Genomic DNA, 84,277 nt, shown 5'->3' with positions numbered 1-84,277 from the left:
TCGCGTCCGATTCCCGGTCGAAGCGGGCCTCGCAATTTCCGCCTTCCGGTTCTCCGCTTTCGCGTTTCCCTTTCCGGCGAGTCCGACTCTATCAGACCCTTTCGGCTCTGATTCCCAGTCAGCGGGAGGTGTCTTCCCGGCCGTTGAGCCGTTCCGACGGGTGAGACCTTAGCGAATCCATGGCCTCGACGCTAATCGGGGCCGCGTTCTTTCGAACGCGGATTCTTCATTCCGCACATGCGCACAGAAAGCCGAACGACAGATATCGCCGACCAGGAGTGGTTACTGCTGAATGGCTGTCCGGGGACCGACCGTGGTCGGCGCTCACGTCGGACAACTCGGAGAACCTTACGGATGGCAGCGTGTCGTGTCAACCTCGGGTCGGCCGGGCTGCTGACGGAACGCCAGACGGCAGTCGCGCGGGCTGGTGGAGAGGTGGGTGGCGAAGTGCCGGCGCATGGTGATCTCGCTGCCGAAGCCGGCGCGGCGGGCGACCTCGGGCAGAGGTAGGTCCGTCGGCTCCAGACGGTGCGGAGGAGCCGGCGCGAGCCACCGCCGTGTCGTTGCACGGCGGTGGGTTCGCGAAGGTGGTGCGCAGCGCGGAGCTGAGCGCGGTTGCGGAGCCGACCGGAGTCGTGGGGTAGCCGTCAGCCGTTGCCGGAGGCGAGTTCGCGGCTGCGGTCGCGGGCGGCTTCGAGGGCTGCGATGAGGGCGGCCCGTACGCCGTGGTTCTCCAGCTCGCGGATGGCGCTGATGGTGGTGCCCGCCGGGCTGGTGACGGCTTCGCGGAGCTTGACCGGGTGCTCGCCGCTGTCACGGAGCATCACGGCGGCGCCGATGGCGGCCTGGACGATCAGGTCGTGTGCCTGGGCACGGGGCAGACCGAGCAGGATGCCCGCGTCGGTCATCGCCTCGACGAGGAAGTAGAAGTACGCGGGGCCCGAGCCGGAGAGGGCGGTGGCCGCGTCCTGCTGGGACTCGGGGACGCGCAGGGTCTTGCCGACGCCGCCGAAGATCGACTCGGCGGTGGCGAGGTGACCGGTGGTGGCGTGGCTGCCCGCGGAGATGACGGACATGCCCTCGTCGACGAGGACCGGGGTGTTCGGCATGACGCGGACGACCGGGGTGCCCGCGGCGAGGCGACCCTCGATGAGAGCGGTCGTGATCCCTGCGGCGGCGCTGATGACCAGGCGGTCGGCGGTGACGTGCCCGGCGAGCTCGTCGAGGAGCCGGCCCATGTCCTGGGGCTTGACCGCGAGGATGAGGATGTCGGCGCGCTTGGCGGCCTCGGCGTTGCTGACGGAGTCGACGCCGTAGCGGTCGTGGAGTTCCTGGGCGCGCTCGGAGCGGCGGGTGGTGACCAGGAGGTTCGCCGGGCGCCAGCCTGCCCGGATCATCCCGCTGAGCAGGGCCTCGCCGATCTTGCCGGTACCGAGGACTGCGACTGTCTGGGTCATGCGGTTCACCCTCCGGGCGGTGCTCGCGGTTCGTGCGTCGTGCTGATGGTTCTGGTGTCCTTGCTCGTCTTCGCCATCCTCGCACCGGGGCCGGTCAGGCGGTACGTCGACGGAGGGTGGCGGCGCCGAGCGCGAGGACGAGCAGGGCGCAGCCGGCGACGACCAGGGTGTCGCGGACGAAGTCGCCGGTGACGGCGGTGTGGTGGAGGACCTCGTTCATGCCGTCGACCGCGTACGACATGGGCAGGACGTTCGAGATCGCTTCGAGGGCGGGTGCCATCCGGTCGCGTGCGGTGAACAGTCCGCAGAGCAGAAGCTGCGGGAAGATCACGGCCGGCATGAACTGGACGGCCTGGAATTCCGACGCGGCGAAGGCGGAGACGAAGAGGCCCAGGGCCGTGCCGAGCAGGGCGTCGAGCAGGGCGACCAGGAGCAGCAGCCACGGGGAGCCGGTGACGTCCAGGCCGAGTGCCCAGACCGAGAGCGCGGTGGCCAGGAGGGACTGGACGATCGCGACGGCGCCGAAGGCGAGGGCGTAGCCGCCGATCAGGTCCCCCTTGCCGAGCGGCATCGCGAGGAGGCGTTCGAGGGTGCCCGAGGTGCGTTCGCGCAAGGTGGCGATCGAGGTCACCAGGAACATCGTGATCAGCGGGAAGATGCCGAGGAGCGAGGCGCCGATGGCGTCGAAGGTACGGGGGCTGCCGTCGAACACGTAACGCAGCAGCGTGATCATCACGACCGGGATCAGGAGGAGCAGCGCGACGGTGCGGGGGTCGTGGGTCAGCTGGCGCAGGACGCGGGCGGCGGTGGCGAGCGTGCGGGCCGCGCTCAGAGGTGGTGCGGCGGGGTGGGTGCGGCTCCGGGGGGAGGGCTGCGGGTGGGGGTGCCGCTGCGGAGTGCTCATCGGGCGGTCTCCTGACGGGGGGCGGCTTCGTCGACCAGGTGGAGGAAAGCCTCTTCGACGGTGGTGGCGCGGGCGGCGGTGCGCAGTGCCTCGGGGGTGCCATCGGCGAGGATCCGGCCCTCGCGCATGAGGAGCAGCCGGTGGCACCGCTCGGCCTCGTCCATGACGTGGGAGGAGACGAGAACGGTGGTGCCGCGGTCGGCGGCGAGGGTGTGGAAGAGGTTCCATAGGTCCCGTCGGAGCACCGGGTCCAGGCCCACGGTCGGTTCGTCGAGAACCAGGAGTTCGGGGGTGCCGAGCAGGGCCACGGCGAGGGAGACACGGGTGCGCTGGCCGCCGGAGAGGGTGCCGGCCGGCGCATCGGCGTGGCTGGTCAGGTCGACCTCGGCGATGGCACGGGTGACGGCGGAGCGGCGGGTGCCCCGTTGGCGGCGGCCCGGCTGGAGGATCGCCGCGAAGTAGTCGAGGTTCTGCCGGACCGTCAGGTCGGTGTAGACGGACGGGGCCTGGGTGACGTACCCGATGCGGGAGCGGAGGGTGGGGTGTCCGGCGGGGCTGCCGAACACGTCGAGGGTGCCGGTGACCTTGGCCTGAGTGCCTACGACGGCACGCATCAGGGTGGACTTGCCGCAGCCGGAGGGGCCCAGGAGGCCGGTGATCCTGCCGGGTTCGACGGTGAAGTCGAGGCCGCGGAGGACGGTGCGATTGCCTCGTACGACGGTGAGGTCGCGGGCCTCGACGGCGACGCCCGAAGAATTCATCATGCGATGAATATTTGTCCCGGTGGCGCGCGCCCGTCAAGGGGCGGGGACTGTCGGGGAGTCAACTCGACGGAAGAGCAACCGTGCTCGGGCACGAGGCGGTGCTCGGTCACGGTGCTGGGTCACGGTGGGCGGCATCCCGGGGCGGTCTGTCGCGGGCCGGTCAGAGATGTTCCGGCGCATGTGTCAGGGGCGCGGCAGGGGCGCGTCCGGCCGGATCGCCACGCTCACCTGGACCACGTAGCTCTCCTCGACCGTGCCGTCCGGGAAGAGCTTCGCCAGGCGGTCGCGCTCCTCCGTGAGGAATCGGTGCGCGGGCTCCTCACCGAGGACGAGGAAAGCGGAGTGGCTGCCGAGATTGGCGAGGTGGGTGTCGAGGGACACCTGCCGCGTCCAGGGCACCGTGCGGTGGGAGAAGCCGAGCCCGGGCGGCAGGTCGCGGGAGCGGACGGCCGAGCCGTGAGCACTGTCGCCCGCGCCGAAGAAGTGGCGGAGGCGGGCGTCCTGCTCGGCGATCCAGGGGACGGAATGGTCGGAGACGTTCCACCACAGGGCGAGCGCGCCGCCGGGACGCAGGACACGCAGGGCCTCGGGGGTGGCGAGACTCCGGTCGGTCCAGTGCCAGGACTGGGCGTACGTGATCAGATCGGCCGACGCGGTGGAGAGGGGGAGGCGGTTGCCGTCGCCGCGCACGACCGGCACGTACGGGAGTGCCCGGTGCAGTTCTTCCGCCATGCCGGGGCCCGGTTCGACCGCGGTGACCAGGGCGCCCCGTTCGTGAAGGAGGCGGGTGGAGATGCCCGTGCCCGCGCCGACGTCGATGGTGCGGGCGCCGCGCAGGGAGCGGCCGGCCAGTTCCTCGACGGCGTCGAAGAGGGCGGGCGGGTAGCCGCGGCGTACTGGGATGCCGCCCTGTCGAAGGAGAGCGCGCGCGGCGGGGGCGCGGGTGAGGAGGCGGACGGACGGGAGCCAGAGCCTGAGCCGGATGCGGGGTCGAACTCGGGAAGAGACATGGGGCCATCGTGTCTCGCGCGGGGAAGCGGTGGCGACGCCGGTGGAACATCGGCCTGCGCCGGGGGCGTTCCCTCGGATGCCCGGGGCGTGTCTGCCTGCGGTGCGGTAAGGGGCGGGGCAGGCCCTGTGCTCCTGGTGGAGTCCTACCGGCGCTTGGGGCGCTTGCCCTTGGTCGTCCTGCGGGCAGCCGGGTTCCCGGTGCGGGCCGAGCGGCGCCTCGCGTACCGGTCCACGGCCGCCTCGTACTCCGCGCGGCGCAGCTGCTCGCCCGGCGCCTCCTTGAACGTACGGAGGAAGTACGCGAGCAGTGATCCGACGAAGCCGATCGTCTTGAGACCGCGCAGGCTGGCCTCGCGCGCCGGATCTGCCGGGCGTCGGCTGAACCCTTCCCACGTCTTGCGGAAGGCGACGGCACTGCAGATGGCGAACATCAGGATGACCAGGATGCCGACGAGACTGCCGACGTCGGCGATCTCCAGCCCCTGGAAGGCGAGGCGGAGCACGAGGCAGGCGGCGGCCGCGGCCACGAGGGAGCCGACCGCCGCCCCGACGCGCCGCAGCCCGTAGCCGCCGTCGTGGTCGACCCAGGTCGTACCGAAGAGGAACAGAGGCTCGGGCTGCGGGCCGGGAGTGGTGGAGACGGGCGTGCTGCCGGTGCCGGGGGCTTCGCTGTTCTCGCTCACGAGGTCGATTATCCCCGGGCCGTCATGGTCCCCGTCGGCATCCCCGTCCCCGCCGCCTTCGCCCTCCCGGCCGCGGCCCGGTCAGTCGCAGTGCGGTCGGTCGAGGCTGGGTCAGTCTCAGCCCGGTCAGTCGCAGTGCGGTCGGTCGAGGCCGGGTCAGTCTCAACCCGGTCAGTCGCAGCGCGGGGCGATGTAGCCGTCGCTGCCTGTGTGGACATAGGCGTCCGACACGAACTGGCCGTTGGCGATGTTGTCCCAGATGTTCGAGGTGCCGTACGGGCCGGTGACGCGCTCACCCGGCTTCTGGCAGTAGACCGGAACCTTCATTCCGTACGGAAGCGTCCTGACGATGCCGTACTGGGTGCCCGGTCCCCTGCGGACGTTGACGCGGTATCCCGGTGCGATCGGGTACCTGGTCACGTCGTCGGTGGCGGCGAGCGCGGCCGTGTCCTCGGCCGTGTCGGTACCGGCGGCGGCGCTGCCGGTGATGCTGTCGGTGTGCTCTTCCATGGCCCTGCGGCCCTCCCCCGTTGAGAGACGGTGTGTACGACGCGCAGGCTACAGAGCCCCGCTCGTTTCGCACGCACCATCGACTAGGCTCCGTGCGTCGCGCTTGCGGACGAACACACGGGGGTGGGCGATGCCGCCGCTGCGAGGTACCGGGGCCAATCCGGAAGCGGAGCATCCGGAGTATGCCGGTCACTACCGGCTTGAGGCGTGTCTCGGCGCGGGCGGCATGGGGGTCGTCCACCTGGCGCGCTCCGCCTCGGGGTTGCAGCTCGCCGTCAAGGTGGTGCACCGGCACTATTCCGCCGACCCCGAGTTCAGGGCGCGCTTCCGGCAGGAGGTGGGAGCGGCGAGGCGGGTCAGCGGAGCGTTCACGGCACCGGTCGTCGATGCCGACCCGGACGCCGCACAGCCGTGGATGGCCACCCTGTACGTACCCGGTCCCACCCTTTCCGACCAGGTGAAGCGGAACGGGCCCATGGCGCCCGCCGAACTGCGCAGGCTGACGGCCGGGCTGGCCGAGGCGCTGCGCGACATCCATCGCGCCGGAGTGGTCCACCGCGACCTCAAGCCGAGCAACGTGCTGCTCCCCGACTCCGGGCCCAAGGTCATCGACTTCGGGATCTCGCGGCCGTACGACAGCGATCTGCGCACCGAGACCGGCAAGCTGATCGGTTCGCCGCCGTACATGGCACCCGAGCAGTTCCAGCGTCCGCGTGAGGTCGGGCCCGCCGCGGACGTGTTCGCCCTGGGGGCCGTGCTCGTCCATGCGGCGACCGGCCGGGGGCCCTTCGACTCCGACAGCCCGTACATCGTGGCCTACCAGGTGGTGCACGACGAGGCCGATCTGGCGGGGGTGCCGACGGATCTGGCGCCGCTGATCGGGCAGTGCCTGGCGAAGGATCCCGCACAGCGGCCCACCCCGGACGAGATCATGGCGGCGCTGCTGCCCCCTTCGTACGATGCCGCCGCGTTCATACCGGCGCAGCGGCGGCCGAGTGCCGTCGACGCTCCGGTGGTGTCGGGGCCGGTGCCGAAGGTCGCGACGGAAACGGGCGCGGACGCGGACACGCACGTGGGCGCGGGCGCGACGGAGCAGGGCAGGAAGGCGACCGCGAGCGGCGGCGGCAAGCGCCGGTGGGCGGCAGCCGCCGCGGCGCTTCTCGTCATGGGTGCCGGTGGGGTGTGGGTGGCCGGTGCGGTGGGCGACTCGGGCGGGCCTGATGGGGCCGGTGTGTCGGGAAGCTCCGGAGAGGCGGGGGAGGCGAGGGAGAAAGGGGAGGCAGACGGTGCGAACGGCGTCGAGCCGTTCGCACCGTGGCGGACGCCGCTTCCGGCCGCAGGCACTTCGACGCCGGTCTGCACCTCAGCGGGCGGTTCCGGAGCGGAGCCGGGTGGTTCCGGAGCGGAGCCGGGCGGTTCCGGAGCGGAGGATTCCGGGCCGTCCGCGGCGTTGTACTGCGCGGCCGACGGGATCGGCGCGGCCCGGTTGGATCCCGCGGACGGCAAGGTGCTGTGGTCCCGTGACGGCGCCGGGGACGCCCCGCCCGTCGGTGTGATGTCGGCCTCCGGTGGTCTGGTGCTCACGGCGGTGCCCGGCGGGAAGCTCCGGGCGTACGACGCCGCCGCGGGGAAACAGGTCTGGGCCATGGATCTCTCCCCGTACCTCGGCACCCCGTTCGTCGCGGGAGACACGCTGCTGCTGATCGGTGCGGACGGCACGACCGAAGCGCTCGACTCCGCGACCGGTGTGTCCCTCTGGCGGCACGCCCTTCCCGGGCATCAGCGCCCGGACTACGCGCTGTACGACGCAGGATCGGGGCTGGCCTACGCGTTCGAGCACTCGGCCTACGGATCCACCACGCTGGTCACCGCGGTCGAGGTGTCGACGGGACAGACGGCGTGGCAGCGGCGGCTGGAAGGCATGCTCACCCCGGTGGGGATCTCGACCGGTGCGCTCGTCCTGACCTCCATGAACGGGGAGGCCCAGACTGTCGGCATCGTCCGCTACGACCCCGCGCACAAGCGGGTCACGCGGGTGGCACTGCCGTTCCGGATGAACGAACCGGAGGTCGTGGTGGGCGGGGACACCGCTTATCTGCTGGCACACGGCGGGGCCCTGGTCGCCGTCGACGTGCGTCCGACCGACGGCGACCACGTCCGCTGGCAACTGGAAACGGCTGCCGGGCGGACGTCGGCGCCCGTCCTCGCCGCCGGGAACCGGCTGTACTTCTCGGCGGCGGACGGGCGGCTGCTCGCCGTCGACACCGAGCGCGGGACGCTGCTGGGCCAGACGAGCCCCAGACTCCGGGACGGGAAACTCACGTACGCGTCGGAACTGCCCGCCCCTGTCGCCGCCGACCGGACCGTCTTCGGGACCGCGCCCGACGGGTCCGTGTTCGCCGTCGACGGAAAGGACCCCGCTCACTGGTGAGAGCGGGGTCCGGCACTGACGGAGACCGAGGGACCGGCGCCGGTGAGAGCGGGGTCCAGAACTGACGGGAGCGGGGTCCGGCCCCGACGGGAGCGGGGGTGTGGCCCCGACGGGAGCGGGGGTGTGGCCTCCCGGCCTCGGTCGTCGCTCAGCCCAGCTTGGACACGTCCCGCACCGCGCCCCGGTCCGCGCTCGTCGCCATCGCCGCGTACGCGCGCAGCGCCGCACTGACCTTGCGGTCGCGGTTCTTCGGCGCGTACACGCCGTTCAGTGCCTCGCGGCGGGTGGTCAGCTCGGCCTCGGGGACGAGGAGCTCGATCGAACGGTTCGGGATGTCGATCCTGATCCGGTCACCGTCCTCGACCAGCGCGATCGTGCCGCCCGACGCCGCCTCCGGCGACGCGTGGCCGATGGACAGGCCCGACGTACCGCCGGAGAAGCGGCCGTCGGTCACCAGGGCGCAGCTCTTGCCGAGGCCGCGGCCCTTGAGGAAGGACGTGGGGTAGAGCATCTCCTGCATGCCGGGGCCACCGCGCGGGCCCTCGTAGCGGATGACGACGACGTCGCCTTCCTTGATCTCCTTGCGGAGGATCTTGTCGACGGCCTCCTCCTGCGACTCGCAGACGACCGCCGGGCCCTCGAAGGTCCAGATCGACTCGTCGACGCCCGCCGTCTTCACGACACAGCCGTCGACGGCGAGGTTCCCCTTGAGGACCGCGAGGCCGCCGTCCTTGGAGTAGGCGTGTTCCAGGTCGCGGATGCAGCCGCCCGCCGCGTCCAGGTCGAGGGTGTCCCAGCGCTCGGACTGAGAGAAGGCGGTCGCGGAGCGGACGCATCCGGGAGCCGCGTGCCACAGCTCGACGGCCTCGGGGGACGGCGAGCCGCCGCGCACGTCCCAGTTCTTCAGCCACTCCGCGAGGGTGGCGGAGTGCACCGAGTGCACGTCCTCGTCGAGCAGGCCGCCGCGGTGCAGCTCGCCGAGGATGGCGGGGATGCCGCCGGCCCGGTGCACGTCCTCCATGTAGTACGTGCCGCCGGGGGCCACGTTGGGGGCGACCTTCGCCAGGCAGGGGACGCGGCGCGAGACCTCGTTGATGTCGTCCAGGTCGTAGTTCAGCTCGGCCTCCTGCGCGGCGGCGAGCAGGTGCAGGATCGTGTTGGTGGAGCCGCCCATGGCGATGTCCAGCGCCATGGCGTTGTCGAACGCGGCACGGGTGCCGATGGAGCGGGGCAGGACCGTCGCGTCGTCCTGCTCGTAGTAGCGCCTGGTGATCTCCACGACCGTGCGTCCGGCCTCCTCGTACAGCGCCTTGCGGGCGGTGTGCGTGGCGAGGACGGATCCGTTGCCGGGGAGGGAGAGGCCGAGGACCTCGGTCAGACAGTTCATCGAGTTGGCGGTGAACATGCCGGAACAGCTGCCGCACGTGGGGCAGGCGTTCTCCTCGATACGGAGGATGTCCTCGTCCGAGATGTTCTCGTCGACGGCGTCGCTGATCGCGTTGATCAGGTCGAGCTTGCGGACCGTGCCGTCGACGAGCGTGGCCTTGCCGGCCTCCATCGGGCCGCCGGAGACGAAGACCGTCGGGATGTTGAGGCGCATCGCGGCCATCAGCATGCCGGGCGTGATCTTGTCGCAGTTGGAGATGCAGATCAGCGCGTCCGCACAGTGCGCCTCGACCATGTACTCGACGGAGTCGGCGATCAGGTCGCGGGACGGGAGGCTGTACAGCATCCCGCCGTGGCCCATCGCGATGCCGTCGTCGACGGCGATGGTGTTGAACTCGCGCGGCACGGCACCCGCGGCCTTGATCGCCTCGGAGACGATCCGGCCGACCGGGGCCAGGTGGGTGTGGCCGGGGACGAACTCGGTGAAGGAGTTGGCGACCGCGATGATCGGCTTGCCGATGTCCTCGCTCGCTACGCCCGAGGCCCGCATAAGGGCGCGGGCGCCCGCCATGTTGCGGCCGTGGGTGACAGTGCGGGACCTCAGCTGGGGCATCGTCTCTCGCTCCTTCGACAGAAAAGACTTCTTACGAGCCTACGCCGCCGACTCCAAGATCTGGACAACGTGTCCGGCATGCGGGATCGGATGCTCGATGGGTGAGCGGGGGCGTCGCGGCGACCGCTGGAACGCGGGGGTGGGGGTGGGATCTTCCCGGCGCCCGCCCCCACCCGCGCGTCACACCGCCGGAAGCGCCTGGAGGCGACGGGCGTGCAGCGCGGCCAGCCGCTTGCCGCCGGGGACCACGTACCACTGCTCCACCGAGCCCGTGCCGTCGTTGAAGGTCCAGCGGAGTTTCCCGTTCCGCGCGTCGTACGCGTGGACGCCGCCGTTCCTGTTGAGCTGCGTCGCCCCGTACAGAGTGTCACCCACCTTGGCGAACTGGACGGGATACGCGGATTCCTCCAGGTCGGTGTTGCGCCACCGCTGCTTGCCCGTGGCCGGATCGACGGCCCACAGCGCGTGGGTGGTGTCCGAGGCGTACAGAACCCCGTCGAGGACGGTCGGGCCGTTGAACCGGGCGTACTCCTTGGTCTTCAGCGCCCAGCGCTCGCTGCCGTCCTCCAGGGCGAAGGCCCGCAGGCGCGGCCCGTCGGCGACGAACACCGCGCCGTCGTGCACGGCGATCCGGAGGAAGTTGGACTTGCTGATCTTCTTCGTCCACACCTGGCGCCCGGTCGCGGTGTCGCGGACGGTCAGGTTCTTTCGCTGGTCCGTGTACACGAGACGGTTGCCGAGCACGGCGGAAGTGATGCCGTACTTCTCGGTTCCGGCGTCCCGCCGCTCGCTCCAGACGGCTTTGCCGGTACGGATGTCGATGGCGGCGATCACGTTGTCCGGGGAGCTGAAGTCCTTCTCCAGGATGCCCGCGATCACGTAGACGCGCTCCGCGTCGGCACCGACGGGACGGGGCTGGTCGTACCGCCCGCCCAGGCGGCTGCGCCAGGTCTCCTTGCCCGTGGCCGGATTCAGACCGACGACATCGCCGTCGTACTCGCCACTGGCCAGATAGAGCGTGTCCCCGCCCATGATCAGCCGCGCGCCCGGCTGGGCGACGCCCGTCCGGGACCACACCTGCTCGCCGGTGGCGATGTCCCGGCCCACCAGCGGGTCACCCGAGACCAGGACCACGCCACCGACAACGGCGAGCGCCTCGAAACTGCCGAGGGCACCCGTCGCCGCCTCCTGCTGCCACAGGGCACGCGGCGCGGTCCCGGCGGGCGGCGTCGCGGACACGTCGTCGGCCTTGTCGCTTCCCTGGGGCCCCGGCGTTCCCGTGCTGCCGGAGTCGTCCGTCTCCTCCGGACCGCACGCCGTCGTCAGCGCCCCGGTCAGCACGAGGCCGAGCCCCGCGCCGGCCATCCGCAGCAGCCGTCTGCGGGGCAGGGCGGTGAACCCGGCCGCCTCCGCCGGTCCGTCCGGTCCGTGCCCGCTGAAAGTCGTCACTGTGCTGCTCCCCGTTGTTGTCGTTGGCGATCCTCATCGGTGGTTCACCGACGACGCACAGGCAACCATCAGGACTCCGCCGTGGTCGGTGCCTGATGCCGATCCGTAACAGCGTTGTGAACCCACCGGCACAGCCGTCACACGAGCAAAGACCGGTGTCCGGTCACCGGTCGGCGAGGTACCTCTGGAGCGTGGGGGCCACCATGGCGACGATCTTCTCCGGCTCCGCGGAGGCCAGCGGCTCCGCCTGGATCACGTAGCGCAGGAACGCGATCCCGAGCATGTGCGAAGCGGCCAGTTCCGCGCGGAACGTCGCGTCCGGTACGTCCAGCGACTCCGCGACGCGTTCGAGGAGGCGGCGCAGAACGAAGCCGCGGAGGACCTTCGCCGCCGCCTCGTGCGTGAGCGCGGACCGCAGGATGGCCAGCAGAGGGGCCCTGGACGCCGGGTTCTCCCATACGGCGATGAAGTAGCCGGCCAGCCGCTCCCCGAGACCGTCCGGGCCGTCGCCGAGGACGTTCGGAATCGCCAGGGCCGGTTCGAAGGAGACCTCGATGGCAGCCGCGAAGACGTCGTCCTTCGTGCCGAAGTAGTGGTGGACGAGGGCGGAATCGACGCCTGCCGCCTTGGCGATGCCCCGGATCGACGTCTTGTCGTAGCCGCGCTCGGCGAATTCGGCGCGGGCCGCCTCCAGGATGCGGGTGCGGGCATCGGGACCGGCGCTCCCGGCCGCACGGGAGGGGCGGCCACGGCGCTTGGGGGCGGGGCCGGTGGGGGCGGTGGGGGCGGCGCGGTCGCCGGGGGTGGTGGGACCGGTGGGGGTGGTGGGGTCGTCGGGGGCGGTGGGACCGGTGGGATCCGTGCGGCCACCGGTCATGGGCGCGGCGCCTCGGCCGAGGAGGACGCCAGGTGGAGCCGGGTGAAGGCCAGCGCCTCCGCCAGGTCGGCCTCGCGTTCGGCGGTGGACATGGCGCGGCGGGTGTTGACCTCGATGACGACATGGCCGTCGAAGCCGGTACGGGCGAGGTGCTCCAGGAGTTCGGCGCAGGGCTGGTCGCCGCGGCCGGGCACCAGGTGCTCGTCCTTGTTGGAGCCCTTGCCGTCGGCGAGATGGACGTGGGCGAGCCGGTCACCCATGCGGCCGGCCATCGCCAGGCCGTCCGTGCGGGCCGTCGCGGTGTGCGAGAGGTCCACGGTGAAGTGGCGGTAGTCGTCGTTGGTGACGTCCCAGTCGGGGGCGTAGGCGAGCATCTCGCGGTCCCGGTAGCGCCAGGGGTACATGTTCTCGACGGCGAAGCGGACATCGGTCTCGTCCGCCATGCGCCAGATCCCGGTGACGAAGTCGCGGGCGTAGTTGCGCTGCCAGCGGAACGGGGGATGGACGACGACGGTCGTCGCCCCGAGCTTCTCCGCGGCGGCACGGGCCCGCCGGAGCTTCACCCACGGATCGGTGGACCAGACACGCTGTGTGATCAGCAGACAGGGCGCATGGACGGCCAGGATCGGCACCTGGTGGTAGTCGGAGAGCCGCCGCAGTGCCTCGATGTCCTGGCTGACGGGGTCGGTCCACACCATGACCTCGACACCGTCGTAACCAAGACGCGCGGCGATCTCGAAGGCCGTCGCCGTCGACTCCGGGTAGACGGAAGCCGTCGACAGGGCGACCTTCGCATCCGGGATGCGCACCACTGGTTCTGCCACCGGGACAGCCTACGGGCAGTGCGACGCCGCGCCGAGGGGCCTCGGCGGAAAGTGAGCAGGGCCATGCCGGGCTCCCGGCCGCCCCCGGCGGTGCTCAGCACGGCCCGGCCCTCGGAGACCCCGGCGGCACTCAGCACGGCAGGGGCAACGCCCCGGCCCCAGCCGCAGCCCCAGCCCCAGCCCCAGCCCCAGCCCCAGTCGGCCCGGCACGGCCTCCCCGCGCCGCCCGTGCTCAGCGCAGCGCGGCCCGCTCCGTCGGCATGTGGTCCAGGCGGCGCAGGATGACCCCCTCGCGCAGCGCCCAGGGGCAGATCTCCAGCTCCTCGACGCCGAACAGGTCCATGGCTCCCTCCGCGACCAGAGCCCCGGCCAGCAGCTGCGCGGCCCGGCCCTCGGAGACCCCGGGCAGGTCGCCGCGCTGCTCGACCGTCATCGTGGCCAGCTTCGGCACCCAGTCCTCCAGCGCCTTGCGGGTGAGGGCGCGCTGGACGTACAGCCCCTCGGTGGAGCGGGCGGCGCCCGCGATCCTGGCGAGCTGCTTGAACGTCTTGGAGGTGCCGACGACATGATCCGGGCGCCCGAGGCGGGTGAACTCCCCCACGCTCCTGGCGATCCTGGCCCGTACGTGACGGCGCAGCGCCTTCACCTCCGCCGCGTCCGGCGGATCGCCCGGCAGCCACCCGGCCGTGAGCCGGCCCGCGCCGAGCGGCAGTGACACCGCCGCGTCCGGCTCCTCGTCCATGCCGTACGCGATCTCCAGCGAGCCGCCCCCGATGTCCAGGACGAGCAGCCGCCCCGAGGACCAGCCGAACCAGCGGCGCGCGGCGAGGAAGGTCAGCCGGGCCTCCTCCGCACCGCTGAGGACGCCGAGGTCGACGCCCGTCTCCTCGCGCACCCGGGCCAGCACCTGGTCGGCGTTGGTCGCCTCCCGCACCGCGGACGTGGCGAACGGCAGGACGTCCTCGCACCCCTTGTCCTCGGCGGCCTGGAGCGCGTCGGTGATCGTCGCCACGAGACGGTCCACACCCTCGGGGCCGATCGCCCCGTCCTCGTCGAGAAGCTGGGCCAGGCGCAGCTCCGACTTGTGCGAGTGCGCGGGCAGTGGACGGGCACCGGGGTGCGCGTCCACGACCAGCAGATGCACCGTGTTCGAACCCACGTCCAGCACTCCGAGTCTCATACCCGGAACGCTACCGGGACCTCGGACTTACCCTTGGCCCGTGCCAAAGACGAAAAAGGCGAAGCCGGGCAAAATCACGAAGAAGCAGAAAACGAAGCAGGAGATGCGGCAGGAACCGAACGGGCCGGACCGGTCCGAGGACGAGACAGGGATCGATTTCGCACGCGCCTGGGTCGAGTTCCCGGACCCCGCGGACGACGAGCAGATCTTCCGCTGCGACCTGACCTGGCTGACGTCCAGGTGGACCTGCATCTTCGGCAGTGGCTGCCAGGGCATCCAGGCGGGCCGCGCGGACGACGGGTGCTGCACGCTGGGTGCGCACTTCTCCGACGAGGACGACGAGAAGCGGGTGGCGGGCCACGTCGAACGGCTGACCCCCGACCTGTGGCAGTTCCACGACGTCGGCACGGAGACGGGCTGGGTCCAGGTCGACGACGACGGTGAACGCCAGACGCGGCGCTGGAACGGTTCGTGCATCTTCCAGAACCGTCCCGGGTTCGCGGGCGGTGCGGGCTGCTCCCTGCACATCCTGGCGCTGCGGGAGGGCAGGGAGCCCCTGGAGACCAAGCCGGACGTCTGCTGGCAGCTGCCGATCCGGCGTACGTACGACTGGATCGACCGGCCCGACGACACGCGTGTGCTCCAGGTGTCGATCGGTGAGTACGACCGCAGGGGCTGGGGTCCGGGCGGTCATGACCTGCACTGGTGGTGCACGTCGGCGACATCGGCGCACGGGGCCGGGGAGCCGGTGTACGTGTCGTACCGCCCGGAACTCATCGAGCTGATGGGCAAGCAGGGATACGACCGGCTGGTCGAGCTGTGCGAGGAGCGCCTGTCCTCGCTGCTGCCGATGGCGCCGCACCCGGCGGACCCTGCATGACAGCAGCCGCGCCGGCACGACGGCCGAGCCGGCGCGGCTGTCGTGCCGGCGCGGCTGTCATGCCGGTGCGGCTGTCATGCCGGTGCGGCGCGTGGCAGTCCCACCGGCGCGGCGCATGACGGTCGCACCGGTCGGCGCGGCTCAGTGGGACGCGGTGGCCCTGCCCGTCCCCGTTCTCGGGCCGGCGGGCGTCGGTGAGTCGGACGGGGCCGGGGACGGTGCCGGGTCCGTCGGGGACGGGGTGGAATCCGTCGGGTCGGGGCTCGGTTCGGTGGATTGCGTGGGATCCGGCGAGGGCGACGGCGATTCCGGCGGTACGGACGGCCGCGGGGAGGGGGAGTCGGAAGGCGCGGGCGAGGCCGGATGGCCCGTTCCGCCGGGGGACGGTGCCGTGGCCCCGTGTCCCCGGATCACCACGACCGGGGCCGAAGGGGCGAGGACAATGCGCGCGCTCCATGATCCGGCGGGTTCCCGCAAGGGATCCACGAGGACGCGGATCGTGACGCTCTCGCCCGCGGCGAGCGTGCCCGAGGAACCGCTGAGGCGCAGCCAGGACGCATCCACGCGGGCCGACCAGGCGACGGGCCCACCGCCCGCGGCGGTCAGCCGGATCAGTGTCGTACGGCCGGACGAACGGGCCTCGACGGTGAGCCCGCCGACGCCGCCCGGCGTCGGACCGGAGCTGATCACCTCGGCCGAGACGTCCGGGACCTGGCCGTCCTTGAAGCGGGCGCCGGGCTGGGGTCGGGCATTGCCCGCGTTCTCGTAACGGTCGTCCGCGGCGCCGTCGTGATCGTGGCGGATGTCCGTCTCGGTCGCGGTGACCGCGGCGCCGTCGTGGCCCTCGCCGGTCTGCGGGGCGCCCCGGTAGGCGGTCCACAACGCGATCACCGGCGCGGCGACGACCGTCGCCACCACTGTCGTCGTCACGACCTTGGCCCGCAGCCGGTCGCGGCGCGCCGCGTGGTCCTTCGGATCCATGGGGAAGCCCGCCCGATCGAAGCGCGGACCGCCGGAGCGGCTGCGCCGGGCGTGGACCATCGCGACGTACGCGGAGGGCCGTGGCGCCTCGACGACCGGCAGTGCGGCGGCCGGCGCGACGGCCGCGCCCGGCCAGGGGCCCGCGGCGCCGGCCCGCTCGGCGGCCCGGCGGCAGCGGGGGCAGTCGTCGACATGGCGGACGAGTTCGCGGCGCAGGGCGGCGGAGAGCAGGACGCGGCGGTCACCGGCGAGCCGGGCGACGGTGGGGCAGGTGCCGCTCTCCACGACGGCGAGGGCCGCGCGGGTGCGTTCCACCTCGCAGGCAGCGGTGGCCAGCAGCTCGCGGGCCGCCGCCGGTTCGAGGCCCAGGACGGAGGCGACGGCGCGCGGGGGGAGGCGGTGGCGCACGGCGAGTTCGAGCGCTTCGCGCTGTTCGGGGGTGGTTCCGGCGGCCTCCGGCCAGGCCAGTCGGGCGAGTTCACGGCGGTGCGCCTCGGCGGCCCCGGACGCGGCGGGGGCTTGGTCCGCCGGGGCACCGCCGGGCGTGAAGGAGGTGGCGGCGGTCTTCGCTCCGGGAGCCGGGGGCGTACGGCGGCCCACACGCGCCCCCTGGGTGCCCGTGCCGCTCGACTGCTTGCCCCCGGGCCCTCCCTGCGTCCGCTTCGGCTCCCGCTTGACCGGCTGCCTCCCCAGCAGCCTCCCGGCCTTGTAACTGTGCGCCTGACGGCCGTGCCGCTGCTCGGCGAGCTTGCGCAGACACATCCACCTGGCCAGCGCGTACAGCCAGGATTTACGTTCCTCCTGGCCCTCCGGGCACCGGCCGTCCTGTCGTTCCGCGATCGCGAGCACACCCCCGAGCGCCTCGGTGGCGGCGTCATGGTCACAGAGCACGGAGAGGCAGTACGTGAACAGGCCGTCGAGATGCGGCTCGTCACGTGCGGGAGGCCACCGGGGCGAAGGCGGCGCCGAGGAGTGGGGCGCACTGTGCCGCGCCCGGTGTGCGCCGGTGGTGTGCGTTGGGGGCTCCAGCCTGCTGCTCGTCACCTGGCGACCGTAGGCAGCACAGAGCATGCTTTTAGCGCCCCTTCTCCACATTTAATCCTTACGGGTGAACCTGTCGCTCGAAAGAGGACAGGGAGCCTCGTCCGGATGGACCAGCTCCTCCCCTCGCACCGGACACACCGGCCGATACGGCCCGTCCTGCGGGCCATCCCACCCCTGCCGGGCGGCGCCGGCGGACCGCCCCCGGCGGCGGTGTCGGACCCCACCTATACGGTTGCGCCATGGCTGCCCGTACGAAAACCGCGAAGGACCGGCCGTCCTACCGCTGCACCGAGTGCGGCTGGACGACCGCCAAGTGGCTCGGCCGCTGCCCCGAGTGCCAGGCGTGGGGGACGGTCGAGGAGTTCGGCGGCGCCCCCGCCGTGCGGACCACCGCGGCCGGCCGCGTCAGCACCGCCGCGCTCCCCATCGCCCAGGTCGACAGCCGGCAGGCCACCGCCCGGTCGACCGGCGTCAGCGAGCTGGACCGGGTGCTCGGCGGCGGTCTCGTCCCGGGCGCCGTCGTGCTGCTCGCGGGCGAACCGGGCGTCGGGAAGTCGACACTCCTGCTCGACGTGGCCGCGAAGGCGGCGAGCGACGTCCACCGCACGCTCTATGTCACCGCCGAGGAATCGGCGAGCCAGGTACGGCTGCGCGCCGACCGGATCCGGGCGATCAGCGACCATCTGTACCTCGCGGCCGAGACGGACCTGTCCGCGGTCCTCGGCCATCTGGACGCCGTCAAGCCGTCGCTCCTCATCCTCGACTCCGTACAGACCGTAGCCTCGCCCGAGATCGACGGGGCCCCCGGCGGCATGGCGCAGGTCCGCGAGGTCGCCGGAGCCCTCATCCGGGCCTCCAAGGAACGCGGCATGTCGACGCTCCTGGTCGGCCACGTCACCAAGGACGGGGCGATCGCCGGGCCCCGTCTGCTGGAGCACCTCGTCGACGTGGTGCTGTCCTTCGAGGGCGACCGCCATGCCCGCCTGCGGCTCGTGCGGGGAGTCAAGAACAGGTACGGCGCGACCGACGAGGTCGGCTGCTTCGAGCTGCACGACGAGGGCATCACCGGCCTCGCCGACCCGTCCGGGCTGTTCCTCACCCGCCGCGACGAACCCGTGCCCGGCACCTGCCTGACCGTCACCCTGGAGGGCAAGCGGCCGCTCGTCGCGGAGGTGCAGGCGCTGACGGTCGACTCGCAGATCCCTTCACCCCGGCGCACCACCTCGGGTCTGGAGACGTCCCGGGTGTCGATGATGCTGGCCGTCCTGGAGCAGCGCGGCCGGATCAGCTCGCTCGGCAAGCGGGACATCTACAGCGCGACGGTCGGCGGCGTGAAGCTCTCCGAGCCCGCCGCGGACCTCGCGGTCGCGCTGGCGCTGGCCAGCGCGGCGAGTGACACCCCGCTCCCGAAGAACCTGGTGGCGATCGGCGAAGTGGGCCTCGCGGGCGAGGTCAGAAGGGTGACGGGAGTCCAGCGCAGACTCGCCGAGGCGCACCGTCTGGGCTTCACACACGCGCTGGTCCCGACCGACCCGGGCAAGGTCCCGGCCGGTATGAAGGTCACAGAAGTCGCCACCATGGGTGACGCGCTGAGCGTGCTTCCGCGCCGGTCTCGTACACAGGCCCCCCAGGAGGAGAACGCGCGCCGGTAGACTTTGCCCTGGTCTCGCCCGTCCGTACGAACGGCATGAGGGACGCAAGGGCACCGCAAACCTGTGACCGGAGGAGTGCAGTGGCAGCCAGCGACCGGGCAACATCGCCCGGAAAGTCCGGCCAAGGCACCGGTAACGAGGCGCTGATCCGCGCCTCGTTGAGCGCCGTCGCGCCCGGAATGGCGCTGCGGGACGGCCTGGAGCGCATCCTCCGCGGCAACACCGGCGGTCTCGTCGTGCTCGGCATGGACAAGACCGTGGAGTCGATGTGCACCGGCGGATTCGTGCTGGACGTGGAGTTCACCGCGACGCGCCTGCGTGAGCTGGCGAAGCTCGACGGGGCGCTGATCCTCGACAAGGACATGACCAAGATTCTGCGCGCCGGTGTGCAGCTGGTCCCGGACGCCTCCATCCCCACCGAGGAGACCGGCACCCGCCACCGCACCGCGGACCGGGTCTCCAAGCAGTGCAACTTCCCGGTCGTGTCCGTCTCGCAGTCGATGCGCCTGATCGCGCTGTACGTGAACGGGGAGCGCCGGGTCCTGGAGGAGTCCTCCGCGATCCTCTCCCGCGCCAACCAGGCCCTCGCCACCCTGGAGCGGTACAAGCTCCGCCTCGACGAGGTCGCGGGCACGCTCTCGGCCCTGGAGATCGAGGACCTGGTGACGGTCCGGGATGTGACGGCCGTCGCACAGAGGCTGGAGATGGTCCGCCGGATCGCGACCGAGATCGCGGAGTACGTGGTCGAGCTGGGCACCGACGGCCGGCTTCTCGCACTCCAGCTCGACGAGTTGATCGCGGGCGTCGAGCCGGAGCGTGAGCTGGTCGTGCGCGACTACGTGCCGGAGCCGACCGCGAAGCGGTCCCGTACGGTCTCCGAGGCGCTGACCGAACTCGACACGCTCTCCCACACCGAACTGCTCGAACTCGCGGCCGCGGCAAGGGCTCTGGGATACAGCGGCTCGCCGGAGACGCTGGATTCGGCGGTCTCGCCGCGCGGCTTCCGGCTGCTGGCGAAGGTGCCGCGGCTGCCCGGGGCCATCATCGACCGGCTGGTGGAGCACTTCGGCGGTCTGCAGAAGCTCCTTGCCGCCAGCGTGGACGACCTCCAGACGGTGGACGGGGTCGGCGAGGCCCGGGCCCGGAGCGTGCGCGAGGGCCTGTCGCGGCTGGCCGAGTCGTCCATTCTCGAACGATACGTATAGCGCTGCGCGCAGAAACAGCCTGCGCACAGAAGACGCAGGTGGTGCCGGGGGCCGGAGGACCGGGCCCCGGCCTCTCCTCCGCGTCCGGCCGCCGGAACCCCGGTGCGGGGCCCCGGCGCCTTCTCAGTCCTTGGCGAGGACGAACGAGGCGCGCTGCACCGGCTCGCCGGGCATCTTCGCCTCGACCAGGTACGTACCGGGCCCCGCGGTCCCCGCGGGCGCTGTCGCGCACTGCGGGGAGCTCTTCTTGCGGTCCCACTCCACGGTGTGGACGACGGTCGAGCCCGCCGGGACCTTCAGCAGCGGACCGGTCGCAACGCGCGGGCAGTCCTTGGAGGACCACACCTGACTGTCGTCGCCGCCGGCCTCGGTGACGGTCAGGACCGCGCTCCTCGGCCCGAAGTCGGCCTTGCAGGTGGTGGCCGAGGTGTTCTTGACGACCAACCGGAACTTCGGCTTCTCACCGGGGCTGTAGGTGAGCTCGGTGCTCAGGCTCAACTGCACCGCACCGGCGGGGCAGTCGGGGAGCGCGGAGCCCGCCGGGACCTGCTCTCCGGTCGTCGCGCCGCCGGCCGAACCGCCGGTTCCGGTGCCGGATCCGCTGCCGGCGGCCGTGCCGTCGGCACCGCTGCCGCCCTCGTCCGTGCCGCCGTCGGAGCCCGCTCCCGTACCGCCGTCGTCCCCGCCGCCGTCACCCGACTCGTCACGTCCGCCCGGCTGTTGGCTGATGGCAGGACCCGACGGGGAGGGTCCGGGGGTGATCGAGCGGACGGGACCGGATCCGCCGGACCGCGAGTCGTCCGTGCTCCCCTTGCTGCCGCCGGAGGTGACGACCCACACGATCAGCAGCGCGAGCAGCGCAACCAGCGTCGCCGCTACAGCCCTCCGTCGCCAGTAGATGCTGGAGGGAAGCGGCCCGATCGGATTACGCAAAGATCCCACGGCACAAACTGTACGAGAGATCGGCGCCAACTCCCGCCCTACCCGCCGCCCTACCCGGAAGTTTTGCCGATCATCATCCCGGGACGGCCCGCTCCGTGTCCCGGGACGGCCCGCTCGGTCCCGGCCCGGACGCCGAGAACCGCGTCGAATAGACCCCCGGAGTTCGCCGGGAGTTCGTCCGGTGTGACCCCCCGGTTCTGTTGACTACCCTCTGTCACATGGATAGTTCCTTCACTGCCCCGCTCTACCGGGACATCACCGACTTCGCGCATGACATGCCGTCATGGGTGCAACACCTGGCCGAAATATGGACGGAGCTCGGACTCCTGCTCTTCGGCGTCCTGTTCCTCACCGGGTGGTGGCGTGCCCGACGGGCGGACGACGGCGCTCTGGCGCTGGCGGTGCTCGCGCCCCTCGCGACAGCCCTCGCCTATGTGGTCAGCGAGGTGCTCAAGTCGGTGGTGAACGAGGAGCGCCCGTGCCGGTCGGTCGCCGGGGCGGCGGCCTCGCTCGTGGCGTGTCCGCCGACGGGCGACTGGTCGTTCCCCAGCAACCACTCCGCGATCGCGGGCGGCGCGGCCGTCGCCCTGGCCGTCGCGCGGCCCCTGCTGGCCTGGCTCACCGTGCCGATGGCCCTGCTGATGGCCTTCTCCCGGGTGTTCGTCGGGGTGCACTACCCGCACGACGTGGCGGTCGGTCTGCTGCTGGGCGCGACGGTGGCGGTCGTGGCCGTCACCGTGCTGCGCGGGCCGTCGCGGTCGCTCGTCAGGACGGTGCGGGGCAGCGGAGCACCGCTGGCCGTCTGGGCGTCGGGGCCCGGAGCAGCGCCGTCGGGCCGGTCCCGGCGGCGGGCCCGACGGCGCTGACGAGCCGGAGGCGTCACCGTCGGCCGTCCGCGCCTCAGGGCCCGGAGGGGCCGTCCGGGCCTCACAGGGCCCGGAGGGGCGGCGTCGGGCCGGTCCCGGCGGCGCCGACGGGCCGGGGGACGTCCGCTTGGGCCGGTTGCCGGATACTGGGGGGACAGACGGGTGGCATTATCACCCCAAGGGCCCTCAGGAGGCGCGACACCGCCGTACGCGGAACCGTCCTCTGCCCTTCCGTGTCAGGATCGGCGGTGCGATGACTGCCATGACTGCGACACATACGCCCCCCGCCTCCCTCCACGATCCCGTCATCGGGTGGTTCGAACAGCACGCCCGCGATCTGCCCTGGCGCCGCCCCGAAGCAGGCGCCTGGGGTGTGATGGTGAGCGAGTTCATGCTGCAGCAGACCCCCGTCAGCCGGGTCCTCCCGGTGTACGAACAGTGGCTGGCCCGCTGGCCCCGGCCGGCCGATCTCGCCGCCGAGCCGCCCGGTGAGGCGGTCCGCGCCTGGGGCCGGCTCGGCTACCCGCGCCGGGCGCTCCGCCTGCACGGGGCCGCGCAGGCCATAGCGGAACGGCACGGCGGCGACGTACCGAGCGAGCACGGTCAGCTGCTCGCGCTGCCCGGGATCGGTGAGTACACCGCGGCGGCCGTGGCCTCGTTCGCGTACGGACAGCGGCACGCGGTACTCGACACGAACGTCCGCCGGGTGTTCGCCCGGGCCGCGACCGGCATCCAGTACCCGCCGAACGCGACCACCGCCGCCGAGCGCAAGCTCGCCCGGGCCCTCCTTCCCGAGGAGGACGAGCGGGCCGCCCGCTGGGCCGCCGCGACGATGGAGCTCGGTGCCCTCGTCTGCACCGCGAAGAACGAGGACTGCACGCGCTGCCCCATCGCCGCGCAGTGCGCCTGGCGGCTGGCCGGGAAGCCCGCCCACCAGGGCCCCCCGCGCCGCGGCCAGACCTACGCGGGCACGGACCGGCAGGTGCGCGGACGGCTGCTGGCCGTCCTGCGCGAGGCCGTGACCCCGGTGCCCCAGTCGGCGCTGGACGCGGTGTGGGACGAACCGGTGCAGCGCGCCCGTGCGCTGGACGGGCTGGTCGCGGACGGACTGGTGGAACCGCTGGCCGGCGGCCAGTACCGACTGCCGCTGACCTGACAGCCCGTACCGCCTCTCCTTCGCTGTTACACAACCGATGGACAGCCGTGCGTCGGCGTATGGCTGCTCCGCACAGCCCCGTGACAACAGCTCCGTAGCGTCATCCAGGTCGGCCCGGTCCACCCACGGCCGGCGGCGGATCTACGGGGCTTTACGGGGACGGAGGCGGTTGGAATGGCACAGGGCGAGGTACTCGGGTTCGAGGAGTACGTCCGCACCCGGCAGGAGGCACTGCTGCGCAGTGCGCGCCGGCTGGTTCCCGACCCGGTCGACGCGCAGGACCTGCTGCAGACCGCCCTGGTCCGTACGTACGGCCGCTGGGACGGCATCGCCGACAAGTCCCTCGCCGACGCCTATCTGCGACGCGTCATGATCAACACCCGTACCGAGTGGTGGCGGGCCCGCAAGCTGGACGAGATCCCCACCGAGGAGCTGCCCGACGCGAGCGTCGAGGACGGCTCCGAGCAGCGCGCCGACCGCGCCCTGCTCATGGATGTACTGGGCGTGCTGGCTCCCAAGCAGCGCAGCGTCGTCGTGCTGCGACACTGGGAGCAGATGAGTACGGAGGAAACGGCCGCCGCCCTCGGCATGTCGGCCGGTACGGTGAAGAGCACGCTGCATCGCGCGCTCGCACGGCTGCGCCAGGAACTGGAGAACCGTGAGGCGGCGAGCAGGGAGGCCCGGCTCCGGGAGGAGCGGGGCCTGACGGCCGCCGACCGTGCTCCGGCCGCCGCCCCGGCACGTGCGCGGGCGACGGCGCGGATACGAGTGCGGGCGGCGGGCAGGGGAACGGACGAACGGGGGCGGGAGCGGTGCGCGGCCTGACAGCCGGCAGTGCCGGCGGCAACGACCGCGGCGGCGAAGAAGACGGCGGCCCCCGGGCCGCCGTCCGGCGCGGCCGGTCCCTGCCCGGCTGGGCGGCGGGCACCACGGCTCTGGCCGGGCTCGCCGTTTTCGGGCTGCTCGCCGTCGGCTGCTCCACCGGTGGTACCGGCACCAGGGACGAGGGCCCGGCAGGCACCCAGCCGGTCGCCCGGGTCACGCCGAGCAGCGACGCGTCGTCCCCCGCGAAGCCCACGCCCCGGGTCGACCCCGTGGCACTGCTCAAGGGCGATCCGAAGGTCGGCGAGCGGGTCAGGGCGGATCTGAAGCCCTGCAGCGGCTCCGCGTACCCGGTGGACACCTCGTACGGCACCCTCACCGGCGGCCCCTCGGCCGATGTCGTGGTGAACGTGATGACCTGCGGTGATTCGGTGGGGGTCGGCACGTACGTGTACCGCCCGAAGAGCGACGGCACGTACGAGAACGTGTTCACCATCGAGCAGCCCGCGGTGTACGGCACCATCGACCGCGGTGATCTGGTGGTGACGGCCCAGGTGTACGAGAAGAAGGACTCGGTCGCGTACCCCTCCGGCGAGGAAGTGATCACCTACCACTGGGCGGACAACCGGTTCAGCGAACACGACCGGGTGCACAACGATTTCAACCGAGCCGTCGGTAACGGAGAAGCCGGTCTTCCGGAACCCACTGAACCGGCGGGGAACTGAGAGCAGTCCCATGGCCGAGACCCACGTCCTGTTCGTCGAGGACGACGACGTCATCCGCGAGGCCACCCAGCTCGCGCTGGAGCGCGACGGCTTCGTGGTCACCGCGAAGCCCGACGGGCTGTCGGGCCTCGACGCCTTCCGGGCCCACCGACCCGACATCGCCCTGCTCGACGTGATGGTGCCGGGACTCGACGGCGTCAGCCTCTGCCGCCGCATCCGCGACGAGTCGACGGTGCCGGTGATCATGCTGTCGGCCCGCGCCGACTCGATCGACGTGGTGCTCGGCCTGGAGGCCGGCGCCGACGACTACGTCACCAAGCCCTTCGACGGGGCGGTCCTGGTCGCCCGGATCCGCGCCGTGCTGCGCCGCTTCGGCCATGCGTCGGGCGGTCAGCCGGGGAACGAGGAGCGGGAGTCGCGGGCCGTCGGCGGAATGCTGGCCTTCGGCGATCTGGAGGTCGACACCGAGGGCATGGAGGTCCGCAGAGGCGGCGAACAGGTGGCACTGACCCCGACCGAGATGCGGCTGCTGCTGGAATTCTCCGCCGCGCCCGGCACGGTGCTCTCCCGCGACAAGCTCCTGGAGCGGGTCTGGGACTACGGATGGGGCGGTGACACCCGGGTCGTGGACGTCCATGTGCAGCGGCTGCGCACCAAGATCGGCCAGGACCGGATCGATACGGTCCGCGGCTTCGGCTACAAACTCAGGCCATGAAGCGGCTGGCTCTGCGGACGGGTGTCCGCTGGAAGATCAGCATCGCGATCGCGGCGGTCGGCGCCCTGACCGCGGTGGCGCTCAGCTTCGTCGTCCACAACGCGGCCCGGGTCTCGATGATGGAGAACGCGCGCGAGGTCCAGCTGGAGCGGCTGAAGTACGCGCAGCTGCTGTACGAGGCGAAGAAGACGCAGAAGGCCGACCCCCGGTTCGGCGCCAAGCTCAACGATCCGACGATGCCGCGCAGTCTGCGCACGGAGGTCAACAGGGACCGGCGCGCCACGCACGTGGAGGAGTCCCGGGACGGGGTTCCCGATGTGTGGGCGGCCGTGCCGGTCGGCAACGGCGATGTGCTCTCGCTGCACACCCGCTTCGCCGACCGGAGCTCCGCGGTCATGGCCGATCTCGACCGGGCGCTGGTCATCGGCTCGGTCTCGGTGGTGTTCGGAGGCTGTGCGCTGGGCGTGCTGATCGGCGGGCAGCTGTCGCGCCGGCTGCGCAAGGCGGCGGCCGCGGCGGGCCGGGTCGCGCAGGGGCAGACGGATGTACGGGTCGGGGAGGCCGTCGGCGGTGTCGTCCGGGACGAGACGGATGAGCTGGCCCGTGCGGTGGACGCGCTGACGGACGCGCTGAACGAACGCATCGAGGCGGAGCGCCGGGTCACCGCGGACATCGCGCACGAGCTGCGCACCCCGGTGACGGGACTGCTGACGGCGGCCGAGCTGCTTCCGCCGGGCCGTCCCTCCGAGCTCGTGCGGGACCGGGCGCAGGCGATGCGCACCCTGGTCGAGGACGTGCTGGAGGTGGCCCGGCTGGACAGTGCGTCGGAGCGGGCCGAGCTTCAGGAGATCGCCCTGGGCGAGTTCGTCAGCCGGCGGATCGCGCTGCTGAACCCCGATGTGCGGGTGCGGGTCGTCCACGAGTCCTGGGTCAACACCGATCCGCGCCGGCTGGAGCGGATCCTCGGCAATCTCCTGGGCAACGCCGCCAAGCACGGTGCCTCTCCGGTGGAGGTCACGGTCGAGGGCCGGGTGGTGCGGATCCGCGATCACGGTTCCGGGTTCCCGGCGGCACTGCTGCGCGAGGGCCCGAGCCGGTTCCGTACCGGAAGCAGCGACCGGGCCGGGCACGGGCACGGTCTGGGGCTGACGATCGCGGCCGGTCAGGCGCGGGTCCTCGGGGCCCGGCTGACCTTCCGCAACGCGGCGCCGGACGGGGCTGCGGAGGGCGAGGGAGGGGCGATCGCCGTGCTGTGGCTGCCCGAGCACGCGCCGACGAACACCGGCAGCTTCCCGATCCTGCGCCTGTCCGAGCAGCGCACGCCGTCCGACGACGACGGGCAGGGCGCGGAGTCGGGCAGCAGGTGGTCCGGCGGCTGAACCGTAACGGAAGGAGGCTCCCGGGGTGTCCCGGGAGCCTCCTCGCGAAACGGCCCGCCCACCGCCCGTACAGCACCTGCGCGTACGGACGCGTACAGCACCTGCGCGTACGGAGGGGTCAGACGGTCTCGGGCTGCCTGGAATCCGCGACCGGCTGCTGGGGACCGTCCGACGACACGCTTCGGGGTCCGGCTCCCCGCAGCGGAACCTCCTTGACGAACACCGAGGCGAGCAGGGCGATCAGCCCGACCGAGGCAGCCACCAGGAACGCGATGTGGGTACCGGACGACACCGCGAACCGGTACCCCTCACGCATGGCCTCCGGCAGCTTCGCCAGGCCCGCCGCGTCGAGCTGCGCGGTCTTCTCCGTGGCTCCGCCGCCGCCGCGGGCCGCCATCTCGTCCTGCACCCGTCCGGTGAACAGCGCACCCATGATCGCGACGCCGAAGGAGCTGCCGAGCGTACGGAAGAGGGTGGTCGCGGAGGACGCGACTCCCATGTCCTTCATCTCCACGCTGTTCTGCGCGACGAGCATCGTGATCTGCATCAGGAAGCCCATGCCCGCGCCGAGCACCGCCATGGAGACGCCGGAGACGAACCGCGTCGTACCGGTGTCCATCTGCGAGAGCAGGAACAGACCGGTCACCATCAGGACCGAGCCCGCCACGGGGAAGACCTTGTACCGTCCGGTGCTGGTCGTGACCCGTCCCGCGACCAGCGAGACGACCATCATCGACAGCAGCATCGGAAGGAGGAGCAGCCCCGAGTTGGTCGCCGACGCGCCCTGGACGGACTGCTGGTACAGCGGCAGGAAGAGGACCGCGCCGAACATCACGAAGCCCGTGATGAAGCCGACGACGGACATCAGGGTGAAGTTGCGGTTGCGGAAGATGTGGAGCGGGATGATCGGCTCCACCGCCTTCGTCTCGACGAAGAGGAAGCCGGCGAGCGAGGCGACGCCGATCGCGACGAGCTCCATGATCACGGCGGAGGTCCACGCGTACTCCGACCCGCCCCAGGTGGTGACCAGCACGATCGCGGTGATGCCGACGGTCAGCAGGGCCGCGCCGAGGTAGTCGGTCCTCGCCCCGGTGCGCTCCCGCTTCGGCAGGTGCAGCACGGCGGTGACCATGGCGAGGGCGACGGCGCCCAGCGGCAGGTTGATGTAGAAGGTCCAGCGCCAGCCCAGGTGGTCGGTGATCGTGCCGCCGACCAGCGGCCCGCCGATCATGGCGACCGCCATCACACCGGCCATCATCCCCTGGTACTTGCCGCGCTCGCGGGGCGGCACGAGGTCGCCGATGATCGCCATGACGCCGACGATCAGGCCGCCCGCGCCGAGTCCCTGGAGCGCCCGGAAGCCGATCAACTGGCCCATGTCCTGCGCCATCCCGCTCAGCACCGAGCCGATCAGGAAGAGCACGATGGACGTGAGGAAGACGCCCTTGCGTCCGTACATGTCGCCGAGCTTGCCCCAGATGGGGGTGGAGGCGGCGGTGGCCAGGGTGTACGCGGTGACGACCCAGGACAGGTGCTCCAGTCCCCCGAGGTCACCGACGATGGTCGGCATCGCGGTGCCGACGATCAGGTTGTCCAGCATGGCGAGCAGCATGGTGATCATCAGGGCGAACATCACCACCCGGACGCCGCGCTCGCGCTTCCCCGTCTTCTCGGCAGGGCGGTCGTCCGCCTCTCCGCCCGCCGCCTTCTTCAGGTCCGTCATGGTTCCCACTCCCCCTGGTCCTTCGCGCCACCGGACGCTTACTTGCCGCCCGGCTAGTTGACTACACTGTGGGGAAAGTAGACCCGTAACTAGCCGGGCGTCAAGTAAGTTTCAAAGGAGACTGCCATGGGCGGCACACCGCAGCGGCGCCGGAGCGACACGCGTCAGCGCATTCAGGACGTCGCCCTGGAACTCTTCGCCGAGCAGGGCTACGAGAAGACCTCGCTGCGCGAGATCTCCGAGCGGCTGGACGTCACCAAGGCCGCGCTCTACTACCACTTCAAGACCAAGGAAGACATCCTGGTCAGCATCTTCGACGGCCTCAACCGACCGATCGAGGAGCTGCTTGAGTGGGGCAAGGGCCGGCCCCGCGGACTGGAGACGAAGAAGGAGATCCTGCGCCGCTACAGCGACGCGCTGACCGCCGCCGCCCCGCTCTTCCGCTTCATGCAGGAGAACCAGGCGGCCGTGCGGGATCTCAGCATCGGGAAGACCGTCAAGGACCGGGTCATCAGCCTGGTCGATCTGATGACCGAGCCCGACGCGCCCCTGCCCGATCAGGTGCGCTGCTTCACCGCGCTCTTCACGATTCACGCGGGCATGTTCGCCCTCAAGAACTTCGAAGGCGACCCCGAGGAGAAGCGCGAGGCCGTCCTCGAAGTCGCCTTCGAACTGCTCACCCGGGCACACCACCCGGAGTCCGCCGAGGAGCGGGATCCGTCCGGGGATCCGCCGAGGAGCGGGATCCGTCCGGGAATCCGCCGAGGAGCGGGATCCGTCCCGGAGTCTGCCGCGTAGCGGGATCCGTCCCGGAGTCTGCCGCGTAGCGGGATCCGTCCGGGCCGGTCAGATCCGGACGCCCTCCTTGTACAGGAACGAGACCGGGTTGATCGCGGAACCGTAGTTCGGGGTGGTCCGGATCTCGAAGTGCAGGTGCGGGCCGCTGGAGTTGCCGGTGTTGCCGGAGAGGGCGATCTTCTGGCCCGTCTTCACGGTCTGGCCGATGTGCACATCGATCCGGGACAGGTGGGCGTACTGCGAGTACGTGCCGTTGCCGTGGCTGATCACGACGGCGTTGCCGTACGCGGGGCCGTCGCCGCCGCCGTTCGGGCCGGCCTTCACGACGGTGCCGCCGTGCGCGGCCTCGACCTTGGTGCCGACCGGCACGGCGAAGTCCTGGCCGGAGTGCTTGTGGGCCCAGCGGGAGCCGTCGTTGCCGAAGCTCGCGCTCAGCACGTAGTGACCCACCGGGATCTTCCAGGCGGCGGTCTTCTTCACGGCCTTCTTCACAGCCGCCGCCTTGGCCGCCTTCGCCGCCTCGGCCGCCTTGCCCTGCGCGGCGGCCTGCTTGGCGACGGACTCGGCCGCTCCGGCGCCGATCAGGCTCGCGGTGTCGGAGGCACCCGTCACGCCGGCCGCGAACGCAGCACCCGCACCGAGGACCATCGACGTCCCCAGGCCGGCTGCCACCACGGCGCCACGGACACGGGACAGGGACGGGCGACGGGAGAGCTGGAACGAAACGCGCTTCGACATATGCGGAGAACCTCCGTAGATGACTGGACCCGACGCTTCCGCCGGGCTTGCCCATCCTTGGTAACCCGCACCCCCAGAGATGCCCAAACACCCCATCTACGAATAAAAGCCGTAGGTGAAGCCAAAGGAATACGCCGGAGCAGGCTGGACGCGCACCGCCCACGAACCCGCCGCAGTACTTTTTTCGGACAGGTTTCACCCCAGCTCACACCTGCCGCAATCGGACTAAACATAGGTATCGCGACTTCTTTCCCTTTGTCTCCGAACGTCCCTCTTCCTGCGGGGGCGAAGGTCCCTGCCGCGATCACGCGCCTTCTCCTATCCCTTCTAGTAGGGCCAGGACGGGCTGTGTGCCTTGTCACGGATCCGTGCCCGTACGGCTCCGGCCAGGGGGCTCCCCGCGTCGGGCGCGGCAGCGGTCGAGCGGCATCCGGCCGGCGCGGGAGTCGCGAAATCCTCCGCGCGGATCTGCCGGGTCTCGCCGACCCCGTGCGGTGCGACGTGAGGGGGGGTGCGCGCACCCACGTCCCGCGACCACTCAGCGTGCGAGAACAGCGCCGTCCCCGCCGATGGGGCCGAAGACCGTCCGATTCGGGACCTTCGGCCCGCGGCCTGGCTACGCTGACACGGCGACCAGCCCAGCTCCCGGGGGGACAGCCATGGCCCATGACACCACCGGCACCGACGACATGGACGGCATCGAGCTCGCCGACGCCGTCGAATCGATCCGCAACCAGCTCATCGAGGCGGCGGGCCGGGCCACCGGCCGCCCCGTCGCCTTCGAAGTCGGCGATATCCAGATGGAGTTCGTCCTCGAACTCCGCAAGGAGATCAAGGGCGGCACCAAGGTGAAGGCCTGGGTGGTCGACGCGGGCGCCGACGTGTCCCGTACGACCGGCCGCACCCACAAGGTCGCGTTCACCCTGAAGCCGCGCGACGCCACGACCGGCGAGCCCTGGCGGATCGGGCACGAGGACGCGGGCAGCACGGCGCACTTCGGCCGCGGGGCGACGCGGCCGTGAGCAGCCCGCCGCCCACGGCTCCGGGGTCGCCCACGGACCGCACGGTCGTCGTCCTCGGTCCCGGGACCGCCCAGGGCAGCGGCGCCCTGCTCACCGACCGGCTCGTGCTGACCTGCGCCCATGTGGTGAAGAGCAGCGGCCGGGCCACCATCGCGCACCCCGCCCTGCCGGCCGGCAGTCCGGCCTCGGTCGCCTGGATCGACCACGACCTCGACGCCGCCCTCCTGCTGACCACGGACCCGGTGCTCCCGGTCGCCCCGGTGCGGCTCGGCCTCCTCCACAGCGCCCAGGCGCTCGCCGGCTGCGAGATCACCGGCTTCCCCGACATCCAGCGGTACGGCCTCGAGCGCCGCCTGGAGGCCGACCAGTACACGGCCACCGCCCTGCCGATGGCCGGACACCTGCGCGGCCTGCTGGTCTGTGAGCTGGACGGACCGCCCCCCGCAGGAGGCGATACGGGAATCCCGGCGTTACGGGGCATCTCCGGCGGTCCGGTCTTCGCCGGGAACGTCCTGATCGGCATCGCCCGCCAGATCCCGCGGCAGCGCGGCGGCCGGCGCGTGGAGTGCGTACCGCTCGCCGCACTCGTCACCTCGCGGTCGTTCGAGCTCGTCTACCGGCAGACCGGTACGGCGCTGCGCCACGAACGGGTGCACGGCCGTCACCCCCAGGACACGCGGTACGAGGAGGACTACGCCGCCGCGCTCGGTGCCGCGTACCGGCGCACGAAGGTCTTCGGGCTGGACGAGTTGGGCCGGCGGGACTCCGAATGGGACCTGGACACCGCGTATCTGACTCTGGAGGCCCAGTGGAACACCACCGGACCGGCTCCGCGAGCGCACCGGTCGCCCCAGCGGATCGACGCGTTGCTCTCGGACCGCCCCCGGGTACTGCTGCGGGGCGAGGCGGGCGCCGGGAAGACCACCCTCCTGTGGTGGCTGGCCGCCCACGCCTCGGCCGGCACACTGGGTCCGCAACTGGCCGCGCTCAACGGTCTGGTGCCGTTCGTCGTCCCGCTGCGCACCCTGCGCGCCCAGGGCGGCACGTTCCCGGCCCCCGCGCGACTGCCCGCCGCGGCACGGCTGGTGATCGACGAGGCGCCGGAGGGCTGGGTCGGCCGGGTCCTGGAGTCCGGCCGGGCGCTCCTGCTGGTCGACGGTCTGGACGAGGTCCCGCTCGACGACCGCGAACAGGCGCACGACTGGCTGTCCCGGCTCCTCGACCGGTACCCGGAGATCCGCTGCCTGGTCACGGTGCGCCCGCTGGCCGTCGAGCCGGACTGGCTGAGGCCCCAGGGCTTCGAGGAGCTGCGGCTGCTGCCGATGCGGAACGAGGACATCGAGACCTTCGTCGCCGCCTGGCACCGGGCCGCCCGGCTGGACGACGACGACCACGAGTCGCTCGCCCGGCTGGAGCGGGACCTGACCCAGCAGTTCGCCCAGAACACCGCGCTGCGCGACCTGGCCCGCACCCCGCTGCTCTGCGCGGTGATCTGCGCCCTGCACCGGCGTCGCCAGGGCATCCTGCCGGAGACCCGCTGGAGCCTGTACGACTCGGCCCTCACCATGCTGCTCGGCGACCGCGACAAGCAGCGCAGGATCGAGGCGCCCGAAGGCATCACGATGAACGTGGAGGAGCAGGCGCAGCTCCTCCAGCGCATCGCGATCTGGCTGGTGCGCGGCGGCCAGTCGGAGCTCCCGCGCTCCGCCGCGCTGCACCAGTTGGAACGGGTCCTGCCGGGCATGGAGCGGATACGGAGGCAGGGCGCGGCCGAGGACGTCCTGACGCATCTGCTGAACCGCAGCGGGGTCCTCCAGGAACGCGCCGACGGTGTCTACCAGTTCGCCCACCGCACCTTCCAGGACTTCCTCGCCGCGAAGGAGTTCGTCGAGGGCGACCAGCTGAACGAATTGCTCGGCCGGTGGGGCTCGCAGCAGTGGCACGACGTCATCCTGCTGGCGGCCGGCCACTGCGGCCGCCGTGAACACCCCGCGCTCGTCAACGGGTTGCTGGACGCGGCGCCCGGACCCGGCGACGCCGTCTCCAGGGCCGAGATCCACGTCCTCGCGGCGCTCTGCGCCCAGCACGCCACCTGGCTGGACGAGCCGACGCGCACCAGGGTCCGCACCGCCGTGGACGCCCTGTTCCCGCCGAAGTCCGAACGGGACGTACGGCTGCTCGCCCGTCTCGGGCCGGCCGCCCTGAGCCACCTCCCCGATCCGGTGGCCGTCGGACTCACCGCGGAGGAAGCCCGCACCGCCGCTGATCTGATCAACGAGATCGGCGGCGCCGAAGGCGTGCCGTACGCCCGCCGCTGGGCACTCGCCCACCCGAACCTCAGCTTCACATTCCGGGAGAGCTGGGGCAGATACCCGGTGGCGGAGTTCGCCGAGCGGGTCCTCGCCGTGTTCGACCTGGAGTACCACCTCCTGAAGATCACCTCCCGGGAGCAGCTGGCCGCTCTGTGCCATCTGCCCTCCGCCAGGAATCTGCGGATCACCGGCCCGTTCACTTCCGCCGAACTCGACGCGGCGCTCCAGGACAGGCACTGGACCGATCTCTCCCTCGGGGAGAACCCGTGCGTGACGGACCTGGCCTTCCTGGCACGCTGCGGGGAAAGGCTCACGGATCTGTTCCTGCACAACTGCCCCGCCGTGCGGGATCTCGGCCCGCTCGCCGGTCTCCGGGCGCTGAGAACGCTCCAGCTCGACATGAGCCGTCTGCCGGACACCGCGCTCTCGGTATTGCCGTCCGACTCGGACCGGCTCAGCTCCCTGGACCTCAGGAACGTGACGGCCGGGCAGCTGACCCGGCTGCCCTCGCAGCCCGGGGTGCGTTCGCTGAGCATCCACGGGCCGCTGCCGCTGGAGGTCGACTCGCTCGACGCCTGGCCGCGCCTGGCCAGCCTGCGGCTGGAGTCACCCACGCCGGTGCGGCCCCTGCTCGCGGCCCTGCGACGGGCTCCCCTGGTCGCCGACCTCACCCTGCGGGTGGAGTCCCTGGCGGAGTTCGAGGGCGAGGCGGCCGTCCCGTCCCTCAGGGATCTGGTGCTCCGTTGCGGTACCGAAGCGGGCGGAGGGCTGGCGCACATCCCCCGGGTGTTTCCCTCGTTGAAGTCGTTGCTGTTCACCCCTGCCACGTACGGCGAGAGCATCGACCTGTCCCCGCTCGAAGCTCTGCCCGGACTCCGCGTCGCCCTCACCGGCAACCATCAGCCCATCGGCGGCGAAGGACTCGCCCCGCACGGCTGACGGCCGCACAGCGGCGCCTCCGCGCGGCCGGGCACGGTGCGCGCACCGGTCGCCGACACAGCGAAAGAGGCTGCCCCGGAGCCGTCGTGAAACGGTCCGGGGCAGCCCCTGGTGATGCTCAGGCGCTCGGAGGCGTCCTTACACGTCCTTCGACATGTTCGGACCGGCGCCGCCTGCCGCCTGCTCGATCGGGGGGACGTCGGGCAGAGCCGTCTTCTCCTCGCCGCGGAAGGTGAACGTCTTCGCCTCACCCTCGCCCTCGGTGCCGACGACCACGATGTGACCGGGGCGCAGCTCACCGAAGAGGATCTTCTCGGAGAGGATGTCCTCGATCTCACGCTGGATCGTCCGGCGCAGCGGCCGGGCGCCCATGACCGGGTCGTAGCCCTTCTTCGCCAGGAGCGACTTGGCCTCCGAGCTCAGCTCGATGCCCATGTCGCGGTCCTTCAGGCGCTCGTCGACCTTGGACAGCATGAGGTCGACGATCTGGATGATGTCTTCCTCGGTGAGCTGGTGGAAGACGACCGTGTCGTCGACACGGTTGAGGAACTCGGGACGGAAGTGCTGCTTGAGCTCTTCGTTGACCTTGTTCTTCATCCGCTCGTAGCCGGTCTTGACGTCACCCTGGGCGGCGAAGCCCAGGTTGAAGCCCTTGGAGATGTCCCGCGTCCCGAGGTTGGTCGTCATGATGATGACCGTGTTCTTGAAGTCCACGACCCGGCCCTGGGAGTCGGTCAGGCGACCGTCCTCCAGGATCTGGAGCAGGGAATTGAAGATATCGGGGTGGGCCTTCTCGACCTCGTCGAACAGGACGACGGAGAACGGCTTGCGACGCACCTTCTCGGTGAGCTGGCCGCCCTCCTCGTAGCCCACGTACCCGGGGGGCGAACCGAAGAGACGGGAGACCGTGTGCTTCTCGCTGAACTCCGACATGTCGAGGGCGATCAGCGCGTCCTCGTCACCGAAGAGGAACTCGGCGAGCGTCTTGGAGAGCTCCGTCTTACCGACACCGGACGGGCCGGCGAAGATGAACGAGCCACCGGGGCGCTTCGGGTCCTTCAGACCGGCCCGCGTACGGCGGATCGCCTGCGAGAGGGCCTTGATGGCGTCCTTCTGACCGATGACGCGCTTGTGGAGCTCGTCCTCCATGCGCAGCAGACGGGAGGACTCCTCCTCCGTCAGCTTGAAGACCGGGATGCCGGTCGCGGTGGCCAGGACCTCGGCGATCAGCTCGCCGTCGACCTCGGCCACGACGTCCATGTCGCCGGCCTTCCACTCCTTCTCGCGCTTGGTCTTGGCGGCGAGGAGCTGCTTCTCCTTGTCACGCAGGGAAGCGGCCTTCTCGAAGTCCTGCGAGTCGATCGCGGACTCCTTGTCGCGGCGGACGCCCGCGATCTTCTCGTCGAACTCGCGGAGGTCCGGCGGCGCGGTCATCCGGCGGATGCGCATCCGGGATCCGGCCTCGTCGATCAGGTCGATCGCCTTGTCCGGCAGGAAGCGGTCCGAGATGTACCGGTCCGCCAGGGTCGCGGCCTGGACCAGCGCCTCGTCCGTGATGGAGACGCGGTGGTGGGCCTCGTAGCGGTCGCGCAGACCCTTGAGGATCTCGATGGTGTGCGGCAGCGACGGCTCCGCGACCTGGATGGGCTGGAAGCGGCGCTCAAGCGCGGCGTCCTTCTCCAGGTGCTTGCGGTACTCGTCGAGCGTCGTGGCACCGATGGTCTGCAGCTCGCCGCGGGCCAGCATGGGCTTGAGGATGCTGGCGGCGTCGATCGCGCCCTCGGCGGCGCCCGCACCCACCAGGGTGTGGAGCTCGTCGATGAACAGGATGATGTCGCCGCGGGTGCGGATCTCCTTGAGGACCTTCTTCAGGCGCTCCTCGAAGTCACCGCGGTAGCGGGAGCCGGCGACCAGCGCGCCGAGGTCGAGGGTGTAGAGGTGCTTGTCCTTGAGGGTCTCGGGCACCTCGCCCTTGACGATGGCCTGCGCCAGTCCTTCGACGACCGCCGTCTTGCCGACGCCGGGCTCGCCGATGAGAACCGGGTTGTTCTTGGTACGGCGGGAAAGCACCTGCATGACCCGCTCGATCTCCTTCTCGCGCCCGATGACCGGGTCGAGCTTGGATTCGCGGGCGGCCTGGGTGAGATTCCGGCCGAACTGGTCGAGCACCAGGGACGTGGAGGGCGTGCCTTCCGCGGGGCCGCCCGCGGTTGCCGCCTCCTTGCCGCCCGAGTAGCCGGAGAGCAGCTGGATGACCTGCTGCCGCACCCGGTTCAGGTCGGCACCCAGCTTCACGAGGACCTGGGCGGCGACGCCCTCGCCCTCGCGGATCAGGCCGAGCAGGATGTGCTCGGTGCCGATGTAGTTGTGGCCGAGCTGGAGGGCCTCACGGAGCGACAGCTCCAGGACCTTCTTGGCCCGGGGGGTGAAGGGGATGTGCCCGGACGGGGCCTGCTGGCCCTGACCGATGATCTCCTCCACCTGCTGGCGGACCGCCTCGAGCGAAATCCCGAGGCTCTCCAGGGCCTTAGCGGCGACACCCTCACCCTCGTGGATCAGGCCCAGGAGGATGTGCTCGGTGCCGATGTAGTTGTGGTTGAGCATCCGGGCTTCTTCCTGAGCCAGGACGACAACCCGCCGCGCGCGGTCGGTGAACCTCTCGAACATCGTTAATCGCTCCTCAGAGCGGTCAGGCAGTAAGGGGTCGGTCCCCTCCCTGTCCTTCCGCAGCTTAGTCCCGCAAGCGGGGACCGCTCATTCCAACTGCCGACACCGTCCTTGGCCTCCTGCCCCGAACGCCGACATCTGCTCCAACCCGATGGTGCGAGACGATGTTCCCGCAGGCCAGGCAGATACCCCTTTCGCCAGTACGCCGATGGCGAACGTGAGATGCCCGAACCTGCGTGTCGCCCCTCCCCACTAGGGATGTCTTACCCGCAATTACAGACAGTCCATGCGGCGCGCGCCGGTTCCCTCCGCTACGGGCGAACATCTTCGCGCTCCTGAACACGCCCCTACGCCCCCAAATCGGACACGCTGCGCACGCAATCGCGGACCCTGCGTAACCGGGGAGGCGCCCCGACCGTTCTTCTGACATGACCATCACCGCCCCGGCCTCCCTGCCGACGCTCACCGACGAGCGAGGAAGCCACGCCCAGGGAAGCCGCACCGAGGACGCGCGCGGGGCACGGTGGGCGCGGTGGTACGAGCGTGAGCTCGGCTGGGCGACGGAAGGCACCGCTCCGGTGCGACTGCCGACCGGGCTGCGGTTCGACGTCCTGGAGGTGCCCGCGGCCGTCGGTCATGCGGCGCTGCGGCTGGTGAGCCGCACCGGACCGGTGGCCTTGACGGGTGCGCGGATGTGCCTGCTGGTGGCGGCCGGAAGCGCCGACGAGCTGCCCGGGCTGCTCGACTGGCTGGAGTGGGGCGGAGTCGCCCTCTCGCTGACCGCCCTCGGTACGGGTGGCCGGATCACGGCGCCGGCACCGCCCGGACGGGCGGCGGGCCGACCGGGGGCCGCCGTATGGCTGCGACCCCCCGGGCTGCGGCACGAGGGAGAGCCGGAACTCCCGGCGCTCGTCGGCCTCGGGAGCAGGGGTGGGGGTGCTCCCGATCTCGCACGGCTCGTGGACGCGGTGGCGACGGAATGCCACCGGGCCCGGTTGTTGCGTGCCCGAACGGGGCGGTCGACCGATGAGTCGACAGCTCAGCCGTTGGCCTCCTCGTAAGCCGCACGGATCTCCGCGGGAACACGACCGCGGTCATTCACACTGTGGCCGTTCTCGCGCGCCCACTTACGGATCTCCGCGGTGTCCTTGTTTCCACCCGCAACGGCGCGGCCCTTGCCGCGACCGGCCGCCGCACGGCCACCCGTACGCCTGCCGCCCTTGGTGTACGGCTCAAGAAGACCACGGAGCTTGTCCGCGTTGGTCGTGGTGAGGTCAATCTCGTACGTCTTGCCATCCAGCGCGAACGTGACTGTCTCGTCAGCCTCGCCACCGTCGAGGTCATCGACAAGAAGGACCTGAACCTTCTGTGCCACCGGATTTCCTTTCATCGAAAATGCAGTACGCGGAAAGGAAACCGCTTTTCCCCGGAAAACACAAACCCTTGGGAGAGGTTCAGGAACCAGAGAAGACGGGAAACATGCGCGATTCGGACATAGGGATACGGGCTCCTTGTGACGGTCACAGGTGCAGAAGCATCCGAGTGTTGCCCAAGGTGTTCGGCTTCACCCGTTCGAGACCCAGGAACTCCGCTACACCCTCGTCATAGGAACGCAGCAGCTCGCTGTAGACATCTCCGTCGACCGGGGTCTCTCCGATCTCCACGAAGCCGTGCTTCGCGAAGAAGTCGACTTCGAAGGTGAGGCAGAAAACCCGTCGCACGCCCAGCCACCGGGCGGTCTGCAACAACTTGTCCAGTACTTGATGCCCGACTCCGCCGCCCCTGATGCTGTGATCGACCGCGAGAGTGCGCACTTCGGCGAGGTCTTCCCACATCACGTGCAGTGCGCCGCAGCCGATGACCCGGCCGTCCTCGTCGCGTTCCGCGATCCAGAACTCCTGGATGTCCTCGTAAAGCGTCACCGTCGCTTTGTCGAGCAGGATGCCTTCACGTACGTACCCGTCGAGGAGACGGCGGACCGATGCCACATCACTGGTCCTGGCACGACGGACGGTGATGGCCACGTTTATAACCGACGGTTCGGTATGGAAATCAGTATGTGGAAGCTCTGAGGACATACGCAGACGCTATCGTCCGGCGTCCGGCCCCGCGCCATCGGCCGGATCTTCGGTCACTTCTTTAGGTGGTTCATCAGTCGGTTCGTCGACCGCTTCACCCACCGCTCCATCCGGCACTTCACCGGGCGGCGGCCCCGCGGCGTCGTGCAGGCCGGGCAGAACGATCCGCATCGCGTCCTGGAGGGCCTCTCGCTGCTCGGCGGACATCATGCCGAAGAAGGCCACGAGAGCGGCGGCGGGGTTGTCACTGTGCGACCAGGCTTCGTTCATCAGTGCGGCCGAGTATGCGGCACGGGTGGAGACCGCTGTATATCGATATGCGCGGCCGTCGACTTCCCGGCGTACCCAGCCCTTCTGATGGAGATTGTCCATTACCGTCATGACGGTGGTGTAGGCGATGGAGCGTTCCCGCTGGAGGTCCTCAAGGACTTCCCGCACGGTGACCGGACGGTTCCATTGCCAGACCCGCGTCATCACGGCGTCTTCCAGATCTCCCAATTGACGGGGCACAATGTCACTTTAGTGCCAGATGCCGGAAATGCCCGGCCATCTATGCAGCAAAAGGGCGCCCGACTCCTGATGAGTCGTGCGCCCTTCGCGCGCTGCGGGGTCCGGGACGTCAGACGCCGTCGGTGCGCGGCGTCTGCTGCTGGACCGACTCGGCGCGGCCGATCGCCATGTCCACGGCCGCGTCCTCCTTGGCCTTGTTGGGACCGCCCTGGCTCTTGACGATCGTCACGACGAGGCCGATGAAGAAGGCGGCCATCACCACGGGGGGCACGAGCGCGGATACGTAGTCCATGGCATCCAGAGTAGCGAGGCCGGTACGGACGTCCGCGCACCCCCTCCGCGTCGCGGACCGGCTATCCCGCGGCCCGCTGCTGCGGTGGCGGGACCGGGCGGCGCGGCGGGAAGACCTCCGAGGGCTTCGGCGCCGGGCGCTCGGCCGGCGGGACCGGCCGGGGCGGCGCCGCCGGAGTCTTCGGCCGTTCGGGTTCCGGGTCGGCGGCACGACCGCCGGGCAGGGCGAGGAGCCTGCTGCGGGGCGCGGGCGCCGCCGTCGGCGTGCCGCGCCCGGCGAGGCGGGCCCGCACCGACCGCTCCGCGAGCACCTGGCAGCGCTCCAGCAGGGCCGCGGCCACCGGTCTGTGGCGCAGGGCACGCAGCGCGGCGAGGTCGTCGGGGCGGGGGTCGTATCCGCCCGCCAGGGCGTCCTGGAGCAGTTCCAGGTAGCCGTTGACCGAGCCGGGAAGGGCATCGCGGTAGCGGGCGAGGTCGGCGAGGAGGAACGCGCGCAGCCGTCCCGCCTCACCGACCGCCTCGTCCACCGCGCCCGCCAGCCGCAGGCAGTCCTGGACGTCCTCGTCGGGCAGGGTTGCGGGGTGAAGGGTGATGGCGAGGGCACGTCGGAGCACACGCAGCTCGTCCGCGCTGAACGCCATACCGCCGCGTGATCCGTAGGGCGTGGGCATGACGCGACAATACGTGCTAAATGGACAAAATCGGCTTAGCTGGCAGTCGGCGGCGCGGCGCCGGCCCCCGTTCCGCCGAACCGTTCCCGCAGGTACGCCCCGTGTCCGCTACAACCGGGACATGTTCCGCTCGTACACCAGACGCAGACCGATGAGGGTGAGCCAGGGCTCGTGCTCGTCGATGACGGAGGACTCGCCCAACACCATCGGCGCAAGGCCGCCCGTCGCGATGACGGTGACGTCGTCGGGTTCGGCCGCCAGCTCCTTCTTCATCCGTGCGACGACGCCGTCGACCTGGCCCGCGAAGCCGTAGATGATGCCCGACTGCATGGCCTCGACGGTGTTCTTGCCGATCACGCTGCGCGGCCGGGCCAGCTCGATCTTGCGGAGCTGGGCGCCCTTGACGCCCAGCGCCTCGACCGAGATCTCGATGCCGGGGGCGATGACACCGCCGGCGTACTCGCCACGGGCGGAGACCGCGTCGTAGGTGGTGGCCGTACCGAAGTCGACGACGATCGCAGGACCGCCGTACAGGTCGACGGCGGCGACCGCGTTGATGATGCGGTCCGCGCCGACCTCCTTCGGGTTGTCCATCAGGATCGGCACCCCTGTCTTGATGCCCGGCTCGACGAGGACCGCGGGGACGTCGCCGTAGTAGCGGCGGGTCACCTCGCGCAGCTCGTGCAGGACGGCCGGGACCGTGGAGCAGACCGCGATGCCGTCGATGCCGTCGCCCAGTTCCTCACCGAGCAGCGGGTGCATGCCCATCAGGCCCTGGAGCAGCACCGCCAGCTCGTCCGCGGTGCGGCGGGCGTCGGTGGAGATCCGCCAGTGCTCGACGATCTCCTCGCCGTCGAACAGGCCGAGGACGGTGTGGGTGTTGCCGACGTCGATGGTGAGCAGCATCAGGCGCCGACCCCGGCGGTGTCGCGGAAGTCCAGGCCGATGTCGAGGATCGGCGAGGAGTGGGTGAGCGCGCCGACGGCCAGGTAGTCGACGCCCGCCTCCGCGTAGGCGCGTGCGGTGTCGAGGGTGAGCCGGCCGGAGGACTCCAGGGTCGCGCGGCCACCGACCAGCGCGACCGCCTCGGCCGTCTGCAGCGGTGTGAAGTTGTCCAGCAGGATCAGGTCGGCGCCCGCGTCGATGACCTCGCGGACCTGCTGCAGGGTGTCGACCTCGACCTCGATCGGTACGTCGGGGAACTCGTCCCGTACCCGCTTGAACGCCTCGGCCACGCCACCCGCCGCGATGACGTGGTTGTCCTTGACCAGCGCCGCGTCGGACAGCGACATGCGGTGGTTGACGCCGCCGCCGCAGCGCACCGCGTACTTCTCCATGGCGCGCAGGCCCGGCGTGGTCTTGCGGGTGTCCCGGACCTCGGCCTTCGTACCTTCGAGCACATCGGCCCAGGCGCGGGTGGCGGTCGCGATGCCGGAGAGCCTGCAGAGCAGGTTGAGGGCGCTGCGCTCGCCGGTGAGCAGGTCGCGGGTGCGGGTGGTGACGGTCAGCAGCTTCTGGCCGGGGGCGACGCGGTCGCCGTCCTCGACGTGCCGCTCGACCTCGAACGCGTCCGTGCAGACGATCGACAGCACGGCCTCGGCGACGCGCAGACCGGCCACGACGCCCGCCTCACGGGCGGTGAAATCGCCGGTGGCCACGGCGTCCTCGGGAACGGTGGCGACGGTGGTGACGTCGACGCCGCCGTCCAGGTCCTCCTCGATGGCGACGTGCGCGACGTCCTCGACCTGGACCGGGTCCAGTCCGGCCTCGGCGAGGAGCTGGGCGAGGTCGGGGTCGAGACCGCACTCCACCGCGTCCGGATCGTAGAAATCGTCCCCGCCGCAGCCGCAGCCGTCCCCGCAGCCGCCGGCGGACGGTGCGGGCGCGCCGATCTGGATCAGCGGTACGTCCACGGGTGTGGGGCGCGGATTCTCTTCGGGCGTGCTCACGGTTGCGGCTCCTCGGTGACGTCGGCGGGGTGGTTCAGGGGTGCTGCTGCGCAGTCTGGTGTCCGCGCCGGGCGTACGGGCCCGAATGCCTCGGTCTCCGTCCGACGGAGGACGAGTTGACGCTCCGGGGTGAGCCGGACGACGAGGTGGCGGCGCCAGTTCTCGTCGTCGCGTTCGGGCCGGTCCTCGCGCCAGTGGCAGCCGCGGGTCTCCTCGCGTCGGCGGGCGGCGGCGACCAGGACCCGCGAGACGAGCAGCAGGTTGGTGGCCTCCCACGCCTCGACGCCGGGCACGGCGACCTTGGGCTCCGCTGCCCCGGCGGCCTCGGCGGCGCTGTTGTGCAGGGCCTCCAGCTCGTCGGCGGCGGTGGCCAGACTCTCGGCGGAGCGGAGGACTCCGGCGCCGCGGGTCATGATCCGCTGGATCGTGCGGCGCGCCTCGGGGTCGAGCAGCGGGGAGGGGGCGGGGAGGGGGGAGGGGGCGGGGAGGCTTTCGGCGGTCGCGGCGTCGGGGTGGTGGAGGTGCTCGGTCGCGGCGTCGGGCCCGGGCCCGGTCTCGGTCTCGGTCTCCGTGCGGTGCTCGGTGGCGCCGGCCTCGGCGGCGGCCCGGGGGCGGTCCTCGGTCGCGGCGGCCCCGGGGCGGTCCTCGACGATGTCCGCAGCGATGCGCTCGGCGAAGACGAGGCCCTCCAGGAGGGAGTTGGACGCCAGCCGGTTCGCCCCGTGCACGCCGGTGCAGGCGACCTCGCCGCAGGCGTACAGACCGGGCACGGTCGTCCGTCCCCGCAGGTCGGTGCGGATGCCGCCGGAGGCGTAGTGCGCGGCGGGGGCGACCGGTATCGGTTCGGTGACCGGGTCGATGTCGTGGGCTCGGCAGGCCGCCAGGATGGTGGGGAAGCGCTGTTCCCACATCTCGGCGCCGAAGTGGCGGGCGTCGAGGTACATGTGCTCGGTGCCGTGCAGCGCCATCTGGCGGGTGATGGCCTTGGCGACGATGTCGCGCGGGGCCAGTTCCGCCAGTTCGTGCTGTCCCAGCATGAAGCGCGTGCCGGACGCGTCGACGAGATGGGCGCCCTCGCCCCGTACCGCCTCCGACACCAGGGGCTGCTGGCCTTCGGAGCCGGTGCCGAGGAAGAGGACCGTCGGGTGGAACTGGACGAATTCCAGGTCGGAGACCTCCGCGCCGGCCCGCAGCGCCAGGGCCACGCCGTCGCCGGTGGAGACCGCCGGGTTGGTGGTGGCGGAGAAGACCTGGCCCATGCCGCCGGTGGCGAGGACCACGGCCGGAGCACGGACCGCGCCGACGCCGTCGTGCTGGCCCTCGCCCATGACGTGCAGGGTGACACCCGCGGTACGGCCGTCGGCGTCGGTGAGGAGGTCCAGGACGAGGGCGTTCTCGACGGTGTGCAGCGCGGCTTCGCGGACCGCTTCGACCAGGGCGCGGGAGATCTCGGCGCCCGTCGCGTCACCGCCCGCGTGGGCGATGCGGCGGCGGTGGTGGCCGCCCTCGCGGGTCAGCGCGATGTCACCGCTGTCCGTGGTGTCGAAGTGGGCTCCGGTCCCGATCAGCCGGCGCACGGCGTCGGGACCTTCGGTGACGAGGGTCCGCACCGCGGTCTCGTCGCACAGGCCCGCGCCCGCGACCAGGGTGTCGTCCAGATGCTGCTGGGGGGTGTCGCCCTCGCCGAGGGCGGCCGCGATGCCGCCCTGCGCCCAGCGGGTGGAGCCGTCGTCGAGGCGGGCCTTGGTGACGACGACGGTGGCGAGCCCCGCGGCGGCGCAGCGCAGTGCGGTGGTGAGACCGGCCACGCCGGAGCCGACCACGACGACGTCGGCGTCGATGGACCAGCCGGGGGCGGGGGCGGTCAGCCGTATTCCGGTCACGTGGAGGCTCCGAAGGTCAGCGGGATGTTGTCGATGAGGCGGGTCTTGCCGACCTTCGCGGCGACGGCGAGGATCGCGTCACCGGTGGTGCGGTCGTCGGGGATCTCGGTGAAGTCGGCCGGATCCACGAGCGCGACGTAGTCCAGGGCGAGCGGCGGCTGTTCGGCGGCCGCGTCCTCCAGGATCAGTTGCGCCGCGGCGCGTACGGCGGCGGGTCCGTCCACGGGACGGGCCAGCGCCACGGCCTGGGTGTCGGCGGCCGCGCGGGTCTCGCCGAGCCGGGTGAGCGCGGCGGCCCTCCCGGTGGTCGCCGCGGTGGTCTGCGCGCGGGCGTGCAGCGCCTGCTGGGCGGCGAGCCTGTCCCGCGCGGCGAACAGGGCCCGGGACAGGGCGAGGGCGGTGTGGCGCTCCTCGGCGTCCAGGAAGCGGTTGCGGCTGGAGAGCGCGAGACCGTCCGCTTCACGGACCGTCTCCACGCCGACGATCTCCACGGGGAAGTTCAGATCGCGCGCCATGCGGCGGACCAGCGCGAGCTGCTGGGCATCCTTCTGCCCGTAGAACGCGAGGTCGGGGCGGGTGAGGTGGAGGAGCTTGGCGACGACGGTGAGCATTCCGTCGAAGTGCCCGGGGCGGGAGGCCCCTTCGAACCGCTCGCCCATGGGGCCCGCCGAGATCCGCACCTGTGGTTCACCGCCGGGGTACACCTCGTCGGCCGACGGCGCGAAGACCGCGTCCGCCCCGGCGGCACCGGCCACGGCGAGATCGGCTTCGAGCGTGCGGGGGTAGCGCTCCAGGTCGGCGGCCTCGCCGAACTGGAGCGGGTTGACGAAGACGGTGACGACGACCTGGCCGTCCGGGCCCGTGGCCGCGCGTGCGGCACGGATCAGGGTGGCGTGGCCCTCGTGCAGGGCACCCATGGTCATGACGACGGCCCGCTGCCCGTTGAGGGGGGCGAACACGGCGAGCTCGGCGGCCGTACGCAGCAGGACGGGCGCGGTGCCGGGGGCGGGCGCGGTGCCGGGCGTGGGCGGGGCGGCGGGCGTGTGGGTGCCGCCGGGCGTGGGCGTGATGCCGGGCTTGCCGGGCGTGGGGGTCATCGGGGCTCCTGCGATCCGGGGCCGCCCGTGGTGCCGGTGCCGTCGGCCAGGACTCCGAGCAGATCCTCGGCCTGCTCCGGCTTGAGCATGCCGTGGGCGAGCGCCCGGTCGGCGGTGGCGCGGGCCATCGCCACGTAGCCGGCCACGGCCTGCGGAGCGTGTCTGCGCAGCTCGCCGATGTGCGCGGCGACCGTGCCCGCGTCGCCGCGGGCCACGGGGCCGGTCAGCGCGGCGTCGCCGGAGCGCAGGGCGTTGTCGAGCGCGGCGCCGAGGAGGGGGCCGAGCATCCGGTCGGGGGCGGCGACCCCGGCCGTGCGCAACAGCTCCATCGACTGGGCGACCAGGGTGACCAGGTGGTTCGCGCCGAGGGCGAGGGCCGCGTGGTAGAGCGGGCGGGACTCCTCGGCGATCCATTCGGGCTCACCGCCCATCTCGATCACCAGCGCCTCGGCGGCGAGCCGCAGCTCCTCGGGGGCGGTCACGCCGAAGGAGCAGCCGGCCAGCCGCTGGACGTCGACGGAGGTGCCGGTGAACGTCATCGCCGGGTGCAGGGCGAGCGGCAGGGCGCCGGCCCGCAGGGCCGGGTCGAGCACCCTCGTGCCGTACCGCCCCGACGTGTGGACGATCAGCTGCCCCGGCCGCACCGCTCCGGTCTCGACAAGGCCCTCGACCAGGCCGGGCAGGGCGTCGTCGGGAACGGTCAGCAGCACCAGCTCGGCACGGGCGAGGACCTCGGCGGGCGGCACCAGCGGGACATCGGGGAGCAGGGCGGCCGCCCTGCGCACGGACGCGTCGGAGACGCCCGACACGGCGACCGGCCGATGCCCGGCGAGCTGGAGGGACGCGGCGAGCGCGGGGCCGACGCGGCCCGCGCCCACGACGCCGACCGTGAGACGGGCGGGGCGGTCCCTCGCGTCGAGGGGCTCCTTGGGGACTGTTGCATTCACGCGGCGGTGGCCTTCCGTTCCAGTCCGCGGGGGGTACCGGACGATTTCTCTGCATGCTACGCCAGCGTTACGCCCCGCCTCCTGGCTGTCCACAGCCTGTGGGAAAAGTCCGCGCGGGTGCGGGGTGCCGATGCGGGGTTCCGGTGCGGGGTGCCGATGCGGGGTTCCGATGCGGGCCCGGGGCCAGGCCGTATGGGCAGGGTTTCGGGCCGGGGGAAATGCGGGCCCGGTTGTGCTCTGCGTGATGATCGTCGCATGACAGACATGGCAGACACGGATGAGCAGGCGCGGCAGACGCCCGACGAGACGGGAGCCGGCCCAGAGGGGCGGGAACCGGACGGGGCACGGAGCGACGAGCGGGAGCACGGCCGACCGCAGGAGGCCGAACAGCGTCTGCGCAGGCTGAATGCCTGGCGCGCGGCCGAACGGACCCTGATCAGGCCGCCCATGGACCTCTCGCTCGGTGATCGGCTGGCCGCCCTGGCAGAGGGGGCCGGCTCGGTCACCGATCTCGGTGCCCCCGCGGACGCCTACGGCGGTGGAGTGGTCGCCGAGCTGGAGGGACGGATCGCTGACCTGCTGGGCATGGAGGCCGCCGCGTTCTTCCCGACGGGGACGATGGCGCAGCAGGTCGCGCTGCGCTGTTGGGCCGGGCGGACCGGCAATGCCACGGTGGCGCTGCACCCCCTGGCCCACCCCGAGGTGCATGAGCGCGGCGCGCTGGAGGCGGTGAGCGGGCTGCGTACCGTCCACCCGACGTCCCGTCCGCGGCTGCCCACGGCACAGGAGATCCGCGACTTCGCCGAACCGTTCGGCACGATGATGCTGGAGCTGCCGTTGCGCGACGCCGGTTTCGTCCTGCCGACGTGGGAGGAGCTGGAGGCCGTCGTGGCGGCAGCGCGGGAACGCGACGCGGTGGTGCACCTCGACGGCGCGCGACTGTGGGAGTGCGCCCCGCATTTCGGGCGGGAGCTGCCGGAGATCGCGGCGCTCGCGGACAGCGTGTACGTGTCGTTCTACAAGACCCTCGGCGGAATCTCCGGGGCCGCACTGGCCGGTTCCGAGTCCCTGATCGAGGAGGCCCGCACCTGGCGCCACCGGTACGGCGGGCAGCTCTTCCAGCAGTTCCCGGCGGCGCTCGCCGCGCTGATCGGCCTGGAGCGGGAGCTGCCGCGGCTGCCCGCGTACGTGGCACAGGCGAAGGTGGTGGCGGGGGCTCTGGCCGAGGGCTTCTCGGCGGCCGGCACCGACTGGTTCCGGGTGCATCCTGAGCCGCCGCACACGCACCAGTTCCAGGTGTGGCTGCCGTACGGGGCGGATGTCCTGGCGGAGGCGTCGGTGCGTCAGGCGGAGGAGACGGGCGTGGCGCTCTTCCGCACCTGGCGGCCGAGCGATGCCGGGCCGCCCGGGGTGTCGCTCACCGAGGTCACGGTGGGTCGTGAGGGGCTGGAGTGGACAGCGGCGGACGTACGGGCAGCGGTGGCGGATTTCGTGGAACGGCTGGCTTAGCGGGGACCGGCCGGGGCAGGCCGAGCGGACCGACGGGAGCGCCGACCGGAGCGCCGACCGGAGCGCCGACCGGACCTACCGGATCAGGCGGACCTACCGGACTTACCAGCCCGGGCGGACCGGGCAGGGGCGCCGGAGCCGCCCGCCCCGGAGGGAGCCGCCCGCCCCGGAGGGAGCCGCCCGCCCCGGAGGGAGCCGCCCGCCCCGGAGGGAGCCGTCCGCCCCGGAGGGAGCCGTCCGCTCCGGAGCCCGGACCGGCCGGTTCCGTCCTCAGGCCACGCCCGGGCCGCCGGTCCGGGCGGACCGCCTGCGGCAGTAGCGGGCACGGAGGGCCCGCAGGACGGACCGGTCGTGCCGACCCGGCAGCGGCGGCGGGGCCTCTCCGTGCTGAGCAGCGCGAAAGCTGTCGAACATGTGCTGCTGAATGGCGTCCATGCACGCAGCCTGCGCCGGTCCCGGCCCGCCCGCCCGTCGATTGACAACCACCGTCAAACGGCGTGTGGCCTTTCGCGCGCGTCCCGCACCATGGAGGGGTGAGCGTGCACATCGACATCGCGGGGTTGACGCCCGAGCGCATCGTTTTCGAGACCTCCCCCCTCGCGGAACTGGGGCTGGCGCTGCACGCCCTCTCCGAGCCGGGGCACCACCCGGGCCTGCACGGCTGGGCGACGGCGACCGCGAGCGCGCTGGAGCCGGATCTCGCCGACCGGCTGCACGAGGCCGACTTCCTGTGGCGCCACACGTTCTCGGACGTCTTCCTGCCGTTCGCCGGAGTCCGTGGCGGCAACGGCAGGACGGGGGCGAACCTCGCCGAGGACCTGGACATCCTCGACCGGCTGGACGACGAGCGGTTCGTCTCCGCCGCTCTGGAATTCACCTGCGCGAGCCTGTACGGGATGGGCGCGCCCTCACCGCTCAGCGACGCGACCATGCGCGCCCGCGCCCTGGACATGGCGGCGACGCGCGGCCCCCAGCAGGTGGAGTTCACCAAGCAACTGCTGGCCGACCCCACCTCCGTACGCCATTGGATCCGGCGCCTGTTCGAGGACTGCGACCAGGCGTTCTTCGCCGACACCTGGCGGCGGGTGCGGATCCAGCTGGTCGCCGACGCCCGGCACAAGACGGATCTGCTGCGGCGCAAGGGGCTCGGCGAGGCGCTGGGCGCGGTCTCCCTGGCCCTGTCGGTCGACGAGGCGGAAACCCTGATCAGCGCCGACAAGCTGACCCAGGGACGGGCCGACGCGTCCGACCCGGCCGTCGGCCCCGGGCTCACCCTCATCCCGTCCACCTTCGGCTGGCCGCATCTGAACCTCCTGCACGCGCCGGGCTGGCGCCCGGTGATCCACTATCCGGTGCACCACCCCGAGCTGCCCTCCCCCGCCTCGGTGGAGCTGCTCCAACTGCGCATGGAGGCGCTGGCCCACCCCATGCGGATGCGCCTGTGCCGCCATCTCGCCCGTTCCGCGCACACGACCGGCGAACTCGCCGACACGCACGGCATCACGGCACCCGAGGTCTCCCGGCACCTCACGGTGCTGAAGAAGGCGGGCCTGGTCATCACCCGGCGGCGCGGCCGCTACGTGCTGCACCAACTGGACCTGACGCTGGTGGCACGACTCGGCAGCGATTTCCTGGAGGGCATCCTGCGCTGAGCCCCGGCGAGCTCACGCGGCACGCGCTGCGGCCCACGTCTCGCGCTCGACGAAGGCCGGTCAGCCCGCCCCGCCGCCGGCCCTGACCAGTCCCGACTCGTACGCGAGAACGACGACCTGCACCCGGTCGCGCAGGCTCAGCTTGGTGAGGATGCGGCCCACGTGGGTCTTCACGGTCGCTTCGGAGAGCACGAGGCGGGCCGCGATCTCGCCGTTCGACAGGCCCTGCGCGACCAGCAGCAGCACTTCGCGTTCGCGCTCGGTGAGCTTGTCGATGCCCTTGTGCCGCGGTTCGCTTCTGCCGCTCGGCAGCATCGGTGAGAAGCGGTCGAGCAACCGGCGGGTGGTGGACGGGGCGACGACGGCGTCGCCGCTGTGCACGGAGCGGATGGCGGCGAGCAGTTCGGCGGGCGGCACATCCTTGAGCATGAAACCGCTGGCCCCGGCCTTCAGCCCGGAGAAGGCGTACTCGTCGAGGTCGAACGTGGTCAGGATGAGCACCTTGGGCGGGTCCGGCTGCGCGCAGAGGCGGCGGGTGGCCTCGACGCCGTCCAGCCGCGGCATCCGGACATCCATCAGCACCACGTCGACGGCGGTGGAGCGAAGGATCTCGATCGCTTCCGCGCCATCGCCGGCCTCGGCCACGACCTCCATGTCCGGCTGCGCCGCGAGCACCATCCGGAAGCCGGTGCGCAGCAGCACCTGGTCGTCGACGAGCATCACGCGGATCGCCATGAGGGGTCCTGTCTCCTGTTCCTGTCGGTCTGTGCTGTCTCTCGCGCCTGTGTGTCCAGTTGATCCAGTGCCGCAACAGGCAACGTTTGCCCCGTCGCGGTACTAGTGAGCCGGCTTGAGCGGCAGCAGTGCGCTGATCCGGAACCCGCCGCCGGGCCGCGGTCCGGCATCCAGTGTGCCGCCGACCATGCCGACCCGTTCGCGCATGCCGATCATTCCGTGGCCCGCGCCGTCGGCTCCGCCGTCCTCGTACAGTTCGTGCGCCGCGCCGCGCCCGTCGTCCTCGACCAGCAGCCCCAGCCCGTCGTCGAAGTAGACCAGCCGCACGCTGGCCCCGGCGTCGGGGCCACCGTGCTTGCGGGTGTTGGTCAGGGCCTCCTGCACGATGCGGTACGCGGTCAGTTCGACCCCGCTGGGCAGCGGGCGCGGCGTGCCCTCGATCTCGAAGTCCACCGTCAGGCCGGTCTGACGGACCTGCTCGACCAGATCCTCGATCTGTTCGACATCGGGCTGTGGGACGTACTCCCCGCTCTCCTGGCTGTCGCCGGTCCGCAGCACACCGAGCAGGCGGCGCATCTCGGCGAGGGCCTGCCTGCCGGTGCTGGAGATGGTCTCCAGGGCCTGCCGGGCCTGGTCGGGGGCCGCGTCCATGACGTACGCCGCACCGTCGGCCTGCACGACCATCACCGAGACGTTGTGCGCGACGACATCGTGGAGTTCGCGGGCGATACGGGCGCGCTCGGCGGCCACCGCGACCTTCGACTGCGCCTCGCGCTCCCGCTCCAGCCGGGCCGCGCGCTCCTCCAGCTGGCTGAAGTAGGCGCGCCGGGTCCGCATCGAGTCGCCGAGCACCCAGGCGAGCACGAACGGCACGGTCAGCACGACGCCGGTGAAGATCTGCTCGACCAGGCGGTTCTGATGTATGTCCTGCGGCCAGCGCAGTTGGGAGAGACCTGCGGCGCTCAGGGAACAGACCAGCGCGAGCCGGGACGCCCAGCGCTCCCCGACGGTGGCCACGGTGAAGACGATCACCAGCATCGCGAAGTCCGCGACGCTCGGCTCGACCCCCACCACCAACTGGACGACGCCCATGGCCACGGCGACCAGCAGCATCCTCTCCGGCGCACGTCGGCGCAACGCGACGACGGTGCAGAGACCGACGCTGACCAGCACGGCCACGAGCCGCTCACCGGCGCTGTGCGCATACGCCACCATGGACAGGCAGGAGAGCCCGAACAGGAAGACAGCCCAGAAGCTGTCGACGCCCGTCGGGTGTCTGCGGATGAAGTCGTAGAGGCGCTGCACGTAACCCAGCGTAGGGACAGGCGGAAGGTGCGTGGGTCCGCCGAAGGGCCGATCCACCTGCTGGGACCGTACTCCCCAAGGTGGAGACTGGGGAACGTGACGGATGAGTGGCGTGGGTGGCAGGAGGCGGCAGAGACCGCTTTGTACGGAGACAGGGGGTTCTACCGGAGTCCCGAGGGACCGGCGGGCCACTTCCGTACCTCCGTGCACGCATCGCCGCTGTTCGCCTCCGCCGTGGCCCGGCTGCTGGTGGGGACGGCACGGGAGCTGGGCACCGGCTCGGTCGACCTGGTGGACCTGGGGGCCGGGCGGGGCGAGCTGCTGACGGGGGTGCTGGCGGCCCTGCCCGCCGTGGGCGCCGACGGTCTCGCCGTACGGGCGTACGCCGTGGAGATCGCCGCCCGTCCGGCGGATCTGGACCCGCGGATCGAGTGGTGCGCCGAGCCGCCGACGGGGACACGCGGGCTGCTGTTCGCCAACGAGTGGCTGGACAACGTCCCGACCGAGATCGCCGAGACCGACACGGAGGGCGTCGACCGGTATGTCCTCGTCCGGACGGCGGACGGTGCGGAACGGCTGGGCGAGCCGGTGGCCGGGGCCGACGCCGAATGGCTCCGCCGCTGGTGGCCGTCGGCCGGACCGGGCAGTCGGGCGGAGATCGGCCGCCCGCGCGACACGGCCTGGGCACGGGCGGTGTCCACCCTGGCCGAGGGACTCGCGGTGGCGGTGGACTACTCCCATGCGCGGGAGACACGGCCCCCCTTCGGCACACTGACCGGCTTCCGGTCCGGCCGCGAGGTACGGCCGGTGCCGGACGGCAGCTGCGACCTCACCTCTCATGTGGCACTGGACGCGTGCGCGGCGGCGGTGGACACCTCGTCCGGCACGCGGCCCGAGACACTGACGCAACGCGAGGCACTGCACCGCCTCGGCATCAACGGTGAGCGCCCCTCACCGGCCCTCGCGTCGACCGACCCTGCCGGTTATCTGCGCGCCCTCGTCTCGGCGGGCGAGGCGGCGGAACTGACGGCCAGGGGCGGCCTGGGCGACTTCGGCTGGCTCCTGCACCGAAAGACCGGCGCCGCCGCCGCATGAGGCACGAGGCAGGAACCTGAGGCGCAGGGGCGAGGCAGGAACCCTGAGGTGCGAGGGGCGAGTCGGGAGCCGTGAGGTGCACGACGTGAGGCACACGGCGCAGACGTGAGGCCCGGAGCCGCGCCCGTATCCGTCGTGGCCGCACCATCACCCCCGCAGCACCACTCCACACCACCACCCCGCCCCGCCCCGCCCCCCGCCGCTCAGGGAATACTGGCTGTATGACGGAGACGACAGTCGGCATCGGCGGCGCAGCGGAGAGCACCGACATGGTGCTCAACATCGGCCCCCAGCACCCCTCCACCCACGGCGTGCTCCGTCTGCGCATCGTCCTCGACGGCGAACGCATCCAGCACGCCGAACCGGTCATCGGGTACATGCACCGCGGCGCGGAGAAGCTGTTCGAGGCCCGTGACTACCGGCAGATCGTGATGCTCGCCAACCGCCACGACTGGCTGTCGGCGTTCTCCAACGAGCTGGGCGTCGTGATGGCCGTCGAGCGCATGGTCGGCATGGAGGTCCCGGAGCGCGCGGTGTGGACACGCACCCTGCTCGCCGAGCTGAACCGGGTCCTGAACCATCTGATGTTCCTCGGTTCCTACCCGCTCGAACTCGGCGGGATCACCCCGGTGTTCTACGCCTTCCGTGAGCGCGAGGAGCTTCAGGCCGTGATGGAGGAGGTCTCCGGCGGCCGCATGCACTACATGTTCAACCGGGTCGGCGGCCTCAAGGAGGACCTTCCCGCCGGCTGGCTCGGCCGTGTCCGGGACGCCGTCGCTTCCGTCCGGTCCCGGATGGACGTGTACGACGACCTGGTGCTCGGCAACGAGATCTTCCGGGGCCGGACGCGCGGTGTGGGCGTGCTGTCCGCCGAGGCGGTGCACGCCTACGGGGTCTCCGGGCCGATCGCCCGCGCCTCGGGGGTCGACTTCGATCTGCGGCGCGACGAGCCGTATCTCGCGTACGGAGAGCTCCGCGACACCCTCAAGGTCGTCACCCGCACCGAGGGCGACTGCCTGGCCCGCTTCGAGTGCCTGCTGGAGCAGACGCACAACTCCCTGGATCTGGCGGACGCCTGCCTGGACCGGATGGCCGGCCTGGCGCCCGGTCCCATCAACCAGCGGCTGCCCAAGGTGCTCAAGGCCCCCGAGGGCCACACCTACGCCTGGACCGAGAACCCGCTCGGCATCAATGGCTACTACCTGGTGTCCAAGGGCGAGAAGACCCCGTACCGGCTGAAGCTCCGCTCCGCCTCGTACAACAACATCCAGGCGCTCACCGAGCTTCTGCCGGGCACGCTGGTCGCCGACATGGTGGCGATCCTGGGCTCGCTCTTCTTCGTCGTCGGCGACATCGACAAGTAGCCCGGCACCGGCCCGGACCACGGAACCGCAAGGCCGCCGAATCGCAGGACCGCCGGACCGCCGAATCGCAGGACTGCAGGACCGCCGGACCATGCGCCTCCTACGAGACCGCGCCGCGCAGCTCCACCACGTCCAGCTGCTCGGTGTCGTCGTGCGCGGTCAGGTCGATGACCTTGCCGATGGCCTGCTTCCCCAGGGTGCTCCTGCGGTGCGCGGCCAGCGCCTCCTCGCCCACCACGTCCGCGAGGTCCTCGTTCTGCACAGACTCGATCGCGGCGCTCGCCCCGGGCTCGATCGCGGCGCTCGCCCCGGGCTCGATCGCGGCGCGCGTCCCGGACTCGATCGCGGCGTTCGCTCGGGACTCGATCGCGGCATGCTGTACGGACTCGATGGCGGCGCGCGCCTTCTGCATACCGAAGAAGTCGAAGCTGCCCTGCGGCACCGCGGGGCGTCGGGTCGCCGCGTACGGAGCCACGGCGCTGGCGGCCTGCACGGTGCGCGCCGCGGGCAGCGCGGCGGACGGCCTGACCGCGGGAAGGGCGGGCGACGGGCGCAGATGCTGTGCCCCGGACGCGTCAGCCGCGTGCTTCCCCTGCCGCTCCTCCGCCTCCCGGGCCCGCTCCGCGAGATCACGCCTCCTGGCCTGCTCGGCCGTACGGCGCGCCTCCTGCAGTGCCCCGTTGCGCGAGAGGTCCTCCAGCGCCTGGGCGGCCCGCAGATAGGCGGCCGGTGTCGGGGTGCTGGGTGCGGCGGTCAGCTCCCGGGGCGCGGCGGCTTCGAGCGCGAGCTGCCTGCGGCCCTCCAGCGCGCTGGCCCGCTGGGTCTCGGCGTTGGCGTACCGGCGCAGCAGCGCGGCGTGCTCCCCGCGCAGATGGGCGAGCTCCACACGCTTGCGGCGCAGCTTCGTCTCCAGCCGTACGCGCAGCTCCCGCGACTCCTCCAGGTCGGCCTCCAGCTCGGCCATGCGCTCCTCGGCCCGCCATTCGTCGCCGGCACGGGCTCGCGTCAGCTCGGCGACCCGCATGCCCGCCTCCTGGTCCCAGCTGCGCATCAGATACGCACCGGTCACGGCCGTGGCCGCCGCGGCGGCCACCAGAGCGCGCAGGACCAGGGGCTCGGCAGGCAGCCAGGCGCCCGCGGCACAGAGGATCGAGACTCCGACGACCGCAGAAGACGGAAGAATTCTGTGCAGAGGTGGCGAATGACGGTGGCGTCCACGTGGCATGGCCTGAAATTTACCGTGTGTATGGGGCGCTTGGGGGGCCGCCGGGGAATCTGTTCCCTGCTGGTTACCTGACGGCCCCCGATCTCGCCGCCCTTACTTCTTGATGAGGCCCTTCGCCTGCAGATAGTCCTTGGCCACATCGGTGGGCTTTGCGCGCTCGGCGTCGACCTTGCGGTTCAGTTCCGCCAGATCCTGCGTCGTGAGAGTCTTGGTGATCTTGCCGAGTGCGTCCGCGATGTCCTGGGAACCCGCGTCCTTGGCATGGACGATCGGGAGAACATTGTCCGCGTTCTGGAGATTCTTGTCGTCCTCCAGGAACACCAGGCCATAGCTGTCCAGCACCGCGTCCGTGGTGGTGGTGAGGACCAGTTGGTCCTTGCCGTCCTTGACGGCCTGCTTGGACTGGGGTGTACCGACGCCCTTGGGGTCGATGCCAGTGACATTGATGCCGTACGTCTTCTTCAGACCCGGTGCGCAGAAGGGCCGGACCTCGCACTCGTCGCCCGCCGCGATCTTCACTTCGACCTTCGAACTTCCGAGATCCGAAAGGGTCGTGAGCTTGTTCTCGTCGGCGAATTCCTTGGTCACCGCAAAGGCGTTCTGGTCGACGGCCTCACCGGCCGGAAGCACCTTCAGTCCGCGCGGGGCGGCGAGCTTCTCCAGCGCCGCGACCGTGGCGGCGGCGTCACCGGAGGCGACCGGCTTCTTCTCCGCCTCCTTCGCCCCGTTCACCTTGGCATTGAGGAATTCGGCGATCGTGGCGGCATATTCGGGGACGACGTCGATCTCGCCCTTCTCCAGGGACGGTTCGTACAGTTCCCGGTTGGCCACCGTGGTGATCGAGGTGTGGTACCCGGCGTCGGCGAGGATCTGCGCGTACAGCTCCGCGAGCACCTTGGACTCGGTGAAGGAGGCCGCGCCGACGACGAGCGAACCCTTCTTGCCGGAATCACCGGAACCGGTGGATGCCGAGCCCCCCTTGTCCTTCTCCAGGCTGTCGCCACCGCAGGCGGCGAGCGAGCCGGCCAGCGCGACCATGCCGATGACCGCGCCCGCTATTCGCGAGGTCTTGCTCATGAGTTGTTCTCCGTCCACAGCGACAGGGGCTGATTGAGAAGGGATCCGGGGATCGGTGGGGTGCGCGGGCCCGGCGGGCGGTGGCGACGGGCCGTCATGCCGTCCTGCGGCGGCGCAGCGGCGACAGCATCCGGTCCAGGCCCACCAGCACGGCCTCCACCAGCAGGGCGAGCACCGCGACCAGCAGCGCCCCCGCGACGACCTGCGGTGTGTTGTACGTGTTGAATCCGGCGGTGATGATCCGGCCGAGGCCGCCCTGCCCGACCATGGCGGCGATCGTCGCCGTGGCGACCACCTGGACCGCCGCCGAGCGCAGCCCGGTCATGATCATCGGGTAGGCCAGCGGGAGTTCGACGCGGACGAAGAGCTGGCCCCCGGACATCCCCATGCCGCGCGCCGCCTCGGTCACCGCCCGGTCGACCTCCGTCATCCCGACATAGGCGTTGGTGAGCAGCGGCGGCACGGCGAACAGCACCAGCGCGATGACGGTCGGCAGATATCCGGCGTTGCGCAGCGGCGAGACCATGAAGAGGGCCAGCACCGCGAAGACCGGGATCGCTCGTCCCACATTGGAGATGTTGACGGCCAGTGCCCCGCCCTTCCCGATGTGCCCGAGGTACAGCGCGATCGGCAGGGCCACGGCGCAGGCCAGGGCGAGCGCGACCCCGCTGACGTACAGGTGCTCACCGAGCCGGTGGGCCGCCCCGCTCTCCCCCGACCAGTTGGCGCCGGTGGTGAGCCAGGTCCATGCCTCGCCGAGAACTCCCATGGTTCAGACCGCCTTTGCCGTGGCGCCCGCGGGAGTGGCGCGTATGCGGGTCCAGGGGGTGAGGAACCGCTGGACGCCCAGCAGCAGCAGATCGGCGACGACCGCGAGCAGTACGCACAGGACGGACGCGGCGAGCACCTGGGCCTTGAAGAAGCTGGGCAGCGCGTCCCCTATGAGGTTGCCGAGGCCGCCCCTGCCGATGATCGATCCGACCGTCGTCAGCGCGATCGTCGAGACCGTGGCGATCCGCACTCCGGCCATCAACGCGGGCATGGCGAGCGGGAGCTCGACCTCCCACAACAGCCTGAGCGGCCCGTACCCCATCCCCTTCGCGGCTTCCTTCGCCTCCTGCGGAACCGCTTCGAGGCCCGCCAGGATGTTCCGTACGAGAATGGTCAGCGAATACAGCACCAGGCCGGTGACGACCAGCGCCGCGGACAGCCCGAACAGCGGCAGCAGCAGCGAGAACATGGCGAGCGAAGGCACGGTGTAGAGCACCGTCGTCAGCCCGAGGACCGGGCCGGCGAAGCGGCGGCTGCGGCGGGCGAGCAGCGCCAGCGGGAAAGCCACCAGGAGCCCGATCCCCACCGAGACGGCGGTGATCCAGATGTGCTGGAGCGTCGCGTCGGTCAACTCCTGGCTGCGGGAACGGAGATACTCGCCGCAGATCCAGTCGTTCGTCACCATGCAGTTCTGTGTGGCAGCCATCCGCCCCCCTTCCGTTGCCGTCTCGCACCGGTGCCTCGTGCCCAATGCCTCGTGCCTCGTGTCGATGCCTCGTGTCGATGCTTCGTGCCGATGCCTCGCACCAACGCTTCGTACCGATGTTCTGGTGACCCTATCCTCGACCACTGACAATCGCCGAGGCCGTTGTATTCCAGCAACATGTCCTTCACAGAACACGCGCGACAATGGGGAACCATGATCCGTTTCGAGCATGTCACCAAGCGGTACGCGGACGGCACCACCGCCGTCGACGACCTTTCCTTCGAGGTCGCCGAGGGTGAACTCGTCACGCTCGTCGGACCGTCGGGCTGCGGCAAGACGACCACCATGAAGATGGTGAACCGGTTGATCGAACCGACCGAGGGGCGGATATTCCTCGACGGGGACGACATATCCGCCATCGACCCCGTCCGGCTGCGCCGCCGTATCGGCTATGTGATCCAGCAGGTGGGGCTCTTCCCGCACCGTACGGTCCTGGAAAACACCGCGACCGTTCCCCATCTCCTCGGCTGGAAACGCGGAAAGGGACGCGAGCGCGCGGCGGAACTCCTCGACCTCGTCGGACTTGATCCTTCCGTTTATGGCGACCGCTATCCGGAACAGCTCTCCGGCGGACAGCGCCAACGTGTGGGCGTGGCAAGGGCCTTGGCCGCGGATCCGCCGGTGCTGCTGATGGACGAGCCTTTCGGCGCGGTCGACCCGGTCGTCCGGGAGCGGCTGCAGAACGAATTCCTGAAGCTTCAGGCGCAGGTCCGCAAAACCGTGCTGTTCGTCACGCACGACATCGAGGAAGCGGTCCGGCTCGGCGACCGCATCGCCGTCTACGGGCAGGGCGCCATCGAGCAGTTCGACTCCCCGGCGACCGTGCTCGGCGCCCCCGCCACCCCCTATGTCGCGGACTTCGTCGGCGCCGACCGCGGCCTCAAGCGGCTCTCCGTGACCCCTGTCGAGGAGGGCGACCTCGACCAGCCGCCGGTCGTCCACCTCGACGACTCGCTGGCGAGGGCGACCGAACGGCTGCGGGCCGAAGGCGCGCGCTGGGCCGTCGTGCTGGACGGCGAGGACAATCTGCACGGCTGGATCCCGGCCGACGGCTTCACCGCCGGGACCGGGGACACGGTCCGCGCCCACGCCCGCCGGATGGAGGCGTGGCTGCCCGTAGGAGCCCCGCTCAAGCAGGCGTTCGCCACCATGCTCCAGCACGACGCGGGCTGGATCGCGGTCATCGACAAGGAGAGCAGCGGCCGGTTCCTCGGCGTGCTCACCCCGGCCCGGCTCCATGAGGCGCTGCGCCGTTCGATCGACGCGGACGCCCAGGACGTCCCGCGCACCGAAGTGACCGTCGAGACCGTGGAGAGCGTCGCCAAGACCGCCGCAGGGTGAGGGAGGCGGCGAGCCGGGCAACAGGATCCCGCCTCAGACCCGTCCGGGAACCCACACCGGTCCGGAACCCACACCCGTCCGGGAACCCACACCCGCCGGGGAACCGGCCCCCGCCCAGGAACCGGCCCCCGTCGGGGAACCGGCCCCGTCCGGGTTCCCCCGCCCCCGCTCACCCCTCGCTGAGTCGGCTGCTCATCCAGTCGAGCGCCGGAGGGATCTCCCGACGCCAGGTGTTGAAGTTGTGCCCGCCGCTGTCGAGCACGATCGACGAGACCTGGGCGGGCCGGTGCACCTTGCCGATGAACCGCTGCGTGGAGCGGTAGTTCCCCTCGCCGTGCCTGGAGGTCGTGACGAGGAAGGACGACCCGGGCTGCGGCAGATGGTCCAGGCTCCACATCAGGTCGGCGCGGTCGCGCGCCTTCCGGTCGCCGTGGAAGAGATCTCCGGTCGTCGGGTCCTCGGCCGCCTTGTAGTAGGCGGAGAGCCCGGCGCTCGCGGCGTACCGGTCCGGGTGGTGGAGCCCGATCTTCAGCGCGCAGTAGCCGCCCGTCGAATTGCCCATGATCCCCCAGTTGCGGGCCGCGGTGCCGACCCGGTACGTCTCCGAGACGGCCCTCGGCAGATCCTCGGCGAAGAACGTCTCCGCCTGCGGCCCGCCCGGTATGTCCACGCACTCGGTGTCCCGCGGCGGCGCCACCGTCGGCCGCAGCATCACCAGGACCATCGGCTGCGCCCGCCCGGCCCTCACCCGCTCGTGTGCCGTCCGCGGGTACTGAAGGCCCTTCAGAAGGTTCTCCGCGGTGCCCGGATATCCGGTGAGCACGACGACCGCGGGAAATTTCCGGCGGGCGAACGCCGGCTGGAAGTACTCCGGCGGGAGGTACACGTACGCGGAGCTTTCGATCCCCGACTCCTGCCCCGCGATCACGACCTTGTCGATCCGGCCGCCCTTCGCGGGCCGCGAGCCGCCCGGCACGTCCGGCCGCTGCGTCCCGATCCGGACGATGTTCCTGGAGGCGAGCGTCGCGGCCGCGTGGTCCGTGACCACACCCAGATCCTGCTGACGGCCGAACAGATCGTCCCAGGAGCCGTAGAAGAGGAACGAGTTGTTGGCCACCAGTCCGACCGAGCCGAAGAGCGTCAGCTGAGTCGCCAGCAGCAGGCCGACCCTGCCGGACACCGCGGCCGTGCCGCGCCCGGCCAACCGCGGCCAGAGCCAGACCGTGCCCGCGAAGAACACCACGGCCAGGGCGATGGTCAGGACCAGGAACGTCATGCTGGTGAGACCCATGGGGGGTGAGCTTTCTTGTCAGGAAATTTCCGGCCGGCGGGTGAACCCCCGCGGCGGAAGCCTCGTCCTACAGAGCGCACATCGTCCGGAAGGCCTCGGCCGGAGGACTCATCAATCTCTCGCGGAACCATGGGAAGCGATGTCTGTCAGACAAGATGCGGATAAATCAGGATCGGTTCCGAGCCCCGTACGCACGTTCGTACGCGGCCCACGCCCCGCATCCGTGCCGGCACTGGTCGGCACCGCCTGCACCGTCGTCGGTCTGATCGATACCGCCGCGGGCGTCTTCCCGCGCTTCCGGCACAGCCGTATGCACACCCTCGCCGAGGTGCTCCCCGGCGCCCTCGGACCGTTCGCCGCCGCTCTCTCCCTGAGCGCGGGCGTCCTGCTGCTGCTCCTCGCCCACGGCCTCAAGCGGCACAAGCGGCGGGCCTGGCGGGCGGCCGTCGTGCTCCTGCCGGCCGGTGCGCTGGCGCAGCTCGTCTACCGGCACTCGGTCATCGGCACGTTCGTCTCGCTGACGCTCTGCGTGCTGCTGATCCGTCATCGCGGTGAGTTCGCCGCGCTCCCCGATCCCAGGAGCCGCTGGCGGGCGCTGGCCAACTTCGTGCTTCTCGGCGCCGGTTCGCTGGGGCTGGGCCTGGTCATCGTCAGCGTCCACCCCGGCCGGGTCGTGGGAAGCCCCAGTGTCGCCGACCGGCTCCAGCACGTGCTGTACGGACTGGTCGGCTTCGAGGGCCCCGTCGAGTACGCCGGAGTCACCTCCTGGACCGTGGCGTGCTCGCTCGGCTCCCTCGGTCTGCTGACCGCCGTCACCACCATCTACTTCGCCTTCCGCCCCGAGCACCCGGCCGCCCGTCTCACCGAGGACGACGAGGTCCGGCTGCGCGCCCTGCTGGAGAAGCACGGCGGACGCGATTCGCTCGGCCACTTCGCGCTCCGCCGCGACAAGGGCGTCGTCTTCTCCCCCAGCGGCAAGGCCGCCGTCTGCTACCGCGTCGTGTCCGGGGTGATGCTGGCGAGCGGCGACCCGATCGGCGATGTGGAGGCCTGGCCCGGCGCCATCGAACGCTTCATGGACGAGGCCAAGGCCCACTCCTGGACCCCCGCCGTGATGGGCTGCGGCGAGACCGGCGGCGAGGTCTGGACCCGCGAGACCGGACTCGACGCGCTGGAGCTGGGCGACGAGGCGGTGGTGGACGTCGCGGATTTCTCGCTCGCCGGGCGCGCGATGCGCAACGTGCGCCAGATGGTGAAGCGCATTGAACGGCTCGGCTACGAGACCCGGGTCCGGCGCGTACGCGACATCGGCGACGCCGAACTGGCCCGCATCCGGCGGGCCGCCGCCGACTGGCGCGGCACCGACAACGAGCGCGGCTTCTCCATGGCGCTCGGCCGGATCGGCGACCCGGCCGACGGTGACTGCGTCATCGCCACCGCCCACAAGGCCGACGAGCACACCGACGACTCCCCGTACGGCGACCTGAAGGCCGTACTCCACTTCGTCCCGTGGGGCAGGGACGGCATGTCCCTGGACCTGATGCGCCGCGACCGCTCCGCCGATCCGGGCATGAACGAACTACTGATCGTCGCCGCTCTGCAGGCAGCCTCCCGGCTCTCCGTCACACGCGTCTCGCTGAACTTCGCGATGTTCCGCTCGGCACTCGCCCGCGGCGAGAAGCTGGGCGCGGGGCCCGTGCTGCGGACCTGGCGCGGACTGCTGATCTTCCTGTCGCGCTGGTTCCAGATCGAGTCGCTGTACAAGTTCAACGCCAAGTTCCGGCCCCGCTGGGAACCGCGCTTCGTCGTCTACCGCGCCGCCCGCGATCTGCCCCGCATCTCGCTCGCGGCCATGCGGGCCGAGGGCTTCGTGAACCTCGCGCCGCCCCGTCTCCTCGCCCGCCGGTTCCCGCGCCGCCGACCGCTCCCGTGCGCCCACACCGGGGCGCCGGGCCAGGAACACCACGCCCGTGCGGCGTAGCGGCGTGCCGTACGGGCCTACGCTGGGCGCATGAGTACGTTGCGTGGACGAGGCATGATCGAAGGCCTGCCGGAGTGGGACCGCTGTGCGGTCATGGGTGTGGTCAATGTGACACCGGACTCCTTCTCCGACGGGGGTCGCTGGTTCGACACGACAGCAGCGATCAAACACGGTCTCGACCTCGTCGCCGAGGGCGCCGACCTGATCGACGTCGGCGGCGAGTCGACCCGCCCCGGCGCCAGCCGGGTGGACGCGGCGGAGGAGCTGCGGCGGGTGATCCCGGTGGTCAGGGGTCTGGCGTCCGAAGGGGTCACGGTGTCCGTGGACACCATGCGGGCCCGTGTCGCCGACGAGTCGGTCGCGGCGGGAGCCGCCCTGGTCAACGATGTGAGCGGCGGCCTCGCCGACCCGGACATGGTCGGGGTCGTCGCCGCGACCGGTGCGCCGTTCGTCGTGATGCACTGGCGCGGCTTCAGCGAGTCCATGAACAGCCAGGCGGTGTACGAGGACGTCGTCGCCGAGGTCGTCGCGGAGCTGCGGGAGCGGATGGACGCCGTGATCGCGGGGGGCGTCGCCCCGGAACGCATCGTGATCGACCCCGGTCTCGGCTTCGCCAAGGACGCCGGCCACGACCTCGCCCTCGTCGCCCACCTCGACGCGCTGCACGCCCTGGGCCGCCCGCTGCTGGTCGCCGCCTCCCGCAAACGCTTCCTCGGCCACGTGCTGGCCCGGGAGGGCGCCGCACCGCCGCCCGCCCGCGAACGCGACGCGGCGACGGCGGCGATCTCCGCGCTCTCCGCCCACGCCGGTGCCTGGGCCGTCCGGGTCCACGAGGTACGCGCCACAGCCGACGCCGTACGGGTCGCGCGCGCCGTCGAGGGAGCCGCGTGAGCGGGCACCGCGACGAGCACGCGGAGGCGGCCGCCGACATCGCCGCCGTCGAACAGGCCAACACCGCCTTCTACGAGGCGATGGAACGCGGTGACCTGGAGGCGCTGTCCGGGCTCTGGCTGCCGGGCGAGGACCTCACCGTCTCCTGCGTCCACCCCGGCTGGCCGGTCCTCACCGGCCGCGGCGAGGTGCTGCGCAGCTACGCCCTGATCATGGCGAACACGGAGTACATCCAGTTCTTCCTGACCGATCTCGGCGTCTCGATGACCGGCGACACGGCCCTGGTGACCTGCACGGAGAACATCCTCAGCGGCGGCCCCGCGGAGGACGGCAACGCGCTCGGGCCGCTGGTCGGCCAACTCGTCGTCGCGACCAATGTGTTCCGGCGCACACCGGACGGCTGGAAACTCTGGTCCCACCACGGCTCGCCCGTGCTCACCGAATCCGGCGAGGACGAGGACGAGGACGAGGACACGTCGTCCTGACCGGGACATCCGCCCGGATGGGTTGGAATCCGGGACTGTGGGTAGAAGCGGCTACCAGCCCCGCGAGGTCCCGTCCGCAGCCCCCCACGGGCGAGCACTGTCGGTGCTCGCAGGTAAATTCGGAAGAGAGAGCACCCAGCCGCCCGCACGCGGCCCCGTGTCTCTACGCCCAACAACAGCAGGAGTGATTCGCGTGGATCGTGTCGCGCTGCGCGGCCTCAAGGCCCGTGGACACCATGGCGTCTTCCCCCGGGAACGGGAAGAGGGCCAGACGTTCATCGTGGATCTGGTGCTCGGCCTCGACACCCGCCCCGCGGCGTCCGCCGACGACCTGACGAAGACCGTGCACTACGGCATCGTCGCGGAGGAAGTCGTCGACGTGGTGCAGGGGGAGCCGGTCGATCTGATCGAAACGCTCGCGGAGCGCATCGCCCAGAAGTGCCTCAAGCACGAAGGAGTCGAGGAAGTGGAGGTAGTGGTCCACAAACCGGACGCACCGATCACCGTCCCCTTCGACGATGTGACCATCACCATCACCCGGAGCCGAGTATGACTGCGTTCTTCACCGAGGGGCAGAGCGACCCCACCGTACAGCCGGTTCCCGCCTCCGTCGTCGAGCAGGTGGACGCCGCGGACATCACCCTCTCCAACCCCAAACGCGCCGTGATCTCCCTGGGCTCCAACCTCGGCAACCGCCTGGAGACCCTCCAGGGCGCCATAGACGCCCTGGAGGACACCCCCGGCCTCCGGGTCAAAGCGGTCTCCCCGGTGTACGAGACGGAACCCTGGGGCGTCGCCCCCGGCTCCCAGCCCTCGTACTTCAACGCGGTGATCGTCGTGAAGACGACGCTGCCCCCGTCCTCGCTCCTGGAGCGCGGCCAGGCCGTCGAAGAGGCCTTCGACCGGGTCCGCGAGGAGCGCTGGGCCCCACGCACCATCGACGTCGACATCGTGGCGTACGCGGATGTCGTCTCCGACGACCCGGTGCTCACCCTCCCTCACCCCCGGGCCCATGAGCGCGCCTTCGTGCTCGCCCCGTGGCACGACATCGACCCCGAGGCCCAGCTGCCCGGCGTCGGCCCCGTCACGGAGCTGCTGGCCGGTGTCGGCAGGGAGGGCGTACAGCCCCGGACCGACCTGGAACTCCGTCTGCCCGAGTAGTCGTTAGGCTCGACGACAGCGCATCACCGGCGACCGGACCTCCGGCGGAACGGACCACGGGGGACACGGACACCGGTGGCACACGCGTCACTGACGACACACGCGTCACCGGCGACACGGAGACCGGTGACACAGGCAGCACTGACGACACGGACACTGGCGACACGACCCACTGGTGTCACACGCACCACGGGCAGCGAAGGGCGGATCACTCGGTGAAGCAACTACGGCTCGGGGTACTGGCCGGCCTCTTCGCCGCGGCCGGGGTGCTCTCCTGGGGCGGCGCCCGCCTCTGGGACTCCCTGGGCAGTCTGCCGAGCGTTCCCCTCGCGGCGCCCATCGTGCTCGCGGTGATCGCCGTCATCCTGTTCGCGACGGCCCTCTCCATCCGTTCCCGGCTGCGCGCCCAGCGCGAGCGCCGGCCGGGGGCCAAGGGCGTCGAGCCTCTGATGGCCGCCCGCGCGGTCGTCTTCGGCCAGGCCAGCGCGCTGGTCGTCTCCCTGGTCGCCGGCCTGTACGGCGGCACGGGAGTCTTCCTGCTCGGCTCCCTCGACATCCCGGCCCGCCGCGACCAGGCGATCTACGCGGCCTTCGCGGTCCTGGCCGGCATCGCGGTGGTGGCCGCGGCCCTCTGGCTGGAACGCATCTGCAAGCTCCCCGAGGACGAGGGCAACGACAAGAGCTCGGCGTCCGCCTGAGGGCTGTCCCCGAGCTCTCGTCCCACAGCGGCCGGACTCAGCGCGCCATGATCAGGCTCATGGCCTCGGCACGCGTCGCGGGGGCGCGGAGCTGGCCGCGCACCGCCGAGGTCAGCGTCTTCGCACCGGGCTTACGGATGCCGCGCATCGACATGCACATGTGCTCGCACTCAATGACGACGATGACCCCGCGCGGCTCCAGGATCTCCATGAGGGAATCGGCGATCTGTGTGGTGAGCCGTTCCTGGACCTGCGGGCGCCGGGCGTAGACGTCGACGAGGCGGGCCAGCTTCGACAGACCCGTGATCTTGCCGCTGACCGCCGGGATGTACCCGACGTGCGCGACACCCCGGAACGGGACCAGGTGGTGTTCGCAGGTGCTGAACACCTCGATGTCCTTGACCAGCACCATCTCGTCGTGGCCGAGATCGAACGTGGTCGTCAGAACGTCCTCGGGCTCCTGGTAGAGGCCCGCGAATATCTCCTTGTACGCCCGTGCCACACGCCCCGGCGTCTCACGCAGTCCCTCGCGGTCCGGGTCCTCGCCCACGGCGAGGAGGAGTTCACGTACGGCGGCCTCGGCCCGCTTCTCGTCGAACTCACCGATCGAACCCTGGCCGTCCAACGTCACCGGGTCGGTCATCTGTGCCTCGTTCCTCTGAGCTGTCACCCGTACATACCTCCGCACGGGCGTACGAAATAGCCGCGCCCCCACAGGCTAGAACCTGTGGAGGCGCGGCATCCATTCCGGACCCCGGGCGACTCCCGTGACAGGGGCCACACCGGGGGCACGGTCATCAGCTCTCCGTGCGGTCCTCCGGGTGCACCTCGGTGGCCGGGACGTCCGTGGGGACGACCGAGCCGTTCGCCGCGGTGGCGCCGTTGGTGAGGGCGAGCTCCTTCGGCGAGAGCACCGGCGGCCGCGTCGACGGGGTACGTCGGGCGGAACCCGTCCAGGCCGGACGGGCCGGGCGCTTCACGATCGGGGCGAAGATCTCGGCGATCTCCTCCTTGCCGAGCGTCTCCTTCTCCAGGAGCTGAAGGACCAGGGCGTCCAGCACGTCCCGGTTCTCGACGAGAATCTCCCACGCGTCGTTGTGCGCGGTCTCGATGAGCTTCTTGACCTCTTCGTCGACGAGGGCCGCGACCTCTTCCGAGTAGTCGCGCTGGTGACCCATCTCCCGGCCCACGAAGGGCTCGGTGTTGTCGCCGCCGAACTTGATCGCGCCGAGCCGCTCCGTCATGCCGTACTGCGTGACCATCGCGCGGGCCGTTGTGGTGGCCTTCTCGATGTCGTTCGCAGCACCGGTGGTCGGGTCGTGGAAGACCAGCTCCTCGGCCGCGCGCCCGCCCAGCATGTAGGCCAGCTGGTCGAGCATCTCGTTGCGCGTCGTGGAGTACTTGTCCTCCTCCGGGAGCACCATCGTGTAACCGAGGGCACGGCCGCGGGAGAGGATCGTGATCTTGTGGACCGGGTCCGACTGGGGAGAGGCCGCCGCGACCAGGGCGTGTCCGCCCTCGTGGTACGCGGTGATCTTCTTTTCCTTTTCGGACATGATCCGGGTCCGCTTCTGCGGACCCGCCACGACGCGGTCGATGGCCTCGTCGAGCATCTTGTTGTCGATCAGCGTCTGGTTGCCGCGCGCCGTGAGGAGCGCCGCTTCGTTCAGCACGTTCGACAGGTCGGCACCGGTGAAGCCGGGCGTACGACGGGCGACGGCGCCGAGATCGACGTCCTTCGCTACCGGCTTGCCCTTCTGGTGCACCTTGAGGATTTCGAGACGGCCCTGCATGTCCGGCCGGTCGACCGCGATCTGCCGGTCGAAGCGGCCCGGGCGCAGCAGCGCCGGGTCGAGGATGTCCGGCCGGTTCGTGGCGGCGATCAGGATGACGCCGCCCTTCACGTCGAAGCCGTCCATCTCCACGAGCAGCTGGTTCAGCGTCTGCTCGCGCTCGTCGTGACCGCCGCCCATACCGGCACCGCGGTGCCGGCCGACCGCGTCGATCTCGTCGACGAAGACGATCGCGGGGGCGTTCGCCTTGGCCTGCTCGAAGAGGTCACGGACCCGGCTGGCACCGACACCGACGAACATCTCGACGAAGTCGGAACCGGAGATCGAGTAGAACGGGACGCCCGCCTCGCCCGCGACGGCGCGCGCGAGCAGCGTCTTGCCCGTACCGGGAGGCCCGTAGAGCAGGACACCCTTGGGGATCTTGGCGCCGACGGCCTGGAACTTCGCCGGCTCCTGGAGGAACTCCTTGATCTCCTGGAGTTCCTCGACGGCCTCGTCCGACCCGGCCACGTCGGAGAACGTCGTCTTCGGGGTGTCCTTGGTGATCAGCTTGGCCTTGGACTTCCCGAACTGCATGACCCGGGAGCCGCCGCCCTGCATCTGATTCATCAGGAACAGGAAGACGACCACGATCAGGACGAAGGGCAGCAGCGAGAGGAGGATCGAGACGAACGGGGACTGCTTCGACGGCGAGACCGTGTAGCCCTTGTCGATCTTGCCGCTCTCGAACTTCTGCTGGAGCGTGTCGGCCAGCTGGACACCCTGGTCGCCGATGTAGCTCGCCTGGAACTTGCTGCCGGACTCGCCCGAAAGCTTCTGTCCCTTGTTCAACTCGATCTTGATGATCTGTTCGTCACCGGTGGTCAGCCTGGCCTGCGCCACCTGGTCCTTGCTGATCGCCTGGATCACCTTGCCGGTGTCCACCGATTTGTAGCCGCCCGACGAGCCGACGACCTGCATCAACACGACCACGGCGAGGACGGCCAGCACGATCCACATGACCGGCCCACGGAAGTATCGCTTCACGTCCATCCATACGGGGCGGTGACGCCCCGTCCCTCCTGCCCGTAGGTAAATGCTGCTGTGAGAAAAGACTGTTCTTCGGACGGTACCCCAGCATTGTCACCCGCGACTGCCGGGGACGTCTGTCGAAACCCGCCTTCGATGGCTCAACGGCGGGAATCCGGTGAAAGGTTCCCCTCCGTCCGCGCCGGTCGGTCCGGACACTCCGGCCGGGCGTGAGACGCCGGGGTCGTCAGCCGCCGTAGACGTGCGGGGCGAGCGTGCCGACAAAGGGGAGGTTGCGGTACTTCTCCGCGTAGTCCAGGCCGTATCCGACGACGAACTCGTTGGGGATGTCGAAACCGACCCACTTGCAGTCGAGCGCGACCTTGGCCGCGTCCGGCTTGCGCAGCAGGGTGCAGATCTCCAGGGACGCGGGCTCGCGCGAGCCGAGGTTCGACATCAGCCAGGACAGGGTCAGACCCGAGTCGATGATGTCCTCGACGATCAGGACGTGCTTGCCCTTGATGTCGGTGTCCAGGTCCTTGAGGATCCGGACCACTCCGGAGGACTGGGTGCCCGCGCCGTACGACGAGACGGCCATCCAGTCCATGGTGACGGGGGTGGACAGCGCGCGCGCCAGGTCCGCCATCACCATCACTGCGCCCTTGAGGACGCCGACGATGAGCAGATCCCTGCCCGCGTACTCCGCGTCGATCTTCGCGGCCAGCTCGACGAGCTTCGCGTCGATCTCTTCCTTGGTGAGGAGCACCGACTGAAGGTCGGTGCCCATGTCCTTCTCGTTCACCCGCGTCTCTTTCTGTGCCCGCCGGCTCCGGGGTGGTGCCCCGGACCTGCGCGGCCGGTCGCCTGCGTGTCAGCCGCTCGTGCTTCAGCTCTGCCGAATCACCAGTCTGCCACCCTGGCGCATGGCTTCGACCCGGCCGGGCAGGTTGATGGCCCGCTGACCTCGCCAGCCGGTGATGAGACGGTCGACCTCCTCGATGTGCCGGGCGAAGAGGGAACCGGCCGGGGAGCCCGCCTCCATGGCGGCCCGGCGCAGTACCCGGCGGCGTACGGCGGGCGGCAGCGCGTACAGCTTGGCGCACTCCAGCCGGCCCGCGTCGTCCCGGACGGCGCGGTCGGCCTCGGCGGCCCAGGTGTCCAGGGCGTCGGCGTCGTCGCGGGAGAGCTGCGCCGTACGGGCGAGGGCCTCGACGACTCCTTTGCCCAGGGCCTTCTCCAGGGCGGGCAGGCCCTCGTGACGCAGTCGGGAGCGGGTGTAGGCGGGGTCGGCGTTGTGCGGGTCGTCCCAGACCGGCAGCGACTGGACGAGGCAGGCCTTGCGGGCGGTCTGCCGGTCGAGCTGGAGGAAGGGGCGACGGTAGCGGCCGGCCGGGCCGGACGCGGCGGCCATGCCCGAGAGCGAGCGGATGCCGGAGCCGCGGGCGAGGCCCAACAGCACCGTTTCCGCCTGGTCGTCGCGGGTGTGGCCGAGCAGGACGGCTGCGGCGCCGTACCGCTCGGCCGCCGCGTCCAGGGCGGCGTAGCGGGCGTCGCGGGCCGCGGCCTCCGGGCCGCCTTCCTGGCCGACCTGGACGGCGACGGACTCGACCGGGTCGAGGTGCATGGCGGTGAGCCGGTCGACGACCTCGGCGGCCCGGGTGTCGGATCCGTCCTGGAGGCCGTGGTCGACGGTGATGCCGCCGGCCCGGACGTCGAGCTTGCGGGATTCGAAGGCGAGGGCGGAGGCGAGGGCCATGGAATCGGCGCCGCCGGAGCATGCCACCAGCACCAGCGGGGTGGCGAGGCGGTCGGGGAGTGCGGCGCACCGCCTTCCCGCACCGGCTTCGGCGAGCTCGGGGTGCGGGGTGCGCCGGGGGCGCTCGGCGCTTCGGGAGTATTCGGTGAGTACGTCGTGGAGTACGCGGCGGACCGCCAGGCGTATCGCCGCGACCGCAGGATGGGGACCCATGTCCGGTGCCCTTCGTGAAGTGTGGGAGAGGCCTCGGAGTGCCGGGACGGGAAGAGTGCCGTCACTCAGAGTGCGTCGATGGTGACAGAGCTGAGCCGTCCATCGAGCATTGCACGCCTTCCCATGCCCCTACGGTCCCTCGGATGGGTGATTACCGGCGCGTTCGTGTCCTGTCGTCCGCCGTCGGGCCCGTCATGATCACGACTCTGCCTTACGGTGCACCCTCGCGATCCAGTCCGACGGCGCCGCGATCTCCGCCTTGGTCGGGAGGGTGTTCGGCGAGGTCCAGACCCGGTTGAAGCCGTCCATGCCGACCTCGTCGACCACGGCGCGGACGAATCGTTCGCCGTCGCGGTACTGGCGCAGTTTGGCGTCGAGCCCGAGCAGTTTGCGCAGCGCCTGGTCGAGGCGGCTCGCACCGCGTGCCCTGCGCTGCTGGAACTTCTCCCGGATCTCGCCGACGGAGGAGACGACCTCGGGGCCGACGCCGTCCATCACGTAGTCGGCATGGCCTTCGAGCAGGGACATCACGGCGGTGAGCCGGCCGAGGATCTCGCGCTGGGCGGGCGTCTGGACGAGTTCGACGAGGCTGCGTCCGCCGTCCTCGCCGTCCTCGCCCTCGGGCCGGCCCCCGGCCAGCGACTGGGCGGCCTCGCGGAGCCGTTCCAGCACGGTCATCGGGTCGACGTCGGTCTCGTCGAGAAATGACTGGATCTCGCCCTGGAGATGGTCGCGGAGCCAGGGCACACCGGTGAACTGGGTGCGGTGGGTCTCCTCGTGGAGGGCGACCCAGAGCCGGAAGTCGTGCGGGTCGACCTCCAGTTCGCGCTCGACGTGGACGATGTTCGGAGCGACGAGCAGCAGCCTGCCGCCGCCGTCGGCCGCGGCCGGGAGTTCACGGCCGGCGGGGGCGAACGTCTCGTACTGGCCGAGGACCCGCGAAGCCAGGAACGACAGCAGCATCCCCACCTCGACGCCGGTCACCTTGCCGCCGACCGCGCCGAGCACGGCGCCGCCGGGACCGCTTCCGCGCCGGTCCTGCATCTTCCCCAGCAGCGGACGGAGCAGTTCGCGGAAGCCCGCGACGTTGGCCTTGATCCAGCCGGCCCGGTCCACGACCAGGACCGGGGTGTCCTCCGGTTCGGTCCCCTCGGGGATCATCCGGGTGAAGGAACGGACGTGCTCCTCCGCGGCCTTGGCATGCCGGCGCAGCTCCGCGACGACCTCGCGGGCCTCCTCGCGGCTGATCTCGGGCCCCGGCCGTACAAGTCGGGTCGCGGTCGCCACCGCGAGATTCCAGTCGACCATCTCGGCACCACCGATGCTCGTCATGCGTCAACCGTACGTGCTCGACCGCGTCCGCGGTGTGGTGTCGACCGGCTCACCGGGTGCGGGCGGCAAGGCTGGTGGCCAGCGCGTCGAGGGAGGACTGGGCCTTGGACGGGGATGTCGTACCGGAGGCCAGGAAGGCGAAGGCGAGCAGCCGGCCCTGCCTGTCCACGACCGTTCCGGCAAGGGTGTTCACGCCCGTGAGGGTGCCGGTCTTGGCGCGGATCAGCCCGGTACCTGCGGACTTTCGGGTGTAGCGGTCGCTGAGGGTGCCGCTGAACCCGGCCACCGGGAGGCCGGTGAGCACGGGGCGCAGTTCGGGGTGGTCCGCGTCGGCGGCCAGGGCCAGGAGGCCGGCCAGCAGTCCGGCGGTGACCTTGTCCTTGCGGTTCAGTCCGCTGCCGTCGGCGAAGTTGGCACCCTTCAGCGGAAGGCGGAGCTTCTTGAGCTGTGCGGTGACGGCGCTCCGGCCGCCGTTGAAGTCGGCCGGCCGGCCGGCCGCCAGTGCGGTCTGCCGGGCGAGTGCCTCGGCGATGTCGTTGTCGCTGTTGGTCAGGGCCCGTTCGACCAGGGCGGACAGCGGGGCGGAGAGGTGCTCGGCGACCGGCCGGGACGTGGCGGACGGCTTTCCGGGCGCCGGGCGGGGCCGGATGGCGATCCCCGCGTCGTCGAGCAGTCCGCCGAAGGTCCGGGCGGTGTCACCGGCCGGGTCGTCGCTGCGCGGGGCGGGTCCGCTGTGGGAACTGTCGAGCCTGCCCTCGTCGGTCATCAGGGCGCTGACGGGCGCGATGTTCTCGTTGGGGCCGATCGGGTGCCGTGCGGGGCCGGAGTAACGGGAGGCGTCGTACGAGAGGCGGACCGTCTTCACGCCCCGGTCCTTCAGGGCGCGGGCGGTGTCGGTGGCCAGGGCCCTCAGGGCGGCCTTGTCCAGGGTGGGGTCGCCGCCGCCGACCAGGGTGACGCTGCGGAAGTCGGAGGACGCCCGGACCGTCGTGGCGATGCGGTGGTCGGGGCCGAGCGCGCTCAGGGCGGCGACCGCGGTGGCGATCTTGACGGTGGAGGCGGGCGTCATGGGCGTGTCGGCGCCCTGGCCGTACAGCCGCTCACCGGTGGCGGTGTCGATGACGACGGCGGTGCGCACGGTGCCCAGGGCCGGGGCCTTCAGCAGCGGGCGGAGGGCGGCACGCAGGGCGGCCGCCGCACCGTCCGGAGCGTCGCGGCGGCCCGGGGCGGCGTTGTCGACGACGGAGGAGAGGGGCGCGAGGACCGCCGGGGCGCTGGGAGCGGCTTCCGGTCCGGGCGGCGTGCCGGGGTCGTGATGTGCACCACCTGTTCGGCTCCGGGCGGCGGCCCAGTCCCGCTCGGCCTTACGCTGACCCGAGTCCCAGGGGCCGGCGGCAAGGACGACGCCGGCTGCGAGCGCCAGGCCGAGGCCGGCGGAGACAGCCGTGAACTGCCGATCGTTCAGTCGCTTCAACCTGATCACGCTGCCCTGCCGGGTGAGCCTGCGCAGCTTGCCGAGCGGATCGACCGACGGTTTTTTCACCGGCTCGTCCACCGTTGACCAGCCCCTTTCGCGAGCACACATCTGCGTGGGGGACACTTAACCACCAGTCGTATGTCTTGATCATGGAGGAGCCACCCGTGGAGTTCGACGTCACCATCGAGATCCCGAAGGGTTCGCGGAACAAGTACGAGGTGGACCACGAGACCGGTCGGATCCGCCTGGACCGTCGACTCTTCACCTCGACCAGCTACCCGGCGGACTACGGTTTCGTCGAGAACACCCTCGGCGAGGACGGTGACCCGCTGGACGCGCTGGTCATCCTGGACGAGCCGACCTTCCCCGGCTGCCTCATCAAGTGCCGTGCCATCGGCATGTTCCGGATGACGGACGAGGCAGGCGGCGACGACAAGCTGCTGTGCGTGCCGGCCTCCGACCCCCGGGTGGAGCACCTGCGCGACATCCACCACGTGTCGGAGTTCGACCGCCTGGAGATCCAGCACTTCTTCGAGGTCTACAAGGACCTGGAGCCCGGCAAGTCCGTCGAGGGCGCCGACTGGGTCGGCCGCGCCGAGGCCGAGGCCGAGATCGAGGCCTCCTACAAGCGCCTTGAGGCGCAGGGCGGCGCGCACTGACCTCGCGGTCGCGGCCGGGTTCCGGCTGAGGTACGCGGCGCGGTTCCGCTTGCGGTTCCGGGCCGGGAACGGGCGGCACTCCTTCCGAGGGGTGCCGCCCGTTCCGCATGCCCGCCGCACCCGCCCGTTCCGCATGCCCGCCGCACCCGCACGATCCGTGCGGCGCCGCCCCTCCCGCACCACCAGCCGCACCCGCCCGTCCCCTACGCCACTCCCCTCCCGCACTGCCAGCCGCACCCGCCCCTCGGGCATCGGACCGCCCTGCGGCAGCGCCCGCCCCTCGTGGCTCCGCCCGCCTCGTGTCCCCACCCTTGCCCGTGGCCATACTGGGCAGAAGCGCAATCTGAGACGCGAAGCCAGTGAGGAGCGAGGCCGAGTGGTGGCGGAACCGGGCGATCCTGAGGACCAGAAGCCCCAGTCCGACGAGGCGCGGAGCGCCTTCGTCCCGCCGGCCGGCGTGGGCAGGCCCGCGTCTGCCTCCGACGACGACCACCCCACATCGGAGTTCGCCGTTCCGGCCGGTCTGGCGTCCGAGTCGCAGGGGTCGGGCACCGGTGCCGCCCCGGGATCCGGTCCCGGTCAGACCTCCGGCTCGGACACGATCGGATCGGCCTTCGCCCCGCCGGTCATCCACGGTGACCGGCATCCGCCGCCTGCCTTCACCCCGGCGCACGGCAGCCCGATGATCCGGCTGACCAAGGAGGCGCCCTGGCAGGACCGGATGCGTACGATGCTGCGGATGCCGGTCGCCGAGCGCCCGGCGCCCGAGCGGGTGCAGAAGCCCGACGAGGCGGGGCCCGCGGTGCCGCGTGTGCTCGACCTGACGCTGCGTATCGGGGAGCTGCTGCTCGCCGGTGGCGAGGGCGCCGAGGACGTCGAGGCTGCGATGTTCGCGGTGACCCGCAGCTACGGCCTGGACCGCAGCGAGCCCACGGTCACCTTCACCCTGCTGTCGATCTCGCACCAGCCGTCGCTGGTCGACGACCCGGTGACGGCGAGCCGTACCGTACGCCGCCGCGGCACCGACTACACCCGGCTGGTCGCCGTCTTCCGGCTCGTCGACGACATCACCACCGAGGACGTCGACGTCTCGCTGGAGGAGGCGTACCGGCGTCTGGCGGAGATCCGGCGCAACCGTCATCCGTACTCCGGATGGGTCCTGACGCTGGCCGGCGGCGGCCTCGCGGGGGCGGCGTCGGTGCTGGTCGGCGGCGGTCCGCTGGTGTTCGTCGTGGCGGCGCTGGGCGCGATGCTCGGCGACCGGCTCGCCTGGCTGTGTGCCGGACGGGGGCTGCCGGAGTTCTACCAGTTCGTCGTGGCGGCGATGCCTCCCGCCGCGATGGGCGTGGCACTGACCCTCACCCACTGGTCGGACCTGCGGCCGTCCGCGGTGATCACCGGTGGGCTGTTCGCGCTGCTGCCGGGGCGGGCCCTGGTGGCCGGTGTGCAGGACGGGCTGACCGGCTTCTACATCACCGCCGCCGCCCGTCTGCTCGAAGTCATGTACCTGTTCATCGGCATCGTCGTCGGTGTGCTGCTGGTCCTGTATCTGGGACTGCAGCTGGGCGCCCAGCTGAATCCCGAGGCCAGGTTCGTCCCCTACGACAGTCCCGTGGTGCAGATCCTGGCCTCGATGGCGCTCTGTTTCGCCTTCGCGGTCCTGCTCCAGCAGGACCGGTCCACCGTGCTGGCCGTCACCCTCAACGGCGCCGTGGCCTGGGTGGTCTACGGAGCGATGGCCAGGACCGGCAACATCTCGCCGGTGGTGGCGACGGCGACGGCGGCCGGTCTCGTGGGCCTGTTCGGACAGTTGCTCTCGCGCTACCGGTACACCTCGTCGCTCCCGTTCGTCACGGCGGCGATCGGCCCACTGCTGCCCGGCTCGGCCACGTATTTCGGTCTGCTGGGCATGGCCCAGGGCAATGTGAACGCCGGGCTCGCCTCGCTCTCGACCGCGGTGGCGACGGCGCTGGCCATCGCGATCGGGGTGAACCTCGGAGGCGAGATCTCCCGGCTCTTCATGCGGGTGCCCGGTGCGGTCGGCGGGGCGAACCGCCGCGCGGCCAAGCGGACGCGCGGCTTCTGACGCTGCCGCCGGGACAGCTCCGGTTCAGCGCTTGGCGTGGCGACCGCGCTGGGCCGTGGCCGGGCCCGCGTCGGCGGTCAGGCCGTCATCCGCCGCCACTTCCTTCTTCGCCTTGGAGCGGGCCCGCAGGAACTCGATCGCGATCGGCACCACCGAGATGAGCACGATCAGGATGAGCATCGCCTCGATGTTCTGATGCACGAAGTCGATCTTGCCGAGGACGGCGCCGAGCAGCGTGACGCCGACGCCCCAGAGCACCCCGCCGATGATGTTGAACGTGATGAACGAGCGGTAGTTCATCCGGCTCACACCGGCGATGATCGGCGTGAACGTACGCACGACGGGCACGAAGCGGGCCAGGATCAGCGACTTCGGCCCGTACTTCTCGAAGAACTCGTGGGCCTTCTCGACGTTCTCCTGCTTGAAGAGGCGGGAGTCCGGGCGCTTGAAGAGCGACGGGCCGACCTTGCGGCCGAAGAGGTAGCCCACCTGGTCACCGATGATCGCCGCCAGTGCCACCAGCGCGCAGACCAGCCAGAGCGGGAACTTCAGCTGGCCCGTGGTCACCAGCAGACCCGTGGTGAACAGCAGCGAGTCACCGGGGAGGAAGAAGCCGATCAACAGTCCCGACTCGGCGAAGACGATGAGGAGTACGCCGGGGAGTCCGAACGTGTTGATGAGGTGGTCCGGGTCCAGCCAGCTCGGTCCGAGCGCAAGCGTATTCAAGGGTCCGGGCTCCTGGATCGATCGATGGCGGCTGCGTGGCCGCCCAAAGCTATCAACGCAGAATGACACCCCCGGGTTCCAGTGGCCCCCGCGAGAATGAACACCGGGCGAACCAGGACAAGCTGCCCCCGGGATGCGCGGGAGCCGGCGGGGCCGTCACGGGAGTGAGGGCACGCTCACCCCCGTGGCGGCGTCACGCCCGGTGCTCCGCGTTGGCGTCGATCGCGTCCCGCAGGTGCTCGGCCAGTCCCGGCCGCATCGAGTCGTAGTACGCGTGGAACTGCGGGTCGGACACGTACATCTCGGCGAGCCCCCGGTGGATCTCGTAGGTGCACTCGTAGAACCACGTGGTGATGTGGAGGCGGTGGGCCTCGGCCAGGCCCCTCGCCCGTTCACCGGTGGCCGGTTCGCCGGCCTCCATCAGCGCGCCGTAGGCGGCACCCCAGTCGGCGACCTCCGCCTGTATCCGCTTCCAGTCGTCCTTGGTGTACCGGGCGACCCGGCGCTGCGACTCGGCGTACGCGGCGGTGCCGCCCCAGCGGCGTTCGGCCTCCTCCGCGTGCGCCTCGGGGTCCTTGCCCCCGAAGACCTCGAACTTCTCCTCGGGCGTGAGGTTGATGCCCATCTTCCGTGCCTCCATGGCTGTTTCGACGGCGGCGGCCATCTTTCGCAGTTCGGCGATCCGGTCGGACAGCAGCCGGTGCTGGCGGCGCAGATGTTCCTGCGGGTCCGCGTCCGGGTCGTCGAGCAGGGCGGCGATCCCGTCGAGCGGGAAGCCGAGCTCCCGGTAGAACAGGATCTGCTGCAACCGGTCGAGGTCGCCGTCGTCGTAGCGGCGGTGACCCGCGCGGCTGCGCCCGCCGGGCGAGAGCAGTCCGATGCCGTCGTAGTGATGCAGGGTGCGCACCGTGACTCCGGCGAATCCGGCGACCTGTCCCACCGAGTAGTCCACGACTCCCCGCCCCCTTCCCCGTTCCGGTTCGTACCGAGCCTGAGCCATGACGTGACGTGAGGTGCAAGCCCGGAACACCCCCGCTTCGCGCACGATTGGAGGTCTTATGTTCACTTTTGCGCCGTTATGGTGAGCCGATGGCCACAGATTCTCCCGGCCCCGCCGGGAACCTCCCCGCCACGTCCTCTCCCGCTCCCGCCGGGGCCGCTCCCGCGATCCGGCTGCTGTCCGTCATCGTGCCCGCGCTGACCGTCGGAATCGCCTCCGCGCTCATCCTGCTCGGCGTCAGCCTGATCGCGGAGCACCTGCAGGACGTGCTCTGGGGGACGCTCCCCGACGCGCTCTCCGTCGGCCGGTACTCCACGCTCTGGACGATCGCGATGCTCACCGCGAGCGGGCTGGTGGCCGGGCTGGTCCTGCGCGCGGTACCGGGTCACGCCGGCCCCGATCCGGCGACCACCGGGCTGGTCGATCCGCCGCTGCCGCCGGGTGTGGTCCCGGGGCTGCTGCTCGTCACCGTCCTCACACTGGCGAGCGGCGCCAGCCTCGGCCCGGAGAACCCGATCACGGCCGCCAACATCGCGCTGGCCTTCTGGCTCGGCCGCCGGTTCGCGCCCGGCACGACAGCGGAGCTCTGGGTCTCCCTCGCCGCCGCGGGCACCGTCGGCGCGCTCTTCGGCACGCCGGTCGCCGCCGCGCTGATCCTCTCCGAGGCCCTCGCCTCCCGCACCGGCCCCGGTGCGCTCTGGGACCGGCTCTTCGGCCCGCTCGCGGCGGGCGCCGCCGGTGCGCTCACCATGACGCTGCTGGCCCACCCCAGCTTCGACCTGTCACTGCCGGCCTACACCCACCCGCACTGGCGCGATCTGCTCTCAGCGGCCGTCGTCGCCGCGGCGGGTGCGCTGCTCGGTCTGATGGCGGTCCACGCCTTCCCGTACGCGCACCGGTTCTTCCGGGCCCTGAAGCGCCCGGTCCTGGCCCTGACCCTCGGCGGGCTGCTGCTGGGCCTCCTGGGCGCCCTGGGCGGCCGTCTCACCCTGTTCAAGGGGCTCGACGAGGTGAAGGAGATCGCCGCCGACCCGAGCGGCTGGTCGGCCGGGCAGTTCGCGGCCATGGCCGTGGTCAAGACGGCCGCCCTGCTGATCGCGGCGACCTGCGGCTTCCGCGGCGGGCGGATCTTCCCGGCCGTCTTCGTGGGGGTCGCGCTGGGGCTGTGCGCCCACGCCCTGGTCCCGGCGGTCCCGGTGACCCTCGCGGTGACCTGTGCGGTACTGGGCGTGCTGCTGGCCGTCACCCGGCAGGGCTGGCTGAGCCTGTTCACCGCGGCGGTACTGGCCGGGGACGCGGGCGTGCTCCCCGTACTGTGCGTGGCCTCACTGCCGGCCTGGCTGCTGGTGACCGGGCAGCCTCAGATGCAACTGCGCGAGGACGGTACGCCGCTGAGGTGATCCCGGGCACCCTCCTGCCCCGCCCAGGCCCCCTCCTCCCCGTTCGACGCGCCGGACGCCCCGGCTTTCCGTATCGTCACATCCGAATGGATACGGAGACATACGTGCCGATATGTCCCGCATACCCCTGCCGGAGGTTTCCGCGATGCCCACGCCCGTCAACGTCGCCGTCATCTACTACTCCTCGACCGGCACCGTCGCCACGATGGCCAAGGCCATCGCGCAGTACGCCGAGAAGGCCGGTGCGGAGGTGCGGCTGCGCAAGGCCGGTGAGCTCGCCCCGCAGGCGGCCATCGACTCCAACCCGGCCTGGGCCGCAAACGCGAAGGCGACCGCGGACATCGCCGTGGCGTCGCACGACGACATGATCTGGGCGGACGCCGTGATCTTCGGCTCACCGACCCGGTTCGGCAACGTCACCTCCCAGCTCAAGCAGTTCATCGACACCCTCGGCGGCCTCTGGCAGGCCGGCCGCCTCGCCGACAAGGTCTACAGCGGCTTCACCTCCACCAGCACCGCGCACGGCGGCCAGGAGTCCACGCTGCTCGCGCTCTACCACTCGATCCACCACTTCGGCGGCATCCTCGTCGCCCCCGGCTACACGGATCCTTCGAAGTTCGTCGACGGCAATCCGTACGGCACGTCCCACGTGGCGGGCCAGGGCGACATCCCGGTCGGTGAGCAGACCCTGACCGCGGCCCGGATCCAGGCCGAACGCGTCGTGAAGTTCACCCGGGCCATCAAGGACGGCCTCGCCACCGGGAGCTGAGCCCACCCGCACACCCACCGGACCGCCGAAGGCCACGAAGACCCCGAGATCCGCAGGTCACGAAGACCGCCGAGAGCCGAGAAGGGCCCGCCGCCGATGCCTCTCCACAAAGGGTCGCCCCAGGGCGCGGAACCCTCCCAGGAACGCCGCAGGCTCGCCCTCAACCCGTTCTTCGGGGAGGCCGACCCGATCGCCGGGATGGAGTTCGCACCTCCCCGGCACCGGCTGCCCGACGGACCGATGCCGCCCTCGATCGCGTACGGCCTGGTCCATGACGAGCTGATGCTCGACGGCAACGCGCGGCTCAACCTCGCCACCTTCGTCACCACCTGGATGGAACCCCAGGCCGGTGTGCTGATGGGCGAGTGCCGCGACAAGAACATGATCGACAAGGACGAGTACCCGCGCACCGCCGAGCTGGAACGGCGGTGCGTGGCGATGCTCGCCGACCTCTGGAACGCCCCCGACCCCTCGGCCGCCGTGGGCTGCTCGACCACGGGCTCCAGCGAGGCCTGCATGCTCTCGGGCCTGGCGCTGAAACGCCGGTGGGCGGCCAGGAACGCCGACCGGTACCCGGCCGCCGCCCGGCCGAACCTCGTCATGGGCATCAACGTGCAGGTCTGCTGGGACAAGTTCTGCAACTTCTGGGAGGTCGAGCCGCGACTGGTCCCGATGGACGGCGACCGCTTCCACCTCGACCCGCAGGCCGCGGTCGACCTCTGCGACGAGAACACCATCGGCGTCGTCGGCATCCTCGGCTCCACCTTCGACGGTTCGTACGAGCCGGTGGCGGAGCTCTGCGCGGCGCTGGACGCCCTTCAGGAGCGCACCGGCCTCGACATCCCCGTCCATGTCGACGGGGCGTCCGGCGCGATGGTGGCGCCGTTCCTGGACGAGGACCTGGTGTGGGACTTCCGCCTGCCCCGGGTCTCCTCCATCAACACCTCCGGGCACAAGTACGGGCTGGTCTATCCGGGCGTCGGCTGGGCACTGTGGCGCTCGCCCGCCGAGCTGCCCGAGGAGCTGGTCTTCCGGGTCAACTACCTGGGCGGCGACATGCCGACCTTCGCGCTGAACTTCTCCCGGCCCGGCGCGCAGGTGGTGGCGCAGTACTACACCTTCCTGCGGCTGGGCCGGGAGGGCTACCGGTCCGTCCAGCAGGCGTCGCGGGACGTCGCCGGGGCACTCGCGACGCGGATCGAGGAGCTCGGGGACTTCCGGCTCCTCACCCGGGGCGACCAACTGCCCGTCTTCGCCCTGACGACCCTGCCCGAGGTGCGGGCGTACGACGTCTTCGACGTGTCCCGCCGACTGCGCGAACAGGGCTGGCTGGTGCCCGCGTACACCTTCCCCGCCAACCGGCAGGACCTGTCGGTGCTCCGGGTCGTGTGCCGCAACGGCTTCTCGTCGGACCTCGCCGAGCTGCTGCTCGAAGACCTCCGGCTGATCCTGCCCGACCTGCGCGGCCAGCCGCACCCGTTGAGCCGCGACAAGCAGGCGGCGACGTCCTTCCACCACTGAGAGGGGCTCACCGCTGAACGGGCCACCGGGCGGGTCTCACCGCCGGAAGGGTCTCACCGCAGGGAGGGTCTTTCACGCGCCGCCCCGAATACCGAACCTGACTACGCGTCGTCGCCGGGATCGTGGACACCCGTCGCGTACGGGTTCTCCTGGCCCTCGGTGAGCACACCGACGAAGGGTTCGCCCTCCCCCGCGAAGGTGTACGCCCCGCCCTCGATGCGGGCGATCAGCCCGCGTGTCCACTCGGCATCCGTGTCCGCCGAGTGGACCCACATGTTCATGATCTCGCCGATGTGGCCGATCGACCCGGGCCCGGCCTCCGGCGTGTAGTACTCGGTGACCGAGGTCCGCCAGGCCGCGAGACCGGCCACCCGCTCCTTGAGCAGCGCGATCGCCTCGGACCGCCCCAGATCGACGATGCCGCCGAGCCCCGCCGACAGCACGTCGAGCCGCTGGTCGTACGAGGTCAGCGAGGCACGCAGCAGCGCGAAGTACTCCTCGTCGCCCCGCTCGGTGATCTCGTACTCGGTACGGGGCGGGCCGCCCGCGGTGCTCGGGGCGGTCTCGTGGGCGACCAGCAGCCCCTGCTTGGCCATCTGCTTCAGTGCGTGGTAGATCGATCCGGGTTTGGCGTTGGACCACTCGTGAGCGCCCCAGTACTCCAGGTCGTTGCGGACCTGATAGCCGTGCGCCCGGCCGTGCTGGCGCACAGCGCAGAGGACCAGCAGCCGGATCGCGGACATCACACACCCTCTCTATTCAACTTTGATGAGAGTAGCCCGCGGCCTCGGCGACCAACTCGAACGCGGTGCGGCCGTCCAGGGACTCCCGGATGATGTCGGCGTGCCCGGCGTGCCGGGCGTGCTCCTCGACGAGATGGAGCAGCAGCCAGCGCATCGAGACCCGCCCCTCCTTGGGGAACCAGGGCGCGTCGGGCAACGGGAACGTGTCGTCCAGGCTGGGCACGGAACGGATGAACGTCTCGACCTCGGCCGCGACGCCGTCCCAGAAATCCAGCATCCCCCGTACGGTCTCGTCGCCGACGAGCCGGAAACTGTCCGCCCAGGTCTCCTGGGTGCGGGAGGTCTCGCTCGGCTGCCGCTGCGCCATCCGCAGCCAGTTCAGCTCGGTCTCGGCCACATGCTTGAGCAGCCCGGAGAGGGCGAGCCCACTGGCGCTGGGCCGGCTCGCCGCCTGTTCCTCGGTGAGACCGATGAGGGAGCGCCGGATCGCGCCGCGCTGCGCCTCGACGAAGGAGAGGAGCGCGCCACGCTCGTCGCCGAGGGCTTCTGCGGGAACGTGAGTGACCATGATGTCCGCCTTGGGGAACCGTGCCGGTTTCTTCCTGACACCGGCGAAACTACGGACCCTTGCGGTCAGCTTCCGTCCTCAACTCGCCGGCGTCAGAAGGGGAACCGGCTCCGGCCGTGCTGGATGGAGATCCACTTCTGGGTGGTGAAGGCGTCCACGGCCGCCTCGCCGTTCAGCCGGCCGATCCCGGAGGACTTCTCACCGCCGAAGGCGACCAGCGGATCGTCCTGGACGGTGGAGTCGTTGACATGGAACATCCCGCTGACGACGCGTTGCGCGAACCGCACCCCGCGTTCGGCGCTGCGGGTGTGCACGGCGCCGCTCAGCCCGTACGGGGTGTCGTTGGCGATCCGTACGGCCTCGTCCTCGCCGTCGAAGGGCACCAGCAGCGCCACCGGCCCGAATATCTCCTGGGACAGCAGCGGGGAGTCCCCGGGGAGACCGGTGAGCACGGTGGGCTCGACGAGGTTGCCGCGCGTTCGGCCGCGTACGAGCGCGGTGGCCCCGTCGGCGAGCGCCTGGTCCACCAGGGCGGTCAGGGCGTCGGCCTGGAAGGTGTTGATGACGGGGCCGATCTCGGTCGCCGGGTCACGCGGATCGCCGGTCCTCAGCCCTGCCACCCGGGCAGTGAACTTCTCGGTGAACTCCCGCTCGACGCGGCGGTCCACGAGGATGCGGTTGGCCGCCATGCAGACCTGCCCCTGGTACACGAATCGGCTGAACACGGCCGCGTCGACCGCGTAGTCGACATCCGCGTCGTCCAGCACGGCCAGGGCGCTGTTGCCGCTCAGTTCGAGGATCGTCCGCTTGAAGTGTCCGGCCGCGATCGCGCCGACGTGGCGGCCGACCCGGTCCGTCCCCGCGAAGGAGATCACCTTGGGCACGGGATGTTCTATGAACGCGTCGCCTATTTCGGCCACGTCGGTGATCAGGACGTTGAGCAGTCCGGCCGGCAGCCCGGCGTCCTCGAAGACCTTGGCGATCAGCCCGCCGCCGACGACCGGAGCGTTCTGGTTGGGCTTGATGACGACCGCGTTGCCGAGCGCGAGCGCCGGCGCGACGGACTTCATCGCCACCAGGAAGGGGTAGTTGAAGGGACTGATGACGCCTATGACACCGACGGGCCGCCGGTAGACCCGGTTCTCCTTGCCGTCCACCGGGGACGGCAGAATGCGGCCGAGGGGGCGCAGCGCCTGCTGGACCGCGTCGCGCAGGAACTCCTTGGCCATACGGGCCTCGTACTCCGCCTTGAGGCGGGTGCCGCCCACTTCGTCGACGATCGCCTCGACGATGTCGTCGTGCAGTCCGTCGATGACGCGCAGGGCGCGCTCCAGAACTCCCCGGCGCTCGTGCGGGCCGACGGCGCCCCAGGACCGCTGGGCCCGCTCGGCGGCACGGTAGGCCAGGTCGACCTCCTGCGCGGTCGCGATGGTGATCGCGGCGAGTTTTTCCCCGTTGTAGGGGTTGAAGTCGATGATGTCCCACGAGCCGGTCCCGGTCCGCCACTCACCGTCGATGTATTGGTCGGCCAGCTCGTAGAAGAAGGACATGCGATCCCTTAACTCAGGTGCAGACTCCCGTCGAGCCGTCATCGTATCGATGAATCAGGCCAGTTGGAGCAGACCACGGATCAGATCGCGGGTCTCCTCGGGGCCGGGACTGTCCTCGTGCAGCCGCACCATGGCCTTTTCGTACTGGGCGACTTCTTCCGCCTTGTCCAGATAGAGCGCACTTGTCAGCTGCTCCAAATAGACAATGTCCGACAGATCCGATTCCGGGAATCGGAGCATCGTAAAAG

Annotated in this window: 75 protein-coding genes and 2 pseudogenes (1 of these 77 cut by a window edge); 30 read left to right on the top strand and 47 right to left on the bottom strand. The window is 71.1% G+C overall.

All coding sequences use genetic code 11. The features are described 5' to 3' along the window. Positions 1-348: 348 nt before the first annotated feature. From ACFVUT_RS15140 to ACFVUT_RS15110, 7 genes and pseudogenes are all read right to left on the bottom strand, one after another. Positions 349-564, bottom strand: a pseudogene (locus tag ACFVUT_RS15140) (hypothetical protein); the annotation flags it as partial. Between the two features lie 83 nt (positions 565-647). Beyond that, the gene (gene proC / locus ACFVUT_RS15135) at positions 648-1,457 is read right to left on the bottom strand and encodes a pyrroline-5-carboxylate reductase (protein ID WP_389648555.1); all 810 of its coding nucleotides are present in this window, start codon (positions 1,455-1,457) and stop codon (positions 648-650) included. A 94-nt stretch (positions 1,458-1,551) separates the two neighbouring features. Further along, positions 1,552-2,361 (bottom strand): ABC transporter permease, encoded by an 810-nt coding sequence (locus ACFVUT_RS15130; protein ID WP_389648552.1) that lies wholly within the window; start codon positions 2,359-2,361, stop codon positions 1,552-1,554. Next, a complete protein-coding gene (locus ACFVUT_RS15125; protein WP_389648549.1) occupies positions 2,358-3,125 on the bottom strand; it encodes an ABC transporter ATP-binding protein in 768 nt (255 codons plus the stop codon). Before ACFVUT_RS15125 ends, ACFVUT_RS15130 begins: the two co-directional genes overlap by 4 nt. 183 nt (positions 3,126-3,308) lie before the next feature. Further along, a pseudogene (locus tag ACFVUT_RS15120) lies at positions 3,309-4,135 on the bottom strand (class I SAM-dependent methyltransferase). 144 nt (positions 4,136-4,279) lie between these two features. Further along, the gene (locus ACFVUT_RS15115) at positions 4,280-4,819 is read right to left on the bottom strand and encodes a hypothetical protein (protein ID WP_389648546.1); all 540 of its coding nucleotides are present in this window, start codon (positions 4,817-4,819) and stop codon (positions 4,280-4,282) included. A 171-nt stretch (positions 4,820-4,990) separates the two neighbouring features. Further along, the gene (locus ACFVUT_RS15110; protein ID WP_389648543.1) at positions 4,991-5,329 is read right to left on the bottom strand and encodes an SH3 domain-containing protein; all 339 of its coding nucleotides are present in this window, start codon (positions 5,327-5,329) and stop codon (positions 4,991-4,993) included. A 130-nt stretch (positions 5,330-5,459) separates the two neighbouring features. Between ACFVUT_RS15110 and ACFVUT_RS15105 the strand changes: the two genes are divergently transcribed. Further along, positions 5,460-7,760 (top strand): PQQ-binding-like beta-propeller repeat protein, encoded by a 2,301-nt coding sequence (locus ACFVUT_RS15105; protein ID WP_389648540.1) that lies wholly within the window; start codon positions 5,460-5,462, stop codon positions 7,758-7,760. A 148-nt stretch (positions 7,761-7,908) separates the two neighbouring features. On the opposite strand, the gene ilvD is transcribed toward ACFVUT_RS15105, so the two are convergent. The 5 genes from ilvD to ACFVUT_RS15080 all read right to left on the bottom strand — a co-directional run bounded on the left by ilvD (position 7,909) and on the right by ACFVUT_RS15080 (position 14,089). After that, positions 7,909-9,759, bottom strand: a complete 1,851-nt coding sequence (ilvD, locus tag ACFVUT_RS15100) for a dihydroxy-acid dehydratase (RefSeq protein ID WP_389648537.1) — start codon at positions 9,757-9,759, stop codon at positions 7,909-7,911. A gap of 180 nt (positions 9,760-9,939) precedes the next feature. Further along, a complete protein-coding gene (locus tag ACFVUT_RS15095; RefSeq protein ID WP_389648612.1) occupies positions 9,940-11,124 on the bottom strand; it encodes a PQQ-binding-like beta-propeller repeat protein in 1,185 nt (394 codons plus the stop codon). A gap of 247 nt (positions 11,125-11,371) precedes the next feature. After that, entirely contained in the window at positions 11,372-12,085 is a 714-nt protein-coding gene (locus tag ACFVUT_RS15090; RefSeq protein ID WP_389648534.1) for a TetR family transcriptional regulator, read from the bottom strand. Beyond that, positions 12,082-12,909 (bottom strand): sugar phosphate isomerase/epimerase family protein, encoded by an 828-nt coding sequence (locus ACFVUT_RS15085; protein WP_389648531.1) that lies wholly within the window; start codon positions 12,907-12,909, stop codon positions 12,082-12,084. The genes ACFVUT_RS15090 and ACFVUT_RS15085 overlap by 4 nt, the downstream gene beginning before the upstream one ends. 232 nt (positions 12,910-13,141) lie before the next feature. After that, positions 13,142-14,089: a Ppx/GppA family phosphatase gene (locus ACFVUT_RS15080; protein ID WP_389648528.1), complete on the bottom strand. Its 948-nt coding sequence runs from the start codon at positions 14,087-14,089 to the stop codon at positions 13,142-13,144. A gap of 40 nt (positions 14,090-14,129) precedes the next feature. On the opposite strand from ACFVUT_RS15080, the gene ACFVUT_RS15075 reads away from it, so the two are divergent. Beyond that, the gene (locus ACFVUT_RS15075) at positions 14,130-14,969 is read left to right on the top strand and encodes a hypothetical protein (protein ID WP_389648525.1); all 840 of its coding nucleotides are present in this window, start codon (positions 14,130-14,132) and stop codon (positions 14,967-14,969) included. Between the two features lie 141 nt (positions 14,970-15,110). On the opposite strand, the gene ACFVUT_RS15070 is transcribed toward ACFVUT_RS15075, so the two are convergent. After that, complete coding sequence (locus ACFVUT_RS15070) at positions 15,111-16,994, bottom strand: hypothetical protein (RefSeq protein WP_389648522.1); 1,884 nt, start codon at positions 16,992-16,994, stop codon at positions 15,111-15,113. 239 nt (positions 16,995-17,233) lie between these two features. On the opposite strand from ACFVUT_RS15070, the gene radA reads away from it, so the two are divergent. Further along, the gene (gene radA / locus ACFVUT_RS15065) at positions 17,234-18,646 is read left to right on the top strand and encodes a DNA repair protein RadA (protein WP_389648519.1); all 1,413 of its coding nucleotides are present in this window, start codon (positions 17,234-17,236) and stop codon (positions 18,644-18,646) included. A gap of 80 nt (positions 18,647-18,726) precedes the next feature. After that, entirely contained in the window at positions 18,727-19,851 is a 1,125-nt protein-coding gene (disA, locus tag ACFVUT_RS15060; RefSeq protein WP_389648517.1) for a DNA integrity scanning diadenylate cyclase DisA, read from the top strand. A gap of 123 nt (positions 19,852-19,974) precedes the next feature. Here disA and ACFVUT_RS15055 read toward each other — a convergent pair whose 3' ends face one another. After that, positions 19,975-20,793, bottom strand: a complete 819-nt coding sequence (locus tag ACFVUT_RS15055; protein ID WP_389648514.1) for a hypothetical protein — start codon at positions 20,791-20,793, stop codon at positions 19,975-19,977. Positions 20,794-21,011: 218 nt separating this feature from the next. Between ACFVUT_RS15055 and ACFVUT_RS15050 the strand changes: the two genes are divergently transcribed. The 6 genes from ACFVUT_RS15050 (at position 21,012) to cseC (ending at position 26,456) form a co-directional block, all read left to right on the top strand. Beyond that, a complete protein-coding gene (locus ACFVUT_RS15050) occupies positions 21,012-21,659 on the top strand; it encodes a phosphatase PAP2 family protein (RefSeq protein WP_389648511.1) in 648 nt (215 codons plus the stop codon). A gap of 253 nt (positions 21,660-21,912) precedes the next feature. Beyond that, the gene (locus ACFVUT_RS15045; RefSeq protein WP_389648508.1) at positions 21,913-22,815 is read left to right on the top strand and encodes an A/G-specific adenine glycosylase; all 903 of its coding nucleotides are present in this window, start codon (positions 21,913-21,915) and stop codon (positions 22,813-22,815) included. Positions 22,816-22,989: 174 nt separating this feature from the next. Next, positions 22,990-23,640 (top strand): SigE family RNA polymerase sigma factor, encoded by a 651-nt coding sequence (locus ACFVUT_RS15040; RefSeq protein WP_389648505.1) that lies wholly within the window; start codon positions 22,990-22,992, stop codon positions 23,638-23,640. Next, positions 23,628-24,362: a hypothetical protein gene (locus ACFVUT_RS15035; protein WP_389648502.1), complete on the top strand. Its 735-nt coding sequence runs from the start codon at positions 23,628-23,630 to the stop codon at positions 24,360-24,362. The genes ACFVUT_RS15040 and ACFVUT_RS15035 overlap by 13 nt, the downstream gene beginning before the upstream one ends. A gap of 10 nt (positions 24,363-24,372) precedes the next feature. After that, complete coding sequence (gene cseB, locus ACFVUT_RS15030) at positions 24,373-25,077, top strand: two-component system response regulator CseB (protein WP_389648499.1); 705 nt, start codon at positions 24,373-24,375, stop codon at positions 25,075-25,077. After that, positions 25,074-26,456, top strand: coding sequence for a two-component system sensor histidine kinase CseC (cseC, locus tag ACFVUT_RS15025; protein ID WP_389648496.1), 1,383 nt, complete (start codon positions 25,074-25,076; stop codon positions 26,454-26,456). The genes cseB and cseC overlap by 4 nt, the downstream gene beginning before the upstream one ends. Positions 26,457-26,574: 118 nt before the next feature. On the opposite strand, the gene ACFVUT_RS15020 is transcribed toward cseC, so the two are convergent. Beyond that, the gene (locus tag ACFVUT_RS15020) at positions 26,575-28,179 is read right to left on the bottom strand and encodes an MDR family MFS transporter (RefSeq protein WP_389648492.1); all 1,605 of its coding nucleotides are present in this window, start codon (positions 28,177-28,179) and stop codon (positions 26,575-26,577) included. A gap of 126 nt (positions 28,180-28,305) precedes the next feature. Here ACFVUT_RS15020 and ACFVUT_RS15015 point away from each other — a divergent pair, with 126 nt between their 5' ends. Beyond that, the gene (locus ACFVUT_RS15015; RefSeq protein ID WP_389648490.1) at positions 28,306-28,977 is read left to right on the top strand and encodes a TetR/AcrR family transcriptional regulator; all 672 of its coding nucleotides are present in this window, start codon (positions 28,306-28,308) and stop codon (positions 28,975-28,977) included. A 48-nt stretch (positions 28,978-29,025) separates the two neighbouring features. On the opposite strand, the gene ACFVUT_RS15010 is transcribed toward ACFVUT_RS15015, so the two are convergent. Beyond that, positions 29,026-29,715, bottom strand: coding sequence for a M23 family metallopeptidase (locus ACFVUT_RS15010; RefSeq protein ID WP_389648487.1), 690 nt, complete (start codon positions 29,713-29,715; stop codon positions 29,026-29,028). A 659-nt stretch (positions 29,716-30,374) separates the two neighbouring features. On the opposite strand from ACFVUT_RS15010, the gene ACFVUT_RS15005 reads away from it, so the two are divergent. Together ACFVUT_RS15005 and ACFVUT_RS15000 are read left to right on the top strand one after the other, a co-directional pair. Further along, positions 30,375-30,737 (top strand): trypco2 family protein, encoded by a 363-nt coding sequence (locus ACFVUT_RS15005; protein ID WP_389648484.1) that lies wholly within the window; start codon positions 30,375-30,377, stop codon positions 30,735-30,737. Then, positions 30,734-33,988: an NACHT domain-containing protein gene (locus ACFVUT_RS15000; RefSeq protein WP_389648481.1), complete on the top strand. Its 3,255-nt coding sequence runs from the start codon at positions 30,734-30,736 to the stop codon at positions 33,986-33,988. Before ACFVUT_RS15005 ends, ACFVUT_RS15000 begins: the two co-directional genes overlap by 4 nt. Positions 33,989-34,126: 138 nt before the next feature. Here ACFVUT_RS15000 and ACFVUT_RS14995 read toward each other — a convergent pair whose 3' ends face one another. After that, positions 34,127-36,655, bottom strand: a complete 2,529-nt coding sequence (locus tag ACFVUT_RS14995; RefSeq protein ID WP_389648478.1) for an ATP-dependent Clp protease ATP-binding subunit — start codon at positions 36,653-36,655, stop codon at positions 34,127-34,129. Positions 36,656-37,083: 428 nt separating this feature from the next. Here ACFVUT_RS14995 and ACFVUT_RS14990 point away from each other — a divergent pair, with 428 nt between their 5' ends. Further along, complete coding sequence (locus ACFVUT_RS14990; protein ID WP_389648475.1) at positions 37,084-37,716, top strand: SCO3374 family protein; 633 nt, start codon at positions 37,084-37,086, stop codon at positions 37,714-37,716. Here the strand turns inward: ACFVUT_RS14990 and ACFVUT_RS14985 are convergent. The 10 genes from ACFVUT_RS14985 to ACFVUT_RS14940 form a co-directional block, all read right to left on the bottom strand. Next, positions 37,695-38,030 (bottom strand): Lsr2 family protein, encoded by a 336-nt coding sequence (locus ACFVUT_RS14985; protein ID WP_389648473.1) that lies wholly within the window; start codon positions 38,028-38,030, stop codon positions 37,695-37,697. The two genes, ACFVUT_RS14990 and ACFVUT_RS14985, sit on opposite strands and share 22 nt — an antisense overlap. Positions 38,031-38,175: 145 nt before the next feature. Next, positions 38,176-38,733 carry an amino-acid N-acetyltransferase gene (locus ACFVUT_RS14980; RefSeq protein WP_389648470.1) on the bottom strand — a complete coding sequence of 186 codons (558 nt, stop codon included), beginning with the start codon at positions 38,731-38,733 and terminating at the stop codon, positions 38,176-38,178. Between the two features lie 9 nt (positions 38,734-38,742). Next, positions 38,743-39,243 carry a BlaI/MecI/CopY family transcriptional regulator gene (locus ACFVUT_RS14975; RefSeq protein WP_389648467.1) on the bottom strand — a complete coding sequence of 167 codons (501 nt, stop codon included), beginning with the start codon at positions 39,241-39,243 and terminating at the stop codon, positions 38,743-38,745. A gap of 109 nt (positions 39,244-39,352) precedes the next feature. Then, positions 39,353-39,535: a hypothetical protein gene (locus tag ACFVUT_RS14970; protein WP_389648465.1), complete on the bottom strand. Its 183-nt coding sequence runs from the start codon at positions 39,533-39,535 to the stop codon at positions 39,353-39,355. Between the two features lie 61 nt (positions 39,536-39,596). After that, positions 39,597-40,175, bottom strand: a complete 579-nt coding sequence (locus ACFVUT_RS14965) for a hypothetical protein (protein ID WP_389648611.1) — start codon at positions 40,173-40,175, stop codon at positions 39,597-39,599. 138 nt (positions 40,176-40,313) lie between these two features. Further along, on the bottom strand, positions 40,314-41,111 hold the full coding sequence (locus ACFVUT_RS14960; RefSeq protein ID WP_389648462.1) for a type III pantothenate kinase: 798 nt from the start codon (positions 41,109-41,111) through the stop codon (positions 40,314-40,316). Further along, positions 41,111-42,154, bottom strand: coding sequence for a carboxylating nicotinate-nucleotide diphosphorylase (gene nadC / locus ACFVUT_RS14955; protein ID WP_389648459.1), 1,044 nt, complete (start codon positions 42,152-42,154; stop codon positions 41,111-41,113). The genes ACFVUT_RS14960 and nadC overlap by 1 nt, the downstream gene beginning before the upstream one ends. Then, positions 42,151-44,037, bottom strand: coding sequence for an L-aspartate oxidase (locus ACFVUT_RS14950; protein WP_389648456.1), 1,887 nt, complete (start codon positions 44,035-44,037; stop codon positions 42,151-42,153). Before ACFVUT_RS14950 ends, nadC begins: the two co-directional genes overlap by 4 nt. Next, entirely contained in the window at positions 44,034-45,134 is a 1,101-nt protein-coding gene (gene panC / locus ACFVUT_RS14945) for a pantoate--beta-alanine ligase (protein ID WP_389648453.1), read from the bottom strand. The genes ACFVUT_RS14950 and panC overlap by 4 nt, the downstream gene beginning before the upstream one ends. Next, positions 45,131-46,081, bottom strand: coding sequence for a Rossmann-like and DUF2520 domain-containing protein (locus ACFVUT_RS14940; protein ID WP_389648450.1), 951 nt, complete (start codon positions 46,079-46,081; stop codon positions 45,131-45,133). The genes panC and ACFVUT_RS14940 overlap by 4 nt, the downstream gene beginning before the upstream one ends. Before the next feature lie 264 nt (positions 46,082-46,345). On the opposite strand from ACFVUT_RS14940, the gene ACFVUT_RS14935 reads away from it, so the two are divergent. Further along, complete coding sequence (locus tag ACFVUT_RS14935; RefSeq protein WP_389648608.1) at positions 46,346-47,590, top strand: threonine aldolase family protein; 1,245 nt, start codon at positions 46,346-46,348, stop codon at positions 47,588-47,590. A gap of 270 nt (positions 47,591-47,860) precedes the next feature. On the opposite strand, the gene ACFVUT_RS14930 is transcribed toward ACFVUT_RS14935, so the two are convergent. Then, positions 47,861-48,025: a hypothetical protein gene (locus tag ACFVUT_RS14930; protein ID WP_389648447.1), complete on the bottom strand. Its 165-nt coding sequence runs from the start codon at positions 48,023-48,025 to the stop codon at positions 47,861-47,863. Between the two features lie 104 nt (positions 48,026-48,129). On the opposite strand from ACFVUT_RS14930, the gene ACFVUT_RS14925 reads away from it, so the two are divergent. Then, positions 48,130-49,242, top strand: a complete 1,113-nt coding sequence (locus ACFVUT_RS14925; protein ID WP_389648606.1) for a DUF5937 family protein — start codon at positions 48,130-48,132, stop codon at positions 49,240-49,242. Positions 49,243-49,302: 60 nt separating this feature from the next. Here the strand turns inward: ACFVUT_RS14925 and ACFVUT_RS14920 are convergent, their stop codons facing one another. Together ACFVUT_RS14920 and ACFVUT_RS14915 are read right to left on the bottom strand one after the other, a co-directional pair. Then, the gene (locus ACFVUT_RS14920; RefSeq protein WP_389648444.1) at positions 49,303-49,977 is read right to left on the bottom strand and encodes a response regulator; all 675 of its coding nucleotides are present in this window, start codon (positions 49,975-49,977) and stop codon (positions 49,303-49,305) included. Between the two features lie 102 nt (positions 49,978-50,079). Next, on the bottom strand, positions 50,080-51,282 hold the full coding sequence (locus ACFVUT_RS14915; RefSeq protein ID WP_389648442.1) for a sensor histidine kinase: 1,203 nt from the start codon (positions 51,280-51,282) through the stop codon (positions 50,080-50,082). A gap of 96 nt (positions 51,283-51,378) precedes the next feature. Here ACFVUT_RS14915 and ACFVUT_RS14910 point away from each other — a divergent pair, with 96 nt between their 5' ends. Both ACFVUT_RS14910 and ACFVUT_RS14905 read left to right on the top strand, forming a co-directional pair. Next, complete coding sequence (locus tag ACFVUT_RS14910; protein WP_389648439.1) at positions 51,379-52,377, top strand: SAM-dependent methyltransferase; 999 nt, start codon at positions 51,379-51,381, stop codon at positions 52,375-52,377. Between the two features lie 221 nt (positions 52,378-52,598). Next, positions 52,599-53,741 carry an NADH-quinone oxidoreductase subunit D gene (locus tag ACFVUT_RS14905; protein ID WP_389648436.1) on the top strand — a complete coding sequence of 381 codons (1,143 nt, stop codon included), beginning with the start codon at positions 52,599-52,601 and terminating at the stop codon, positions 53,739-53,741. A 100-nt stretch (positions 53,742-53,841) separates the two neighbouring features. Here ACFVUT_RS14905 and ACFVUT_RS14900 read toward each other — a convergent pair whose 3' ends face one another. From ACFVUT_RS14900 to ACFVUT_RS14885, 4 genes are all read right to left on the bottom strand, one after another. Continuing rightward, a complete protein-coding gene (locus ACFVUT_RS14900; RefSeq protein WP_389648433.1) occupies positions 53,842-54,966 on the bottom strand; it encodes a hypothetical protein in 1,125 nt (374 codons plus the stop codon). Positions 54,967-55,059: 93 nt separating this feature from the next. Then, positions 55,060-56,043: a glycine betaine ABC transporter substrate-binding protein gene (locus tag ACFVUT_RS14895; protein WP_389648430.1), complete on the bottom strand. Its 984-nt coding sequence runs from the start codon at positions 56,041-56,043 to the stop codon at positions 55,060-55,062. A 94-nt stretch (positions 56,044-56,137) separates the two neighbouring features. Beyond that, positions 56,138-56,812: an ABC transporter permease gene (locus tag ACFVUT_RS14890; RefSeq protein ID WP_389648427.1), complete on the bottom strand. Its 675-nt coding sequence runs from the start codon at positions 56,810-56,812 to the stop codon at positions 56,138-56,140. A 3-nt stretch (positions 56,813-56,815) separates the two neighbouring features. Then, the gene (locus ACFVUT_RS14885) at positions 56,816-57,520 is read right to left on the bottom strand and encodes an ABC transporter permease (protein ID WP_389648424.1); all 705 of its coding nucleotides are present in this window, start codon (positions 57,518-57,520) and stop codon (positions 56,816-56,818) included. A 213-nt stretch (positions 57,521-57,733) separates the two neighbouring features. Here ACFVUT_RS14885 and ACFVUT_RS14880 point away from each other — a divergent pair, with 213 nt between their 5' ends. Further along, positions 57,734-58,921 (top strand): ABC transporter ATP-binding protein, encoded by a 1,188-nt coding sequence (locus ACFVUT_RS14880; RefSeq protein ID WP_389648421.1) that lies wholly within the window; start codon positions 57,734-57,736, stop codon positions 58,919-58,921. A gap of 169 nt (positions 58,922-59,090) precedes the next feature. Here the strand turns inward: ACFVUT_RS14880 and ACFVUT_RS14875 are convergent, their stop codons facing one another. After that, positions 59,091-60,212 (bottom strand): alpha/beta hydrolase, encoded by a 1,122-nt coding sequence (locus tag ACFVUT_RS14875; RefSeq protein WP_389648419.1) that lies wholly within the window; start codon positions 60,210-60,212, stop codon positions 59,091-59,093. Between the two features lie 139 nt (positions 60,213-60,351). Here ACFVUT_RS14875 and ACFVUT_RS14870 point away from each other — a divergent pair, with 139 nt between their 5' ends. From ACFVUT_RS14870 to ACFVUT_RS14845, 6 genes are all read left to right on the top strand, one after another. Beyond that, positions 60,352-62,193, top strand: coding sequence for a phosphatidylglycerol lysyltransferase domain-containing protein (locus tag ACFVUT_RS14870; RefSeq protein WP_389648416.1), 1,842 nt, complete (start codon positions 60,352-60,354; stop codon positions 62,191-62,193). 93 nt (positions 62,194-62,286) lie between these two features. Further along, complete coding sequence (gene folP, locus ACFVUT_RS14865; protein WP_389648603.1) at positions 62,287-63,084, top strand: dihydropteroate synthase; 798 nt, start codon at positions 62,287-62,289, stop codon at positions 63,082-63,084. Continuing rightward, positions 63,081-63,569 (top strand): nuclear transport factor 2 family protein, encoded by a 489-nt coding sequence (locus tag ACFVUT_RS14860; RefSeq protein ID WP_389648414.1) that lies wholly within the window; start codon positions 63,081-63,083, stop codon positions 63,567-63,569. The genes folP and ACFVUT_RS14860 overlap by 4 nt, the downstream gene beginning before the upstream one ends. 193 nt (positions 63,570-63,762) lie before the next feature. Then, positions 63,763-64,122, top strand: coding sequence for a dihydroneopterin aldolase (gene folB, locus ACFVUT_RS14855; RefSeq protein ID WP_389648411.1), 360 nt, complete (start codon positions 63,763-63,765; stop codon positions 64,120-64,122). Further along, the gene (gene folK, locus ACFVUT_RS14850) at positions 64,119-64,730 is read left to right on the top strand and encodes a 2-amino-4-hydroxy-6-hydroxymethyldihydropteridine diphosphokinase (protein WP_389648408.1); all 612 of its coding nucleotides are present in this window, start codon (positions 64,119-64,121) and stop codon (positions 64,728-64,730) included. The genes folB and folK overlap by 4 nt, the downstream gene beginning before the upstream one ends. A gap of 215 nt (positions 64,731-64,945) precedes the next feature. After that, complete coding sequence (locus ACFVUT_RS14845) at positions 64,946-65,428, top strand: DUF3180 domain-containing protein (RefSeq protein WP_389648405.1); 483 nt, start codon at positions 64,946-64,948, stop codon at positions 65,426-65,428. A gap of 37 nt (positions 65,429-65,465) precedes the next feature. On the opposite strand, the gene folE is transcribed toward ACFVUT_RS14845, so the two are convergent. From folE to dacB, 6 genes are all read right to left on the bottom strand, one after another. After that, complete coding sequence (gene folE / locus ACFVUT_RS14840) at positions 65,466-66,071, bottom strand: GTP cyclohydrolase I FolE (RefSeq protein ID WP_389648600.1); 606 nt, start codon at positions 66,069-66,071, stop codon at positions 65,466-65,468. A gap of 154 nt (positions 66,072-66,225) precedes the next feature. After that, positions 66,226-68,253, bottom strand: coding sequence for an ATP-dependent zinc metalloprotease FtsH (gene ftsH, locus ACFVUT_RS14835; protein WP_389648403.1), 2,028 nt, complete (start codon positions 68,251-68,253; stop codon positions 66,226-66,228). 223 nt (positions 68,254-68,476) lie between these two features. Next, complete coding sequence (hpt, locus tag ACFVUT_RS14830; RefSeq protein WP_266752243.1) at positions 68,477-69,016, bottom strand: hypoxanthine phosphoribosyltransferase; 540 nt, start codon at positions 69,014-69,016, stop codon at positions 68,477-68,479. Positions 69,017-69,115: 99 nt separating this feature from the next. Beyond that, entirely contained in the window at positions 69,116-70,198 is a 1,083-nt protein-coding gene (gene tilS / locus ACFVUT_RS14825; protein ID WP_389648400.1) for a tRNA lysidine(34) synthetase TilS, read from the bottom strand. A gap of 198 nt (positions 70,199-70,396) precedes the next feature. Continuing rightward, positions 70,397-71,530, bottom strand: coding sequence for a zinc-dependent metalloprotease (locus ACFVUT_RS14820; RefSeq protein WP_389648397.1), 1,134 nt, complete (start codon positions 71,528-71,530; stop codon positions 70,397-70,399). Positions 71,531-71,579: 49 nt separating this feature from the next. Beyond that, on the bottom strand, positions 71,580-73,085 hold the full coding sequence (dacB, locus tag ACFVUT_RS14815; RefSeq protein ID WP_389670961.1) for a D-alanyl-D-alanine carboxypeptidase/D-alanyl-D-alanine-endopeptidase: 1,506 nt from the start codon (positions 73,083-73,085) through the stop codon (positions 71,580-71,582). Positions 73,086-73,171: 86 nt separating this feature from the next. Here dacB and ACFVUT_RS14810 point away from each other — a divergent pair, with 86 nt between their 5' ends. Together ACFVUT_RS14810 and ACFVUT_RS14805 are read left to right on the top strand one after the other, a co-directional pair. Beyond that, a complete protein-coding gene (locus tag ACFVUT_RS14810) occupies positions 73,172-73,666 on the top strand; it encodes an inorganic diphosphatase (RefSeq protein WP_003968257.1) in 495 nt (164 codons plus the stop codon). Positions 73,667-74,042: 376 nt separating this feature from the next. Continuing rightward, positions 74,043-75,752, top strand: coding sequence for a threonine/serine exporter family protein (locus tag ACFVUT_RS14805; RefSeq protein ID WP_389648394.1), 1,710 nt, complete (start codon positions 74,043-74,045; stop codon positions 75,750-75,752). Between the two features lie 24 nt (positions 75,753-75,776). On the opposite strand, the gene ACFVUT_RS14800 is transcribed toward ACFVUT_RS14805, so the two are convergent. Together ACFVUT_RS14800 and ACFVUT_RS14795 are read right to left on the bottom strand one after the other, a co-directional pair. Further along, positions 75,777-76,478: a DedA family protein gene (locus ACFVUT_RS14800; RefSeq protein ID WP_389648391.1), complete on the bottom strand. Its 702-nt coding sequence runs from the start codon at positions 76,476-76,478 to the stop codon at positions 75,777-75,779. A 193-nt stretch (positions 76,479-76,671) separates the two neighbouring features. Continuing rightward, positions 76,672-77,430, bottom strand: coding sequence for a MerR family transcriptional regulator (locus tag ACFVUT_RS14795; protein WP_389648389.1), 759 nt, complete (start codon positions 77,428-77,430; stop codon positions 76,672-76,674). A 137-nt stretch (positions 77,431-77,567) separates the two neighbouring features. Here ACFVUT_RS14795 and ACFVUT_RS14790 point away from each other — a divergent pair, with 137 nt between their 5' ends. From ACFVUT_RS14790 to ACFVUT_RS14780, 3 genes are all read left to right on the top strand, one after another. After that, positions 77,568-78,878 carry an ion channel protein gene (locus tag ACFVUT_RS14790; RefSeq protein WP_389648386.1) on the top strand — a complete coding sequence of 437 codons (1,311 nt, stop codon included), beginning with the start codon at positions 77,568-77,570 and terminating at the stop codon, positions 78,876-78,878. Positions 78,879-79,023: 145 nt separating this feature from the next. Next, positions 79,024-79,647 (top strand): NAD(P)H:quinone oxidoreductase, encoded by a 624-nt coding sequence (gene wrbA, locus ACFVUT_RS14785; RefSeq protein WP_389648383.1) that lies wholly within the window; start codon positions 79,024-79,026, stop codon positions 79,645-79,647. A 96-nt stretch (positions 79,648-79,743) separates the two neighbouring features. Beyond that, positions 79,744-81,168 (top strand): glutamate decarboxylase, encoded by a 1,425-nt coding sequence (locus ACFVUT_RS14780; protein ID WP_389648381.1) that lies wholly within the window; start codon positions 79,744-79,746, stop codon positions 81,166-81,168. Between the two features lie 101 nt (positions 81,169-81,269). Here the strand turns inward: ACFVUT_RS14780 and ACFVUT_RS14775 are convergent, their stop codons facing one another. The 4 genes from ACFVUT_RS14775 to ACFVUT_RS14760 all read right to left on the bottom strand — a co-directional run. Continuing rightward, positions 81,270-81,911, bottom strand: coding sequence for a PadR family transcriptional regulator (locus ACFVUT_RS14775; RefSeq protein WP_389648592.1), 642 nt, complete (start codon positions 81,909-81,911; stop codon positions 81,270-81,272). Positions 81,912-81,927: 16 nt separating this feature from the next. Beyond that, entirely contained in the window at positions 81,928-82,479 is a 552-nt protein-coding gene (locus ACFVUT_RS14770) for a DinB family protein (protein ID WP_389648379.1), read from the bottom strand. Between the two features lie 92 nt (positions 82,480-82,571). Further along, positions 82,572-84,029 carry an aldehyde dehydrogenase family protein gene (locus tag ACFVUT_RS14765; protein ID WP_389648376.1) on the bottom strand — a complete coding sequence of 486 codons (1,458 nt, stop codon included), beginning with the start codon at positions 84,027-84,029 and terminating at the stop codon, positions 82,572-82,574. A 54-nt stretch (positions 84,030-84,083) separates the two neighbouring features. Continuing rightward, a protein-coding gene (locus tag ACFVUT_RS14760) for a helix-turn-helix domain-containing protein (protein WP_389648373.1) crosses the window boundary here: on the bottom strand, positions 84,084-84,277 show its end. Its footprint extends 670 nt past the window's final position; the window shows 194 of its 864 coding nt (coding positions 671-864); the start codon falls outside the window, past its right edge; its stop codon occupies positions 84,084-84,086.

Source organism: Streptomyces sp. NPDC058051 (genome assembly GCF_042885475.1).
GTDB lineage: Bacteria > Actinomycetota > Actinomycetes > Streptomycetales > Streptomycetaceae > Streptomyces.
Note: the sequence above shows the minus strand (reverse complement) of the source record. Positions and strands in the feature narration are given on the sequence as shown.

Coding starts and splice junctions, on each gene's coding strand:
- tilS (WP_389648400.1), bottom strand. CDS start 70,198: ATGGGTCCCCATCCTGCGGTCGCGGCGATACGCCTGGCGGTCCGCCGC.
- ACFVUT_RS14905 (WP_389648436.1), top strand. CDS start 52,599: ATGACGGAGACGACAGTCGGCATCGGCGGCGCAGCGGAGAGCACCGAC.
- wrbA (WP_389648383.1), top strand. CDS start 79,024: ATGCCCACGCCCGTCAACGTCGCCGTCATCTACTACTCCTCGACCGGC.
- ACFVUT_RS15080 (WP_389648528.1), bottom strand. CDS start 14,089: ATGAGACTCGGAGTGCTGGACGTGGGTTCGAACACGGTGCATCTGCTG.
- ACFVUT_RS15105 (WP_389648540.1), top strand. CDS start 5,460: ATGCCGCCGCTGCGAGGTACCGGGGCCAATCCGGAAGCGGAGCATCCG.
- ACFVUT_RS14930 (WP_389648447.1), bottom strand. CDS start 48,025: ATGGACGCCATTCAGCAGCACATGTTCGACAGCTTTCGCGCTGCTCAG.
- ACFVUT_RS14935 (WP_389648608.1), top strand. CDS start 46,346: ATGGCAGACACGGATGAGCAGGCGCGGCAGACGCCCGACGAGACGGGA.
- radA (WP_389648519.1), top strand. CDS start 17,234: ATGGCTGCCCGTACGAAAACCGCGAAGGACCGGCCGTCCTACCGCTGC.
- ftsH (WP_389648403.1), bottom strand. CDS start 68,253: ATGGACGTGAAGCGATACTTCCGTGGGCCGGTCATGTGGATCGTGCTG.
- ACFVUT_RS15125 (WP_389648549.1), bottom strand. CDS start 3,125: ATGATGAATTCTTCGGGCGTCGCCGTCGAGGCCCGCGACCTCACCGTC.
- ACFVUT_RS14900 (WP_389648433.1), bottom strand. CDS start 54,966: ATGCCACGTGGACGCCACCGTCATTCGCCACCTCTGCACAGAATTCTT.
- folK (WP_389648408.1), top strand. CDS start 64,119: ATGACTGCGTTCTTCACCGAGGGGCAGAGCGACCCCACCGTACAGCCG.
- ACFVUT_RS15110 (WP_389648543.1), bottom strand. CDS start 5,329: ATGGAAGAGCACACCGACAGCATCACCGGCAGCGCCGCCGCCGGTACC.
- ACFVUT_RS14765 (WP_389648376.1), bottom strand. CDS start 84,029: ATGTCCTTCTTCTACGAGCTGGCCGACCAATACATCGACGGTGAGTGG.
- ACFVUT_RS14965 (WP_389648611.1), bottom strand. CDS start 40,175: ATGGCGTTCAGCGCGGACGAGCTGCGTGTGCTCCGACGTGCCCTCGCC.
- ACFVUT_RS14980 (WP_389648470.1), bottom strand. CDS start 38,733: ATGTCCTCAGAGCTTCCACATACTGATTTCCATACCGAACCGTCGGTT.
- cseB (WP_389648499.1), top strand. CDS start 24,373: ATGGCCGAGACCCACGTCCTGTTCGTCGAGGACGACGACGTCATCCGC.
- ACFVUT_RS14770 (WP_389648379.1), bottom strand. CDS start 82,479: ATGGTCACTCACGTTCCCGCAGAAGCCCTCGGCGACGAGCGTGGCGCG.
- folE (WP_389648600.1), bottom strand. CDS start 66,071: ATGACCGACCCGGTGACGTTGGACGGCCAGGGTTCGATCGGTGAGTTC.
- ACFVUT_RS15005 (WP_389648484.1), top strand. CDS start 30,375: ATGGCCCATGACACCACCGGCACCGACGACATGGACGGCATCGAGCTC.
- ACFVUT_RS14870 (WP_389648416.1), top strand. CDS start 60,352: ATGTCTGTCAGACAAGATGCGGATAAATCAGGATCGGTTCCGAGCCCC.
- ACFVUT_RS15010 (WP_389648487.1), bottom strand. CDS start 29,715: ATGTCGAAGCGCGTTTCGTTCCAGCTCTCCCGTCGCCCGTCCCTGTCC.
- ACFVUT_RS14790 (WP_389648386.1), top strand. CDS start 77,568: ATGGCCACAGATTCTCCCGGCCCCGCCGGGAACCTCCCCGCCACGTCC.
- ACFVUT_RS15040 (WP_389648505.1), top strand. CDS start 22,990: ATGGCACAGGGCGAGGTACTCGGGTTCGAGGAGTACGTCCGCACCCGG.
- ACFVUT_RS14885 (WP_389648424.1), bottom strand. CDS start 57,520: ATGGCTGCCACACAGAACTGCATGGTGACGAACGACTGGATCTGCGGC.
- ACFVUT_RS14970 (WP_389648465.1), bottom strand. CDS start 39,535: ATGGACTACGTATCCGCGCTCGTGCCCCCCGTGGTGATGGCCGCCTTC.
- ACFVUT_RS14895 (WP_389648430.1), bottom strand. CDS start 56,043: ATGAGCAAGACCTCGCGAATAGCGGGCGCGGTCATCGGCATGGTCGCG.
- ACFVUT_RS14820 (WP_389648397.1), bottom strand. CDS start 71,530: ATGACGAGCATCGGTGGTGCCGAGATGGTCGACTGGAATCTCGCGGTG.
- proC (WP_389648555.1), bottom strand. CDS start 1,457: ATGACCCAGACAGTCGCAGTCCTCGGTACCGGCAAGATCGGCGAGGCC.
- ACFVUT_RS15050 (WP_389648511.1), top strand. CDS start 21,012: ATGGATAGTTCCTTCACTGCCCCGCTCTACCGGGACATCACCGACTTC.
- ACFVUT_RS14780 (WP_389648381.1), top strand. CDS start 79,744: ATGCCTCTCCACAAAGGGTCGCCCCAGGGCGCGGAACCCTCCCAGGAA.
- ACFVUT_RS14775 (WP_389648592.1), bottom strand. CDS start 81,911: ATGTCCGCGATCCGGCTGCTGGTCCTCTGCGCTGTGCGCCAGCACGGC.
- hpt (WP_266752243.1), bottom strand. CDS start 69,016: ATGGGCACCGACCTTCAGTCGGTGCTCCTCACCAAGGAAGAGATCGAC.
- ilvD (WP_389648537.1), bottom strand. CDS start 9,759: ATGCCCCAGCTGAGGTCCCGCACTGTCACCCACGGCCGCAACATGGCG.
- cseC (WP_389648496.1), top strand. CDS start 25,074: ATGAAGCGGCTGGCTCTGCGGACGGGTGTCCGCTGGAAGATCAGCATC.
- panC (WP_389648453.1), bottom strand. CDS start 45,134: ATGACCCCCACGCCCGGCAAGCCCGGCATCACGCCCACGCCCGGCGGC.
- ACFVUT_RS14890 (WP_389648427.1), bottom strand. CDS start 56,812: ATGGGAGTTCTCGGCGAGGCATGGACCTGGCTCACCACCGGCGCCAAC.
- folP (WP_389648603.1), top strand. CDS start 62,287: ATGGGTGTGGTCAATGTGACACCGGACTCCTTCTCCGACGGGGGTCGC.
- ACFVUT_RS14990 (WP_389648475.1), top strand. CDS start 37,084: ATGACCATCACCGCCCCGGCCTCCCTGCCGACGCTCACCGACGAGCGA.
- ACFVUT_RS14960 (WP_389648462.1), bottom strand. CDS start 41,111: ATGCTGCTCACCATCGACGTCGGCAACACCCACACCGTCCTCGGCCTG.
- ACFVUT_RS14995 (WP_389648478.1), bottom strand. CDS start 36,655: ATGTTCGAGAGGTTCACCGACCGCGCGCGGCGGGTTGTCGTCCTGGCT.
- ACFVUT_RS15020 (WP_389648492.1), bottom strand. CDS start 28,179: ATGACGGACCTGAAGAAGGCGGCGGGCGGAGAGGCGGACGACCGCCCT.
- ACFVUT_RS14880 (WP_389648421.1), top strand. CDS start 57,734: ATGATCCGTTTCGAGCATGTCACCAAGCGGTACGCGGACGGCACCACC.
- ACFVUT_RS15015 (WP_389648490.1), top strand. CDS start 28,306: ATGGGCGGCACACCGCAGCGGCGCCGGAGCGACACGCGTCAGCGCATT.
- ACFVUT_RS15045 (WP_389648508.1), top strand. CDS start 21,913: ATGACTGCCATGACTGCGACACATACGCCCCCCGCCTCCCTCCACGAT.
- ACFVUT_RS15095 (WP_389648612.1), bottom strand. CDS start 11,124: ATGGCCGGCGCGGGGCTCGGCCTCGTGCTGACCGGGGCGCTGACGACG.
- ACFVUT_RS14920 (WP_389648444.1), bottom strand. CDS start 49,977: ATGGCGATCCGCGTGATGCTCGTCGACGACCAGGTGCTGCTGCGCACC.
- ACFVUT_RS15090 (WP_389648534.1), bottom strand. CDS start 12,085: ATGACCGGTGGCCGCACGGATCCCACCGGTCCCACCGCCCCCGACGAC.
- ACFVUT_RS15130 (WP_389648552.1), bottom strand. CDS start 2,361: ATGAGCACTCCGCAGCGGCACCCCCACCCGCAGCCCTCCCCCCGGAGC.
- ACFVUT_RS14875 (WP_389648419.1), bottom strand. CDS start 60,212: ATGGGTCTCACCAGCATGACGTTCCTGGTCCTGACCATCGCCCTGGCC.